The 115,343-nt window shown below is 40.1% G+C and carries 121 protein-coding genes, 5 tRNA genes, 3 pseudogenes and 1 other annotated feature (2 of these 130 running past the window's edge); of the genes and pseudogenes, 19 read left to right on the forward strand and 110 right to left on the reverse strand.

Annotation, left to right across the window (positions count from 1 at the left end; all coding sequences use genetic code 11):
• Together nagZ and ACSBOP_RS17320 are read right to left on the reverse strand one after the other, a co-directional pair.
• Positions 1-317: the start of a beta-N-acetylhexosaminidase gene (nagZ, locus tag ACSBOP_RS17315; protein ID WP_442601766.1), read on the reverse strand. The gene continues 1,312 nt to the left of window position 1, outside the view; 317 of the gene's 1,629 nt are visible here — the first part of the coding sequence; it begins with the start codon at positions 315-317; its stop codon lies beyond the left edge, outside the window.
• Complete coding sequence (locus tag ACSBOP_RS17320; RefSeq protein WP_442601767.1) at positions 304-1,491, reverse strand: exo-beta-N-acetylmuramidase NamZ family protein; 1,188 nt, start codon at positions 1,489-1,491, stop codon at positions 304-306. Before ACSBOP_RS17320 ends, nagZ begins: the two co-directional genes overlap by 14 nt.
• A 260-nt stretch (positions 1,492-1,751) precedes the next feature.
• On the opposite strand from ACSBOP_RS17320, the gene pdxK reads away from it, so the two are divergent.
• Positions 1,752-2,558 (forward strand): pyridoxine/pyridoxal/pyridoxamine kinase, encoded by an 807-nt coding sequence (gene pdxK / locus ACSBOP_RS17325; RefSeq protein ID WP_442601768.1) that lies wholly within the window; start codon positions 1,752-1,754, stop codon positions 2,556-2,558.
• Positions 2,559-2,627: 69 nt separating this feature from the next.
• Here pdxK and ACSBOP_RS17330 read toward each other — a convergent pair whose 3' ends face one another.
• A complete protein-coding gene (locus ACSBOP_RS17330; RefSeq protein ID WP_442601769.1) occupies positions 2,628-3,677 on the reverse strand; it encodes a YlbL family protein in 1,050 nt (349 codons plus the stop codon).
• Positions 3,678-3,847: 170 nt separating this feature from the next.
• Between ACSBOP_RS17330 and ACSBOP_RS17335 the strand changes: the two genes are divergently transcribed.
• Positions 3,848-5,239: an S-layer homology domain-containing protein gene (locus ACSBOP_RS17335; RefSeq protein ID WP_442601770.1), complete on the forward strand. Its 1,392-nt coding sequence runs from the start codon at positions 3,848-3,850 to the stop codon at positions 5,237-5,239.
• A 118-nt stretch (positions 5,240-5,357) separates the two neighbouring features.
• On the opposite strand, the gene ACSBOP_RS17340 is transcribed toward ACSBOP_RS17335, so the two are convergent.
• The 11 genes from ACSBOP_RS17340 to ACSBOP_RS17390 form a co-directional block, all read right to left on the reverse strand.
• Positions 5,358-5,888, reverse strand: coding sequence for a hypothetical protein (locus ACSBOP_RS17340; RefSeq protein WP_442601771.1), 531 nt, complete (start codon positions 5,886-5,888; stop codon positions 5,358-5,360).
• Between the two features lie 164 nt (positions 5,889-6,052).
• Positions 6,053-6,445 (reverse strand): VOC family protein, encoded by a 393-nt coding sequence (locus ACSBOP_RS17345; protein ID WP_442601772.1) that lies wholly within the window; start codon positions 6,443-6,445, stop codon positions 6,053-6,055.
• A 139-nt stretch (positions 6,446-6,584) separates the two neighbouring features.
• On the reverse strand, positions 6,585-7,502 hold the full coding sequence (locus tag ACSBOP_RS17350) for a BadF/BadG/BcrA/BcrD ATPase family protein (protein WP_442601773.1): 918 nt from the start codon (positions 7,500-7,502) through the stop codon (positions 6,585-6,587).
• Complete coding sequence (locus tag ACSBOP_RS17355) at positions 7,499-8,203, reverse strand: PIG-L deacetylase family protein (protein WP_442601774.1); 705 nt, start codon at positions 8,201-8,203, stop codon at positions 7,499-7,501. Before ACSBOP_RS17355 ends, ACSBOP_RS17350 begins: the two co-directional genes overlap by 4 nt.
• Entirely contained in the window at positions 8,200-9,171 is a 972-nt protein-coding gene (locus ACSBOP_RS17360) for a GNAT family N-acetyltransferase (RefSeq protein WP_442601775.1), read from the reverse strand. The genes ACSBOP_RS17355 and ACSBOP_RS17360 overlap by 4 nt, the downstream gene beginning before the upstream one ends.
• Positions 9,172-9,240: 69 nt before the next feature.
• Positions 9,241-10,101: a carbohydrate ABC transporter permease gene (locus ACSBOP_RS17365; protein WP_442601776.1), complete on the reverse strand. Its 861-nt coding sequence runs from the start codon at positions 10,099-10,101 to the stop codon at positions 9,241-9,243.
• Between the two features lie 17 nt (positions 10,102-10,118).
• On the reverse strand, positions 10,119-11,021 hold the full coding sequence (locus tag ACSBOP_RS17370; RefSeq protein WP_442604516.1) for a carbohydrate ABC transporter permease: 903 nt from the start codon (positions 11,019-11,021) through the stop codon (positions 10,119-10,121).
• A gap of 94 nt (positions 11,022-11,115) precedes the next feature.
• Entirely contained in the window at positions 11,116-12,552 is a 1,437-nt protein-coding gene (locus ACSBOP_RS17375; RefSeq protein WP_442601777.1) for an ABC transporter substrate-binding protein, read from the reverse strand.
• 24 nt (positions 12,553-12,576) lie between these two features.
• Complete coding sequence (murQ, locus tag ACSBOP_RS17380; RefSeq protein ID WP_442601778.1) at positions 12,577-13,491, reverse strand: N-acetylmuramic acid 6-phosphate etherase; 915 nt, start codon at positions 13,489-13,491, stop codon at positions 12,577-12,579.
• Between the two features lie 229 nt (positions 13,492-13,720).
• Positions 13,721-14,443 (reverse strand): class I SAM-dependent methyltransferase, encoded by a 723-nt coding sequence (locus tag ACSBOP_RS17385; RefSeq protein WP_442601779.1) that lies wholly within the window; start codon positions 14,441-14,443, stop codon positions 13,721-13,723.
• Between the two features lie 351 nt (positions 14,444-14,794).
• Positions 14,795-15,007 (reverse strand): DUF4083 family protein, encoded by a 213-nt coding sequence (locus ACSBOP_RS17390; RefSeq protein WP_442601780.1) that lies wholly within the window; start codon positions 15,005-15,007, stop codon positions 14,795-14,797.
• Positions 15,008-15,138: 131 nt separating this feature from the next.
• Between ACSBOP_RS17390 and ACSBOP_RS17395 the strand changes: the two genes are divergently transcribed.
• From ACSBOP_RS17395 to ACSBOP_RS17405, 3 genes are all read left to right on the forward strand, one after another.
• A complete protein-coding gene (locus ACSBOP_RS17395) occupies positions 15,139-15,690 on the forward strand; it encodes a helix-turn-helix domain-containing protein (protein WP_442601781.1) in 552 nt (183 codons plus the stop codon).
• A 64-nt stretch (positions 15,691-15,754) separates the two neighbouring features.
• Positions 15,755-16,846, forward strand: a complete 1,092-nt coding sequence (locus ACSBOP_RS17400) for a M24 family metallopeptidase (RefSeq protein ID WP_442601782.1) — start codon at positions 15,755-15,757, stop codon at positions 16,844-16,846.
• Between the two features lie 16 nt (positions 16,847-16,862).
• On the forward strand, positions 16,863-17,930 hold the full coding sequence (locus ACSBOP_RS17405) for a M24 family metallopeptidase (protein ID WP_442601783.1): 1,068 nt from the start codon (positions 16,863-16,865) through the stop codon (positions 17,928-17,930).
• 91 nt (positions 17,931-18,021) lie between these two features.
• On the opposite strand, the gene ACSBOP_RS17410 is transcribed toward ACSBOP_RS17405, so the two are convergent.
• The 6 genes from ACSBOP_RS17410 to ACSBOP_RS17435 all read right to left on the reverse strand — a co-directional run bounded on the left by ACSBOP_RS17410 (position 18,022) and on the right by ACSBOP_RS17435 (position 20,687).
• On the reverse strand, positions 18,022-18,585 hold the full coding sequence (locus ACSBOP_RS17410) for a YdcF family protein (protein WP_442601784.1): 564 nt from the start codon (positions 18,583-18,585) through the stop codon (positions 18,022-18,024).
• 67 nt (positions 18,586-18,652) lie between these two features.
• On the reverse strand, positions 18,653-19,093 hold the full coding sequence (locus ACSBOP_RS17415) for a hypothetical protein (RefSeq protein WP_442601785.1): 441 nt from the start codon (positions 19,091-19,093) through the stop codon (positions 18,653-18,655).
• Positions 19,094-19,096: 3 nt separating this feature from the next.
• The gene (locus tag ACSBOP_RS17420) at positions 19,097-19,537 is read right to left on the reverse strand and encodes a hypothetical protein (RefSeq protein WP_442601786.1); all 441 of its coding nucleotides are present in this window, start codon (positions 19,535-19,537) and stop codon (positions 19,097-19,099) included.
• 103 nt (positions 19,538-19,640) lie between these two features.
• On the reverse strand, positions 19,641-20,096 hold the full coding sequence (locus tag ACSBOP_RS17425; protein WP_442601787.1) for a GNAT family N-acetyltransferase: 456 nt from the start codon (positions 20,094-20,096) through the stop codon (positions 19,641-19,643).
• Entirely contained in the window at positions 20,089-20,520 is a 432-nt protein-coding gene (locus tag ACSBOP_RS17430; protein WP_442601788.1) for an alpha/beta hydrolase family protein, read from the reverse strand. The genes ACSBOP_RS17425 and ACSBOP_RS17430 overlap by 8 nt, the downstream gene beginning before the upstream one ends.
• Positions 20,520-20,687: a hypothetical protein gene (locus ACSBOP_RS17435; RefSeq protein WP_442601789.1), complete on the reverse strand. Its 168-nt coding sequence runs from the start codon at positions 20,685-20,687 to the stop codon at positions 20,520-20,522. Before ACSBOP_RS17435 ends, ACSBOP_RS17430 begins: the two co-directional genes overlap by 1 nt.
• A 173-nt stretch (positions 20,688-20,860) precedes the next feature.
• On the opposite strand from ACSBOP_RS17435, the gene ACSBOP_RS17440 reads away from it, so the two are divergent.
• Entirely contained in the window at positions 20,861-21,097 is a 237-nt protein-coding gene (locus tag ACSBOP_RS17440; protein ID WP_442601790.1) for a hypothetical protein, read from the forward strand.
• On the forward strand, positions 21,081-21,344 hold the full coding sequence (locus tag ACSBOP_RS17445) for a type II toxin-antitoxin system RelE family toxin (RefSeq protein WP_442601791.1): 264 nt from the start codon (positions 21,081-21,083) through the stop codon (positions 21,342-21,344). The genes ACSBOP_RS17440 and ACSBOP_RS17445 overlap by 17 nt, the downstream gene beginning before the upstream one ends.
• A gap of 32 nt (positions 21,345-21,376) precedes the next feature.
• Here the strand turns inward: ACSBOP_RS17445 and ACSBOP_RS17450 are convergent, their stop codons facing one another.
• The 51 genes and pseudogenes from ACSBOP_RS17450 to ACSBOP_RS17700 all read right to left on the reverse strand — a co-directional run bounded on the left by ACSBOP_RS17450 (position 21,377) and on the right by ACSBOP_RS17700 (position 64,243).
• Positions 21,377-22,291 carry a serine hydrolase domain-containing protein gene (locus tag ACSBOP_RS17450; protein ID WP_442601792.1) on the reverse strand — a complete coding sequence of 305 codons (915 nt, stop codon included), beginning with the start codon at positions 22,289-22,291 and terminating at the stop codon, positions 21,377-21,379.
• 62 nt (positions 22,292-22,353) lie between these two features.
• Entirely contained in the window at positions 22,354-23,133 is a 780-nt protein-coding gene (locus ACSBOP_RS17455; protein ID WP_442601793.1) for a GNAT family N-acetyltransferase, read from the reverse strand.
• 58 nt (positions 23,134-23,191) lie between these two features.
• Positions 23,192-23,773 (reverse strand): GrpB family protein, encoded by a 582-nt coding sequence (locus ACSBOP_RS17460; protein ID WP_442601794.1) that lies wholly within the window; start codon positions 23,771-23,773, stop codon positions 23,192-23,194.
• Between the two features lie 267 nt (positions 23,774-24,040).
• Entirely contained in the window at positions 24,041-24,610 is a 570-nt protein-coding gene (locus tag ACSBOP_RS17465) for a hypothetical protein (RefSeq protein WP_442601795.1), read from the reverse strand.
• 90 nt (positions 24,611-24,700) lie between these two features.
• Positions 24,701-25,333, reverse strand: a pseudogene (locus ACSBOP_RS17470) (DUF2625 family protein).
• A gap of 213 nt (positions 25,334-25,546) precedes the next feature.
• Positions 25,547-25,855 carry an NUDIX domain-containing protein gene (locus ACSBOP_RS17475; protein ID WP_442601796.1) on the reverse strand — a complete coding sequence of 103 codons (309 nt, stop codon included), beginning with the start codon at positions 25,853-25,855 and terminating at the stop codon, positions 25,547-25,549.
• A gap of 411 nt (positions 25,856-26,266) precedes the next feature.
• Positions 26,267-26,668: a hypothetical protein gene (locus ACSBOP_RS17480; protein ID WP_442601797.1), complete on the reverse strand. Its 402-nt coding sequence runs from the start codon at positions 26,666-26,668 to the stop codon at positions 26,267-26,269.
• A gap of 217 nt (positions 26,669-26,885) precedes the next feature.
• A complete protein-coding gene (locus ACSBOP_RS17485) occupies positions 26,886-27,314 on the reverse strand; it encodes a GNAT family N-acetyltransferase (protein WP_442601798.1) in 429 nt (142 codons plus the stop codon).
• Between the two features lie 263 nt (positions 27,315-27,577).
• Positions 27,578-28,198, reverse strand: coding sequence for a hypothetical protein (locus ACSBOP_RS17490; protein ID WP_442601799.1), 621 nt, complete (start codon positions 28,196-28,198; stop codon positions 27,578-27,580).
• Between the two features lie 217 nt (positions 28,199-28,415).
• Positions 28,416-29,330: a hypothetical protein gene (locus ACSBOP_RS17495; protein WP_442601800.1), complete on the reverse strand. Its 915-nt coding sequence runs from the start codon at positions 29,328-29,330 to the stop codon at positions 28,416-28,418.
• Between the two features lie 230 nt (positions 29,331-29,560).
• Complete coding sequence (locus tag ACSBOP_RS17500) at positions 29,561-30,178, reverse strand: hypothetical protein (protein WP_442601801.1); 618 nt, start codon at positions 30,176-30,178, stop codon at positions 29,561-29,563.
• A gap of 207 nt (positions 30,179-30,385) precedes the next feature.
• Positions 30,386-30,892 carry a histidine phosphatase family protein gene (locus ACSBOP_RS17505; protein WP_442604517.1) on the reverse strand — a complete coding sequence of 169 codons (507 nt, stop codon included), beginning with the start codon at positions 30,890-30,892 and terminating at the stop codon, positions 30,386-30,388.
• Entirely contained in the window at positions 30,868-31,023 is a 156-nt protein-coding gene (locus ACSBOP_RS17510) for a histidine phosphatase family protein (RefSeq protein WP_442601802.1), read from the reverse strand. The genes ACSBOP_RS17505 and ACSBOP_RS17510 overlap by 25 nt, the downstream gene beginning before the upstream one ends.
• Positions 31,024-31,267: 244 nt before the next feature.
• A complete protein-coding gene (locus ACSBOP_RS17515) occupies positions 31,268-31,918 on the reverse strand; it encodes a DUF2971 domain-containing protein (protein WP_442601803.1) in 651 nt (216 codons plus the stop codon).
• Between the two features lie 275 nt (positions 31,919-32,193).
• Positions 32,194-32,736 carry a GNAT family N-acetyltransferase gene (locus tag ACSBOP_RS17520; protein ID WP_442601804.1) on the reverse strand — a complete coding sequence of 181 codons (543 nt, stop codon included), beginning with the start codon at positions 32,734-32,736 and terminating at the stop codon, positions 32,194-32,196.
• A gap of 258 nt (positions 32,737-32,994) precedes the next feature.
• Positions 32,995-33,615 (reverse strand): hypothetical protein, encoded by a 621-nt coding sequence (locus tag ACSBOP_RS17525; protein ID WP_442601799.1) that lies wholly within the window; start codon positions 33,613-33,615, stop codon positions 32,995-32,997.
• A gap of 230 nt (positions 33,616-33,845) precedes the next feature.
• Positions 33,846-34,568, reverse strand: coding sequence for a hypothetical protein (locus ACSBOP_RS17530; protein WP_442601805.1), 723 nt, complete (start codon positions 34,566-34,568; stop codon positions 33,846-33,848).
• Positions 34,569-34,758: 190 nt separating this feature from the next.
• Positions 34,759-35,373, reverse strand: a complete 615-nt coding sequence (locus ACSBOP_RS17535; protein WP_442601806.1) for a GNAT family N-acetyltransferase — start codon at positions 35,371-35,373, stop codon at positions 34,759-34,761.
• Between the two features lie 240 nt (positions 35,374-35,613).
• Positions 35,614-36,177: a GNAT family N-acetyltransferase gene (locus ACSBOP_RS17540; RefSeq protein WP_442601807.1), complete on the reverse strand. Its 564-nt coding sequence runs from the start codon at positions 36,175-36,177 to the stop codon at positions 35,614-35,616.
• Positions 36,178-37,075: 898 nt separating this feature from the next.
• Complete coding sequence (locus ACSBOP_RS17545) at positions 37,076-37,504, reverse strand: GNAT family N-acetyltransferase (RefSeq protein ID WP_442601808.1); 429 nt, start codon at positions 37,502-37,504, stop codon at positions 37,076-37,078.
• 290 nt (positions 37,505-37,794) lie between these two features.
• Complete coding sequence (locus tag ACSBOP_RS17550) at positions 37,795-38,271, reverse strand: hypothetical protein (RefSeq protein WP_442601809.1); 477 nt, start codon at positions 38,269-38,271, stop codon at positions 37,795-37,797.
• A 226-nt stretch (positions 38,272-38,497) separates the two neighbouring features.
• Positions 38,498-39,055, reverse strand: coding sequence for a hypothetical protein (locus ACSBOP_RS17555; protein ID WP_442601810.1), 558 nt, complete (start codon positions 39,053-39,055; stop codon positions 38,498-38,500).
• Positions 39,056-39,563: 508 nt separating this feature from the next.
• A complete protein-coding gene (locus ACSBOP_RS17560) occupies positions 39,564-40,331 on the reverse strand; it encodes a nucleotidyltransferase domain-containing protein (RefSeq protein WP_442601811.1) in 768 nt (255 codons plus the stop codon).
• A gap of 189 nt (positions 40,332-40,520) precedes the next feature.
• Positions 40,521-41,156: a class I SAM-dependent methyltransferase gene (locus tag ACSBOP_RS17565; protein ID WP_442601812.1), complete on the reverse strand. Its 636-nt coding sequence runs from the start codon at positions 41,154-41,156 to the stop codon at positions 40,521-40,523.
• A gap of 176 nt (positions 41,157-41,332) precedes the next feature.
• Complete coding sequence (locus tag ACSBOP_RS17570; protein WP_442601813.1) at positions 41,333-41,947, reverse strand: GNAT family N-acetyltransferase; 615 nt, start codon at positions 41,945-41,947, stop codon at positions 41,333-41,335.
• 290 nt (positions 41,948-42,237) lie between these two features.
• Positions 42,238-42,780 (reverse strand): GNAT family N-acetyltransferase, encoded by a 543-nt coding sequence (locus ACSBOP_RS17575; RefSeq protein WP_442601814.1) that lies wholly within the window; start codon positions 42,778-42,780, stop codon positions 42,238-42,240.
• Between the two features lie 248 nt (positions 42,781-43,028).
• Positions 43,029-43,676: a DUF4303 domain-containing protein gene (locus ACSBOP_RS17580; RefSeq protein WP_442601815.1), complete on the reverse strand. Its 648-nt coding sequence runs from the start codon at positions 43,674-43,676 to the stop codon at positions 43,029-43,031.
• Positions 43,677-43,891: 215 nt separating this feature from the next.
• A complete protein-coding gene (locus tag ACSBOP_RS17585) occupies positions 43,892-44,326 on the reverse strand; it encodes a GNAT family N-acetyltransferase (protein WP_442601816.1) in 435 nt (144 codons plus the stop codon).
• A gap of 226 nt (positions 44,327-44,552) precedes the next feature.
• Complete coding sequence (locus tag ACSBOP_RS17590) at positions 44,553-45,140, reverse strand: YdcF family protein (RefSeq protein ID WP_442601817.1); 588 nt, start codon at positions 45,138-45,140, stop codon at positions 44,553-44,555.
• Positions 45,141-45,345: 205 nt separating this feature from the next.
• A complete protein-coding gene (locus ACSBOP_RS17595; RefSeq protein ID WP_442601818.1) occupies positions 45,346-46,386 on the reverse strand; it encodes an SIR2 family protein in 1,041 nt (346 codons plus the stop codon).
• Positions 46,387-46,412: 26 nt separating this feature from the next.
• Positions 46,413-46,679: a hypothetical protein gene (locus ACSBOP_RS17600; protein ID WP_442601819.1), complete on the reverse strand. Its 267-nt coding sequence runs from the start codon at positions 46,677-46,679 to the stop codon at positions 46,413-46,415.
• 273 nt (positions 46,680-46,952) lie between these two features.
• Entirely contained in the window at positions 46,953-47,732 is a 780-nt protein-coding gene (locus tag ACSBOP_RS17605) for a protein kinase domain-containing protein (RefSeq protein WP_442601820.1), read from the reverse strand.
• A gap of 19 nt (positions 47,733-47,751) precedes the next feature.
• Entirely contained in the window at positions 47,752-48,009 is a 258-nt protein-coding gene (locus tag ACSBOP_RS17610) for a hypothetical protein (RefSeq protein WP_442601821.1), read from the reverse strand.
• Positions 48,006-48,443, reverse strand: a complete 438-nt coding sequence (locus ACSBOP_RS17615; RefSeq protein ID WP_442601822.1) for a hypothetical protein — start codon at positions 48,441-48,443, stop codon at positions 48,006-48,008. The genes ACSBOP_RS17610 and ACSBOP_RS17615 overlap by 4 nt, the downstream gene beginning before the upstream one ends.
• A gap of 261 nt (positions 48,444-48,704) precedes the next feature.
• Positions 48,705-49,220, reverse strand: a complete 516-nt coding sequence (locus ACSBOP_RS17620; RefSeq protein ID WP_442601823.1) for a GNAT family N-acetyltransferase — start codon at positions 49,218-49,220, stop codon at positions 48,705-48,707.
• A 243-nt stretch (positions 49,221-49,463) separates the two neighbouring features.
• The gene (locus ACSBOP_RS17625; RefSeq protein ID WP_442601824.1) at positions 49,464-49,838 is read right to left on the reverse strand and encodes a hypothetical protein; all 375 of its coding nucleotides are present in this window, start codon (positions 49,836-49,838) and stop codon (positions 49,464-49,466) included.
• Between the two features lie 190 nt (positions 49,839-50,028).
• Positions 50,029-50,718, reverse strand: a complete 690-nt coding sequence (locus tag ACSBOP_RS17630; protein ID WP_442601825.1) for a hypothetical protein — start codon at positions 50,716-50,718, stop codon at positions 50,029-50,031.
• A 215-nt stretch (positions 50,719-50,933) separates the two neighbouring features.
• Positions 50,934-51,368 (reverse strand): GNAT family N-acetyltransferase, encoded by a 435-nt coding sequence (locus ACSBOP_RS17635; protein ID WP_442601826.1) that lies wholly within the window; start codon positions 51,366-51,368, stop codon positions 50,934-50,936.
• 244 nt (positions 51,369-51,612) lie between these two features.
• Complete coding sequence (locus ACSBOP_RS17640) at positions 51,613-52,089, reverse strand: hypothetical protein (RefSeq protein WP_442601809.1); 477 nt, start codon at positions 52,087-52,089, stop codon at positions 51,613-51,615.
• A gap of 239 nt (positions 52,090-52,328) precedes the next feature.
• Positions 52,329-52,826, reverse strand: a complete 498-nt coding sequence (locus ACSBOP_RS17645; protein WP_442601827.1) for an NUDIX domain-containing protein — start codon at positions 52,824-52,826, stop codon at positions 52,329-52,331.
• A 247-nt stretch (positions 52,827-53,073) separates the two neighbouring features.
• Positions 53,074-53,706, reverse strand: coding sequence for a HEPN domain-containing protein (locus ACSBOP_RS17650; protein WP_442601828.1), 633 nt, complete (start codon positions 53,704-53,706; stop codon positions 53,074-53,076).
• A gap of 246 nt (positions 53,707-53,952) precedes the next feature.
• On the reverse strand, positions 53,953-54,603 hold the full coding sequence (locus tag ACSBOP_RS17655; protein WP_442601829.1) for a hypothetical protein: 651 nt from the start codon (positions 54,601-54,603) through the stop codon (positions 53,953-53,955).
• 491 nt (positions 54,604-55,094) lie between these two features.
• Positions 55,095-55,814 (reverse strand): SDR family NAD(P)-dependent oxidoreductase, encoded by a 720-nt coding sequence (locus tag ACSBOP_RS17660; RefSeq protein ID WP_442601830.1) that lies wholly within the window; start codon positions 55,812-55,814, stop codon positions 55,095-55,097.
• A gap of 240 nt (positions 55,815-56,054) precedes the next feature.
• Entirely contained in the window at positions 56,055-56,480 is a 426-nt protein-coding gene (locus tag ACSBOP_RS17665; protein WP_442601831.1) for a hypothetical protein, read from the reverse strand.
• A 715-nt stretch (positions 56,481-57,195) separates the two neighbouring features.
• A complete protein-coding gene (locus ACSBOP_RS17670) occupies positions 57,196-57,831 on the reverse strand; it encodes a class I SAM-dependent methyltransferase (protein WP_442601832.1) in 636 nt (211 codons plus the stop codon).
• Positions 57,832-58,048: 217 nt separating this feature from the next.
• The gene (locus ACSBOP_RS17675; RefSeq protein ID WP_442601833.1) at positions 58,049-58,588 is read right to left on the reverse strand and encodes a GNAT family N-acetyltransferase; all 540 of its coding nucleotides are present in this window, start codon (positions 58,586-58,588) and stop codon (positions 58,049-58,051) included.
• A 740-nt stretch (positions 58,589-59,328) separates the two neighbouring features.
• Positions 59,329-60,306 (reverse strand): GTP pyrophosphokinase, encoded by a 978-nt coding sequence (locus tag ACSBOP_RS17680; RefSeq protein ID WP_442601834.1) that lies wholly within the window; start codon positions 60,304-60,306, stop codon positions 59,329-59,331.
• A gap of 245 nt (positions 60,307-60,551) precedes the next feature.
• On the reverse strand, positions 60,552-61,004 hold the full coding sequence (locus tag ACSBOP_RS17685) for a hypothetical protein (RefSeq protein WP_442601835.1): 453 nt from the start codon (positions 61,002-61,004) through the stop codon (positions 60,552-60,554).
• A gap of 240 nt (positions 61,005-61,244) precedes the next feature.
• Complete coding sequence (locus ACSBOP_RS17690) at positions 61,245-61,745, reverse strand: hypothetical protein (RefSeq protein WP_442601836.1); 501 nt, start codon at positions 61,743-61,745, stop codon at positions 61,245-61,247.
• Positions 61,746-62,505: 760 nt separating this feature from the next.
• Complete coding sequence (locus tag ACSBOP_RS17695) at positions 62,506-63,126, reverse strand: hypothetical protein (protein WP_442601799.1); 621 nt, start codon at positions 63,124-63,126, stop codon at positions 62,506-62,508.
• Positions 63,127-63,265: 139 nt separating this feature from the next.
• Positions 63,266-64,243 (reverse strand): tyrosine-type recombinase/integrase, encoded by a 978-nt coding sequence (locus ACSBOP_RS17700; protein WP_442601837.1) that lies wholly within the window; start codon positions 64,241-64,243, stop codon positions 63,266-63,268.
• A 362-nt stretch (positions 64,244-64,605) separates the two neighbouring features.
• Between ACSBOP_RS17700 and ACSBOP_RS17705 the strand changes: the two genes are divergently transcribed.
• Entirely contained in the window at positions 64,606-66,060 is a 1,455-nt protein-coding gene (locus ACSBOP_RS17705) for an esterase-like activity of phytase family protein (RefSeq protein WP_442601838.1), read from the forward strand.
• Positions 66,061-66,250: 190 nt separating this feature from the next.
• Here the strand turns inward: ACSBOP_RS17705 and ACSBOP_RS17710 are convergent.
• From ACSBOP_RS17710 to ACSBOP_RS17735, 6 genes are all read right to left on the reverse strand, one after another.
• Positions 66,251-66,332: transfer RNA gene (locus ACSBOP_RS17710), tRNA-Leu, on the reverse strand.
• A 12-nt stretch (positions 66,333-66,344) separates the two neighbouring features.
• Positions 66,345-66,417, reverse strand: a tRNA-Lys gene (locus tag ACSBOP_RS17715).
• Between the two features lie 6 nt (positions 66,418-66,423).
• Positions 66,424-66,495, reverse strand: a tRNA-Glu gene (locus ACSBOP_RS17720).
• 176 nt (positions 66,496-66,671) lie between these two features.
• Positions 66,672-66,763 (reverse strand) — tRNA-Ser (locus ACSBOP_RS17725).
• A gap of 7 nt (positions 66,764-66,770) precedes the next feature.
• Positions 66,771-66,846: transfer RNA gene (locus ACSBOP_RS17730), tRNA-Asn, on the reverse strand.
• A gap of 17 nt (positions 66,847-66,863) precedes the next feature.
• The gene (locus ACSBOP_RS17735) at positions 66,864-67,337 is read right to left on the reverse strand and encodes a SprT family protein (RefSeq protein ID WP_442601839.1); all 474 of its coding nucleotides are present in this window, start codon (positions 67,335-67,337) and stop codon (positions 66,864-66,866) included.
• Positions 67,338-67,449: 112 nt separating this feature from the next.
• On the opposite strand from ACSBOP_RS17735, the gene ACSBOP_RS17740 reads away from it, so the two are divergent.
• Both ACSBOP_RS17740 and cmpA read left to right on the forward strand, forming a co-directional pair.
• The gene (locus ACSBOP_RS17740) at positions 67,450-67,803 is read left to right on the forward strand and encodes a hydrolase/acyltransferase (protein ID WP_442601840.1); all 354 of its coding nucleotides are present in this window, start codon (positions 67,450-67,452) and stop codon (positions 67,801-67,803) included.
• A 119-nt stretch (positions 67,804-67,922) separates the two neighbouring features.
• On the forward strand, positions 67,923-68,066 hold the full coding sequence (gene cmpA, locus ACSBOP_RS17745) for a cortex morphogenetic protein CmpA (protein WP_442604518.1): 144 nt from the start codon (positions 67,923-67,925) through the stop codon (positions 68,064-68,066).
• A gap of 32 nt (positions 68,067-68,098) precedes the next feature.
• Here cmpA and ACSBOP_RS17750 read toward each other — a convergent pair whose 3' ends face one another.
• From ACSBOP_RS17750 to ACSBOP_RS17770, 5 genes are all read right to left on the reverse strand, one after another.
• Positions 68,099-70,327 (reverse strand): Tex family protein, encoded by a 2,229-nt coding sequence (locus ACSBOP_RS17750; protein ID WP_442601841.1) that lies wholly within the window; start codon positions 70,325-70,327, stop codon positions 68,099-68,101.
• A gap of 108 nt (positions 70,328-70,435) precedes the next feature.
• Positions 70,436-70,786, reverse strand: coding sequence for a type II toxin-antitoxin system PemK/MazF family toxin (locus ACSBOP_RS17755; RefSeq protein WP_258207790.1), 351 nt, complete (start codon positions 70,784-70,786; stop codon positions 70,436-70,438).
• A gap of 3 nt (positions 70,787-70,789) precedes the next feature.
• Entirely contained in the window at positions 70,790-71,071 is a 282-nt protein-coding gene (locus ACSBOP_RS17760) for a CopG family ribbon-helix-helix protein (RefSeq protein WP_258207789.1), read from the reverse strand.
• A gap of 116 nt (positions 71,072-71,187) precedes the next feature.
• Positions 71,188-72,357, reverse strand: a complete 1,170-nt coding sequence (gene alr, locus ACSBOP_RS17765) for an alanine racemase (RefSeq protein WP_442604519.1) — start codon at positions 72,355-72,357, stop codon at positions 71,188-71,190.
• 131 nt (positions 72,358-72,488) lie between these two features.
• A complete protein-coding gene (locus tag ACSBOP_RS17770; protein WP_442601842.1) occupies positions 72,489-73,517 on the reverse strand; it encodes a DUF4367 domain-containing protein in 1,029 nt (342 codons plus the stop codon).
• Positions 73,518-73,749: 232 nt separating this feature from the next.
• Here ACSBOP_RS17770 and ACSBOP_RS17775 point away from each other — a divergent pair, with 232 nt between their 5' ends.
• A complete protein-coding gene (locus ACSBOP_RS17775) occupies positions 73,750-74,514 on the forward strand; it encodes a MerR family transcriptional regulator (RefSeq protein ID WP_442601843.1) in 765 nt (254 codons plus the stop codon).
• 72 nt (positions 74,515-74,586) lie between these two features.
• On the opposite strand, the gene ACSBOP_RS17780 is transcribed toward ACSBOP_RS17775, so the two are convergent.
• On the reverse strand, positions 74,587-75,012 hold the full coding sequence (locus tag ACSBOP_RS17780) for a GNAT family N-acetyltransferase (protein ID WP_442601844.1): 426 nt from the start codon (positions 75,010-75,012) through the stop codon (positions 74,587-74,589).
• Positions 75,013-75,187: 175 nt separating this feature from the next.
• On the opposite strand from ACSBOP_RS17780, the gene ACSBOP_RS17785 reads away from it, so the two are divergent.
• Both ACSBOP_RS17785 and ACSBOP_RS17790 read left to right on the forward strand, forming a co-directional pair.
• On the forward strand, positions 75,188-75,913 hold the full coding sequence (locus tag ACSBOP_RS17785) for an ABC transporter ATP-binding protein (RefSeq protein ID WP_442601845.1): 726 nt from the start codon (positions 75,188-75,190) through the stop codon (positions 75,911-75,913).
• The gene (locus tag ACSBOP_RS17790) at positions 75,910-76,956 is read left to right on the forward strand and encodes an ABC transporter permease (protein WP_442601846.1); all 1,047 of its coding nucleotides are present in this window, start codon (positions 75,910-75,912) and stop codon (positions 76,954-76,956) included. The genes ACSBOP_RS17785 and ACSBOP_RS17790 overlap by 4 nt, the downstream gene beginning before the upstream one ends.
• A gap of 80 nt (positions 76,957-77,036) precedes the next feature.
• Here the strand turns inward: ACSBOP_RS17790 and ACSBOP_RS17795 are convergent, their stop codons facing one another.
• On the reverse strand, positions 77,037-81,419 hold the full coding sequence (locus tag ACSBOP_RS17795) for a collagen binding domain-containing protein (RefSeq protein ID WP_442601847.1): 4,383 nt from the start codon (positions 81,417-81,419) through the stop codon (positions 77,037-77,039).
• A 650-nt stretch (positions 81,420-82,069) separates the two neighbouring features.
• Between ACSBOP_RS17795 and ACSBOP_RS17800 the strand changes: the two genes are divergently transcribed.
• The gene (locus tag ACSBOP_RS17800) at positions 82,070-82,432 is read left to right on the forward strand and encodes an HsmA family protein (RefSeq protein ID WP_442601848.1); all 363 of its coding nucleotides are present in this window, start codon (positions 82,070-82,072) and stop codon (positions 82,430-82,432) included.
• A 101-nt stretch (positions 82,433-82,533) separates the two neighbouring features.
• Here ACSBOP_RS17800 and ACSBOP_RS17805 read toward each other — a convergent pair whose 3' ends face one another.
• The 10 genes from ACSBOP_RS17805 to tyrS all read right to left on the reverse strand — a co-directional run bounded on the left by ACSBOP_RS17805 (position 82,534) and on the right by tyrS (position 94,533).
• A complete protein-coding gene (locus ACSBOP_RS17805; RefSeq protein WP_442601849.1) occupies positions 82,534-83,292 on the reverse strand; it encodes an anti-sigma factor domain-containing protein in 759 nt (252 codons plus the stop codon).
• A 2-nt stretch (positions 83,293-83,294) separates the two neighbouring features.
• Complete coding sequence (locus ACSBOP_RS17810) at positions 83,295-83,861, reverse strand: RNA polymerase sigma factor (protein WP_442601850.1); 567 nt, start codon at positions 83,859-83,861, stop codon at positions 83,295-83,297.
• Positions 83,862-84,030: 169 nt separating this feature from the next.
• Positions 84,031-85,365 (reverse strand): hypothetical protein, encoded by a 1,335-nt coding sequence (locus ACSBOP_RS17815; RefSeq protein ID WP_442601851.1) that lies wholly within the window; start codon positions 85,363-85,365, stop codon positions 84,031-84,033.
• Between the two features lie 286 nt (positions 85,366-85,651).
• Positions 85,652-85,969, reverse strand: coding sequence for a YerC/YecD family TrpR-related protein (locus ACSBOP_RS17820; protein WP_442601852.1), 318 nt, complete (start codon positions 85,967-85,969; stop codon positions 85,652-85,654).
• Between the two features lie 143 nt (positions 85,970-86,112).
• Complete coding sequence (gene nhaC / locus ACSBOP_RS17825; protein ID WP_442601853.1) at positions 86,113-87,492, reverse strand: Na+/H+ antiporter NhaC; 1,380 nt, start codon at positions 87,490-87,492, stop codon at positions 86,113-86,115.
• Positions 87,493-87,578: 86 nt separating this feature from the next.
• A complete protein-coding gene (thiD, locus tag ACSBOP_RS17830) occupies positions 87,579-88,406 on the reverse strand; it encodes a bifunctional hydroxymethylpyrimidine kinase/phosphomethylpyrimidine kinase (protein WP_442601854.1) in 828 nt (275 codons plus the stop codon).
• 73 nt (positions 88,407-88,479) lie between these two features.
• Positions 88,480-90,357: a tyrosine decarboxylase gene (gene tdc / locus ACSBOP_RS17835; RefSeq protein WP_442601855.1), complete on the reverse strand. Its 1,878-nt coding sequence runs from the start codon at positions 90,355-90,357 to the stop codon at positions 88,480-88,482.
• Positions 90,358-90,413: 56 nt separating this feature from the next.
• On the reverse strand, positions 90,414-91,820 hold the full coding sequence (gene tyrP / locus ACSBOP_RS17840) for a tyrosine-tyramine antiporter (RefSeq protein WP_442601856.1): 1,407 nt from the start codon (positions 91,818-91,820) through the stop codon (positions 90,414-90,416).
• 731 nt (positions 91,821-92,551) lie between these two features.
• Entirely contained in the window at positions 92,552-93,223 is a 672-nt protein-coding gene (locus ACSBOP_RS17845) for a protein rep (RefSeq protein WP_442601857.1), read from the reverse strand.
• Between the two features lie 47 nt (positions 93,224-93,270).
• On the reverse strand, positions 93,271-94,533 hold the full coding sequence (gene tyrS, locus ACSBOP_RS17850) for a tyrosine--tRNA ligase (protein ID WP_442604520.1): 1,263 nt from the start codon (positions 94,531-94,533) through the stop codon (positions 93,271-93,273).
• A 90-nt stretch (positions 94,534-94,623) separates the two neighbouring features.
• Positions 94,624-94,846: a binding site (T-box leader), on the reverse strand.
• Positions 94,847-94,981: 135 nt separating this feature from the next.
• On the opposite strand from tyrS, the pseudogene ACSBOP_RS17855 reads away from it, so the two are divergent.
• A pseudogene (locus tag ACSBOP_RS17855) lies at positions 94,982-95,254 on the forward strand (ABC transporter permease); the annotation flags it as partial.
• Between the two features lie 245 nt (positions 95,255-95,499).
• On the opposite strand, the gene ACSBOP_RS17860 reads toward ACSBOP_RS17855, so the two are convergent.
• From ACSBOP_RS17860 to ACSBOP_RS17905, 10 genes and pseudogenes are all read right to left on the reverse strand, one after another.
• The gene (locus tag ACSBOP_RS17860; protein ID WP_442601858.1) at positions 95,500-96,354 is read right to left on the reverse strand and encodes a YitT family protein; all 855 of its coding nucleotides are present in this window, start codon (positions 96,352-96,354) and stop codon (positions 95,500-95,502) included.
• Between the two features lie 352 nt (positions 96,355-96,706).
• Positions 96,707-96,841, reverse strand: a pseudogene (locus ACSBOP_RS17865) (IS4 family transposase); the annotation flags it as partial.
• A gap of 112 nt (positions 96,842-96,953) precedes the next feature.
• On the reverse strand, positions 96,954-98,582 hold the full coding sequence (gene groL, locus ACSBOP_RS17870; protein ID WP_442601859.1) for a chaperonin GroEL: 1,629 nt from the start codon (positions 98,580-98,582) through the stop codon (positions 96,954-96,956).
• Positions 98,583-98,645: 63 nt separating this feature from the next.
• A complete protein-coding gene (gene groES / locus ACSBOP_RS17875; protein ID WP_442601860.1) occupies positions 98,646-98,930 on the reverse strand; it encodes a co-chaperone GroES in 285 nt (94 codons plus the stop codon).
• Between the two features lie 199 nt (positions 98,931-99,129).
• Positions 99,130-99,891, reverse strand: coding sequence for a twin-arginine translocase subunit TatC (gene tatC, locus ACSBOP_RS17880; protein ID WP_442601861.1), 762 nt, complete (start codon positions 99,889-99,891; stop codon positions 99,130-99,132).
• Between the two features lie 41 nt (positions 99,892-99,932).
• Positions 99,933-100,202, reverse strand: a complete 270-nt coding sequence (locus tag ACSBOP_RS17885) for a twin-arginine translocase TatA/TatE family subunit (protein WP_442601862.1) — start codon at positions 100,200-100,202, stop codon at positions 99,933-99,935.
• A 44-nt stretch (positions 100,203-100,246) separates the two neighbouring features.
• Positions 100,247-101,257, reverse strand: coding sequence for a molybdopterin-binding protein (locus ACSBOP_RS17890; RefSeq protein ID WP_442601863.1), 1,011 nt, complete (start codon positions 101,255-101,257; stop codon positions 100,247-100,249).
• A gap of 2 nt (positions 101,258-101,259) precedes the next feature.
• Positions 101,260-101,748 carry a molybdopterin adenylyltransferase gene (gene mog, locus ACSBOP_RS17895; protein ID WP_442601864.1) on the reverse strand — a complete coding sequence of 163 codons (489 nt, stop codon included), beginning with the start codon at positions 101,746-101,748 and terminating at the stop codon, positions 101,260-101,262.
• A 44-nt stretch (positions 101,749-101,792) separates the two neighbouring features.
• The gene (moaC, locus tag ACSBOP_RS17900) at positions 101,793-102,230 is read right to left on the reverse strand and encodes a cyclic pyranopterin monophosphate synthase MoaC (protein WP_442604521.1); all 438 of its coding nucleotides are present in this window, start codon (positions 102,228-102,230) and stop codon (positions 101,793-101,795) included.
• A 72-nt stretch (positions 102,231-102,302) separates the two neighbouring features.
• On the reverse strand, positions 102,303-102,944 hold the full coding sequence (locus tag ACSBOP_RS17905) for a 5-formyltetrahydrofolate cyclo-ligase (RefSeq protein WP_442601865.1): 642 nt from the start codon (positions 102,942-102,944) through the stop codon (positions 102,303-102,305).
• 213 nt (positions 102,945-103,157) lie between these two features.
• Between ACSBOP_RS17905 and abc-f the strand changes: the two genes are divergently transcribed.
• The 4 genes from abc-f (at position 103,158) to ACSBOP_RS17925 (ending at position 109,013) form a co-directional block, all read left to right on the forward strand.
• On the forward strand, positions 103,158-105,188 hold the full coding sequence (gene abc-f, locus ACSBOP_RS17910; protein ID WP_442601866.1) for a ribosomal protection-like ABC-F family protein: 2,031 nt from the start codon (positions 103,158-103,160) through the stop codon (positions 105,186-105,188).
• Between the two features lie 142 nt (positions 105,189-105,330).
• Positions 105,331-106,620 (forward strand): MFS transporter, encoded by a 1,290-nt coding sequence (locus tag ACSBOP_RS17915; protein ID WP_442601867.1) that lies wholly within the window; start codon positions 105,331-105,333, stop codon positions 106,618-106,620.
• Positions 106,621-106,688: 68 nt separating this feature from the next.
• The gene (locus ACSBOP_RS17920; protein WP_442601868.1) at positions 106,689-108,170 is read left to right on the forward strand and encodes a spore germination protein; all 1,482 of its coding nucleotides are present in this window, start codon (positions 106,689-106,691) and stop codon (positions 108,168-108,170) included.
• Positions 108,171-108,308: 138 nt separating this feature from the next.
• Positions 108,309-109,013 (forward strand): GDSL-type esterase/lipase family protein, encoded by a 705-nt coding sequence (locus ACSBOP_RS17925; RefSeq protein ID WP_442601869.1) that lies wholly within the window; start codon positions 108,309-108,311, stop codon positions 109,011-109,013.
• A 299-nt stretch (positions 109,014-109,312) separates the two neighbouring features.
• Here ACSBOP_RS17925 and ACSBOP_RS17930 read toward each other — a convergent pair whose 3' ends face one another.
• From ACSBOP_RS17930 to ACSBOP_RS17955, 6 genes are all read right to left on the reverse strand, one after another.
• Positions 109,313-111,382, reverse strand: a complete 2,070-nt coding sequence (locus ACSBOP_RS17930) for a methyl-accepting chemotaxis protein (RefSeq protein ID WP_442601870.1) — start codon at positions 111,380-111,382, stop codon at positions 109,313-109,315.
• Positions 111,383-111,545: 163 nt separating this feature from the next.
• Positions 111,546-112,574, reverse strand: coding sequence for a tRNA (adenosine(37)-N6)-threonylcarbamoyltransferase complex transferase subunit TsaD (tsaD, locus tag ACSBOP_RS17935; RefSeq protein WP_442601871.1), 1,029 nt, complete (start codon positions 112,572-112,574; stop codon positions 111,546-111,548).
• Positions 112,575-112,587: 13 nt separating this feature from the next.
• A complete protein-coding gene (gene rimI / locus ACSBOP_RS17940; RefSeq protein ID WP_442604522.1) occupies positions 112,588-113,052 on the reverse strand; it encodes a ribosomal protein S18-alanine N-acetyltransferase in 465 nt (154 codons plus the stop codon).
• A 40-nt stretch (positions 113,053-113,092) separates the two neighbouring features.
• Positions 113,093-114,004 carry a tRNA (adenosine(37)-N6)-threonylcarbamoyltransferase complex dimerization subunit type 1 TsaB gene (gene tsaB / locus ACSBOP_RS17945; protein WP_442601872.1) on the reverse strand — a complete coding sequence of 304 codons (912 nt, stop codon included), beginning with the start codon at positions 114,002-114,004 and terminating at the stop codon, positions 113,093-113,095.
• Positions 114,005-114,481: a tRNA (adenosine(37)-N6)-threonylcarbamoyltransferase complex ATPase subunit type 1 TsaE gene (tsaE, locus tag ACSBOP_RS17950; protein ID WP_442601873.1), complete on the reverse strand. Its 477-nt coding sequence runs from the start codon at positions 114,479-114,481 to the stop codon at positions 114,005-114,007.
• A 167-nt stretch (positions 114,482-114,648) separates the two neighbouring features.
• Positions 114,649-115,343, reverse strand: the 3' portion of a protein-coding gene (locus ACSBOP_RS17955) for a WecB/TagA/CpsF family glycosyltransferase (RefSeq protein WP_442601874.1). It continues 52 nt past the right edge of the window; 695 of the gene's 747 nt are visible here — the last part of the coding sequence; its start codon lies off the right edge, out of view; its stop codon occupies positions 114,649-114,651.

Here is a 115,343-nt window from a genome sequence, read left to right on the forward strand (position 1 = left end):
TCTGAACCGCCTGCTGCAAGTGCCATATTACCTGGCATTAGCGCTACTCCATCTGTTAATCGAGCAACCATCCCACCTTCTTGGTCAATGGCAATCCACAAAGGCGCAACTCCTGATTCGGAAGCAACGGCTTGCAAATCATGACTTAATTTCGCCACTTGATCTGTATCTATTACATTGCGGCTAAAGTAAAGCACACCGCCAATACGTTGTTTTTGAATCAATTGTTTGATATCTTCAGTTGGCACTGTACCTTCAAAACCGCATTGAACCATTTGCCCAACCTTTTCGAGCAATGTCATTTTACTTATGTCCATTTTCACTCACCCCATATATCAAATAAGGCTGACGCGCCTTCTCCCATTGTTCCAGTTGATCATTCCAGCTCGCGATAATTTGAGTCAATCCTTCTTGCGTATGAATGCTCAGTCGAACTTGTTCACTTCCTGTTAATAGATCAATGAACGGTTTGCTTTCTTCAGAGAAAGGAGTTAACCATTCAAATTCTTGTTCATGCATGGTGATGACATGATGCAGCAAATGTAGTCCCGTTTCTACTGCCTTGAACTTCACTGGATCCGTTACGAATAGCCGAACCCCATGACACAAATCGCCCTGATGCTTGGAGAATGTCGGTGTAAAATAAAGTGCATGGAAATGCACGCCTGGTAATGCAAGCGCGTTCATTGTATCAGCAAGCTTAGAAGCTTTTAACCAAGGTGCGCCTATCATTTCAAAAGGTAGTGTTGTCCCTCTGCCCTCCGACAGATTCGTTCCTTCAAAATAGCACGTTCCTGCGTACACACGAACAGTTTCCATGGTCGGCATGTTCGGTGATGGCAGCATCCAAGGTAACCCCGTTGCAGTATACTCCATATCTCTTGTCCAATTTTGCAGTGGAACAACGCTCAGATCACAGCTAGGATTCATTTGACTGTTAATATATTGAGCCATTTCTCCAATCGTAAGACCGGATCGAATGGGAATTTGCCATGCACCAACAATCGATTCAAAGCCAGATTCCAGCATCCCACCTTCAAAATTAAGCCCACCAAGCGGATTCGGGCGATCCAATACGACAAGGTGCTTCCCATGCTTTGCACAAGCTTCCATTGCATAAATTAACGTAGAAAGATAGGTGTAGAATCGGATACCTAAATCTTGAATATCAAACACGAGAACATCAATTGCATCCATCATTGCAGCGGTTGGTTTTTTATGCTCTCCATATAAGCTAAATACCGGAACTTGCAGTTCGCTATCAAATTCATCCTCAAACAACACACCTGCTTGTCGCTCTCCACGAATACCGTGTTCGCATGCGAACAGAGCTGCTAGTTTGGCAGATTTTAAATTGGCACAAACCGAAACGGTTGATTGAAAATGACGATTTATTCCCGTTGGATTTGTAAGTAACCCTACACGTTTACCTGCTAAAAATTTCTCTTCAAAGCTAGCCAATTGATCCGCACCTGTTAATACTTCAACCATGCTCTAGCCTCCAGTTGTAATTTCATATTTATTATTGCGACTTACGATATTTCCATCTTTTACCCCTGTTCTGTTATCGCTTTCAGGGCTATTCTCATTGTATCGTTTATGAAATTTAATTTCAATTAAATTTTGATTAAATGAAATTTTATTTTATAAAAATATACTTGGTTCCCGTCCCCAGAATTGGGTATAATCGTATCAGTAATCAAACACTAATGAATATAATCGATTCGATCATCGATATTGGAGGAACCCACATGTATAAAGCGTTAACAATTGCCGGATCCGACACGAGCGGCGGCGCAGGAATTCAAGCCGATCTTAAAACTTTTCAGGAGCACGATGTTTTCGGGATGACTGCACTTACGGTCATCGTAGCACAAGACCCGAATAACGGTTGGTTCCATAATGTGTTCCCAATTGCAGTCAGCACACTAGAAGCGCAGCTTGAGACTGTAGTAAAGGGTATTGGCGTAGATGCACTAAAAACAGGTATGCTCGGCTCTAGCGAAGTGATCGAACTTGTTGCGCAATACATTGATAAGCATAATCTTACGAACGTTGTCGTTGACCCGGTTATGGTATGTAAAGGCGCAGACCAAGCGCTGCACCCTGAGACGAATGAAAGCTTGCGCGATCAACTTGTACCACGAGCAACGATCGTAACTCCGAACTTGTTCGAAGCTTGGCAGCTAAGCGGTCACGGCCCTATTCAAAGCGTGGAAGACATGCAAGAAGCGGCTAAGCTGATTCATGCAAAAGGCGCGAAATACGTCCTTGTTAAAGGCGGCAAGCTGCCAAATGATGATCGTGCAGTCGATGTACTCTATGACGGTGAAACATTCGAGCTATTCATCGAAAAGCGCGTTGATACCAACTTCACTCACGGCGCAGGTTGCACATACTCAGCAGCTATCGCAGCTAATCTTGCCAAAGGACTCTCCGTCTTGGAATCCGTACGCCAAGCAAAAGAATTCGTAACAGCAGCAATCCGTAACTCCTTTGCTTTGAACGAATATGTAGGCCCAACGCGTCACAGCGCACTGCGTTTATGTGATAAATAAAAATATTTCCGTACACAACAAAACTCCACACCCCCTCGTATGAGGAAGTTGTGGAGTTTTTAATTTTTATTAGGGTTTCACCGGCAATTGAAGCAAGAAGTCTGTTGCCTCTTTCAACGTAGCAACAGGAACAAGCTTCATCGTAGAGCCAATTTCAGCGATCATCGCCCTCGCGTCTTTTTCATTCTGATCCGATGGGTTCACGTCTTTCGGTACAAGGAAATATTGCGCCCCCTCCTGACTTGCTCCCACGATCTTCAGCTTAATCCCACCGATCTGACCGACCTTTCCTTCTTCATCCATCGTACCTGTTCCAGCGACCTTATAGCCTCTTGTGTAATCTTTATGCTCTAGCTTAGATACAATATCCAGTGACAGCATCAGTCCCGCAGAAGGTCCGCCAATATCGCCGAAATTAAACTCGATTTTCTCTGTAGGTGTTGAACTCTTTACTTCATCAAAGTAAAAATATAACCCAATCTTCTTCGTTTGATCACTTGATGTATAACTCATCAAAGGCAGGCTCATATCCAATTTCTCTTTTCCACGAGTCACCTTTACTTTGCAGAGGTCCCCCTCCTTCTTCCCTGCAAATAACCGCTTTAAATCATCCGCGGTACGTACATCCTCTCCATCTAACGCGATGATAATGTCGCCTTCCTGCAGCTTTCCGTAGCTTTTTGATTCCTTAGGGATGGATTGAACAATGACGCCTTGCGGCACAATTTGAATCGGTTTTTGTAAGTAACGATACGCTGCAATAATCGCATTTTGCTCCGAATCATCTCGCATCCAATCAAGCAGCTGATTATAGGCAGTTAGATTCGTAATATTAGCCATTACCTTCTCGATTGGTTCGAACTCCGCATATTTTTGCAACTTATAATACAGATACATCAATGGATTAGGCTTCGTAATCGATAATACCGAAGTGAATAAGAAATCCCCTTTCTCCACTCCCTCACTACCTGGAACCTTCACGCGCTTACTCACCGATTCTGCAGGATTCACCGTCCGTATCTGATAAGGCAAATAGATGAATTGCACGCCTACAACCAAGATCAGTACGACAATTAGCGAGTAGACTAACTTTTTTCTTCGCCATAATCGCTCTAACATAAGACGCCTCCAGTCCCACATATAGAATTTACTTCGTTATTGTTTTTGCAAAATTATAAAAAATAAATTGACACCTCAATGAGGGGGTGATAATATCCTTCTTAACAAAAAAATCCAAGTATTCTTATATGGATTAACAGAATTTACAAAATTACGGAGGTGCCTTACTCATGAAATTATTCAAACGAAATTTGCACAAACCTCTCAAGACACTTGTCCTATCCAGTCTTATTCTCACTGCAGCGCCGCTCTATGCGTTACCAGCTCAAGCTGCTATTACATCCACACAGCCGTCTACAACGGCACAGCTAACGCTTGCTAATGAGTATAAACAATATGTACAAGATCAATATGGGCTTACGCTTTCAGAAGCAGCTACAAGAGGCGAGTTTGTGAATGCCGTTAGCCGTATCCTGCAATTGGAGCTTCAAGATAAAGCCAATCCTTTTACCGATATTCAAAAAGATAGCCCCTATTATAAGGCCGCTAACGCTTTATATCAACATGGAATCCTAACAAGAACCACATTGGAAGCTACGGAGTCTCTTACACAGCTTGACGCAACTTTCATTGCGCTAAAAGCTTCCAATCTCAAGGAACTCGCTTATACCTATCCGGAAGTTAAAGTTCGCGCTGCACTGAAAAAGTTACATATCGATTATGATCAAACGAACCTGTTTACCAAACAAGCCGCACAAGAAGTTGCCGCCGCAGTGGACACAGGGCTGATCCCTAGTGATCTTTACGATACATTCAATCCTGAAGCGCAAGCTTCATCTGATTTTACCGCTGTGCTGCTTGGCAAAATCTTAACATTCAACGGCAACTACAAGCACGATATTGGCAATGTGTTTGATAAAGACATTTTCAAACATGTATATGAAGCTTACAAAACCGAAGATCTTATATCTGCACCTGAGCTTCGTACCATTTTCGATACGGCTCTTAAGCAAAATTTAGTAACGGGCTACAACCTTAAAGATGCGCGTTATAATGCTAATTTCAATCCAAAGCTCTCGCTAACATATGGCCATTCTGACATCACCCATGCGATTCAATTAGTGGGACTTTTACGCAGTGAGAACATCAATGCCAAAGTTCAACTTGAGCCGAAGACATCTGCCTTTATTTATTTAAAAGAGTGGGGCGAGCCTACACAATCTGATGATTATCAAGTGGTACAAATTGAGAACGGCAATTACATCGCTTACGCGAAAGAATATGACATCGCCTTTGAATTTGATACAGTTGAACAAAAAGATAAGTTCCAGAACGTAATTGCTTCCTATGCGAAAAAGAATGAAGAAAATCAAAAAGGCCTAATCGCTGCATCATGGTGGCAGCCCCTATATTATTCCCTAACCAAACAGCAGGACTACCAAGTCATTGCGAACAACAAAATTTCGAAGGGGCATTACTACGCACAATCATTCTCACAAGAGAAACAAGCTGCTGCTGTAACAGCAGGTTTGAAAAAAATCTCCCCTAAATCTCAGGTTGATTCCTACACCTTCTGGGTGGATGAGCCATTCTATCGTTATTTATCAGGTGAATACAAATAAATTATTTCCACTTAGAAAAGCCTTGAAATTCAAGGCTTTTCCTTTTATTCACAAAAAAAATAGCGACTCTGCCGCTCACACTAGGTATGAACTACTTCGTCCCTTATTTTTAAAGAAATTAACGATTAAATTGTGTATCTACAACATACTTGTTCGTCATTAGCCAGCCTTGGCCCTTATACGTATCGATCTTCCCTCTTGCCCGATCCACATATAGCGTTTCCTTGCATTTATTACATTTTCCTGTATTCGTAAAAGCAGAGAGTTGAACGGTGTAAATCGCCCCACACTTACAATCGATCTTGTAAAAGGCAGACTTGTTGTTATACGCCGCTAGCAGCTTATCGTCGCCCTCTGTTTCCTCAGGTTGGGCTGGCTTGATACGAGCCTTGGCTTTTTCCTCATCCGTCATATACAAGCTGACTTCTTTTTGATACAGACCAACAACACGGAAATCTGCGATATGGCTCGGATTAAGCCCATACGTTTCATCGTAACTTGTTGTCACATAGTTTTTACCTTGCTTGAAGTGCTCGATGAATTCTGTAATTTTTGATTTTGGTAGGTTGACTTGACCTTTATAGCCCGTAATCAACGTATACACAAGGGTAAGCAAAGGCTCATTGAGTTGTTCAAAATTATTTCGCATAGCACCCATCCAATTCCTGAAAGTTTCAATTCGAATACATGTAATCATCTAACTAGTCTTTTGCGCGCAAACACTTGTTATATGCTATAATTTGCTAATTAATCCAGTTTTGACACTAATAAGAAGTATACATGAAACTTTTCGTAATTGCGAACATGCCCAAATTAATTTCTCTTCCCTGACCCGAATGCGATTACATAACCATCAGGATCTTGAATCGCAAATTCCTTCCAAGCTCCCCATCCTTGCTCTTCCACGACAGGCTGCTGCACAAATTCAGCACCTTTCGTCTGCAATTCATGAAATAAAGCATCCAATTCAACATGCGTATCTACATAAGCATATGTATTCCATGGAACAACTTGCCCCTTACCCGCTTTATTCGGTCTAACATCCTCGATAGAAAACGCTTGCATAAGTTTAAAGCCTAGTGCAAAATCATCTCTAACTGCCCACCAATCCGTTACTTCACAGCCTAATACATGCTCATAAAACCGCTTCGAACGCTCTAGATCGGAAACCAACAATACCTGAACGGAAAATTGAATCTTACTCATCCTTAATCCTCCTTGTTATCCAAACTGTTCATAGTGGTTTTGTATCCTTTTTCACTTAATGTTCCATTTCGACAATAAAAAATAAAAATCCTGCAAAAAAAGATGACCCTCTATAAAATAAAAGGGTCATCTTCTCATTTTACTTACGCAAACGGTTTAAAGCCATAAGAGCTGCACCGCTGGCTGCGTCTTTTCGCGCAGGTATGCATGTCATATTTGGATAAGCTCGTTTCAACTTGTCCCTAAACGCGGCCTGTACATACGTATTATGAAGCAATACACTTCCTGCCATGCCAAGACTGCCTTGCTGCAAGCTCAGCTTTTCTGCGACTGGTACGATCAGTTCGAACAAGGACTGCGCACTTTTCTCTGCAATTGCTAGAGCCGCTTCATCCCCTTGATCGCAAGCACGTGTTAAAATAGGCGCAAGTGCAGCAATGTCTTTCTTGTTCGTACTTTTATCATATACAAACTTGATAATCTGCTGAACGGACTCCATTTGAAGTTGTTCATAGATCATTTGTGGAACGACCGAGGCAGCCGTTCTTCCATCATTCGTCCGTACGAGCAGTGAAAGCAGGTCCCGTCCAATGCTGTATCCACTGCCTTCATCATCGATGAGGTGGCCATAACCGCCTGCACGACAAGTCAGTCCAACTTCATTCTTCCCGTAGCAAATCGAACCTGTACCTGCAATGACGATCATCCCGTATTCACGTTCGTGTGCACCGCACAAGGCTGTTTCTTGGTCGCCAGTTATGAGAAGTTCGCCTTGATAGCCACATTCCCTAACACTTGCTTCTAAACGGGTAATTACAGTTGGATTACTGACTCCTGCTGCACCGATGCAAACCTGCGCACAGTGCTCAAGTCCTCCGCATACCTCAGCTATCGTCTGGAATATAAACTGCAAGCTCGCATTTACACTCGCTTCATCTTGACCATTATAATTAATCGCACCCGATGTAAAAGTATGAACCACAAGACCATCTGCATCCATTACATGCACAGCTGTCTTTGTGCCACCGCCATCTAACCCTGCTACATACATGATCATAGTTCCGAATTCCGCAAGCGCATCGTTTCTTCTGGAACCATAAATGTCTCGGCATACTGCTTACGAGCTTCGATCCCGCGAACTCTGGCCAGATGCTTATAGTACTCCAAATAAGGGAACGATTTGCTGCCGGTTACGAACCAATGTAAAGACAATGCTTTTAGCCATAGATCATACGCTTCTTGAGAGAAATCAACGTACACATAAGGACGGTAGTCAACCGCATCTTCCCAGTTCTCTGCATAGTACAGCTTGGATGCAAAATGAGCAGGAAGCTCACGTGCAAACGATCCTAGACCTGCAAAGAAGCGTGCATCGTTTACAATGCGATGAGTCGTCATATGATCCTTGTGCATGCTATTTTTAAAATGTGTGATAATGATGTTCGGACGCACCTGACGAATCACATCACACACCCGATATCGCATTTCTTCGCTATCCGCAAGCTCACCGTCAGGGATTTCAAACACAATCGATTCACCGCCGAGCATGTCAGCGAATGCTTTCGCCTCATTGACCTTCTGCGCACGGTATTCTGCCATATCTTGGCCTGCTGGTACACCGCGTTCACCCGCTGTTAGCGCCAGTGTCACAATATGATCACCCATTAAAGAATGGCTCGCTAAGACGCCACCTGCCGTAAGTTCCATATCCCCCACATGACCACCGATTGCTAGAATCGTTAACTTTTCCCTACTCATTGTTCAAGCTCCCTTCTCATGATCGCGAATTGTTTAACTACCTTAAACCCAGCCTTCTCATAAATGCGAATTGCTGGGTTAGAGATTCCTGTATATAAAGACATATAATTTGCGCCAACATTTTGAAATGCTTCACACAAATTAAAGAATAACAGTGTGCCTAGACCATGACCTTCATGATCTGGATGAACACCAATCCCTGCAAAATAACCCCGACCAGTCTCCTGACGGATAACAGGCCCTGCAAAACCAACAACCTTGTTATCATGAGCTGCAATGACGACAGGAACGCCGTTTGCAGTCGATTGTCCGATTTCTTTGTGCCATAAGGGGTTATCAAATCCAGCTAACATTTCTTGCACGCCGGCGTGCTGCGATGGATCGAACAAGCTGACAGTATAACCGTCAGCTTGTGCTCGTTCCTCTTTTGATCTTACATCTTCAGGAATAGTGAAACCGGTCAGATTCAAATACATCGCACTTTGTTTTGTCCGCTCTACATATCCCTGACCAAGCAAGAATGCATAGAATCGACTTGTTACCGGCACACCAGGCGCATTGTTATGCTCATGTCCGGGTGTGTCCGGGATGTACCAAGGCAGCAGCATCGGATTGAAAAATAAGATGTCCGCTTGCCTTTTGTTTAATTGTTTAAACCTTTGCTCCAATGCCTTGAGCATCATGGTGTAGTTCTCATCGGTGACAAAATCTTGAGCTAATATGATACAAGTGATGTACCCTGCGACATCTCCAAGGGGCAGATCATCTCCTGTACACCCACAAGCGAACCCTTTGACCTGCTCGTTATCCAATAATAGAAACGTATTATGACGATCAAAGTGAGGATTCGAAACAAAAATATGTTCAAAGCTTTCCTCCGAAAGCTCCTTATATCCATCTTTTACGGCTTCGTCGTTCCAAAGTGAAATGACCGCTTGTGTATACTGCTTATCCCAAGGGATGATCATGATGATGCGATACCTCCAACCATTCAGGAATCGAATTAAAGCTAGCGTAAGTGCAGTGAATGAAATGTATTAACCTTTCACAGCGCCTACTGTTACACCCTCAAGGAAGTACTTTTGCAAGCTAAAGAATAGAATAAACATCGGCAGTGCAGAGATCGTCGCGCCAGCCATCATCGGTGAAATAAACGTTGTATTTGCAAAACGGAAGTTTTTAAGTCCAACTTGGATCGTTTGCATTTCCATTGAATTCGTTACAAGTAACGGCCAGAAGAATGTATTCCAGCTATCCATGAACGTAAGAATCGCCATAACGGCTAATACCGTTTTAGACAAAGGTAAGACAATTTTTGTGTAAATTCGGAACTGGCTGCATCCCTCGATTTTGGCACTTTCCAAAACTTCAGTTGGGATACTGCTCATAAATTGTTTAGCTAGGAAAATATTATAGACGGTCACAATACCAGGTACGATTAAGGCTGTATACGTATTTTGCAAATTAAAGATATTCACCATCATAACGTATAAAGGAACTTGCGTTACTTGGTAAGGAATCATCATCGATACGAGTAGAACACCAAACAAAATGCCTCTACCTTTAAAACGAAGCTTCGAAAATGCGAATCCTGCCATACTAGCAAAAATAACATTAGAAAGCGTAATCGAGCCTGCTACAATGAGGGAGTTCAAAATCCATCTGTAGGAATACTCACTGTAATCGAAGAAGAACTTAAAGGATGCAAAAGTAAATTTGCTTGGTAGAATAGAGTAAGTAACTGCTCCTGCCTCGACTGGGTCAGAAAAAGATGAAATGACCATGAAATAAATTGGGAATATCGTCGCCAAAGCAAAAAGTAGAAGGATTGTAAAAATGATTGCGTTTCTAATATATTTCTTTTTGGGATTTCCCGTATGGTTACTGTACAATGCCATTTTTGTATCCCCCTCTCTTAATACTCGACGTCTTTACCCGCGTATTTAAATTGAATTAATGAAATAAGAGCAATAATTAATGCTAGAATCAAAGATTGTGCTGAAGCTTTACCGAAATCCATAAATGTGAACGCATTATTGAAGATAAGTAGACCCACCATCGTAGTCGCATTATCCGGTCCACCACCGGTCATAAGGAAAGCATTCTGGAACACTTGGAAGGAACCGATTACACCTGTTACCAACAAGAATAATGTTGCAGGTTTTAGGCTTGGCACAACGATGTGCCACAATCTTTGGAAGAAGTTCGCTCCATCAAGCTCAGCAGCCTCGTAGTAAGTCTCATCAATACCCAATAAACCAGCAAGATAAATAATAATACTTGTTCCGTGACTGGACAGCCAGGACATCAGAACCAAGGAGAACATCGCGTTGCTGCTTGTACCGAGCCAGTTCTTGTTTTCAACTCCGAAGAAACTCAGTAATTGGTTCAAAATACCGCCAGACATTGGATCATAGATCCATAACCATACAACAGACAAAGCAACACCTGATGCAACTACCGGTAAATAATATACCCCTTTAAAGAAAGACTGTGTCTTCTTCTTAAGTGGTAAAATCAAAATTGCAATTCCCATGGAAAGCAATAAGTTAACAGGTACAGTTGCAATTGTATATACAACAGTGTTTTTCAATGACTTCCAGAACAATTCGTCTTTAAGTGTTGCCACATAATTATCAAATCCAATAAAAGTAGAGCCTAGTGGCTTAAAGTCTTGAAAACTAATAATAATTGCTTTGATAACTGGGTATGCAGTGAACATCGCAAAAGCGATCAAAGCGACCGCAATGAACACATATCCCCAGACACCTTCTTCATTGAACCTTCTTTTTTTCATCGGTTTTGCGATATTAGCCATCATGTCAACCCCGTTTCAGAAACTTGGTTTATAAAATTTTCGGATAGTCGCAAGAAGTAATGCACGACTATCCGAAAGTGAAATCTTCTTTTAATTAGTCTTTTACAACACCGTCAGCGCCAAACGTTTGGATCGCAGCAGCCTTCACAGCTTCATACATTGCTTCTGGCTTCAATTCGCCTGCAAGTACAGCTTGTAATTTAGGAATGATAACTTCTGTTTCCAATTTGATTGCTTTAGCTTCTAGCTCAGTTGGAATATCAGAACGAGCTGGAGTTGCATTTTTAAGCATATTCTCTACAGCAGCAATATTATCTGGGTTTCTGTCGACCTTCATGTTAGCAGCTTCTTTTTTACCACTTTGCGTGATCTGTGCAGCGAATAAGTCGTTGTTTGTTGTTGCAGCAACTTTACCGCTTGAAAGGAAGTAAGCAGCTTTCATTACGTTTGCTTTGTGCTCAGCAGTTGGATCTTTTTTACCACGGAATGTTAAGTAGCCATCAACTACAGTTGAAGAAGAAGCTTTAGCACCTTGGAATGTTGGAGCTGGCAATACGATGTAATCTAATGGAATACTGTCTTTTACAGCACTGCCATCATTAGCTTTGATTTTCGCATTATTTGTTTTTGCAGAGTTTTCAAATACAGCAAGACCTTTACCTGTAACCATCGTTTGACCTGTCAAAAGCATGTTCCAACGCTTACCAGCGTCAACGGAACTAAGCTCTTTCGGCATCGAACCGTCATCGATCAATTGACGAAGATCTTTCAAAAGTCCAAGGTAGTTTTTGCTTGTGTAAGCATATTTCATATCTTTCGTAAATTTGTGCGGCATACCAGCATTTTTCGCCATGATTGCCAAGTAGTCAATTGCAGCTACACCTTTAGTCGCGAATACGAAACCATAACGTGTTTTGTCGCCTTCTTTAACTACACCTTTTTTGATTGCTTCACGGAATTCGTCGTAAGTCCAACCGTTTTGTTGAATTTTCTTCCAATCGATTCCTGCTTTTTCTAAGAACTCTTTGTTACCGCCAAGTGCGTGAACTTCCATGTAAGCTGGTAAGCCGTAAAGCGCATTACCTTTCTTCATGTACTCAAGCGGCGTTTTATCATAATCACCTGACATCTCAGGTGTAATTACATCAGAGATATCCATAAGAAGACCCTGTTGTAAATACTTCGGAATTGTCTCAGATCCACCGAACGCGATGTCTGGAGGGCTTCCTGCATTTACTTGTGTATCCAATTTTTGCTTCACATCTTCCCAGCTAGCTGGTTCGATTTTCAAAGTCAAGTTCGGGTACTTTTCAGTGAATTCTTTTGAAATTTGATCAAAAGTCTTTTGGAAGTTTGGAGAAACTGGAGGTAAAAGTGCAGTAATTGTGTCTTTTGCACCAGCATCAGCTGTTTTGCCTGGAGCTGGAGTGTTAGCAGCATCTTTTTTCGTGTCGCTACCACAAGCTGTAAGTGCGGAAGTTGCCATTGTTAATGCTAATACGGAAGTAATAAGACGCATTTTTCTTTTCATTTGAAAAAACCTCCCTAATAAAATTTATACAACTTTGCTGAAGCTGCGAATGGCCGTTTTTAAACTACCTTCACTCTCATTCAATAACTTTTCTGCCTCTACCGCATCCAAGCCGGTTTTAATCATCATGATTGCTAATTTGCAGCTCATGGAAGCGCTCTCTAAATACGTACTGGCAGTTTCTTGATTTACCCCTGTAGCTTCCCTAATTATTCGTACAGAACGATCTCTCAACTTGATATTACTTGCCTTCAAATCAACCATCAAGTTGTTATACGTCTTTCCGAGTTTTACCATCGTGCAAGTCGTGAGCATGTTTAGAACAAGCTTCTGCGCTGTTCCAGCTTTCAATCGAGTAGATCCCATAATCACTTCCGGGCCAACAATAGGTGAAATACACACATCGCTAACTGGAATCAATTTGGAATTTTTGTTATTCACTACGCTAATCGTAGCAGCCCCAATTTCCTGTGCCTTCTTCAATGCAGCAATAACGAATTGTGCACTTCCACTAGCCGTGATGCCAACAACCACATCTTTAGCAGTTACTCCACATCGCTCAATGAGTGCTATCCCCTCCTCTGCGTTGTCTTCATAACCCTCAACAGCAGTTCTCAGTGCTACATCGCCTCCTGCGATATGTCCCTGAACCATCTCAGGATCTGTACCATAAGTAGGAGGACACTCTGATGCGTCTAACACACCAAGTCTGCCAGAAGATCCAGCTCCCACGTAGAACATTCTACCACCATTTTTCAAAGCTTGATACAGAATATCCACCGCTTTTGTAATCTGCGGTATTTCTGCACCTACGGCAATAGGAACTAACGCGTCTTGTTGGTTCATTAGATGTAACATCTGTTCAGTTGTACTTTCATCTATCTTTAGTGTCGATTCGTTAACCTTTTCTGTTGTCAGCCCCGCCAGATACTCATCCATTGCCTTCCCCCCTATCACGTCGTTTGCGTTTTTTAATCCGCTTACATTCTCATAGTAACGAAAAATTTCAAAATGGTCAATGGTTTTTGAAATTTTATTTTACGGCAATAATAATTACTGAATTTTTTTTGTCTTTTTACCAAAAACAACCCGCTGTACTCACCTGAGTAGCGCGGGTTGCCAAGCATACACACCTCCAGCGAATGTTTTTGAAGTTCCACGTAATTAGTTACTTTTTCATACAAACTAAATTGCCATCCTCTTGAAATAGAATCGAAAATCCATTATTCGTTATCTCTTCCCTGAGTTGATCTTTCGTTAAATGTCTTCTCTTAGGTATCCACCATTCATTATTAATCCTAATTGCTTCGTTGTATTGGTCAGGTGATGGAGTTCGTTCATATACAATTCCTGAATCTCCACAATAGTAACTATCCGCACCATAGGAACGTACTTCATTAAACATGGCCGTTGCGATAATGTAGTAACCAGAGCTCTTCAAGCCCGACTTTATAATGGAGTAAAGTTTTGACCTGTCGCTATCAGTTACGATACTTTGTAAACAGTAGTTATCTAATATAAGATCATATTCTTTATGTAGTCGTGACATTTCTAATAAATCCTGGTTGCTGTAGTTTATCTTCAGATTACGTTCTATTGCTATAGACTTCGCAAGTTCTATTGCAGTCGGTGAAATATCAATTGCATCTACATGAAATCCTCTTTCAGTCATAAAACAGGCGCCCGCGCCAGTTCCACATCCGTATTCAAACACACTAGACGCTTTGGAAGTAACATGGATAAACTCTAATGCTCTTTCTAAGAACGGTTTCATCATGAAATGATCAAAATTATATTGCACTGGATCATGATATTGATCCCAAGCAAGTAAGTTGTCTCTCTTTATTTCCTGATAGGTTTTTTCATGCTCTTCATAATAGTATTTTTTCATTGATATGTCCCCTTCTATTAATTTTAACAGGTAATTTTCGATAACGTCGTGCACCCATCTTGATAAGTTTAATATTTATTCATAAAATAGTATTATTATACAATATTGATAATGGGGGAGTTTAAAATGTCACTTGTCATAAGAAATGCTGCACCTGATGATCTAAACAGTTTAACCGAGTTAATGTATGAATATATAGTTGGTTTTTATCAAAAACCTAGGCCGAAGTTACACGCAGAATCATGATTATGCCCATATGTCTTGGATAACGGCTACTGATAATAAACGAGCTCAACGTTTCTTTGATAAAATGGGTGGCATTTCAGGGGATTGGGTTAATTATACAATTATCTAAGGAGTATTTTTTTCATTTTCTAATTTCTGTAGGATTAAATCTAACTTTTCTTCTATTCTTACTAATGAAGACTTTGTCTGTCTATTGTTGTTGACTCTTCTTTTAATAAACAAAAATAGACTAACAAAAAAAAGAATAATAAGAGCAGGTACAATGAATAGAGCTATTGTGTTTTCCCAAAAAAAACTCATACGATTACTCCCTTCCATCTATTATAAATCCTATTATAAATCACATACCAAATCCTGTAAAAATAATTCTTGCAAAAATTTTAGCATTACAGTAATCTATTTTCATAATACAATAATTCCCAAAATTTTCTACGCTAGGAGGTGATTGTTTGGAAAGCATTTATGAAAAAATTCGTGCCCTTCGTTTAGAGCAAAATATGACGCTAAAGGACTTGAGTGACAAATCAGGATTCTCCATCAGTTTTTTGTCCCAAGTCGAAAGAAGCAACAGTTCACTTGCGATTACTTCCTTGCAGAAAATTGCTCAGAGCCTAAACGTGCCAATTACTTATTTCTTCGAATCACAGAAAAATAACAAATACCATACTCCCGTCGAGGAGCGAAAGCAAACTCGAATCGAAGGTTCCCCTATGATCTATGTCCGATTAGGGGGAGATTTTCCTGATAGGGCGATGGAACCGCTCTTAAATATTTTGCCACCTAGTCAAACAAAGAGCGTTGCATTCAACCACGCCGGAGAGGAATTTTACTACGTTCTCGAGGGAACCGTGATGATCAACGTTGACGAAGAAGAGTATGTTTTGCAAAAAGGAGACACGATCCACTTTCCTTCCACTCTTGTTCATACCTTGTACAATCCTTCCGTTGATGAAGAAGCACAGGTTCTCTCTGTCTTAACCCCGGTTATTTTTAAAAGCTAACCACGTTTCCATGAATGGAAGTATGCCTTGTTGTTCCGAAAATAACGATAGAATGGGTGATTGGATGAAGACGAGAATTGAAAAGCTGTATACGTATATGGAGCGGGAAAACATGGATGCGTTATTGATCACACATCCCAAAAATGTGTACTATTTGACCGGTTTCCTTACGGACCCGCACGAACGATTTATGAGTCTTGTCTTGATTAAGGGAGCAGAACCGTTCCTGTTCGTCCCGCTTCTTGACAGCGACAAGGCACAAGCTGTGTCCAGTGTCACTAAAATTTACTCCCATGATGATTCTGAAAACGCTTACGAGGTGCTGCAGCGTCTATTGCCATCCTCCATTTCGCGTATTGGTTTGGAAAAAAACCATCTTACGGCCAACAGCTATGAAGCTGTTGCACGAGCTGCTCAAGCCCAAGAGATCGTGGATCTCGAAGAATTGCTTCGTCACTTGCGTATGAGAAAAAGTGCAGATGAGATCGTGACAATTAAGAAGGCAATCTGGGTTATGGAAGAATCTTTGCGCCTAACGCTCCCTAAAATTACATTAGGCTTAACTGAAATGGATATTGTGGCAGAGCTGGAATTCCAGATGAAGAAACTGGGTGCTCAAGCGACTTCTTTTTCAACCATTGTTCTAGCTGGAAAAAGAGCGGGATTGCCGCATGGCGACCCTGGGCAGCGAAAAATCAAGGCTGGTGAAATGCTGCTTATTGATGCAGGGGTATTCGTAGACGGCTATGCGTCTGACCTGACTCGAACCTTTGCCATTGGAGAATTAAGCGATGAGCTGAAAGACATCTATGATACTGTTCTCCAAGCCAATCTGCGCGCAATTGAAGCAGTTCGTCCTCACGCTTCCATCGCAAGTGTCGATCTCGCTGCTCGCGAAGTCATTGCGAACAAGGGTTACGGCCAATATTTCATTAACCGGGTCGGCCACGGCATCGGGCTGGAAATCCACGAGTACCCTTCCGTTCACAGTAAAGCGCAAGGCGAATTAGTAGAGGGAATGGTCTTCACCATCGAGCCCGGCATTTATAACCCGAATTTAGCTGGCGTACGCATCGAAGATGATGTCCTAGTGACCCAAGACGGCGTCGAGGTACTCACCACCTTCCCGAAAGAACTTCTGACCCTAGAAGTCTAAGAAAGGAGTACGGCTCATGGATAAAATGCATCAATTACGAGAAGAATTCCCGCAACTAGGAGTGGATGGCCTCCTGATTACAAATCCACAAAACAGGCTCTATTTTACAGGGTTTACCGGAACTGCCGGAGTCGCCCTGATTTCCGCCAACGAGGCTGTGTTTCTTACCGATTATCGGTATGTCGAACAAGTGCGCATTCAAACCAAGGGTTATGAAATCATTGAGCTGCAAAACAAGGCTGCGATCTATAGCGAAGTTGCAAAAGCGGCAAAGCGGATGGGCATAACTAAGCTTGGTTTTGAGCAGGAGCATATGACCTGCGGCATATTTTCCCGATATAAAGAAGTGGTTCAAGTGGAAATGGTGCCTACTTGCGGTGTAATTGAAACATTCCGCATGATCAAGACACCGCATGAAATCGAGTTGCTGCGAGCTGCGGCTCGAATCGCCGATGCAGCCTTCCAACATATACTCGGCTTTATTCGCCCGGGTGTGACCGAGCTTGAAGTGTCCAATGCACTCGAGGCACATATGCGTCAGCTTGGTGCGAGCAGCTCATCTTTTAACACCATTGTAGCTTCAGGACTTCGTTCTGCACTTCCTCACGGGGTAGCCACGAATAAGATAATTGAAAAAGGAGAAATGGTCACGCTTGATTTTGGCGCTGTTTACGAAGGATATCGTTCCGATCTGACACGTACGATTGCCGTAGGTACACCCTCAGACGAAATGCGCCACATCTATGACATCGTATTGACAGCCCAGCTTCAATCCATTGCTGGCATGAAGCCTGGCATACATGGGAAGGAATTAGACGCTATTTCGCGTAATTATATTGCAGACAAAGGATATGGAGCTTACGGTGGGAACGGAGCTGGTCATGGAATCGGATTGGATCTGTGGGAGGAACCATTCATTTCCCAGAACACAGACAAAAATTTGCAGCCAGGAATGGTAATTACGATGGAGCCAGGTATCTACGTTCCAAATGTAGGTGGTGTACGCATCGAAGATGATGTGCTGATCACAGAAAACGACCACGAAGTGCTGACGCATTCTCCAAAAGAACTGATTATTCTGTGATATTTATGATTCACATTTCAGCAAAAAAAGCCCATTGATTGGGCTTTTTCTTTATATAGCAGGCTAGATCCGATGTTGCACGAAGGCAACACTATTCTTTGCGATTGACCCAGTTAGGGATATGGTGTTTGAAATATTGTCCGACCTTCGTCAGCTCATTCATAACATAATTTATTTTTTGCTCATCCAAATACCAGTTATCTCTTGTGGTACCCGTCTTATCTGTTACCGGGCATACATAGAATTGAACCTCATAAGGAAATTCAACTTGGTATGTAAGTAAAGCTCGTCTAGCAAAATAGGATTTGCAAACTAATATTTCTTTTTTGGGGTGAATCTTCAGTTGTTGAAGAGATTGCCAAGAATATCTCGCATTCTCAAATGTATTCGTCGCTTTATCTTCAAGTAAAATTGCACTTTCTGGTACACCCAAACTTAATCCTACATCGCGAAGAAACTCCCATTCCGTTGAGGGAACATTTGGAGTTGCCCCGCCCGATGGAAGGATATAAGGAGCCAATCCCTGATGGTACAATTCTGCAGCTTTCTCCATTAATTGAGGATGACTACTACCAGGTACTAATATGACGTCAGAAGGTTCAATAACCGTTTCAAAAAACATAAACTCAGTAATACAATCAAAAGGATAAGGCAAGCTATTCATCCTCTCTTTGATATTCATATTTTATGCGATGAAGTCGATTCGCAGTGTGGATACGATGCTATAGAGTGTCAGTAGATTGCCTATACTTCATAAGTGTTAGATGTCCCCACTCTTGATAAAGCTGCTCTTTCAAAAGTATCTTCCAGGGGTTAAACATCGTTTGCCCATGCTTATTAAAAAAGAGTTCTTCCCCGATATGATAGGCTGCATGTTGAATAACTGCATGATCATCTGTCCAAACCACAATGTCTCCTTCGTTTAGTCCCTCACCTAGAAATTCCTTGTAATTGTACTGATTCAATTTTTCAAGAAACGTTTTTTGATGTAACCATTCATAAATAAACCACTCTTGTTTTCCTTTTGAAATAGCAAACAGGACTGCTGCTAAACAATTGGCACCCTGGTAATGGCTAAAAGAATTTACAAATGGCTTTAGAAAACTAGGTAACGACTTTGGTGGCTCTTCACAATCGCCCTTATCCCACCATTCATAAACCATTGTTTAAAGTAACTGCTCTTTACATGATTGATCTAGCTTTTCCCACATAGAACGCTGAATAATTACATGTTCATTAATCAAGTAACCTGGAGGTATTTTTTCTAGCTCATGTACAAATGCAGCAGGTAATACAAGCCCTCTTTCACTTTGCACTTGTGCATTTAAGATCATTCGTTTTTTTTCCTCAGTTAAGGTTTCTATCCATTCTTTTTCAGCAATGATTACATATTGGGCGTTCTTTATATTCCAATACTCGTAGCTATTGGCATAATTTATTTGTCTGTATGTACTATGATTATTAAACTCGTCTATTGGCATTAATAACACATTTGTAAAGTCAATTTCATGATTAAGATGTTCTTTCGACAGAAAAAATAAATCTTTTTCTGGCACATAACGATCTATCCAGGAAAGTAAGACTTTTGGGGTCGGTTTAATTTTCAATATGTATGCCTCCAAAAAACAGTCACATGTCTTTAGCCCTTATTTACTTGTTGATCTTTTAATATGATGTGTATTTTTTTATCCATAGCCGAGAGAAGTACTGTCAATTCAATCTCTTCATATGTGTTATATTCACCAGGTCTGTTACCTCTTCAAATCCTAATGCTTCATAAAATCTACTTGCAATGGGATGATCTGTTCTTAAGGTTAGGGTTTCAAATTTCCCTTTTGCTTTCAAAATGACGGTTTCGACAAGTAATTGTCCAATCCCATATCTTCTATAATCCGCTAATACATATAACCTTCGGATTCTTCCCACTCGCTTTACATCAACACCAAATGGATCTCGATTCAATCCGCAGATACCAACAATTTTTTCATCTGCTCTAGCTAAAAAAAGAGCCTCATCTGGTTGATTAAATCTATTAACTCCATTCCTATACTCTTCCATTAATCGGGATATATGTCGATGCCCATCTTGAATGCTATCTTCTATTATTTCAGATAAATCGTAAAGAAGCAGATCTTGAACTTCTTCAATATGCACGACATCAATCAATAATCTCACCCCACAAAGTGTTATCTTCTAGTTTACTTAACCAATTCTTTGCTTCTTCCAACATCCCTAATGTGATATGATGATTGACTTTGGTGTACTCAACGAATTTAACTGATTTCATTAGACTGTTTTGTTCAATCAGTTGCATGAAAAATTTCTGACTCTCTATAGGTATAGTTGTATCTTCTGTTCCATGTAAAATAAGCATCGATCCATTTTCCAAAAATTGTATGGAATGGATCGGATCAAACTTCTCAACTAAGCCTTTATTAATCGAGGCCCAAGGTGCTCTTCTGTCTCTTTCACATATTTGTTCCTCAAATTTCACCCATGCACAAGATCCATTCATTACAATTGCAGATGGAAGACTTAAGTTTTTCGAAAAAATACCGGAAGCTATAAATCCACCTGCAGAATTGCCCATTATGGCACGATAACCGTGTATCCCCAACCAGCTATCACTGAACCAAAGAATAAATAGTCGCTCAGATAGTTAATCCGTAGATTACGTTTATTTGCAATGGAGATAGCAAGTTCTATTGCAGTAGGTGAAATATCAATAGCATCAACACTAAAGCCTCTATCTGCCAAAAAACAAACACCCGCCCCTTGCGAACCAAGAGCGAAAGCTCGCAGCGTTGATACTGTGTTATGGGATGTTGCTGACTTCTTTGAATTTACTCACAATTTCTTTAAGGTGCTCTAATAATTATTTGGAATCGTGTTATAATGATTAATAAAGTCTTTTTAGGGGTTGATCTTGAATGGCAGTTTCTAAAGATCATTTAAATAAATTAATTCAACAATTACCTGATGATGCCCTTCCTATCGCAGCGGATTTCCTGGAAAAATTGGCAGCTAACTCAAATTACAGAAATATTCCATGGGACGATGAACCTACTACACAAGAGGATCTTAATGACATAGCCAAGGCCAAAAAGTCGATCACCCGTGGTGAAGGTATTAAATTTAAGGATGTTATCGATGACCTACTCAATTGAGTTCTATAAAGATGCATTGAAATACTTGCAAAGACTCGACAAGTCAACTCGAACTCGAATTGTACATCATTTAAAAATTTTATCTGAGAACCCCTTCCATCCTGAACTTGACATTAAGAAGATGAAGGGAACTTTAGAAGAATTTAGATTACGTGTCGGCACTTATAGGATTATTTACACAGTAGAAAACGATCGATTAATCATTCATGTCTTAAAGGTTGGATCTCGTGGTGATGTTTATAAATAATTTGTTAATTACCCATCTTATGTAGGTGGGTTTTAATTTTTAATGATTAATTTTTCAATAAGTCTTAATGGTTTTATCGAATCTTCATAAATTTCACTTGTAATAGCTATAACCATTCTTAGTTCTGGAATTACGCATATATATTGACCACCGTACCCAAGAGCGAAAAACATTTTATTATTCTCTAATTGCCTTACCCACCAATGATATGCGTAATGCCCAATGGATTCATAGGTTAAATAATAAGGTTGAGTAGATATTTTTACCCAGTCTGCTGAGACAATGTTCTTTGCTTTCCAATTCCCTTCTTCTAAATAAAGTGATCCTACCTTTGCCATGTCTATTGGAGTCAATCTCAAACCATCAGCTCCACGATTAATTCCTTTACTATCTTCCACCCAGTCAAAGTTAGTAATCCCTAAGGGCTTAAACAAGTAAAGATTTGCAAAATTCACAGCCTTCATACCCGTTGATTTTTGTAAAATTGCAGTTAATATATGCGAGCATCCTGAATTATAATTCATGTTTTTCCCTGGACCATCTCTAAGTTCTCTTTCAATTACAAACTTAACTATATCAGGACTATATACCATTGGAGCAAAACAATTCCACTCTCCAAACTCTGGCCAATCAAATCCAGCCGACATTGTGAGCAAATGTTGAATTGAAATCTTATGCTTTCTCGTATCCTCTTGTATACTTAGTAATTCTGGAAAATAATCACCAATTGTCTCAGAGAGATTCCTAATAAATCCTTTATCGATTGCAATACCAATAAGAATGGAGAGAATACTTTTTGTGCATGAATTAATTTTTTGAGGGTTCTTTTGTATCTTTCTATTCTTGTAGTACTCAAAAGCGAGTTCACCATTAATAAGGACTAGCCAACTCTTGATCTTTATTTTTTTAATCGCATGTTCCAATTCATTAGCATGAAATGAATTCAATCTCTTGGCCCCATTTGCATATTATTTCACCTAACGTTGTTATATCTACGAACCCGAGAGGCTTAAGGGAGCAACGTACCCTGATTTGTAAAAGCTTTAAGTCTTTTTATTACTGAATGAACAGTAATTCTATGAAAAGTTACTAACTCTCCTTTATAAGTAACACCAAAAATCCCATAAGGAGTTGGAGACAATTTCATTAATTCTTTCCTGTTTTCCATATTTACAATTTTCACTTGAATTCCTAATTTCGAAGCTCCTTCAATAACATTTTCAGTAGCTATTTCTACAAAAGGACACTGATTCGTACGATAAATAATTAATTCATCTGAATCCTCCAACCTTTTATCCCAATCATTTGGAAAAAAAGGGGATGGCGCATCATTTAGTTTATACACTAATAATTCAAATCCATACGGCGCTTCTTGAACAAGTGAAAATCCATTTTTTAAAAAGATGTCTTTGCTAGGTGTCCAAGAAGTATCTTGATTAGTTACCACTACAACTCCATACTTATTTTGCTTTTCCGCATCTTCAATACATTTATTTATAAGCATGGTCCCATAGCCTTTTCCTGGAATATTGACCCATAAACAATGGATAACTAAATAGTTGTCAGCATACACCACTCTCGATGAAGATTCTGATGCAGTATATTCTATAAAACCTGCCTGTTTTTTGTTTTCCATTAATTTCATATATTTCAATCCACTTTCGATCTGCTCCCCTAACCAATTACTCTTGTTTATGTATCCGTTGCTGGTTGGTTTGCTTCTTAGACAGTATCCGCCTTCAATTTTCAAATTCTCATCGTTTAACTCGATTAAATTGATAGATTGCATATTTAAATACCTCTTTCTGAAATAAGGCCAATTTAATGCAAGTCATTGAGACCTTTTATTATCCATAATTCAATCTAGAAACACTTTCTTTTGCAATTTTAGAATATTTTTTAACAAATTCTGTCTTTGACTCTGTATACCCATCTCTATCATGTTCATATTTGTTTTTTAAACTTAGCTTTAATTGAGCATATTTGTCTGCAATATCTTTATGCCCTCTAAGGTAATCTCTAAAATAAAGTTCATCCCAGTCACCCTTATATCTAACATGAAGATGAAATACTTTTTCCGCAAATCCTTTATCTGTATAGCCTTTCATAAACATCATATGAGGTGCTGGTTTTTGTGGTTGCTTTTCAAAGATATATCCGTTCTTCTCCAATACCCCCACTAAAATATTCAAGTCGCAGTCTTCTGTTATTTCAAGCAAAATATCTATCGTTGGTTTTGCTAGTAATCCCGAAACAGAGGTACTTCCTATGTGATTTATTCGTTCAATATATGGATCACAGATTATGTTGTTAAGCAGTTGTTCTTCTTGTAAATACCAATCGTTCCATTGCGGATTATATTCTTTTAATATAATCGGAAATAGCTCCCACAACTCTTCAAGTGACATTTCTGATAAAGATTTGGCCATTTAATCCCCCTCTTTTGTATAAGGATATTCTTATTACTCTTCCGTTTGTCGCGTGACGGTAACTCTGGTTTCACATTGATTTCCGATAACGTCTCATGTATTTACGAACCCGAGAGGCTTAAAGGAGCGTAGCGACTGGGTCCGACGGACTTAGCCTCGCAAGGTTGTGAGCTGAGTTAGCTTCACTGCTAATAATTCCCGCGAACCAAGGGTAACGCCAGCAGCGTATATACGTTGTTATACGATGTACTCTTCTTCTATGAGAAGCTAATAGCGTTCCTTAAATCTTTTGATCCACCAATCCGGTTTTAATAAATACTCACTTTTGACTGGCATTATTATATACTCGTCATTGACTTCAATAGGCTTATCAAAGCCTGTATATATTAAATCAATATTTAAATGAAAAGTTTTTATTCGTTTTCCTATTTGATTTTCATAATCTTGCACATACTTTAAGATGTTAGGTTTATCTTCCCAATAATACATTGCACATTGACCACCGACCGGCATATTCCACCAAGTAATAAATGAATTCCACACTCTATTACATGCCAATCTCAATTCCGGATATTCAATTGTTTTAAAGTCGGGGAACCCTAAAATATCCGTTTTTGTTTTTGTCATTTTTAAGATGCTTTGATTCCAACACGAATTCCACTGTTCTTTTAGATTTTGAATATCATGTTCATCCATCATTATTTTTTCAGTTGACCAGTTATTCATATCTCTCGTTTCTAATTCAAACAAACCAAAAGAACATGCAACATAAATCAAAAAATTTAATTCTAAATCACTAGATATTCTTACTGTCCAAGATTCAGGATCTCGAATCATTTGTATAGCATCCTTTCTTGTGCTCCAAGAGCATGTCGTATGATTCCTAGCCCCGCAGTGTGAATAAGTTGTTAGCTGAAGTTCTCTCTTCTATGAATTTTCTTCCAATTGCTTTCTAATCTCTAAATGTAGTCCCCATATTTCTTTAACATTGATAGCTCTCTTTGATGAATTCTCAATATCTTTTCCTTCAACTGTCCATAAATAAGGAAATACTGAAAATGCCTGATCCCCCTTAATGTTTTGAGAATCTTGAATCCAGTTTTTCCATCTGTAATCCTGATAAAATGAATCTATTCCCATTCAGAATCCAGTTAATAAATCCAGAATATTTGAATTCAAGATCTTCCCAACTTAATGTATCCGGTGCAAAATATAAAATGGTTCCATGTTCAGCACTTAAAGCAAAGAAACCACCAATCAAATCGTAAGCAACAACTAGTGGATCTTCAATAGGATCATTCCAGGAAATCAAAGAGCCTGAAATATTATCGTTTCCGGCACCTAAAATTCTTACCCAACCATTATCAATGAGTAGACCGCCTGTCTCTAAAGCAATTGCCCTAGATATGACTTATTTGATATTTGTAAATGTTCAAGAGCTTTAATCCCATCTTCTTTATCACATGAAAGTACTGTGACTTGATTTTGGGCTTTAGAGATTAAATCTTGCACTTCTTCCCATGAATTGTCAGAATTAAGTAACTCTTTATATGTTTTCATGTTTTTCACGTCCTTTAGAGGATTTCAGCTAACGTCTCTTGTATTCACGAACCCGAGAACCTTAAGGCGCTTCATCGCAGGCCCCGACGCAGTTAGGTTCCAGGGTTATCCGCCTGATCCATCTCCCCGAAAAACCTCTGGTGGATCAAGGGGGTCAGCCACAAAGTGTGAATATGTTGTTATATGATGTCACAGGCTTCGCCGAACAATCCTTCACCAATTCCTTACATAGCCTGATTGTTTTAGAATCATATAACTATTGGAATTTAGGTTTTCAATTGGTTCATCCATTGAGAAGTATCTTAATTCAAGTCCTTCATCATCATTGATAGTTGGTATTCCTTCTACTCCTATCGCCTCAAAAACTGCTAATGCATTATAAACTTCATCTCCATGAGGGTACTTATAATAGAAGTCTTGTCCAGATAAGTTAGTAATGAATTTTAATGCCTTAGCACTTAATCCTGCTTCTTCAAATAATTCACGTCTTGCAGCTTCCTCAAAAGATTCCCCAAGTTCCAATGAACCCCCGATTGTCCCCCAGTCAAAACTATCCGTTCACTTCTGAAGTAATATATGCCCTTTTGTATTTTTTACTATTATTGTTACACCAACCATGATTATCGGTCGAGTGCCAACTATCTTTCGAAGCTCCATTATATATCCCACAAAAGATCCCCCTGGTTTAGTCTTTATTTGTTTAACATTTAGTTACCTGTGATTTCATATAACGTTTCTGTATCTACGAACCCGAAAGGCTTAAGCGCGTCAGCGCGGGTGGCTCCGCCACTTAGCCATGGAGGGTTGTCTGCCTGATTACGCTTCCTCGAATTACCTTCGGGCAGACCAAGAGAGCGCCAGCGACCGTAGCGGGAATACATTGCTAGCAGATGTTACCGACTCCATGGACTTACCCACATTCACTTCATTCATTTATGTTAACTTGTAATATTTATTGTAAAAATCAATTACTTCTGCTCTAGTCATATAATCATCATCTGTTTTATATGGCTCTAAATATTCTAGTATCTCTTTAGCTTTTTTTGTATTTAATTCTTGTAAATAATTAATAGTCTCATAGAGTCCGGCGCCAATTAGTAATTCTCCATCAATATAGCAACCAGCATCAAAGTCTTTCTTTTTAGCATTCCAAATTAGGAGAGTGTCCTCGGTATAGCCAAAGGTAAATAGCAAGATACAGAGCGTTTTTAAGTATTCATGTTCTTCATGATTATCATTATTTGTTTCTTCAATTAGTAACGACCTAATTTCCTGTTTATATTTTAGGTCGGGTTCTAACCCGTAGCGTTCCAACAAAATATCTCCCCTGTCCATAATAAAACCCCCTCGAATTTTACGTTTTGAATTATTTATATTTGGTAATTTCTTCTAACTTTTTTGTATTCACGAACCCGAGAGACTTAAGGCGACGAATGTCGCCGGGTGGCTACGCCACTTAGCCTCGCAGGGTTGTCTGCTGAAACCAGGTGCGAATGAACCGAGCGTGAATATTGTGTTATATGATTCCTACGCCTTCTTCGGATATACCCATTCAATAATTATCAAGGGTTTTCTTCAAGTAATAGTGTGTATGTCTACCTGCATTTTCGATCGTGCCATACACTTCAAAGCCTTGCTTCTTATAAAAATCTAAAGCTTGAAAACCTAATGTATCCGTCTTCATAAATTCACATTGTTTCTCCCTTGCTATTCTCTCAACCTCATGCATTAGTTTTGTGCCATAACCTAACTTTCTATGTTCCGGTTCTACATATAAGTATTGTATTTCGAGCCAGTTCCAACAAATCTCACCTAGTATTCCACCAAAAACTTGCTCTTGTTCGTCCTTAAGAAAAATATGTAGTTCTTGATATCTCCCTTTTAAATCATCAGGAAAATGTTTCATATTGTATTCAAACATTTTGTTCCTAACATAATTCTTCAGCTCATCACTGTTTTCATTCATTATCGTTAACGACATAGGATTCCATTCCTCCGTTTGGATTAGGTATACGGTTTTATAGATCTTTGCGTAGGTTTCATATAACGTTCTAGGTATTTACGAACCCGAGAGTCTTAAAGGAGCGAATGCGACTGGGTGGCTTCGCCACTTAGCCTCGAAGGGTTGTCTGCCTGAATCCACTTTTTCAAATTACCTCAGGCAGACCAAGGAGCCGACAGGCGACGCTGTGTGAATAACATGTTATGAGATGTCGGAACTTCACAGAAATACTTTCGCGAACTTTACTTTATTGGATACCCAATTTCTTTAATATCATCTATTATTTCACTTAATCTGATATCCTTGTTTAAGTGTTTAATCAGAAATTTATCTATTGGTTCCATCTCGAATATTCTTCTAACAAGTGATGACTCTAGATTAGTTTCATAATACTCCGTTGCCCAAAAATGATAGTATTCAGGGCCACCCAATAAGATCTGTAACAATTTGTATTCCTCGTCCTTATATTCATTACAAGCTTGCCACGTGTCACTATCCGATTTATTCCATATACAAAAAGTAGTCTCTTCGAATATAAACGCAGGTTCATTAATAAACGAATTGAATATTTTAGGAACGCCCTCCACTGTTCTTTCCAAACTCTTAACATTTACTTTATAGTCGCTGTCGTACCCCTTGATAATTAGTCCATCATTATTAAATAAAGCAAAGTAATGATCGCCTTCTCCATTTCGCATGGATGCCATTTGCTCATTATTATCCCAAAATGAATTAAAGGAGTAATATCTATATTCCCAATCAGGCATTAAAATAGTATCCAGCATTGCAACTGCTTGAAATATCTTCTTGCATTCATGTATTTTGGGAAATCCTTTGATATTGTAGTACTCTATATTTTTCATACTTTCTATCTCCCTATATTTTGCCGATTTCTCATAACGTTTCTGTATTCACGACGTCCCACCGACTTAAGGCTGCGCCAGCAGCCGGCCGCGATGCGGTTAGTCGGTGCGGATGTGTCCGGCCCCTGATCCAGCTCCTCTGCCAATCACCTCGGGCGGACCGAGGAGCCGTCAGGCTCCGATGCGTGGATATAATGTTAGGCGATGCTTACCTGCACTACTTAAGTTTATTTTTTCGTAACCTAGCCATTCTAGTAATCTCTCGTTGCTTTATACTCTCCTCGTATTCTTTTCTCATCTTGGTTTCCTTATCATTTTTCTCTTTCTTAAATTTCTCAAGATCCGATACAGTTTCTTTTAGTAATCTATCAATAGCGATATAAATTAGAGCAGCAGAGTATACAAAAACATATTCAAAAGTCATATTACTCTTACCAATTAAAACTTGTATAAACTTATTATGAGCTTCAAAAAAGGTGTATCCTATAATTAGAAGGTAAACAATAAATCTTCTCATAAATATAACTTGATATTCGTTAAAACTAAGTTGAAAGATAAACTTTCTTCTTCTTGTTTTAATATACACCCAAATATTTGTATACACAGGTAGCAATAATAATGAATAATAAAAATCTTCATTACTCCAATCTAATTTGGTCATTATTAACAGTGATATGAAAACTGGTACGATTAAAAAATAGGAATTAACCAACTGCTCAATAAATAATAAAGTCCGATTTAAAATGTATGTCTCCCATATTTTTAAACTTATCAACCAACCAATAATGCCATCACTCTTATTAATTTTATTAATTTTTCTAAAATCTATATAGGCAGTTGTCTCAACTATAGTGAACATAATAAATAGAAATAATATCACAAAGAACTTCCAAGAATTAGCGTTAGTTAACGGGGTAAAGTAAATAGTCGCAAAAATTAGTGCAACGAGCATACTAATAAAACTGAACTCAAATATATAAAGCCACCATTTTGAATGTACTCTTCTCGCAATATATTTTCCAATCCGCTCACAAACTGGGATTATTACTTTATAAAACACAAGGCTTAATATTATTGCAATTAAAATAAGAATTGTGATAAATACTCCAATGAACATAAAGTTTTTAGACATATTTTTTCTCCTTCAGATCTTGGACAGTTTCGCCTAACGTTGTTGTATCTACGAACCCGAAAGACTTAAAGGAGCGCAGCGACTGGGTGGCTTCGCCACTTAGCCTTGCAGGGTTGTCTGCCTGCTTCTACTTCTCCGATATACATCTGGCAGATCAAGGGGGCTCGTCCCCCACAGCTTAGATACGGTGTTAGCAGAAGTACCTCTCTCCCTTGAAATACTAGCATTCATTATTTGTTGAATGTTTCATTATTCATTACTCCTTGTTTTAATTCTTTCTTACTATATTTCATACTGCAATTCTTAAGGCATTGGTTTGTCTCAGAGACTATGCACTTAACAATTTTCTTTATTAATTCAAGTTCTTCGGTTTGAAATTTATCTAATCTATTTTTTTCAATCGTTTGATCTGTGTAATACTGATGGACGAATCTATATGCTACTGCTAACTTAAGCAATTCTTGAGAAGCAAATGCCCCTTTATTAATTATAAGTTCGGCAATAGAGTATTTATTGAATTCTGTTACTGGGTCTTTAATATTAATTGTTTCACTTGCAACAGAAGGATCCATAGATATAGTGAGTTTTTGTCTATGAATTTCAATAAAAGGCACTTCATTGTGATCCTTATTAATACTCAAGTGATATCTTAAATACTCTGATTGTGCTACCCTCGCATAAAGTTCAAAATATAATTCCTTAAGTTGACTATAGCTATGGTCTCGTACGAACTTGTTTGTGTTATCTATCCAGTCAAACCAATTTTTAAATTTATTAGCGAATAATGTAGCAATAAAGGAAAGCACTGCCGTGGTAATAGCAATCATTAATGCTTCTTTGAATGTCATTTTGTATTTCCTCTCTTTGAGGTATTTCTGCTAACGTTGTTGTATTCACGAACCCGAGAGGCTTAAAGGAGCGCAGCGACTGGGTCGAAGACTTAGCCTCGCAGGAGTTGTCTGCCTGAAATCACTTCCCCGAAATCCCACTGGCAGACCAAGGGGCGTAGCCCCGCAGCGTGAATACGTTGTTATGCGAAGGCACTGCTTCCTGATTTAACCTGTAATAGGTTCTTCTTTATAATGTTTCACGTCTCCGTGAAGAATGATATTTGGTTCGTTGTTCGTAATCACTACTTTACTTAAACATGCTGGATGTATATATGGAGGGTTCCAAATATCTTTCAGTGGTCGATCTTCAAAATATGCCATAATCAACTTAACTACAACTGTATGAGTTACAATTAATATTGATTTACCTTGATTTTCCTCAATTATTCTTTTAAGTTCATTAATTGCTCTTATAGAAACTTCCCCGAATGTTTCGCTACTTTGTACACTGAACCTATCTGGATCGTTCCAAAAATAATGAAAATGATCAGGATACAATTCCTTAACTTCTGATTGAGATTTACCTTCCCAAATGCCTAAATTGATTTCTCTTAACTCATCGCTCTCAGTAATACCAATCTCTCTTTCATCTCTAATTAACTCTGCAGTTCTTCTAGCTCTGAGGCTTGAACTTGAATAAATAATATCTATATGTGCACATTCCGCATCGATTCACATAACCATTTTGCTTGTTTAACTCCCAATTCTGTTAATGGAGAATCTTGATGACCCTCTAATCTATGTTGAACATTCCATTCTGTCTGCCCATGTCTTACCAAGTAAATAATGGTTTTATCATTCATTTATAAGACCTCTCTCAGATAAAGGATTTTAATTTGAAATTGATTTCAGGGCTTTCGCATAACGTTCTGTGTGTTCACGAACCCGAGAGGTTTAAGGTGACAAAGTCGCCGGGTGGCTCTGCCACTTAGCCTCGCAGGGTTGTCTGCCTGATTCCACTTCCCCGAAATACCTCGGGCAGACCAAGGAGCCGTAAGGCAACGCGGTGTGAACACGATGTTAGGCGATGTTCTTAGCTTCGTAGGATTACATAAAAATGCTTTTTAAAATAGTTATTCCATAAATTTTTTCTTTTATTTCATTCGGACAAGCTTTGTTAAAGTAATCTAAACTTACTTTGTCATAAAGAATTACATGAACAATATCTAATTCAAATATTAATTCATTTGGTATTCTCCACTCTCTTTCATGTGTCCAATCTATAATTTTAGGATCATCTACAGAAATATTTAGATTAACGATTCTCCAAAACTGGTTTTCCGGTAAAAATTCCTGCGCAGCTTCACGTTTCTCATAGATTACTGGTCGCCCACTTCGGTCATATATATAAAATTTAGAGAATGCCAGTCCATTACCACAATATCTAATCTTATTTGTCTTTCCTAATATTCTATTTTGCTTCTCGTACTCCACATTTTGTGCCAGACTATATAATGGAACCTCTTGAAAACATACCGCTGGAATATTCCCACAAATAAACCCACTTTGTGTTGTGCTACCAACAATTCTTTGTTCTGATAAAATCTTTATTAGTGTATCTATGGATGTTTTATTAATCTCATCTTCAGTCATATCTTTACTATAGTTCTTAGGTTTTGTTAGATGTGTAACCATTCCTGTTATGTCAATTCTACTAGCTATTCTTAGTTTCCAGTCTTGAAAGGTGTAATTATTCAAGTTCATTTCTCCTTATTTATCAGGAATTTCGCCTAACGTACCCGCATTTACGAACCCTCACCACCTTAAAGGATTGCCGGAACCTTAGATAGTTCCTATCTGAGGTTCTCATGATCCTGGCCGCGATGCGGTTAGGTGGTGCAGGGTTGTCGCCTGAGTTCGCTTTCTCGAAATCCCTCTTGGCGACCAAGGGCCAGCTTGTCTGGCCTGCAGTGTGAATGCATTGTTATCGGATGTCAGTGCCTTCTTCGAGTATACTTACATAATTCTTTCTACTATCGCCTTTTTAGTGAAAACTCTAATTGAAAGTCTCTTGGATCGTTTTCATATAATTTGTTATTTATTTCCATAGCTTCTATACAACCGATAGCAAAATAAAATGCAACTGTCTCCTCGGCAGAACCAGCACATATATAAATTTTATCCGCTTTCCACTTTAATGCTTTTTCTGAAACTATCGAAAAAAGTTTTTTACCAATTCCTTTATTTCTGTGTTCTAACGTTATAAATAATTGATCCAATAATACGTATTTATAATTTTCACCAAAAAAATCATGATTTATTGTTGCGAAACCTATTAATCTATTACTTTCATCAAAAGCTCCTACTGCATAACCTTCATTTAGAATTGTTTCTTTTAGACTTTTAAAATGATGATCATATCCGTTTGGCCAATCGTTATCTTGATAATCAATTTTGACCAATTGACGTATTCCATCGACTTCTCTCCATGCTCTTTTTATATATTGGGATGGATTCATCTCATTTATTTGTTCACAATCATCAATCAATATTGTCCTATAATTCACACTTAACATTCATTTTACCTCCGTTTTGATCTACATTTTCTGTTTTTTATATATTGCGCTGATTTCCGATAACGTTCTAGGTATTCACGAACCCGAGAGGCTTAAAGGAGCGACTGCGACTGGGTGGCTTCGCCACTTAGCCTCGCAGGGTTGTCTGCCTGAACCCACTTCTCCGAATTGCCTCAGGCAGACCAAGGAGCCGACAGGCGACGCTGTGTGAATAACATGTTATGAGATGTCGGCACTTCACAGAAATACTTTCGAACTTTACTTTATTGGATATCCAATTTCTTTAATATCATCTATTATTTCACTTAATCTGATATCCTTGTTTAAGTGTTTAATCAGAAATTTATCTATTGGTTCCATCTCGAATATTCTTCTAACAAGTGATGACTCTAGATTAGTTTCATAATACTCCGTTGCCCAAAAATGATAGTATTCAGGGCCACCCAATAAGATCTGTAACAATTTGTATTCCTCGTCCTTATATTCATTACAAGCTTGCCACGTGTCACTATCCGATTTATTCCATATACAAAAAGTAGTCTCTTCGAATATAAACGCAGGTTCATTAATAAACGAATTGAATATTTTAGGAACGCCCTCCACTGTTCTTTCCAAACTCTTAACATTTACTTTATAGTCGCTGTCGTACCCCTTGATAATTAGTCCATCATTATTAAATAAAGCAAAGTAATGATCGCCTTCTCCATTTCGCATGGATGCCATTTGCTCATTATTATCCCAAAATGAATTAAAGGAGTAATATCTATATTCCCAATCAGGCATTAAAATAGTATCCAGCATTGCAACTGCTTGAAATATCTTCTTGCATTCATGTATTTTGGGAAATCCTTTGATATTGTAGTACTCTATATTTTTCATACTTTCTATCTCCCTATTTTTTTCCGATTTCTCATAACGTCGTTGTATTCACGAACCCGAGAGGTTTAAAGGAGCGTAGCGACTGGGTCCCTCAGGACTTAACCTCACAGGGTTGTCTGCATGAATCCGCTTCTCCGAAATGCCTCGGGCAGACCAAGGGGGCTTGTCCCCCGCAGCGTGAATATCGTGTTATCTGAATGACACTTCTACCTGAGTAACTTTCATGATTATTATAGTTCATACTTCTTAAGGAGCGTATCTATAGTTAAGTACTTATCAGGCTCTGTCACATTTCTTTTGTCAATTTTTGTTTCTAGTAAATCATAAAAAATGAAATTCTGAAGATTCACGTTTACATCCCTGACACATGCACCTAGATCAAGGACGTTCTCAAATAATGTTGATATAGAAACTGCCAACTTGATCCTTTCGTCCACTGACATATTAATGTTTTTAGACATGAAGAGAAAATATCTATTGTATTCCGAAATCACAGTAACCATCTCAGAAGAAACAATCATAAATTCTTCTTGTAATACATGTCTTTGTTTCACTAAAGTAAGAAGCACAATCTCATATTGCTCCCATGAATAAATGAATTTGATAAAAGATTTATGTAATTTGTTTTGAAGTTCTTCAAAAGTTTTTTTGTTGTAGTCTTCAACTAACAATTTCATATCAATTTCAAATAGTATATTTGATGTTTCTAATTGTTCAAGCTTGGTGTAACAATTAAACATAAAGCTCGACAATTCTGAGAAACTTTGAATCAGATCATTAATTGGATCCTTAATAAACTGAAAAGTATTTAGATAGGTAGTGATTCTCTTATCTCTTCGCATATTTCTTTGATTTAATCGATAAACAGATATCCAACCTATTACTGTAATTACAGCTGGGATACATATTCCTATTATCCATTTTGTATTTTCTGCTGTGAAAAATGATTTCATCTTTTGGCTACTCCAATGTTTTTAAGTGTCTTTCAGATAACGTTCCTGTATCTACGAACCCGAAAGACTTAAAGGAGCGCAGTGACTGGGTGGCTTCGCCACTTAGTCTTGTAGGGTTGTCTGCCTGATTCGCTTCCTTGAAAACCATCGGGCAGACCAAGGAGCGTAGCGACGCGGCGTAGATATGATGTTATAGGATGTCAGTGCCTTCATTGTTATACTTACAATCTTTCAACCAATCTGTTTTATGAATTTTATAGTGGTTATATTTATCATCGTCTATTTCCACCTCTCCTACAAACTTAAAATCACTTTTCTGAATTACTCTGTTTGATGGTCCGTTCACAAGTAATGCAATTGAATTTAATTCTTCTATCTCTGTGTTTTCAAATAAATACTTAATTACGCCCTGAACAGCTTGAGACGTATATCCTTTACTCCTATGGTCTTTTGAGATGCCATACATGATTTCTCTATTTGGTACTGGGAGTTCGTCCTTTATTCCCGAACAACACCAGCCAATGAATTCTCCAGTTTCTTTAAGTACAATTCCCAATCTCAGTGTAAGGTCCTCGACTCTAAGTCCTTCTTCGACACGTCTAAGAAATTGATTGTTTTCAGGTATTTCATAATTCTTCATCCAGTTAAGCCGTACTTCTTTTTCAACATTCCAACCGGGTAAATATTCATAAATCTCCGGTTGCCATGTGAGTTCTTGTAATTTATCTAAATCTCTTAATTGATATTCCCGAATGATAATATCCTTACATTCTATAGATAAACTATAGTTGTATTCAGAGTGCATATAGATTCTCCTTTGATTTGTATAACAATGATTTGCGCTGATTTCCTATAACGTCTCTTGTATTCACGAACCCGAGAGGCTTAAGGGCGCTTGCGCCCGGGTCCGACCGACTTAGCCTCGCAGTGGTTGTCTGCCTGAGCTCGCTCTTTGAAACTCCTCGGGCGGACCAATGGGCGTCAGCCCCGCAGCGCGAATACTGTGTTATAGGATGTCAACACCTTCTCGATCCACTAACACCATTTATTTAACTAGAGCGTATATATGAGTATCTCTTATCTGACTCTTATCTGCTGATAAATCATCACATCTTAATGTTCCTTCTAATTGAAAGTCTAATCGTTCTGGAATCGCCTTACTCTTATAATTTAAAGTATCACAACGAATTTCTACTCTTCTAGCCTTCAACTCTGTAAAGGCAAAATTGGTTATTCCTTGAACTGCTTCAGTCATATACCCATTTCCACTCATACGTGTATCAATCCAGTATCCGATTTCAAATTTACGTATCTCCCAATCTGGCTTATTCAATCCAGATAAACCAATGAATTGTTTAGTTTCTTTATCAAATAACAGAAGTCTAAGTTCTTCTCTCTTAATAAACTTTACATATGCTTCTCGTAGAATTGTTTCGATTGACTGTTCAGAATGTTCGTTCTGTGCAAAAATAGTCAACCACTCCTTGAGCTCATTAATCGATGAGGTTATACTCTCATACACTACCTTACCATCACCAGGTAGAGGTGTTCTAATCAATAACCTTTCAGTTGTAAATTGGTTTGGAAAATCTATTAATACTGGATTCATTCTATAATCCCCTCTGCATTTATTAATATGTTTTTATCCGATATTACGTTAATTTCCTATAACGTTGTTGTATTCACGAACCCGAGAGGCTTAAGGGAGCGTAGCGACTGGGTCCGCAGGACTTAGCCTTGCAGGGTTGTCTGCCTGTCTACGCTTCTCCGAAATGTCTCGGGCAGACCAAGGAGCCGATAGGCGACGCTGTGTGAATACGATGTTATACGCTGCCTTGCACTTGAACTTTTCGCTTTTCCACGCTCTTGACCTTAACCATTCTTTCAAGTGATTTTGTTCTTAATCTGTCTGCATATGTTCTTGATCTTAACCGTTCTACTCAAATATTCTTGAAGCAATTGCTTAAAAACATACTACTGCTTATTCTTACTTAAAAGCATTTCAACTAATCCAACAATAAATATTAATACACCGATCAACATAAATGAATATATGAACCCATTCAATATCGGAAGATATTCACCAGTTAAATTTGTATTGTAATACACCAAATTAATAGCTTTATACCCTAAAGGTGTACTTATTAGTATCATAATAAATGCTAATATAAAACATATTATTGATTTTCGCATGACTATTCCCCCTAAAATCAAAAATTGAAAACTATTACATTCAAGTGATTCAATCCATAATCAAAACTCTTTTCTTTATAATTGGTTGTCATTTGTTTCATTGTTTAAGTTTCTCAAAGGGGTTGCGTATAACGTTTCTGTATCTACGAACCCTAGAGGCTTAAGGGAGCGTACGCGACCGGGTCCGATGGACTTAGCCTCGCAGGGTTATCTGCCTGTTCTCACTTCTCCGATCCACTTCGGGCAGATCAAGGGGGCTTGTCCCCCGTAGCGTAGATACTGTGTTATACGACGGAACTTTGAGTTACTCACAATCACTTAACTTTATGATCATGAATTACACCGAACATCCCAGTCATTCCATCATGTTTATTTAGACCATATCTATTATAAAATGCCTCTTTCCCTTTGCTTGCAAATAAACCTACAAATGATTTTTCTGGTGCATTTTCCTTTAAGTATTCAGAAATTACTCCCATGATAATACTACCAATACCTTTGTTTTGATGCTTTGGCATAACTGCTATGTCTTGAATGTAAAAATATATCTTTCCATCCCCAATTACTCTTCCCATTCCAACTATCTCATCTTCATATTGAATAACAACACCAAATAAAGATTGGTTTAAGGATTCTTCTGCGACATCAAAATTTATAAACTCAGTCCAGCCAACTGAGTTACAAAGCTTTATATATTCCGAAATAGTAGGTATTCTTTTATGTATTTTATATTCTTTACTCATTGGTACCTCCACAAATTGTTTAGTATGGACGGTGCTTTATATTATTTTACTTCATTGCAATTACCTGCATTATAAATAATGTTCCGTTCTGTCGAATAACGTTCTTGTATCTACGAGCCCGAGAGGCTTAAAGGAGCGTAAGCGACTGGGTCCGTCAGGACTTAGCCTCGCAGGGTTGTCTGCCTGATCCTCTACTTCGAAAAGCTTCGGGCAGACCAAGGAGTGAACGCGACGCAGCGTAGATATGGTGTTAGGTGATGTTACCGACTACATGAAATACCTACATAAAATTAATTATTTAGTATGTCTAATACTGCATACGCTCTTCTTCTCACATATTCAACATAGTCCTCCGAGAATTTAATTATCAGTTCCAAAGTTCTTGGTTCCTTGTCAGTAATTGTTCCAAGGTGATGAGCGAATTGCCATCTTGTGTCATTATCATGATAGTTAAGTGCTTCTTCGGCCAGTGAACATAAAATTGATGGTTTACTAGCTACTTGAACAATAATTTCTTCACATTCATTGTCTCTACCGATTAAATAGAGGAGATTATTTACTGTCTTTCGATCCCAATCTTTATACTCCGTGGTCTCAATTAGCTTTGAAATTAATGAGTAAATAAGAGTCCAAGATTCATAATTGGCTTCCCATTCCTTAACTTGTTTTTCATTCTTAGACCACTTCCAAAATTCATCTACTTGTTCATCAATCTTTGTATAGATGTCTTTTGAGTTATCATGAATTTTGAAATATAGTTCATCCACCTTATCACCTGTTCTATTTATTTTAATTTCTCGGTAATTTCACCTAACGTTGGTGTGTTCACGAACCCGAGAGGCTTAAGGCGCTTTAGCGCCGGGTCGTCAGACTTAGCCTCGCAGGGTTGTCTGTCTGAATCCGCTACTCCGAACTACCTCAGGCAGACCAAGGAGCCGTATGGCGACGCTGTGTGAACACGATGTTAGGTGAAGTTATCTCTGCTTGAATTACCTACACCTTGTTTTGTATCTTCTTTAGTAGATTTCTTGCAAACCCCATGGTTGAATTCTCAATATTTCCATCATAGTCAATTTCATCAATAATCTCAAAAATCTCATCTTCTAATAGTTCTCTAAGTATATTAATTTCACATGTAATATCCTGACCAAAGAAATGTAATTTCACAGCTTTTTGGTCAGTAGTGAAAATAAACTCCCATATTTCTATACACTTTATTTCTGATCTATCCATAAGAACTCGTAGTGCATCTTCTGTATCATTTATTGTATCTCTAGCTTCATCAAGTTCGTCATCATTTGTCGTACCTTCTTGAGAGATACCAATCCATCCAGCGGGATAAAAGCATTCAATACTCTCATCAAATTGAGAGTTCAACTCGCTTATCATTCCCCAGTAACGCGACATATCAACATACTCTGCTGTCACAAATTCAACGGCTTCAATTATATCCTCCGTTTTTGTGAAATCAAAAGGTCTAGTTCGATGCTTCATTCCTAAAATATTATTAAGCAATGTGATCTTTTCTTTTTGTTCTTTTGAGATAAACACCTTTGAACTCCTCCATAAATAAGTATTAGATAATTTCACCTAACGTTCTTGTATTCACGACGTCCTTCCACCTTAAGCCCCGAAGGGGCGGCCGCGACGCGGTTAGGTGGGAGGATGTGTCCGGCTGCATCTACTTCCTCGCTACTGAAAATTCATCCCCGATACTACTTCTAACTTCTGCCCGACCGAGGGCCGAATGGCCCGAAGCGTGAATATGGTGTTAGCCGATGCTTCCTCTTCTTCGAGTTACCCACCGAATATGTCTTGATCTTCTTATGCCCTTATCCGATCTTGACCTTAGATGCTTCTGGCTTTGAGGGTTTACCCATATGTTCTTGACCTAGGAAATTTCGGCTAACGATTTGTATTGACGACGTCCTGGCCCCTTAGAGCCGCTGCTTATAGTTGTGAGGCTTGCCGAACACCTAATGCAGTGACGTCCCGACGGGCTTAGGGGGCTGGATGTGGTCACTCACTTCTCAGAGTGACCCCGAGCGTCAATATGGTGTTAGCCGAAGGAAGTTCTGGAAGCAGCCATTGTATTTAATGCGTTCTCAAAATAGCTATATACTTCATCTGCAATTCCCAGAAACTCTTCAACAAGTACATTACTATCCAAGTAACAAGCATACAGATAATCAACTAAAGCGGAGTCAATCTCGCAATAGTTTAATATGGCATTCTTCATCTTAATAATGTCATCTTGCCATACACCTGTATCTTCTAAAACCAAAGAGTATAATGCACGAATTAATCTCTTAGAATAACCTTTAATATATCTAGTTTTCATTGTGTTATCACTAGCATTAGAAAGTAAACTATGTATACGATCTACTTCCTCCTTGGTCTCTGTATTTAAGTCTAAAATGAACTCTGGTGAAATAATTATCGGTGGTACTTTTTCACCAACGTCATGACCATATATGCAAACACAAATTATCTTAACCCAAAAACCCCACTCATTCGGTTTACTTAATACATCGTCAATCGAGCAAATTATCGTATCAATCTTAGTTACTACTGGATATTCTTCCAAAAGCCTGTCTTTAATATTTGACAATCTTTCGTAATCAATATCTTTGGGATTTACACATACAATAGTAAAGTCTGCATCTGACTTAAAAGGTTTAGCAGTTCCTTTTGGAATCGAGCCACACATATAAATGCTATGAATCTTACCTTTAAATTCGGTAAGTATATTATCAATATACTTATCAACAAAATCCTTATATTCACTTTGTATTACAATTCTATTTACAACTTTTTCTAATATCATATAGACTCCTCCTAAACTAAGAACTTCTTTCGGCTAACGTTCTTTGTATTCACGAACCCTCACTGGCTTAAGGCGCGTTAGCGCCGGGTCCGACGGACTTAGCCAGTGCAGGGTTGTCTGTCTGATTCCACTTCCTCGAATTGCCTCGGGCAGACCAAGGGGCGTAAGCCACGAAGCGTAAATACGGTGTTAGACGATGTACCTTGGCTTCATTGCAATCTCCCACAATATCTTCTTGTTTTTATATCTATCTAATTCGTATTCCTCTGCATGAATCAAAGTCCAAATATTCTCATTAAAAAAATGATTAATCTCATGTCTATCAAAAAATCTTCTGTAAATTCCTTCATTCTCTAATAGATATCTCTCTTTACTTTTGCTTACTTTCCCTTTATTTATTATTTCATTTATTGAATTCAATCTACATAATAATAAGCCATCTAATCTTAACACTCTATGTATTTCACTAATTACTTTAAAAGTTGTATCTTCGTCAAAATAATGTAGACTTAAATCAGCTATCAATACTCTTATTGAGTCGTTTTCAAATGGTAGCCCTTCTGTCATATCGAAACAGATGGTATTAATTTTTGGGATAATTTCAGTCAATTTCTTTAATGCTTCTTCCGAAATATCACACGCTTCTGCTAATATTCCTTTCTCGAACAGATAAAGAGCATTATTACCAATACCACAACCTAGATCAACAATACGGCCACTATCTTTATTTAGGTATTCGTCATATTTATCAAGCCAATTATCAAAAACTGGCATAAGATTTGGTCTACTGAATGATTCATTCCAGTACTGTTTTAATGTTTTCATATTATTCTCCATTCAAGGTATGTCGTCTAACGTTTCTGTATCTACGAACCCGAGAGGCTTAAAGGAGCGAAGCGACTGGGTCGAAGACTTAGCCTCGCAGGGTTGTCTGCCTGATTCGCTTCCTTGAAGACCCTCGGGCAGACCAAGGAGCGTAGCGACGCGGCGTAGAAATGATGTTATAGGATGTCAGTGCCTTCATTGTTATACTTACAATCTTTCAACCAATCTGTTTTATGAATTTTATAGTGGTTATATTTATCTTCGTCTATTTCCACCTCTCCTACAAACTTAAAATTACTTTTCTGAATTACTCTGTTTGATGGTCCGTTCACAAGTAATGCAATTGCATTTAATTCTTCTATCTCCGTGTTTTCAAATAAATACTTAATTACTCCCTGAACAGCTTGAGACGTATATCCTTTGCTTCTATGGTCTTTTGAGATGCCATACATGATTTCTCTATTTGGTACTGGGAGTTCGTCCTTTATTCCCGAACAACACCAGCCAATGAATTCTCCAGTTTCTTTAAGTACAATTCCCAATCTCAGTCTAAGGTCCTCGACTCTAAGTCCTTCTTCGACACGTCCAAGAAATTGATTATTTTCAGGTATTTCATAATTCTTCAGCCAGTTAAGCCGTACTTCTTTTTCAACATTCCAACCGGGTAAATATTCATAAATCTCCGGTTGCCATGTGAGTTCATGCAATTTATCTAAATCTCCTAATTGATATTCCCGAAGGATAATATCCTTACATTCTATAGATAAACTATAGTTGTATTCAGAGTGCATATAGATTCTCCTTTGATTTGTATAACAATGATTTGCGCTGATTTCCTATAACGTACCCGCATTTACGAACCCTCACCACCTTAAAGGATTGCCGGAACCTTAGATAGTTCCTATCTTAGGTTCTGATGATCCTGGCCGCGATGCGGTTAGGTGGTGCAGGGTTGTCGCCTGAGTTCACTTTCTCGAAATCCCTCTTGGCGACCAAGGGCCAGCTTGTCTGGCCTGCAGTGTGAATGCATTGTTATCGGATGTCAGTGCCTTCTTCGAGTATACTTACATAATTCTTTCTACTATCGCCTTTTTAGTGAAAACTCTAATTGAAAGTCTCTTGGATCGTTTTCATATAATTTGTTATTTATTTCCATCACTTCTATACAACCGATAGCAAAATAAAATGCAACTGTCTCCTCGGCAGAACCAGCACATATATAAATTTTATCCGCTTTCCACTTTAATGCTTTTTCTGAAACTATCGAAAACAGTTTTTTACCAATTCCTTTATTTCTGTGTTCTAACGTTATAAATAATTGATCCAATAAAACGTATTTATAATTTTCACCAAAAAAATCATGATTTATTGTTGCGAAACCTATTAATCTATTATTTTCATCAAAAGCTCCTACTGCATAACCTTCATTTAGAATTGTTTCTTTTAGACTTTTAAAATGATGATCATATCCGTTTGGCCAATCGTTATCTTGATAATCAATTTTGACCAATTGACGTATTCCATCGACTTCTCTCCATGCTCTTTTTATATATTGGGATGGATTCATCTCATTTATTTGTTCACAATCATCAATCAATATTGTCCTATAATTCACACTTAACATTCATTTTACCTCCGTTTTGATCTACATTTTCTGTTTTTTATATATTGCGCTGATTTCCGATAACGTTGTTCTGTTCGCGACGTCCCACCGACTTAAGGCCACAACGTGGCCGGGCGCGATGCGCTTAGTCGGTGCGGATGTGTCCGGTTGCTCCCACTTCCCCGAAATCCCTCTGCCGGACCAAGGGCGATTGCCCGATGCGTGAACATGGTGTTATCGGATGCCACTTCTTCCTTGAAAAACCATATTCAATCAAGTTTTACATACCTTTTATAATATTCTTCATCTACAGTATTATCAAAATACTCCTTATCATGATCTGCGACATATCCAATAAAATCAGTCGCTTTCTTTAACTCCGAGAATGGCTTTAGTCTATTAACCACTCTCTCACCTATACTAATTAAGTTCTTATAAAAGATGTCATTTGTAATTGCAACGTCGGAATCGAATGATGGAGTACCCTGTCCATCATATATTCTTAAATATAATGTCATTATTTTATTTAATGTTTCCGGCAGTTCCTCATGAATCATGTATGCAAAATCCCCAATTCCATAATACTTCATCACTTGTTTATCTCTTTCAGTCTGTTCCTTCTTATTTAATACTTTATTCAATTCTTCATGCGTATTCATATATAGAATCACATCACCGTAATGAGTATCCAAGTAAAGAACGAAAGCATATACATCTTTATTACCATTTGTAGTTGAGAATTGTGTGATCTTCTCCTTGCAATACGAATACAATAAATCTTCTATTTTCTTACCATCTATTAAAGTCAGATTCTCACGGAGTTCTTCTGTGAATTCCATTTCTCCATTCTTTCTATAGATGATAATTCCCCCTTGATTAGGTTCAATGCTATTGAATTTATCAAAAAAGCTTTCCATTGTCTTCTCTCCTTTAAGTGGTTTCCGATAACGTTATTGTATCTACGAACCCTCATTTGCTTAAGGCAGCTTGCTGCCGGGTCCGACGGACTTAGCCAATGCAGGGTTGTCTGCTGAATCTTCTTCCTCGAAAATCCTTCTTGCAGACCAAGGGGCGTATGCCCCGCAGCGTAGATACGGTGTTAGGCGAAGTTACTGACTTCTTCGAGTTATTTTCAGTTTAATCTCTTAACAAATCTATATCCTGTGACATTAAATCCTCTATTTTTATAAAATTCATGTGCACTTATCCGTTCCTCTTTAATACCACTGGTAAGGTATAAAAAATCTGACCCCTTATTTCTCGTCCATTCTTCAATGAAATTAATTAAAGCCTTTCCTACTCCTTGTCCTTGGTATTCCTTTTTGGTTACAAATGATGAGATTTGAGTTTTAAATTTATTGCTTGTATATGTAATATTTAGACGTACCCCGATCATTCCAACAACTTTTTCATTTATCGTAGCTACAAATGTAAAATAGTAAGGATTTGATCCAATTAGTTCCATACGATTTTTCATATCTTCAATTGTTGAAGGTGAACCTAAATCAGTCATTAGTTCAGTTAACGACTCAAGATCAGATGAATGATATTCGCGGATTTGTATCAATATACTTCACCCTTCTTTAATATAGTTTTTATTATTACAGTAATTTCGCCTAACGTGTCCGTATTCACGACGTCTCACCGACTTAAGGCTGCGCCAGCAGCCGGCCGCGATGCGGTTAGTCGGTGCAGATGTGTCCGCTGAATCTGCCTCCTGACGATCACTTCTTTCGGACCGAGGGCCGCCAGGCCCGGTGCGTGAATATAATGTTAGACGAAGGATATGCCCTCTAGATAAAACAATCAATTATGTCCTTTGATCTTGTATATTTAATTAATCTTTCCACTTCATTCATTACACGTGTTTTTCCTTTTTCATTAGTCCACCAATTATCAGGTCTTGTATTAATATCTAGTACACCACAAAGGCTATACTTAATCCAATCAGGCATAAAGGTTTTCATTGATAATAAACAACGCCTTAAATGAAAGAAGTTCGTTACTAAAATGATTCGTTTAATATTGCTCAAGCCATAACTATCTTCTAATAATGCTTTAGTAAATAGAATATTTTGTTTCGTGTTAGTTGATTTTTCTTCGAGTAATATATCTGATTCGTTAATACCCAAATTAATGGCAGCACTTTTCATACTTAGTGCTTCTGGTGGATTAGATTGACCCCCAGACATAACTATTATTTGAGCTCTATTTGCTTTAAATAATTCAACTGCTTTTGGAACTCTGTATACAGGGGCCGTGACACTCCCAAATACGAGGATGATCTCACCAAATAACCCATCGTCATCTAAGTTCTCAAATAGAATTTTATTGATAATTGAGTGATCTAAATCTTCTATTTTTAATTCTGATAAAAACATATAGTCCTCCTTGGGTTCAGATTAGCATATCTTTCATCTAACGCTTGTGCATTCCTGACGTTTATTTCCCTTAGATAGCTCTTATCTTAGGGAAATTAATGTGTCGCTTGAATTCTCTTCTCTGAAATTCTTCTCGGCGACTGAGGAGCGTCAGTGACGAAACAAGAATGCTCTGTTAGGTGAAGTTAATGCCTTCTTTGAATAGCTACAAGAAAGGTGTATGGTGGTATACTATGTTTTTATCTGTGATCTTAGAGGCCATTGTCTTTGCATAGTTATGCGCCGCTTTGTGTTGTTTAACAGACTTGACTGCTTCTAGATAATCTTCAAATGTTGGAAGACCATATTTGTATCCGAAAATATAATATTTAGGCATATCCATTCTTGTTTCATCATCAGCTATTAAAAATATTAAACCATCGATATAGCCATCAACGTAAGAAACATCATGATATATCTTGTTCTTTAACTTTTCTTCCCTTATGGAATTATAAGAACTAATTAGTTTAGTGATGGTGTACTTACTAGAATAAGTTCCTGAATTTTTATTCGATAACATTCTTTCGAATGCATGAATAATTCCATCTTGATAACATAATGAATATATAGCATCAGGGTTATCACCAATATCAGTTGATTTCGAGAATTTTTGGTGCTCCCGGTACACTTCTTCTAATTGATCGTATACACCTCTGAATCTATTATCATTAATAAGTATGTCATCATCTACTAAATGACCTTTCAAGCTCTCAATAAAATAAGTTGCATCAGTTATTATAGGAGTAATGTTATAATTTTTAAGTTTGTCCGCTGATGTTTTGTCAATTGTCACCATATACGAATGAGGCATTAATCCCTTCATTTCTTTAAACAGTGAATCGAAAATCTTATTAAAATCTTCGTCTCCAAAAGAGTATCCAATAAAAACTATTAGCTTAGTAGCAAGCATCATCTTCAAATTACTACCAACAAGTCCGGAATTCAATCTTTTGTAACATTTTTTATAATCTTCTTCAGTTGCTACTATTGAACCAAAATTATTAATAGAGCCATGTATTTTAAACACTCTTCTATTTGCAGTCTGCCAAAAAATATAATCTTCTACATCAACAAATGGAGTAGCATTGCACTCCCTTTCAAATAAATCGTCCCAATTTGTTGTAACGATATCTTTTATTTGCTCTATTGTTGACAATTCATGATGAAAAGAGGATGCTTGCCGATAAAGCTCAGGGAAGGCATACACGTAATCTATCCTTCCCTTTATTTTGGTCAGTAATTTTGCTCTTCCATTTGTTTGCTCATCAATTGGGAAAAACTCAAATTATCTTCTGGATTGATAATCATTTCTCTACAGATATCCGAATAAAGGGTAGTCTTATATACTTTTTTTGATTCCGTGCTAACGCCCGCGCCAGCGAAAATAACTAATTCACCATTCTTCGTTGCTTCAATAATCTCTTTAGGTAAATAAAAACCATTATTATGATTACAAGACGAACATTCACAATGTTTGTTTTCTTCAATTTTTACATCCATGAAATCACCCACTAACATTTTATTAGTTGCATTAATTTCACCTAACGTTTCTGTATCTACGACGTCCCACCGACTTAAGGCTCCGCCAGGAGCCGGCCGCGATTCGGTTAGTCGGTGCGGATGTGTCCGCTGAATTTACTTCCCTGTCAATTACTTCTCGCGGACCGAGGAACCGTCAGGCTCCAAAGCGTGGATATAATGTTAGGTGAAGTAATCGGCTTCTTTGAAATACAATTAAACCCATCTTACATACTGTAAAATGGGCTTTCGAATTTATATGTTCTGAAAAAATTTATTAAGCTCTAAGGAAGTATCAACTAGAGTAAGCTCTCTTGTTCTAATTAATGTCTGACTGAAAATTCTATATCCCTCTTCATTCTTTACCACCTTGTATTTCTTTCTCCTCCATTCTTTACATAAATATTCACTTTCAGATTGGACTATCCAGTCAGGTACTTCACTCTTTATTTTAGCTAAATCTTTATAAAACGCATCTAAGGTTTTATATCGTAGTTTTATTGCATTATTTATTACTCTGTTAATTTTTGAACAATATATAGGCAATTGAGGAATCACATTTATTAACTGATCTTTTGTAACAAGTTTAATTATTTGTTTTATTCCCTCTTGATAGGTATTATCCGGATCTAACCTTACTTTACTTAACTTAGCATAGGATTCTACGTCTGTTGGTAGTGTTCCATTAACTAATTGAAAAAGAATCAATCCTATTTGATAAATATCCGATTGGATTGAATAAATTCCTTTTGAAAATACTTCAGATGATCTATACAGATAAGGAATAGGATCTTCAATCAATACTTTTGCACCGATAGACTTAACGGAGCCTAAATCAATAATTATAGGCTTAATACCATCATATATTATGTTCTCGGGTTTCAAGTCACGATGTACTAACCCAAGATTATGTACATCACTGACACCTACTATTAATTCCATGATGATATCAATTGCTTGTTTTAATGATATTTGTGAAAGTCCACAAAATTTATCTAGAGTGTGTCCCTCAAGATATTCCGTAACAATGACCAATTGAGACCCTGTCTGTGAGTCAATAAATGGAATCAAATACATTCACAATATTTTGTTTGTCTCTAAGATTAATCAGTGTTTCAACTTCATGTTCAATATTTTGACCTTCATCCCAAGGAATTGGAATAAATTTAACGAATACCTTTTTTTTAAAAGTTTCATGATAACCTTGAAAGGCTACACTAGAACCTTCAAAGATCTCTTCCTCCAATTTGATATTTCTTTCCTTTAAGAAGAAATCTTGATACATAGATAGATTAGAAGTGTCACTACTCATATTAATTCCTCTAATAACAAGTAAGCGATAACTTGCTGAGCTTTGGTTGAATATCTAACTTCGTTAAAACTCACCCATAATGGGTTTGTTGGCAGTTCCTTAAATTTCTTTTTGGTCTTTTGTGTTTTTATCTTAATTAATTGTTTTGCATATCCAAAGTCAGAAATCGCCAAATCAATAATACCTTCAGCCTTTACTCGCTCAATTGAAGGACTTCTTTGTCCATTTGAAGCGACCTCCAAAATTAATCTTTCAATTTCGGTGAATCTCTTAATTACCATTTGAATATAATTGTAAAGTTCTCTAAGAGACTCTCCAGAGTCGTTAGACAAAACAAACTTTTCAATTGCCAAAGATCGATCATTTTTATTGAAATTAGATACATATATTTCATTTGAACTAATTGAAAAACCCAATATATTAATTTGTGACATCTCCTTTGATTATGGAACAATACATATGTAAATTCTACCACAAAAACATCGTGTTAGAAAACGTCGGTTTATCTTAGAATTTAGATTATTTCACCTAACGTTCCCGTATTCACGACGTCCATTCCCCTTAGATAGCTCCAATCTTAGGGGAATGGATGTGTCCGCTGAATCTGCTTCCCTGCCAATTGCTTCATGCGGACCGAGGTCCGTCAGGCCCGAAGCGTGAATATTATGTTAGGTGATGTTAATGCCATCTTCGATTCAACTAAAAAATGCTTTCGGGTATTTAAGTTCCCCTCTGATTTCTTGAAGTTTTCTTTCCTCAACTTCATAAACCATAAAAACCTCATCAGGCACTTCGAACTGTTTCAACTCAAGTCCAAATTTTCTTGCAGGTTGAAATCCTACCCGTGGATAGTAACTAGGATGTCCTATTAATAAAATGAGTCCATATCCTAGTGCCTTACATCTTCTAATACCTTCCTCTATCAAGCTACTTCCTATTCCTTGTTTTTGTAAATCTGGCTTAATTGCTATTGGAGCCAATACGATTACTGTATGTACTTCATTTTGAGCTTCCACTATTGCTTTACTAAGCATTATGTGGCCTACTATTTCATTGTTTTTTTCTGCAACCAGAGATAACTCTGGTACAAACTCTTCAGACTTTCTGATTCGTTCAACTAGTTTTGATTCATCTTCTCTATTTCCAAATGCTTGAAAGTTTATTTGATATACATCTTTGAAATCCTGCTCAATTTCTGTTCGTATAATCATTTCATATCTCCAATCATAAAATATAGGTTTTTATAACATTGCATTAATTTCACCTAACGTTCTTGTATCTACGAACCCGAGAGGCTTAAGGCGCATCGCGCCGGGTCCATCGGACTTAGCGTCGCAGGGTTGTGAGCTGAATCCACTTCTATGCTTACCCCATCCTGCGAACCAAGGGCGTAGCCCGCAGTGTAGATACAGTGTTAGGTGATGCCCCCGGCTTCTTGAGATACTTTCAGATTCCTATTTATTTAGTAAATCTCTCAATTGATTTGCATATTTCATAGATATTTCATATCCTTGGCTTGTATTTGTTTGGTCTACCAATAATCCCTTCATTGATCTATCTGAACCCAATGATAAATGAAAATTTTTAATTGTATTGTTAGAGTATGTAATTGTCATATTGTATTCTGCACCGTAATTAAGTTCTCCTAACATTTTCGTTGCTGTTGTTATTGCTTCTTCAAATATCTTTAAAGATTGATCATTGTTAAAGTCTTGGTTCTCACACTTTTCTTCATTGAAAGATTGAAGACATTCAAGTTTTATCTGGTTAATCGAATCATTCATACCTGGCTTATTGCATCCTGAGATAAACAATAACATCAATGCCATGGCTACTATGTATCTTATATTTATTGGTATCATCTCTTTTCATTAATTGATTTCAGGGGGTTTCACCTAACGTTTCGTATATTCACGACACCCGGCGAATGCCGGGTGTGTCCACAGTAACTGCTTCATTGAAGCCACATCTAGGACCGAGGGCGAATACCCGATGCGTTAATATGTTGTTATGCGAAGTTTAATTCTCCCTGATAATCTGAGTGAGTTCGTTATTAACATCTTCTTTAAATTTACATATTCTGGTTTGGTCCAGAGTTTTTTCTTCCTCTAAATTATTAATATACATATTAGCTCTCTCTCTTAAATCTATCTTAGAGATCAAATTATTGTAGTCATCAATCATGTCACCGAATAATTCAAATGCTTTCATCCTAAATAGTTTACTGTACTCTGCTGGCATATCCCCTCTTGCTTCATGCCCTGTAAATGGATCAATTATTTTTGGAATATAAGCAATATTCCAAGGGGCTGCAAATAAGAATGGATTTTTTGTCTTACCAAATATATGTGATATTTGATAGTTTTGGATCTTCTCAAAGGTACTTGTATCCCTTCCAATGTTCTTTCTAAACTTGGTATTTTCATTTAATACTCTTTCTGGAATTGCATTGTTTGTGGGATCCTCTTTTATGTATTGATTCCCTAAAATAAATTGATAAAGAGCCTTGAACAGGTCAGTTCCTGAACCATTTCGCCCGTAGCCTCTAATATATACTTGTTTATTACTTAAAACGTCATTCTTTAATCTATCCCAAGCGAATCGTGCTTGGCAATGATCAATATAAATAGATTCTTCCAAACCAAACTGATAGAATTGTTCTTTGCTAATATATCCTTTGCTAAAGAATGCTTGGTATGAATCTTTCATGTTGTTTTCTCCTTAATTAAATTTCGCCTAACGTTGTTGTATCTACGAACCCTCAATGGCTTAAGGCAGCTTGCTGCCGGGTCCGACGGACTTAGCCAATGCAGGGTTGTCTGCTGAATCTTCTTCCTCGAAAATCCTTCTGGCAGACCAAGGGGCGTATGCCCCGCAGCGTAGATACGGTGTTAGGCGGAGTTACTGACTTCTTCGAGTTACTTTCAGTTTAATCTCTTAACAAATCTATATCCTGTGACATTAAATCCTCTATTTTTATAAAATTCATGTGCACTTATCCGTTCCTCTTTTATACCACTGGTAAGGTATAAAAAATCTGACCCCTTATTTCTCGTCCATTCTTCAATGTAATTAATTAAAGCCTTTCCTACTCCTTGTCCTTGGTATTCCTTTTTGGTTACAAATGATGAGATTTGAGTTTTAAATTTATTGCTTGTATATGTACTATTTAGACGTACCCCGATCATTCCAACAACTTTTTCATTTATCGTAGCTACAAATGTAAAATAGTAAGGATTTAATCCAATTAGTTCCATACGATTTTTCATATCCTCAATTGTTGAAGGTGAACCTAAATCAGTCATTAGTTCAGTTAACGACTCAAGATCAGATGAAAGATATTCGCGGATTTGTATCATTATACTTCACCCTTCTTTAATATAGTTTTTATTATTGCAGTAATTTCGCCTAACGTTCTTGTATCTACGAGCCCGAGAGGCTTAAAGGAGCGTAAGCGACTGGGTCCGTCAGGACTTAGCCTCGCAGGGTTGTCTGCCTGATCCTCTACTTCGAAAAGCTTCGGGCAGACCAAGGAGTGAACGCGACGCAGCGTAGATATGGTGTTAGGTGATGTTACCGACTACATGAAATACCTACATAAAATTAATTATTTAGTATGTCTAATACTGCATACGCTCTTCTTCTCACATATTCAACATAGTCCTCCGAGAATTTAATTATCAGTTCCAAAGTTCTTGGTTCCTTGTCAGTAATTGTTCCAAGGTGATGAGCGAATTGCCATCTTGTGTCATTATCATGATAGTTAAGTGCTTCTTCGGCCAGTGAACATAAAATTGATGGTTTACTAGCTACTTGAACAATAATTTCTTCACATTCATTGTCTCTACCGATTAAATAGAGGAGATTATTTACTGTCTTTCGATCCCAATCTTTATACTCCGTGGTCTCAATTAGCTTTGAAATTAATGAGTAAATAAGAGTCCAAGATTCATAATTGGCTTCCCATTCCTTAACTTGTTTTTCATTCTTAGACCACTTCCAAAATTCATCTACTTGTTCATCAATCTTTGTATAGATGTCTTTTGAGTTATCATGAATTTTGAAATATAGTTCATCCACCTTATCACCTGTTCTATTTATTTTAATTTCTCGGTAATTTCACCTAACGTTGGTGTATTCACGAACCCGAAAGGCTTAAAGGAGCGTAGCGATTGGGTGGCTCTGCCACTTAGCCTTGCAGGGTTGTCTGCCTGATTCCACTCCCCCGAAATCTCCTCTGGCAAACCGAGGGCGTTAGCCCGATGCGTGAATACGGTGTTATATGATGCCGATGCCTTCTCTGCGTTACCTTCAAAATATTATTTTATTATTGGGGTCCCCATAAATTTTTGAAGATCTTCTAAAACTTCTTTTTCATGTTCTTCAAAGTATCCCGATTCAAATTCAGGCAGAGCATCTATTGAAAAGAATCCAATATTCGTGGTTTCATCTGTTTCCTTTAAAATTGTACCTTTCCACTCATCAACTCGAAATAATAATTCAAATCCTTGATACTCGTCACCAAAACGGTTGATTACAGAATATTCTCTCCCCGTGTACATCGCAATAAGTGTTGCCTCAATAACTTCTATTCCTGTCTCTTCGCGTACTTCCCGTTTAAGACATTCCACTATGGATTCATTTATTTCAATTCCTCCTGCTGGTAATGCCCACTTCTTATTTCCCTTTCTCTCGATATAAAGAATTCGATTTTCTTTATCTCTGATAATGGCTCGAATCGAAGGAATGATAAGTTTCCGATTACCAACAATAGATCTGAGTTCCCCAGTATACGAATCTTCCCATTTACTTGACATACTATCTCCTTCCGAAGACAAGAATTGAACTTAAAGTTTTATGGTTTGCATCGGTTTCATATAACGTTTGTGTATCTACGAACCCGAAAGGCTTAAAGGAGCGAATGCGACTGGGTGGCTTCGCCACTTAGCCTTGCAGGGTTGTCTGCTGAATCCACTTCTTCGAATACTCTTCGGGCAGACCAGGAGCGAATGCGACGTGGCGTAGATATATTGTTAGATGATGCTCCCTCATCTTGAATTACAATTAATATGTATTATTCCAGGGACTTGATCCTACTTTAGATGTTAAATATCTCTTTAAATACAAGTCAGTTTCTTTTATTATTTCTTCTATTTCTTTAAGATAGAACTCTAATGTTTCAACTCTAACATAGGAATCAGCTTTCACTTTATGAACAATATCTCCTCTATAACTAACAAATTTATTAACAATAGTTTTATTCGTCCAATGTGAAGACAATTCATCAACACCTAAATAATTCTTAAATAAGTTATTAATATTATCTTTTTTCGGTGTGTTCATAAGTTTTGTCTTTTGTAGAGTTATTTTTGAATAGTACTCTTTCCATGAATCCTCAACAAGCTCGAAAGGTGATAGCTCATTTTTATCTGTTTTTATTTCTTTTGATATTGTCTTTTTAACCTCATCAGGCAATTTAGATGCAGAACCACATTTCTGTATATAATAAGTTACACATTCATTTAATACATCTTCGATATAAACCTCCCACGATGATGCAAGTAGAATTATTCCACTTCGGGTTAAATGATCAAGCGCAGTTCTTCCTTTACCTGTCTTTAATTGTCTATAATTATCAATAAGTCTAGTTACATTTTGAGAGTTATTTCGATATGCTTTATATGATTTTGAGGGCACTGTTACGTTCTCCTTCTGTATATTGTTGTTGTTTAGGAGTTTCATCTAACGTTCTTGTATTCACGAACCCGAGAGGCTTAAGTGAGCGCAACGAACGGGTCCGATGGACTTAGCCTCGCAGGGTTATTCGCCTGATTATGCTACCCTGTCAATCTCTTCGGGCGAATCAAGGGCGACCAGGTAGCAGCGTGAATACTGTGTTATAGGATGTCGGCGCATACGTAGATTTGCTAACAAAATCTTTTACTATTCCTTTTTGTACTTGTCACACAAAGAATTATTTTTATTATCAACATAACAACTTGTAGGTTTTTTATTCTGATCTAAGAATATTGTTATTGATGATACCTTCCTCTTATACTCTGGATAATACTTTCCAAATGCAATACTAACTCTATAACCTTTATTATTAATTGGTAAACTTATCAACATTTCATCGATTTCATTTGTTGTTAATGTATTTTCATCGTTTTTTTCAAATTGAAGCCGATTTAAATCACCATAGTATAGGGTTTCATAGTTGCTCTGCTCATAATCTAATTCAATTGGAGATTTGTCTTTTGTAAAAATAGTTTGCAATTGAGAAACATACTTATCCGTGTGATCCTTTGCATAAGAATTTCTGTAAGAATCTTTAAAATTTAATCCGGCTTGAATGGCTGGAAAAGTTAAAACACAGCAAATAAATATTATTCCTAACGTCAGAGGTACATGTTTGAATGATTTATATATTATCTTACCAAGCAATAAAAACAAAGTTATCCCGACTATAGTTACCAACCCAATAAATATAGCAAATGGCTTATTATCTTTACTTAGAAATCCATCACTAATATTAAAAAGTACTGTTAATAGGCCAAAGAAGGACCCAACACCCACAACTACTGCTACTAACATATATAGTAATTTTACTATTTTTATTTTAGTAATTATTTCCGCCTCCTTAAAAAATGTTAATTTGAACTTAATTTATTTTGTTTTGCGCTGATTTCCTATAACGTTGTTGTATTCACGAAGCCTCACTGGCTTAAGGTGCGAAGCACCGGGTCCGACGGACTTAGCCAGTGCAGGATTGTCTGCCTGCCTCCACTTCTTCGAAAATCTCCGGGCAGACCAAGGACCGCTAGGTCCGCAGCGTGAATATGGTGTTAGCTGATGTACCCGACTTCTTCAAAAATTCTCAACATCTTTATTTTATGAAATCACTGGGCTTATACTTCATTAGTTTATTCCATTCGAAAGAAAAACAAGCTTAACAATCTTCCTATTGCTCTTTCAGATAAGAATGAGTATCTAAGTTTTAGGATCTGTTTTCGTTTATTGTTGTTTTTCGACCAAAAGTAAACCGCTTATTAAAAAGGCGTTGATTCAACTACGTTCTCTGTTGATTATGCATTCGTATCAAGCATTGCTGGAATATTTATTTCTTTCACACAAGACGCTTTGGAAAGATTCATAACACATTTAACTAATGAAACGATATCCTGAAGGGGGATTTGTGTGCCATTGTAAGCTGATAAGACTTTCTCAATTCCATCTTCATAAGGAATTTGGGTTGCAATTTCACCAGGATTTATACAAGTTACACCAATCCCATATTTCTTTACATGTTCCCTTAACGAATTGCAAATACCACGCAATCCAAATTTAGAAGCTGCAAATGAAATTTGTGTTAGATTATTATTTTCAAGACCTGCCGTCGAGCCGATTAAGAAAATTTTGGCATTATCCGACCTTTTAAGGTTCGGTAACAGCTTCTGTATGCAGGTAATTGAAGATGTGACATTCACATTGATGATGTTTGCAATTTCGTTCGGATCATCGTTCTCAAAATCGTAGTCTTCTCTAAATCCTCTGCTCTCCCATATCCCAACGTTATAAATTAAAACATCCACTGTAACGCCTTTTAATGTATTCGCAATCCGATTGCTTGCATCAGATAGCGATAAGTCAGCTTCTATCCAATATCTATGGACTCCATCATTAAGTTTCAAACTCTCAGGACAACTTCTGGAAACTATCCATATGTTATCACCCGTTTCTGGCAATCCTTTGACGAACGCGTCACCCAAACCTTTGCTTGCTCCGAAGATAATAAAGTTTTTCATGATTTCTCCTTAGACCTTAGGTTTAATTAATATTAATGATTTCGGGTATTTCAGCTAACGTTTGTGTATCTACGAACCCGAGAAGCTTAAGGCGACGAATGTCGCCGGCTGCGCTTGCGCAGTTAGCCTCGCAGGGTTGTTCGCCTGATCACGCTTCCCCGAAATTCCTCGGGCGGACCAAGGGAGCGAAAGCGACTACAGCGTGAATATAATGTTATAAGATGTCCCCGCCTTCGTTGCTTAATCTATACCATTTCTCTGCTTCCATCTTTCAATTTGCTTTATAAATTCCTTTGAATTAAATGTACTTTCCAATTTACTTATTTGATTTAATTCTATTTCATCAGATTTTATTGCACTTATTACTATACTTTCTAGAGCAAGATAGTGCTCTTCCTTATAAATATCTATTAATTGATCTAGCACTTCGCCGGACCAGAGCAAGTTATTAAAATAGAACCAAATAATATGCTCCTTTGCATTAGAATGAACATTAATTATATCCTTATTATCGGTTATTACTTTAATTGTAGATCTATTCAATAAGCTATGTATTCCTAATTGTTCTGTAAGTTCCATTGAATTGATTAGATCTTCTATTTCCTTATAATTCTTTTGGGTTGCTGCTAAATCAATCTTTTTTATTATAGAACTAATTTCATTCATCCAGATTCACCTTCAATTTAATCTTTGCGGGGATTTCTTATAACGTTTGTGTATCTACGAACCCGAGAGGCTTAAAGGAGCGAAGCGACTGGGTCGAAGACTTAGCCTCGCAGGGTTGTCTGCCTGATTCCACTTCCTCGAAATTCCTCAGGCAGACCAAGGGACGCATGTCCCGCAGTGTAGATACGATGTTAACTGATGCCTCTGACTTCCTGAATTCCGATCAAAATTCTCTTCATTTCTTTAATAATCTTCAACATGTTCCTTAATTTACTTTGGTTCCATTCTTTAATATGGGTTAAACATAACTTCTATGTATTCTTCACTATTGTTCTTCTATGGTATTATATCCCACAATATCTTCCTGTGCTCTTATTTTTCCTCATCTTTATAAAAAGAGTCGCGACACCGAAGGGGCTTACTCATTTCCTCGGATTACATCGCGACTATCGGATTTACTTCTGATTTCATGTCATTCCACGTTATTACAATTAATCCCAATTCATTTCAAAATCTTCTTTCCCCTTACATCTTTTAATATCATGATCTCAGAGGTTTCAGTTAACGTTGTTGTATTCACGAACCCTCACTGGCTTAAGGCGCTTTAGCGCCGGGTCCGACGGACTTAGCCAGTGCAGGGTTGCCTGCCTGATTCACTTCCTCGAAATTCCCCTGGCAGACCAAGGGGCGTCAGCCCCGCAGCGTGAATACGGTGTTAGACGATGTACCTTGGCTTCATTGCAATCTCCCACAAAATCTTCTTGTTTTTATATCTATCTAATTCGTATTCCTCTGCATGAATCAAAGTCCAAATATTCTCATTAAAAAAACGATTAATCTCATGTCTATCAAAAAATCTTCTGTAAATTCCTTCATTCTCTAATAGATATCTCTCTTTACTTTTGCTTACTTCCCCTTTATTTATTATTTCATTTATTGAATTCAATCTACATAATAATAAGCCATCTAATCTTAACACTCTATGTATTTCACTAATTACTTTAAAAGTTGTATCTTCGTCAAAATAATGTAGACTTAAATCAGCTATCAATACTCTTATTGAGTCGTTTTCAAATGGTAGCCCTTCTGTCATATCGAGACAGATGGTATTAATTCTTGGGATAATTTCAGTCAATTTCTTTAATGCTTCTTCCGAAATATCACACGCTTCTGCTAATATTCCTTTCTCGAACAGATAAAGAGCATTATTACCAATACCACAACCTAGATCAACAATACGGCCACTATCTTTATTTAGGTATTCGTCATATTTATCAAGCCAATTATCAAAAACTGGCATAAGATTTGGTCTACTGAATGATTCATTCCAGTACTGTTTTAATGTTTTCATATTATTCTCCATTCAAGGTATGTCGTCTAACGTTCTGTGTGTTCCTGAACCTGAGAGGCTTAAAGGAGCGTCGCGACTGGGTGGCTCCGCCACTTAGCCTCGCAGGGTTGTCTGTCTGACTTCACTTCCTCGAAATGCCTCGGGCAGACCAAGGAGCGGACGCGACGCAGCAGGAAAACGGTGTTATACGACGGAACTTTGAGATACTCTCAAAAACTTACTTCTCTGTATTATCAAATCGAAAAATCAGTTTATGTCCATCAAAAGTATCTCCATACAACTCAACATAATTTTCTTTACTATAATTAGAAACGGTCTTCCGCCAAAATCTTTGCCCTATAATGTTTCTTTCAGATGGATTGGTAAACAATTCCCATCTTCCTTTAAATTGTTCAAACACTTTAATAGCTGCCTGTTCTGCTATACCTTGACCTCTATAAGGGCGAAGTAAAAAGAATTCATTAACAAAATAATCAATTCCCTCTGCACAATGTGGAGGTGTAGCAATGAGAATAAACCCCGCTGGTTTATCTTCTACTAAAATTAAATAGGGGTATAAACAATCTGGTTTTTTCCACCAAATATTTTGAACCTCATATTGATCACTCAATTTTCTAAAGTCATCACTATCTTCGTAAATTCCGTGAATATTCGGAAATCTGACATAATGTTCTGATAAATCGTACAAATAGAGAGGGTATAAGTTTTTTATTATATGTGCTTCGTTTTTATTGGTTAATTGCACTTTAATCTTCATAAATTAGCTCCTTAGAAAATAATTACTTCGTTCTGTCGTATAACGTTGTTGTATTCACGAACCCGAGAGGCTTAAAGAAGCGCAGCGACTGGGTCCGAAGGACTTAGACTCGCAGGGTTGTCTTCCTGACTCCACTTCTCCGAAATGCTTCGGGCAGACCAAGGGGGCTTGTCCCCCGCTGTGTGAATATCGTGTTATGTGCTGTTGACTCTTCTGCGATTAATCTCTCAAAATCGTCTTTAAAAATTGTTATTATATACCTTTAATCTGCCTTATCCTTTATGTGTTTCATATTTTTAAATGGTTTCATTACAATTACGAGCTATCCTACTTAGAAAACCTCTACTTTCAAATTGTACCTAGGTACATCCAAACCCAAACTAGCCATATTTTTCTTATGTAATGTTTCTACTATTTCTTTTAAAGTCCTTTATTCAAAAGCACAAGTACCAAAGCAACCCTTGCATTCAAACTGTCCCTAGATACGTAACCTAACTGTTACTTCGATCTTTAGTTTCGTTCAAACTAAACTTCATCGGCTAATCCTTATACATGGTCTAGTCAAATGCACATAACATTCCCGCATTCACCAACCCGAGAACCTTAAGCCCCCAACGGGGGCTTAAGGTTCTCGGGGTTGTCGCCTGAATCCGTTCCTCGAAATGCCTCTCGGCGACCGAGCAGCCGTAAGGCTGCGGTGCGTGAATGCATTTGTTATGTGTAGTTGCCACTTCTATGAGTTACTTAATCAAAGCTCTATATTTATTTAGGGTACCCTCTGAGGCTTTTCCGTATTGAAATTTATAATATTCTTCGTTTACTATTCTCAAGATAATTCTAATGACACCTACATCATTAAAGATCCTGCCAGGTTCAGAATGCGGAGGCCTTTCACTCTCATATAAAAGAAACGCATCCCATGTCCTCGATATCATCGCATCAATTTCGCTTATCTTGGTTAAACCAAATTGATATAGGTCATCCACAAGACTTGATATTGCTTTTGCATCCGATCTTTTACGGTCTGGAAATTTGACTTCCATATAAGCATTCAAGCTATCAATATTAATATCTTCTTCTTGAGATTGATGCTGCTCAAATTGTTCAATTAATTGTTCTTTTGCATTCTGTCTTGAATTAAAGAATAGTTCGAAATGTTTATCTGCAACAAAAAAGAGTCCACTTAATGCAAAAAAGTCTTTCTTTAAATCTTTAGGAATATCTTTTTCAGTTTTATAATCAAGATAATGAGAAATGTTCGCCCATGCATCCATTGTCATTGTTCTTACTTGAATTTCAAAAAGTAAACCCTTTATTGCATCGTATCTCGGACCTCTGTACTCATCATTCAACTTAACTATAAAGTGTACTGACATATATCCGAATGAATTTAAATCACTATTATCTATCTTGTTATCTTCCTCTAAAATCTCAAAAACATCATTAATTGAATTACGGATTTTTTCAACATCTGATAAGAATAAACAAACAATACGAACGCCTAAAATATCTCGAACTTCATCAAAAGGGTTTGTTATTTCTTTTCTTTCAACCTTAGATTTAAGAGAATCTTCACTCTTAATTCTTGATTCGATTTTATTGATCTTAATATTTACGCTTTCAAGTTTTAATTTAATAATATGTATTGCTTCTTCCTCTAAAGAACGATAAAGAGAACTTCTTTGACGATACTCTTGAATCAATTCATCTACTTCCATGAAATTACCCCCACAGTATTTTTGGCAATTGCACATAACGTCTCTTGTATTCACGAACCCGAGAACCTTAAGGCCCGGAGGGCCGGCCGCTGCGCGGTTAGGTTCGCAGGGTTGTCCGCCTGACTCAGCTCCTCGAAATTCCTCGGGCGGGCCAAGGGAGCGAAAGCGACCGCAGCGTGAATATGGTGTTATCTGATGGATACGTCTTCTTTGAATTACTTAAAAATTAGGGTTTAAATACTTTCTTATAATATTCTTGTACTTGTTTTTAATATTGTTTTAAACCTAATTGTTGTAATTGTAATATACAATATTGTCACTGCTACAAGGCCTACCTTGATAATCAATACTGTAAACATTCCTATATAAAACGTATATAAAACAGAAATCACTCCACCAGTAATTATGTATAAAACAAATGAAATAATTAATCTTATAACCAAACTATTGGATAGTTTCATTGAAAATAAATCTAGTACGTATGCAGTTGGCGTTCCAACTATTATAAATACTGGGTAGAACTTAAAGAAAATTATTGCTTTCTCAATCTCATCAAAATCACTAAAAAATTCAAGATACGGTTCATTTAAGTATGGTTTAATTGAACCGTAATAAAAATTCACAAGGAAAATAAACAATATAGAAGAAATTATTGAAGAGAACATGTATTTATTAAATATGAACTTAATTCTTTCCACCTTCATTCTTAGGGTTATTTAAGTTTATTATTAATAAGTCATTACGTATCTTTCAGATAACGTTCTGTGTGTTCACGAACCCGAGAGGCTTAAAGGAGCGCAACGACTGGGTCCGTAGGACTTAGCCTCGCAGGGTTGTCTGCCTGTCTACTCTTCTCCGAAATGCCTCGGGTAGACCAAGGAGCCGCATGGCGACGCAGTGTGAACACGATGTTATGTGATGTCAGCATCTTCTTCGAACTACTTAGGTCGGTTCTTTGATTTCTTTGCCATGTTTTTAAACTCTTCGTATTTCTCTCTCGATGCTTTAATTTTACTCTCAACAACATACGGGGCGCCAACTGCTAAGTTAGGTAACTTCTCATTTATGTAATTGTATAATGATCTTTTCTCACTATCGGTTGGAACTATTGGAGCAACGGGTATAGGTAATGGTTTATCATCTACTTCTACATCTTCGAGTAAAATCGGCATTCCAAAAGCAAAGAAATTATGAAAAGCTCTTATTCTATCTGCTTCTGTTTCTTCATAATTTCCATTGGAATCTAGTCGAAATCGATCAAATTCGACAGTAAGCAATTGATGTGGCTTCCTATCTTTATTTTCGTAAAGTAAAATGACCTCAAGTACATTCTCATTTGCTAACTGAGGTATAGGCTTATATTTATGATTTTTGGGTTGAGAGATTTTTATAATCTTATCTCCATTAGAAGAAATGAATAAATATCTGCATCCAGTCATTCATACCACTCTTTCATTTTTTTATTTTGCTGATATCACATAACGTTCTTGTATCTACGAACCCGAGAGGCTTAAAGGAGCGAAGCGACTGGGTCGAAGACTTAGCCTCGCAGGGTTGTCTGCCTGATTCCACTTCCTCGAAATTCCTCAGGCAGACCAAGGGACGCATGTCCCGCAGTGTAGATACGATGTTAACTGATGCCTCTGACTTCCTGAATTCCGATCAAAATTCTCTTCATTTCTTTAATGATCTTCAACATGTTCCTTAATTTACTTTGGTTTCATTCTTTAATATGGGTTAAACGTAACTTCTATGTATTCTTCACTATTGTTCTTCTATGGTATTATATCCCACAATATCTTCCTGTGCTCTTATTTTCCCTCATCTTTATAAAAAGAGTCGCGACACCGAAGGGGCTTACTCATTTCCTCGGATTGCCTCGCGACTATTGGATTTACTTCTGATTTCATGTCATTCCACGTTATTATAATTAATTCCAATTCATTTCATAATCTTCTTTCCCCTTACATCTTTTTATATCATGATCTCAGAGGTTTCAGTTAACGTTCTAGGTATTTACGAACCCGAGAGGCTTAAAGGAGCGAGTGCGACTGGGTGGCTTCGCCACTTAGCCTCGCAGGGTTGTCTGCCTGAACCCACTTCTCCGAATTGCCTCAGGCAGACCAAGGAGCCGACAGGCGACGCTGTGTGAATAACATGTTATGAGATGTCGGCACTTCACAGAAATACTTTCGAACTTTACTTTATTGGATATCCAATTTCTTTAATATCATCTATTATTTCACTTAATCTGATATCCTTGTTTAAGTGTTTAATCAAAAATTTATCTATTGGTTCCATCTCGAATATTCTTCTAACAAGTGATGACTCTAGATTAGTTTCATAATACTCCGTTGCCCAAAAATGATAGTATTCAGGGCCACCCAATAAGATCTGTAACAATTTGTATTCCTCGTCCTTATATTCATTACAAGCTTGCCACGTGTCACTATCCGATTTATTCCATATACAAAAAGTAGTCTCTTCGAATATAAACGCAGGTTCATTAATAAACGAATTGAATATTTTAGGAACGCCCTCCACTGTTCTTTCCAAACTCTTAACATTTACTTTATAGTCGCTGTCGTACCCCTTGATAATTAGTCCATCATTATTAAATAAAGCAAAGTAATGATCGCCTTCTCCATTTCGCATGGATGCCATTTGCTCATTATTATCCCAAAATGAATTAAAGGAGTAATATCTATATTCCCAATCAGGCATTAAAATAGTATCCAGCATTGCAACTGCTTGAAATATCTTCTTGCATTCATGTATTTTGGGAAATCCTTTGATATTGTAGTACTCTATATTTTTCATACTTTCTATCTCCCTATATTTTGCCGATTTCTCATAACTCCTTACTTACGCACTTCGCATAATTATACCATACATTGGTATTTGCGAACTTCGTAGATATCACCAACAATACGATATTCATGCCGTACAATTCCTATTTCTACATATCCATCTGATCAAGTGGACTCTTAATGCGCCTTATATCTTTTACACTCACGTGGGTATATCTCTCGGTCGTACGAACACTTGCGTGATCTAATAAATCTTGAATAAACCGAATGTCGATTCCGCCTTCTAAGAGATGAGTTGCGAATGAATGACGCAAGACATGAATGCTCACCTTCTTTTGGATACCTGAAGCAATTCGCGCTTGTTCGAATATCTTTTGAACGGAACGTTCTGTAATATGACTTGTCGGATATTGACCGGGAAATACCCATATATCTGGTCTTTCCTTTTGGATATACTGCTTCATTAAAGCCATTGCAGTATCAGATAAAAGAGTCAATCGATCTTTACGCCCTTTCCCTTGGCGAATACGCAACGTTTTTCGTTCATAATCAAAATCTTGCAACTTCAATCGAACAACTTCACTCACACGCAAACCGGAGGAATAGGTTAAATAAAGAATCGTTCGATGTTTCAAATTATGTAAAGCTTTCAAAATACACATCACTTCTGTTAAGGACAGAACATGTGGCAACTTACTTTCCTTTTTGGGTCGAATGTAAGAAACCCTTGTCTCCACATGAAGTACTTGCTTGACATAAAACTTAATCGCGCTGATTGCTTGATTCACATAGGAATGTGAACGATTGTGCTCAAGCATTTGAAGAGCATGCTTAGAAATCAATTGCTCCAAATCGATGTCTTTATTCATTTTTGCAAAAGAATGAAACCGTTCGACCTGACTGCAATAGGCTTTAATCGTTTTCATACTGTATCCACGGAGTTGAAGTTCGTCTTTCATCGTCTTCTTAGCGTTATCATTCCATACATAATCATGGACATAACTTGCCATAGAATCAAGATTAGAAAATGATTGATTTTGAAAAAGGTAGCACTCGTCAAAAAGGCCAGGAGCAACATGAACTGTGGCGTCTGCAAATGTTTTTAATAGGGTCTCTATTGCATCCAACGTATAAGGAATAGCCCATGATCGTTCATCCTGACACCCCAATTATCGAAAACAAAAAGGGAGCTCACACAAGTCTAAATAGACTTCTATAAGCTCCCGATGCTTTCGGTGTTATTATTATCATCTTACCATAACTTGGACAACAATGGCTGCCAAGCTGCTTTCTACTTCATATAACTTCTCTGAAAAACATGGATAGAAATAGAAAACATCTGCACATCCTGTTCGGAATTTAATACAGATTTTACAAAACATTATCATTTCACATACACCCTATTAACACTCAAATGATATATTTTTCAGTATTGCGTTGGAAAAATAAGGTCAATTCATTCAGTAAAGGGGTCGAACAGGAAATGATAATGAAAAAGAAATGGATAGTCGCCACCTCGATTGCACTCACTCTAACGACGACTACAGGAATTGCATTCGCAGCAGAATTAAAAGGAACAATTATGGAGGCAACCAAATTCACAAACAACGGTGAAGTCGTGTCCCCAGCCTCCCCAGCCGTTAATATCGATGGAAGTTTGTACTTGCCAGTACGCGCAATGGGTGAAGCAACTGGTAAATATGTGGATTGGGATGAGTTCCGTGGCAACGTAGCATTGACGGATAAGCCGACACTTACAGGTAAGTATAAACTCGTAGCACCTGATCTAGCTGATGGGATCAAAATGGGTATCGGTTCATCGCTGATTCACTTACCGGGTGATCCAGACAACATCTTCTACTCTACTGCGGACCGCGGTCCTAATGGTGATATTACTGTAAATGGAAAAAGCGCCAAATCATTCCCACTCCCTAACTACACACCTTCGATTTACAAAATTGAAATTGCCAACGACCAAATAAAAATACTCGATCAAATTCCTCTTAAAGTGAGTGGAGTTGACCCTGTAACAGGAAAAGCCAACATTACTGGACTTCCAAATATCAAAGGTCGTGATGAAGCACCTTACGACGTTAAAGGAGAAAAAGAACTTGCTTATGATCCGTATGGCCTCGACATTGAAGCGATTGCGTATGATTCGAAGAGTGATACGTTCTGGATTTCCGATGAATACGGTCCATCCATCGTACATGTGAAACGTGACGGCACAATCATTGAGCGCATCGTACCAAAAGGTTGGGCAGCCCAAGTATCCACACCGTTGGTACCAGCACGTGAAGTATTGCCAGCCGTATACAACAAGCTCAGACAAAATCGAGGTGCCGAGGCTATAAGCATTACTCCGGACGGTAAATATATGTTCATGGCGATGCAAAGCCCGCTTCGCAATCCAAACAAGGATACCGACAATTCACGTCAACTACGAATCATTAAGTTCGATTTGGCAAAATTGCAACCTGTATCCGAGTTCGTTTATGTTACAGAGGATGCAAAGCAATTCAAAGGATTGAATCAAGGGGATATCGTGATCTCCGATATGGTCGCAGTTAGCGAAAATACTTTGCTTATCGACGAACGCGACAAAAACACGGGGGACAAAGCTCAATTGAAACGTATCTTTAGTATCGACCTGTCCGTCGCTACGAACATTCTCGGCAAATATGACGATAGCAAGACAAATGGGAAAACGCTAGAGCAAATGAGCGTGGAAGAGTTAAAATCTGGGTCCATCAATCCTCCCTCCAAACGTACTGTTGTGGATTTGGTCGCTTTCAAATTCCCCTATGAGAAAATAGAAGGCTTATCTCTCGTAGGTGGAAATACAATTGCAATTGTCAACGACAACGATTTCGGCATTGGCAGTACGTCATCTGAGAACGGCACTGAGCTGTGGACATTCAAGTTACCTTATACGATCAAGTAATGGTGTTGTCCCCTTTAAGTAGACATTCAAAAAAACCCTCATGTTATCATGGAGGTTCGAGTGACACTTAGAGGGGATATTTTTTATGATTAAAATGGACAGATATTTCAATCGTATTCTGGATCGTTTTCTGAGATGGAACAACAAAAAAAGCCTTGTGTATCAAGGCTTTCTCTGCTCTGTATTAGTATGCGGTCGGCGGGATTTGAACCCGCACGTCCATGGGACACTACCCCCTCAAGATAGCGTGTCTGCCGTTCCACCACGACCGCAAAAGATAAAAGTGAGCCATGAAGGACTCGAACCTTCGACACCCTGATTAAAAGTCAGGTGCTCTACCAACTGAGCTAATGGCTCTAAAAGTGACCCGTAGGGGATTCGAACCCCTGTTACCTCCGTGAAAGGGAGGTGTCTTAACCCCTTGACCAACGGGCCTTGTCGTCATTATAAATGACTGATCGTTTTTAGCGACAAAAGTTATTATAAGCGATACACCGCATGATTTCAACAACTATTTTAATTGAAAATACTGGATTGCTATAATCTGTTGTACGCTCGCCCACTCCAATAAAAAAAGCCGCCGCTATGCGACTTCCATTTGCAAATAAGAATGGCGGAGAGAGAGGGATTCGAACCCTCGCACCGCTTACGCAGTCTAACCCCTTAGCAGAGGGTCCCCTTATAGCCACTTGGGTATCTCTCCAAAAAAATGGCTCCCCGAACAGGGCTCGAACCTGTGACAACACGATTAACAGTCGTGTGCTCTACCAACTGAGCTATCAGGGAATGTAATAAATAATTTATCATGAATGAAATGCGGAGTCAAGCATAGATAGTTGCAATTTCCCACGACATTTGCCGCATCGATATTTTCGTACATCAACCTTGCGTTTACGCAAATATTGCATCGAACAATCCACACAAACTAGGCGATAGCGGTAGGGCTGAACTTGACGCGGGATCGGCAGTGCACGGCAGAATCTTGTCCCACCTACCTTAGCAAGCAGCTGCTTAAAATCAGCATCACGATGCTGATAGCCCATTTTCCGAATATGCAGGTGGTAATGGCAGAGTTCGTGCTTAATAATTTTCTCGACTTCATCCACACCGTTATTCTCCAGTTGAAGCGTGGAAATCTCGATATTATGTGATTTTGTAAAATATCGACCACCCGTCGAGCGTAGTCTGCTGTTAAATGTCGCTTTATGCCGGAACGGCCAGCCAAAGGATTCTATTGAAATACGCTCCACCCATTGTTGAAGCTGCTCATCATTCATAAGCCAGAACCTCCTAAGATGTAAGCTCATCTCTTGAATTTGTACCTTCTGAACAGCTATACTGTCAAGTAGTTATTATATCATTCGTCTTCCGAGAGGAGCTTGTCCGATCATGCCACAAATGAAATATGCCTTATTACAAAATGGGGACCGCCTGGAATTTGTCGAAATGCCGGCTACCCATATGTATCAATTAACAGCATTGAACCGTAGATTACATAAAGAAGTCGAGAAATTAACGGCTGAACAAATTCCTTCACTTCCACATGTTATCGCAGAATTTGAGAACCTTGAACTTGTCAAAGCGGATTATTCCGTCATTGGCGGTCTGGACTATATCAATACGCTAGAGCAGACATTCGCCGCTGTGAATGAGGAGATTTACCCGCTCGTTTCTTTATTAACAGAAATTCGTGCCTTGCAAGCGCAGCTCGAACAATGGTATGAAGAAGAGATGGAAGCCTAGAATACCAATCGTTTACTTGTAAAATAACGGACCTGCACCCCCTCCACATTTATCTCATATGCTGTTACTACTCAGATTGGCAGATGAGCCCTGGAGGGGATACAAAGATGGCACAATTCATGCCACAATGGCTGTGTAATCAATTAATGCGGGCGTATGCGACCAAAAACCGGAAGCAAATTCGAATGTTAAACGAATCTTGGTTTTTCTACAGAGCGAAATTACATGCAGACAAAGAATCGGAAAATACAAAAAGCAGATGAGGCTGGTTATCCAGCTTCATCTGCTTTTTTGATTAGCCTTTATGTGGGTTTTTCATTGTGAGCGATACGCGACCCTTTTTCACATCAGCACTCATGACCCATACTTTCACGACATCACCTACAGAGACGACATCCATCGGATGCTTCACGAATGAATTGCTTAATTGTGAAATATGGACAAGCCCATCATTCTTGATGCCGATATCGACGAATGCACCAAAATCGATTACATTGCGAACCGTACCATGGAGTTCCATGCCCGGTGTCAGATCTTCGATTTGCAGCACATCTGTACGGAAGATTGGTGGTTCTAGCTCTTCACGTGGATCGCGGCCCGGACGCTGCAAGGCATCCAATATATCTTTAAGTGTCGGTACACCGACATCCATCTTCGTTGCTATTTCTTCTACGTTTAAGGAAGTCAGACGTTCACGTAGTGACGGTGAACCAAGCTCTGTTGATTTTATATCTAATTCACGTAATAGACGAGCTACGACATCATAAGACTCCGGATGAATCGGTGTGTTATCCAATGCATCCTTCCCATCGCTGATGCGCATAAAACCAATACACTGCTCATATGTTTTGGCACCTAAGCGGGGTACTTTCTGCAATTGTTTACGGCCTGTGAACTTCCCAATCTCATCCCGGTGTTTCACAATATTTTTGGCAATCGTCGTATTTACGCCTGCTACATAAGACAGTAACGCCGCTGAAGCCGTGTTTACATCCACGCCCACATGGTTAACCGCAGATTCGACAACCGCAGTTAAGCTCTCTTCCAGATGTTTCTGAGAAACGTCGTGCTGGTACTGTCCAACACCAATAGCCTTCGGTTCAATCTTCACCAGCTCTGCTAACGGGTCCTGCAGCCTACGAGCAATCGACACTGCGCTACGCTCTGCTACATCCAAATCTGGGAACTCGTCTTGAGCAAGCTTGGATGCAGAGTACACACTCGCTCCCGCTTCATTGACAATTAAATATTGCAAATGATGACCGACATCTGCCATTTCACGAATAAATTCTGCGACAAACTGCTCTGTCTCCCGTGACGCCGTTCCGTTGCCAATTACAATAAGCTGTACGGCATAACGTTCAACGAGCAAGCGGAAAGTTTTCTTCGCTTCGGTCACTTTATTATTAGGTGGAGTTGGATAAGTCACCGCAACCTCAAGCATCTTACCTGTCTCATCCACAACAGCTAACTTACAGCCTGTCCGGAAAGCAGGGTCAACGCCAAGCACCACATGTCCTTTAACTGGAGGCTGTAATAATAAATTACGTAGATTAGCCGCGAAAATGTTAATCGCATGCTGCTCCGCTTTCTCTGTTAACTCCCCGCGAACTTCGCGCTCGATGGAAGGAGCGATCAATCTTTTATAAGCATCTTCAATGGTTGCTCGAAGTACATCAGACACAATCGAAGCACCGCGAATCCATTGTCCTGCCATCCACTCATGGATACGATCCACAGGGACATCTAAGGCCGTCTTTAGTACATCTTCCCGTTCACCTCGATTAATCGCAAGCGTGCGGTGAGGAGGTAGACGCTTCACGGGTTCTTGGTAAGCATAATACATCTCATAAACGGATTCCTGAGAAGTGTCTTTTGCTTCTGTTCGCAATATCCCTTGATCAAAAGTAAACCTACGCACCCAAGTGCGAATTTTCGCATCATCAGCCAGCATCTCGGCAATGATGTCCATAGCGCCTTGAATGGCTTCTTCCGATGTCGTAACACCCTTGTCTGCATCAATATATTGAGCAGCTTCATCCGTTAGAACTCCGCTGCGAGGCTGTGAAATGATCCATTCTGCAAGCGGCTCAAGTCCACGTTCTTTGGCAACCGAGGCACGTGTCTTCCGCTTTTGTTTATAAGGTCGATATAAATCTTCTACTTCTTGCAGCTTCACTGCAGCTTGAATCGCTTGCTCAAGTTCAGGTGTTAACTTTCCTTGTTCCTGAATCGATCGGATGACATCATTCTTACGCTCCTCTAGACCACGTAAGTAACGTAGACGCTCTTCAATGTCACGAAGCTGATTCTCATCAAGCTCACCTGTCATTTCCTTCCGATAACGAGCGATAAAAGGAATCGTATTCCCTTCATCGAGCAGTCCTACTGTCGTTTTGACTTTACCATGGGGCAAGCTTAGCTCCGTGGCAATTCTTTTCATAATACTTGCTTCGGTTTCTAACTGCTGCTTGGCTTTATCGGCTTCTACTTCATTCGTTGCAATACCTGCATCTTTATTCATGTCGTTCCCCGCTTCCAAAGTTCGCTTTGCATAGATATGGATGATGCTATACTCTTTATTTCGCAAAAAAAAGGAGGAACCCTTCAGTCCCTCGTGTGCATTCTTAAATTAAAATTCGATTAAACCTAGACTGACCTGTAGTCCGTCATCGACTTTTCGCATCGTATCCTCATCGAGATGAGTAATCTTATCTGTCAGACGCTGTTTATCGATTGTCCGAAGCTGTTCAAGCAAAATGACGGAATCACGATCGAAGCCATGAACTTCAGCGTCAATTTCCACATGGGTGGGTAGCTTAGCTTTCTGGATTTGCGCAGTAATAGCCGCAATAATGACGGTAGGACTAAATCTGTTTCCGATATCATTTTGAATAATGAGAACCGGACGAATACCTCCCTGTTCAGAACCAACAACAGGTGAAAGATCAGCAAAAAACACATCTCCGCGTTTTACGATCAAGGTCTACACCCCGCTCACTAAGCGATGGAGCGTAACATCCGCCTCAGCCTCCGCCAAAAATGCCTCTGAAGCTAAATGTAAATTAATTTTCGCCATCTCCAGATAACCGCGCTGCATAGACTCGCGAATAACCCGTTTCTTGCGCTCAATAAGATACAGCTTCATAGCCTGACGAATGAATTCGCTGCGGTTTGAATTTTCTTTCCTTACAATGCCGTCCACTTCTTGAAGTAAATAATCTGGTAAAGAGATCATTATTCTCTTCGTATTATGAGCATTGCTCATCCTTATTGCACCCCCAGAACAACACACTACATAAACATATTACCATTATGGTGTTCATCATGCAAATTTATACAAAAGATAATATATGCAGTGCGTATATCAATTATGCTATACGCTTATTCAACAACTTGCAAGGTATTGATGACTTTAATTTCTTTGCCATCACGTGTGTATATGCGAGGAATACGCTGAGAAAACATACATACAACTTCATAATTAATCGTACCAAGTAAAGCTGCGATCTCTTCAACGGAAATCATTTCATTGCCTTGCGCACCAATGAGTACGACCTCATCCCCCATTTGCACATCCGCAACACCATCGACTTGCAGCATGCACTGATCCATACAAATACGCCCAATAATGGGTCGACGCTCCCCACCGACTAAAGCCTCCACTTTAGTAGACAGCATTCGGGAATATCCATCCGCATAGCCGATAGGTAATGTCGCAATACGCTCATAATCGGTTGTATGATAGATGCTTCCATAGCTCACACCAGAGTTAGGCGGGAGTGTTTGGAGATGCACAATCTTCGTTTTTAAACTTAATACAGGTTTCAATCTAATTTGCTCTTTGTTTACTTCTTCTGACGGGTACATCCCATACATACTAATTCCCAGTCTTACCATATTATGCGCTAGCTCTGGAACATCGATACCTGTGGCGCTATTGCCTGCATGCAGAAGGGGAAACGTGATTCCTTTTGCCTCAAAATGATCTACAACTTCTTGAAACTTCGCATGCTGCTGATAGGTATATGCCTTGTCCACCTCATCTGCACAGGCGTAATGCGTAAATAGACCTTCTACTTCCACATGAGGAATCGACATCGCGCGCTCAATTAACGCAACAGCATCCACTTTGTCATGCAAGCCCAGCCTTCCCATACCTGTATCCAACTTGATATGGATCTTGAGTGTGTTATTACATTCTATATGTTCCAAGGCTTCTAATAGATCTTCACTATATACATTAAGTGTAATATTATGTTTGATTGCAAGTTCAATACCTTCTTGCGGCGTATAACCAAGAACGAGAATTGGTGTTTTCACACCTGCCTGTCTTAACTGCAGTGCTTCATCTAAAAATGCCACAGCTAGATAATCAATGCCATTGCGCGCTGCTTCCTTTGCAACTTCTAATGCACCATGACCATATGCATCTGCTTTAACAACGGCCATGATTCGCACATCATCCGACAATGCCTGACGAAATTGCTGTATATTATGCTGTAAAGCATCTAATGAAATTTCTACCCATGTTGGTCTATAAAAATGCTCCATTTCTTCACCCACTCCGTCTTTATGCAGGATAAGGGAAGAACTCAATTTGAGTCCTTCCCCCACTTTTATTGTCTTATGTTAATCCTTAAAAGCGCCGAGTGTCAATAAAAACTGTCTGCTTTTACTATGTTTTACTTCGTCATCGGTCCTTCTACAGACTTGGCAACGTTAATCATCTCATTAACTGGTAAATCTCCAGTCGTTAAATGGTATTCAACTCCATTATGCATCCAAGACAGCGTACGTTTCTCATCACCCAGCAAAACACCCATCGTAAAACCTAGATCTATTACTTCACCTTGGAGGTTCGTCGAGGCTGCTTTCTCCTGCGGTTTCGTTTCTAACAGGTTATAGTTGTATTTGCCTTGATAACTGAGCAGCAGTCCTTTGTCTTCCCCGTATTGTGTTGGCGTAATGGCCTTTTGCGCAACACCTTTTGGAGTGTATCCCGGTTCAACTAAACCAACTTCTTTACTTGGTACATCCTTGCTACCATTTTGAGATAGCGTCTGCATCGACTTCAGGTTTTCCGAAGTCATGTTGCGCTTCATATCAAAAGAATCTTTTTCAAACTTCTTATTAAATTCAAATTGGGTAAATTCAAGTTTCACCACGACATTCTGATTGCCGTCAGACACTTCAACCTTTTGTGGTTGTAAGGATTTCTTATCGATCCAAACCTTTTGACGAGTAAGTGTACCTGTGCTGTAATTCGCTGCAACATCAAACACATAAGACTTATCGTCCGATGTAAATTGACGTTCTTGATCATCCACAATGCTCTTCACTAAAGATTGATACAAATACACTTGTCCTTGATTATCTGGCCAATTGCTTTGGAAGCGAAAGCTTTTATTCAATTGTGGAGTTAAGACGTACACACCTTCATCGTTACGAAGTACGATTTGTGTAATGTCGCGTTCTTGATTCGTTAATGCAATGCGGTAATAATTTGGAGTCTGATACCACACTTCTACTTTATACTCCTGCGGCTGAGCCCCAGACTGCACCACCATGCGACCAGAACCTTGGTAGCTGTCTAGCTTTGTCATTTTTTCATTCAAATCTTTTACTACCGATCCTGCATTCCTCTGCCCACAGCCTGACAATACGACCGCCAAACAAATCACGATTGACATGATCCACGTAATTCGGCGCATTTCCTCATCCCCTCAACCTAATAAATTTCAAATTGGGCTTCCGGCCAGCGAATGAAATAGGATCTACCTAACATTCACTGTTCACCACTCAGCCTCCTTGGTACATGCATATGAGGGGACTTGGACATTTATGCAGACTAGCTATGTGTCTGATCGATTACATTTGTATCTACCTTTTTGTTGACTCTAACGTTACGTGAGGCTGTATGATGAATCTTGTGGAGGTGAGAAATTGACTTACAAAGTAAAGGAAGTAGCTGATATAGCAGGTGTAAGTGTCCGGACGCTTCATCACTATGACGAAATTGATCTGCTTACACCGCAATCGGTCAATCAAGCGGGATATCGACTGTATACCGAGCATGAACTGAAGCGATTACAGCACATTTTATTTTTCAAAGAGATTGGATTTTCTTTAGAGGAAATTAAGCGGATATTAGACAGCCCCGAATTTGATCAGAAACAGGCATTACTTACCCATAAAGAGTTATTGGAACAAAAGAAAAAACGGCTTGAAGACATCATTCAGACCGTGAATAATACGATAGAAGCGCTTGAAGGAGGAAGCCAAATGAGTAAACAAGAAATGTTCGAAGGATTCGACATGTCAGCAATCGAGGAGCACAAAAATAAGTATGAAGCTGAAGCGCGTGAGAAATACGGAGACTCGACAATGGATGCTGTCAATAAACGCACGAATGCGTATTCCAAGGGTGATTGGTCCCACATTATGGGTGAAAATGAGCGGATTTACGCCAAAGTGATCGCTGGAATGGACAATGGTCCCGATGACCCGATGGTGCAAGAAGCCGTCGCTGCGCTTAGACAGTGGATTACGACTAATTTCTATGATTGTACGCCTGAGATTTTCTATGGTCTTGGAGATTTGTATGTCATGGACGAACGATTTACAGCGAATATCGATAAGCACAAAGAGGGGCTTGCTGCCTTTCTTCGTGAAGCGATGCATGTGTACTGTGACAATTTGAAAGCATAGTAAATAGGATGACAAATGGCTTTGTACCAAGTAAAGGGCACCTGTGGAACAGATGCCCTTTTGACTACCCAATTACAGCCGTTTCATCAAGTAGTAGTGCGTATTGCCCCCAGCTACATCATCAATCTGACCGTACACAGTAAACCCATTCTTTTTATAGAAATCGAGTGCTTGGAAACTAAGTGTGTCCAGCTTAATAAGAACACAATTCAGTTCCCGTGCCTTAGCCTCAATAATACTTAGCAGCTTGCTGCCATAACGACCACCTCGTACTGATTCGTCCAGCCAAAGAATATGTACTTCAAGAAAATCCCAATGATAAGAAGCTAATAATCCACCACGAATAACATCTTCTTCATCTCTTACATACAAATTAATCTCTTGACTGTTATCTCGAATTGCCTCCGATATGTGGCTGTAATTAAAAGCACGCAATCCCTTAATTACCTCTTGTCGATCGATTGGCACCCCGCCATTATCCTCTGTTATGTGTAACATCGTGCAAACCTCCTTTTGTAACAAAAAAAGTTCAAGTACATGATTTCTCATATTCTTATCTAGATATTACCAATACTAGCTAGACTTTAACAAGCTTGTTCTCATTGACAGAACCATGCCCCTATTCTAAATTGAAAGAGATTCCTCATTTGAAGATGGAAGGATGTTATTAAGAATGGTTACAACCATACAACTGCATGACATTAGTAAAAGCTTCCGTAAGAAAACGGTCATAGAGGATATTAATATCGAAGTGAAAAGCGGGCAAATTTACGGAATAATTGGTCCATCAGGAGCGGGTAAGACAACAATTGTCAAAACGATAGTCGGTATGGATCAAACGGAGACTGGCACCGTTACCGTCCTCGGTAAGCGAATGCCAAATTTAGAAGTACTTCAAAGTATCGGTTATATGGCGCAATCCGATGCACTTTATGAAGAACTAACTGGTGCCGAGAACCTTGCTTTCTTCGCTTCACTATTCAAATTGAAGAAGGTAGAGCAAAAGAGTCGTATCGCTTATGCGGCCGGCTTAGTCAATCTGACCGAGCAATTAACGAAAAAAGTATCAGCTTACTCCGGTGGTATGAAGCGCCGCTTATCCCTTGCCATTGCTTTAATCCAAGATCCACAGATTCTCATTCTGGATGAACCGACCGTCGGAATTGATCCTGAACTCAGAATGACAATCTGGAACGAACTGCTGCGATTGAAAAATGAAGAGCAGAAAACCATCCTGATTACAACGCATGTCATGGATGAAGCGGAAAAATGTGACCACTTGGCGATGATACGAAACGGTCGCATTTTGACTGAAGGATCCCCCGCCGAACTCAAAACACATTATGAGGCTGACAACTTAGAAGCCGTCTTCTTAAAAGCAGGAGGGATAGAGGTATGAGAATTACAGCGTTAATTAAACGAATCCTATTCCAGATGATCCGAGATAAACGGACACTTGCCTTATTGTTTGTTGCTCCTCTGCTCGTCCTAACCCTGATGTATCTAATCTTTAACAGTGGAGCCACAGCACCAAAGCTTGGTGTATATCACGTGGACAGCAGCATTGTTCAAGCACTGGAGAAGGCAGACATCGAGGTTCATCCATACGATCAACTCTCAAATGATACCGTCACAAAAGATAATCTCGATGGTCTTCTTGCGCTTACCGATGGGAAGATCGAACTAACGCTCCAGAATAGTGACCCTTCCACTTCCAAAATGCTGCAAATGAAGGTACAGCAAATAATAGCCGCTTTAGGGCAAGCAAAGCTTATGGGAGTAACCTCAAATTTGCAGGCACCCAGCATACCCGTCCATTATATATATGGAGATGCAAATACTAGCTTTTTTGATATACTTGGCCCCATTCTTGTCGGATTCTTCGTATTCTTCTTTGTCTTCCTCATCTCTGGTATTGGTCTCTTACGCGAGAGAATGACAGGTACGCTGGAACGACTGATGTCCACACCCATTCGCAGAAGTGAGATCATTATTGGTTACTTGGTCGGGTATGGAATCTTTGCTGTCATCCAGACGATCATCGTGGCGCTGTACTCTATTCATGTACTTGATCTTGTTCTTGTCGGCTCCATCTGGCATGTCATTCTAATCAATCTCATCGTGGCCTTTGTCGCCTTGACTCTTGGCATTCTGCTGTCTACTTTCGCTTCATCTGAATTTCAAATGATTCAATTTATCCCGCTCGTTGTCGTTCCGCAAGTCTTTTTCTCGGGCATCCTTCCACTCGATAATATGGCGGTCTGGTTGCAAGCATTGGGCAAAATTATGCCACTTTATTATGCAGCGGACGCGCTAAAAGGGATCATGTATAAGGGCTATGGATTAAGTGAAGTCAGCTTTGACATTCTCATTCTCGCTTTGTTTGCGATTATTTTTATCGTGCTGAACATTTTTGCATTGAAGAAATATCGTAAATTATAACCTCGTTTATTTCATAAGAAAGAGGCTTCTCTACCCAAGTTCCATTGAACTTGTGAGAAGCCTCTCTTGTTATTATGGTGTTATTTATGCGACAGTCGTTTCCTTCTGAAAAGCAACAGAAGTCCACCTAGCACGATCAAGGCAATACCTGTTACTTGAAGTGGCAATTGACTTGTTTCTCCCGTCTGCGGAAGTGTTGTTCCCGTACCTTTACCATTATAATCTTTACCGTTAGAATCTTTATTCTTGTTGGTTGTGTTGTCTTTCGACACTTCACCATTACCATCAGCAGATGTATCTGGCACTGTTGTTCCATTATCTATAGGCTTCTCAGGTGTAACAGGTTTCTCCACCTCAGGATCTACTGGTGGTTTCGTACCTGGATCAACAGGCTTATTCGGATCTACCGGTGGCTTCGTACCTGGATCAACAGGCTTATTCGGATCTACCGGCGGCTTCGTACCTGGATCAACATCCGTACCCGGTTCATCTGGTTCAGAAGGTTTTCTTTTATTTATCTTCTCCACCAAGACGTGTTCCGTTTGCTTGTTTGTGATCTCAAATTCGATTGGTGTTTTGTCTAATAAGTACCCAGCAGGTGCTGTAATTTCGACCAATTGATACTTATTTGGTTCCAAATTACTTAATGACAATTCACCATTCTTATCTGTTGTAAGATGAGCCGGATCGATACCTGCAACAACTTTGTAAATCGGGTTTCCACTCATATCCGTAGCTGTTGATAAACCTCTTAGCTCAAAAACAGCACCTTGAAGCTTTTGACTTTTATTCGAATTGTATTTTGTTAATTTGACTGAACGATCATTTGCTTTGTTTTCAATCACCAAGCTTGTTTCTAGCTTCTTAATAGGTACTTCGGTTACTGCTTTTTCAATGACATACCCTTTAGCTTCCGTCTCTACCAGTGAATACATCCCATAAGGCAGATTCGTGAACTCGATGATACCTTTGTCATCAGTCTTCTTCTTGGCTATAACAGCATCTTTATGATCACGCAGTTCAAATTCGACTCCTGCTATCACCTTATGATCTTTCGCATCGACTTTCGTTAGGATCAGCTTACCGCCCGAGCCTAATACGTTCGTTTTGGACAAAGTCAAGATCTCGGTTTGATTCTCTACAATTTTCACAGGAATTGGTGTTGCATCTTTTACATAATAATCCGGAGCCGTTACTTCGACTAATTCATAGTCTCCCGCTGCCAAATCGCCTTTTGCAATTCTGCCATCCACACCAGTAGTCAATGTGTCAATCGGCTTGCCATTTAAGCGTAATTCGAACACCGCGCCTTTTAGTTTCTTCGTGGAATCAACGGAATCCACTTTCGTTAATTCAAACCCTTGGCGTATGATCTTGTTCGTAATCTTAAAAGGTACCTTAGGATCTTTGAATGTAATCGTTTTTCCAGTTGCAGCCCCGTATTCCGCATCAATTAGATAACCGTTAGGTGCGGATACTTCTTTTAATTTATAAGGCAAACCTGCCGTATCATTGGCTCTGTAATCTCTAGTTGTTTCCACTTCGCCATTTGCATCCGTAGGCTTAAGCGTTTCTAGAAGCGTCGTTCCAGAAGCGTTGTAAAGTTCAAAGACAACGCCCTGAATTGGAACATCCCGATCATCTACTTTGACAATTTTAATCTTGCCTTTGCCCGTAGACGCTCCCCCGCCCGCTCCAGCTAAAGAAACTTTAATACCTTTTTGACCATCGCCACCGATGACAGAAGAAGTCTTACCTGCAAATTCCGCCTCATTTTGAATTCTCTTGTCGCTATCCTCGTTAATGAACGACTCATACTCTAGGATGTAGGCAGTATTCAGTGACTTCTTAAATGTTAAAGTAAGTGTATTGCCGTCTACCACTAGATCATACTCGTCTTTTTTAACCAAGTCACCTTTTACCGACACATTACCCAAATTATCTTCAGGGATTTTTGTCTCATACAGCTTGATCGAATCTTTAAGCAAAATTTGATTGGCTGATAATGTATCAGTCAATTTGGAACCTGCATCGATATACGACTGACTCGGGTTGATAGAGATGGACCAGGAAGCAAGATCACTTTTACCTTTTTGCTGACCTGATTTGTTAATGTATTCGCCGCCATGTTTAGGCTCTACCTTGGCTGATTGGTCAAATCTTACAGTACCACCTTCGCCATCCTCCATGGTTGCATGGTTGGAATACTCTCCTACAACCGGGAATTTCCCGTCCAGACTGGTCTTATACGTAATCCGATAAGCCTCTTTACCAATCTTGCCGAGATTCAGTACAAAGCCTTTGCCATCGTCATTTAGCTTGAAATTTCCATCTGCAATTGGAATAGAATCGCCTGGTTCAATTTTATTATTTGCCGTATCCAGCGTCAATTTATTCACGGTTAGAGATTTTTCTACAAAGGTTTGATCGCCCGTGTACGTATCTTTAATGATCGCATTCTTAATATCAAAAAGATTGTAGTTCACGTCTATCGTCCAAGTGATGGTTTTCTCCTTGGCGTTATATTCACCTTTTTTATTTCCATTCTCTTTCGTATAGCTTTGCGGTATTACAACCGCATACTTTGTAATTGGATTTTGAGGAACGTTGCCCTCTTTCCAATTCAGAGTTGCGTCATTTCTGTACACATTATCTTTCGGCACTCCCGCCGTAGGATCGAACTTCGTGACATAGGTCAACTCGTGCAAGGAGTGAATCGTCACTCCTGCCTTTAATTCGATTCTAAATCCCTTCGTGAACTCCGGGTCTCCATCAATTGGAACAAGTACAAAATCGTCACTATTGGTTCCACTGATCTTCAAACTATCTGGAACCAACTTCATATGTCTTCCCTCGTAATCATCTGTAATTACGACGTCAGTCATATCCTTCAAGTCTCGATTCAGGACGATTTTCCACTCAATTGTTTTGTTTTTAAAGTCTTCTTTGCTTACACTTTTCGCAAAAATGACTTCATTGATACCTGTTCCACCTGTTTTAGTCGTACCATCATAAATTTTCACCTGATTGGATACAGTTTCGTCTTTATAGATCCGATTTAAGGCCTTAGTCTGATATTCGATTACATAAGCTTTATTAATGCCATCCTTAAAATGCAGCTTGAATCCTTTATCAGAATCTTTTTCGACACCATTTTCGACAACCTTTTCGACGACTCTTGTTATTGTATATTCACTCGGATCAATAGGTTTAGTATCGATAGTAGCTGAACCCCCACTATTGATGTCCACAGTTTTCACTACCAAGGAATTGGCTACCAACTCTTGTTTGGTTGTATCATATCTGTCTTCTATCCAAGCATTGTCTTTGATAATGTTTTGTTGATTAAAATTGTATTGCACTCTCCAAGTGATCGTTTGCGTGGTTTGATCATAGTTAATAGCCGACTTGGCAAGTGGTTCATTAAAGCTTATCGTTGCTTTTCCAATATCCGTTTCGTTAATTTTCCCATCATTTCCGGTTAACACAACTTTATTCTCGAAAGGCCGATTCTTGAAAGGTGCTGTTGTTGGAGCCTTAACACTTGTCGTGTAGGTGATTCGGATTGCTTTGTTAATATCACCTAAATTAATTGGGAACGCAGTTTCCGTACGAATAACAGTAGGCCCTGCTTTGACGGAACCATCGCGTTGAACGATTAACTCACGAATTTCGATGTTCCCTTTCAGGGTCAGATCAGCTGGAAGAGTATCTTCAAGCTTAGCATTTTTAATTTCTTTTTCACCCTGATTAAAGTCAACAGTCCATGCGATTTCGTCAGAATTAAAATTGTTTTTATTGGCTACGCCTGATTTCTTAAGCTTATCTTCGGCCGTGTTCTTAAAATTAACTTCAATAGCAACTTGACCAACGGATGTAAAATCAATTTTCTGCTTCAAGCCTTCTTCCAGTTTGGACTCATCAAATGCTACCCACACATAGAATTGGCCGCTTAATTCTTGACCTTGAATAATGTTATCGAATTTAAATGTCACTTCTCCTTCTGGAGATACAACATATGTTCCAACACCACCTGTCAATTTGCCTGGTCGAATATTGTTTGTCACAAACTCTTTAGGGAGTTTAAACGTATAGGTGGAACCATTCTCATACTTATGACCATCAGGCAAGGACCAGTCATAAATAATAGCCACTTCATCTTTGACTTTTGGACGAACAGTCTGTATTTCATTGCCAGCTGGTGTGAAGGAACCGTCGTCAGGATTAATAATAGGCTTTTGATCGTACATCTTCACGCCTTTGATGAGGTTTTCTTGAATGACTTGACCGACAGGATTCAGTGGATTTAATTTATTCCCGTTTCCTTCAGTTGTCACTTCCTGGTTCTTCGTCACAAGACTCTCGGGTTCAACATTAGCCAAAATTAACGAAGTGGGCATTGCCATATTCAATACGAATATGAGCATGAGTAATAATAATAGCGGTTTTTTAAACTTTTTCATTTTCAAATCTTCGCCTCACATTTTCTTATTCCTGGGTAAAATATCAAATCACTTCCTAAACGTTCCCTCCTTTTTTTCGCTCGTTGGCATGCAACCGATTGAAATTGGTATCACAAGTCAAACTCATACAAAGCTGTTATTTTCCGAATCGATTGATGTAAATAAATGTAATGTTTTCTTGCTGCAAATAAAGTCGATACTCGTCAATTCATTATAAAATGTGTCACTGAATATATTCTGAATATAAGAACATCAAAAAAATCGATGGACTCTCCCTCAGAGATTCATCGACTTATCCGACATACACTGAAAATCATCATTTACTCTACTAACTTAATAATGCGATGCGTAGGATTCTCACTAGGCCCCCGCAGCCTGCTCGAAATAAGTTGATCTGTTCTTTAACTTCTATCTGATGATTCAATGTCGAATAAACCTTCATAAACACGGAATATCGATCTTCCATATGCAGGTAAACTTGTGACAATCTTTTGGTACAATAACACAGCTCTGTATGTAATTCAAGCGATGTGTAACATTTCGCCTATAAATTCTACGTAATGTTCTGTTCATATTGCATTCATACTGAGTTGATAGAATAAATCAGCAGAGGAATACTACTAACAAAAAACAACACGAGGTGAACCAACATGCTAGCAGCTGCGATTGTTTTTATCAATTTAGCGCTTGTATTTTATACGATTGGTGTATGGGGGGAGAAACGTTCTGGTACCCTTCAGAATAAGCATCTTATATTTTTCCTGTTCGGATTGATTTGTGATACAACAGGAACAACAATCATGAGTTCTCTCGTCACGGATGGCGGGAATATCATACATGCAATAACAGGCGGTGTTGCACTCCTTCTTATGCTCATCCACGCGGTCTGGGCATTCTTTGTCAAATGGAAAGGAAGTGCGAAAGCGCAGCATAACTTCCATCGATTCAGCTTAATCGTATGGATTCTATGGCTTATTCCTTATTTTATTGGTGTAGCCATGAGTATGCTGTAGAGCCTATATTAGATGATACTTTATAACGTAGAAAAGGCTTCCCACCAGGAGAAGCCTTTTCTTATTTTATTTGGTGGCGAAAACGAATAGAAATCTTTCCATTAAACCGATCCAAACATTTTTTGTCCGCGGGGCTGATTTCCCTTATCGTCTGGTTCAAGCGTAATCCCGATCTGGTCGAAAGTCAGCGTATCTGATTCCATAGGCATAGTCAGCATTCCAACGCCGGCACCTTCAGATGCAACCCGAAATGTTCCCGCGCTGGAGCGTATACCACTCTTAATTAGCCAGACCTGATAGGCTTGATCACCGCTTGTTGGAGTGGCTCCGTAGACATATACCACAAATTGCTTGCTCTTCCCGTTGTCGATGATACAGGCGGTGCCGTAAGCCTTGGAGGTATCATGAGATTGAGATTGCAGTGGAATGGCCAACTTAATCTGCGAAGGGGCTACATGTTGTGTTTCGGAGGACGCTGAGATACTTGTGCGTTCACGGTACAACCAGATGTTCAATGCCGAGCCAAAGACGAACACTGCGATAAGCGCGGCGGCTGGAACTTTTCGCAACCAACGTAGTTTTGCACTGCGCCTGTTCGTCTCAGCAGCGGGCTGAGCTGTTTTCGTGGCCTCAGCAGCAAAAGCCGCCTTCATGACTTGCTGCTTCAAATCTATTGGCGGTTCGATTTGTTCCATATCTGCAGAAATCCCCTCCCATACGAGTTGCAATCCAGCCATCTCTGCTTGGCAAGCCTCACAGCCTGGCAGATGACGCTCAAAGGCAATGCGCTCTTCCTCAGTGCTTAAGCCGGATAACACATCCAGATACAAATCGCAAACAGATTGTGTTCTCTCGTCCATTGTCATCCCTCTCCTTCCATGATCAGATGTCTGCGCAATATTTTCAAGGTCTGATGCAGCCTGTTCTTCACAGTACCCAAAGGCTCCCTGTAATGCTCGGCCAATTCTCTTAAGCTATATCCTTGCCAATAAAAATCTTCTAAAAGCTCGATCTGTTGCTTGGACAAAAAGCGATAGGCATTGCGAATTTGCTCCTTGAGTGAGTCTCTCTCCAAATGTGCTTCAGGTGAGGCCGTTTGATCAGGGATCCTTTCCAATTCTTCGGGGTGATAAGCAATAAGCCCGTTGTTAAGCCTGCGCTGCTGACGTAACAAGTCCATCGTCAGATTGCGGGTGATTGTAATAAGCCAACTTGTAAACTTGCCCTTGTCAGGATTAAAGTCCGAACCAGTCGTCCACAGCCGGACATAAACAGCTTGGACAATGTCCCTTGCAGCTTGTTCGTCTCGAAGCGCCTTGCAGGCGAAGGAATAAATAAGGGTCGCATAACGATCGTACAAAATAGACAAGGCTTCCTGTTCCTTCTGTTTCACGAGTAGCATCAATTCGTAGTCAGATAGATGGTGCATACGGACGAGGCCTCCTTATTCGCACCGGTTCAATATTTCAACCTGGTTTTATACGATCATATTTTGGGGATAAAAACAAGAAGACATCAGCAAGGAAACCGATTCTACGGTTCCCCTGCTGATGCGGGAATTTACATTTCTATCAATACTGCTTCTCTTACATGCCAGACTATTGAGACACTGGTACACCGCTGAACTTAACTGGATCAACCACGAACCATACACCCTTCACGTTCTGACCCAATGCGTCACCATGCTTAGCATCTTTTACAAAGTAATAAAGCGGGTAGCCTTTGTAGGTCGCTTGCTTGCTGCCGTCAGGACGCGTAATCGTACCGAAGTCTGCCTCTTTCATAGTTGATGGCACACCGCCGTCTATTGTCCCATATACCGGCCACATGGCGAGACACTCGCCTTCGCAAGCGCTCATTTGCGGCTTATCCTTAGTGAAATAGTATAATGTACGGCCATGATCGTCAGTCAGATATTGACCTAACTCTGAATTGGAACCAAGCATAATACGATAATCTGGCTTGGCCGCAAACCATACGCCCATAACGCCTTCACCCAGAGTATCGCCAGCTTTTTTATCTTTTACAAACGTATAGAGAGGCCAGCCTTTATACATCCACTGTTTCGCCCCTCCCGCATGAGTCACCATACTAAAATCCTCTGGATTCATCGTCGCCGGAATCTGTAATTGATCCGCACTTAGGAAAGGCCAATTCGCGAGACACTGCCCCTGACAAGCATCCAAGTTCTGTGCATCTTTTGAGAAGAAATAGAGTGTACGACCTTTACCGTCTACCAGAAAAGTTCCAAGCTTGGCGTCCGTACGAAGGCCAATTCTCTCACCTGCAGGCAACTTAGCAGAAGCAGGAATGATTCCGTCCTTTTGCAATTTATCAAAAAGCTTCTGTCCCTCTGACGTCGATCCGGATAGGGATTCAACGAGTGCTGTGGAGACATGAGCGTTTGTCAATGTAGAAACACCGGAGATTTGGTCCATCCCTTTGCTTACAGCAAATGATTCCGTATCTTTGTAGACGAAATCCTTACCCGATTTATAGCCTTGGCTCTCAAGCAGCACCTTATATAACTGCTGTGAGCTGACAGGTGCAAGTGGATTGAAACGATTTGCCCCTTCGCCACTCCAACCATATTGAGGGTTGCTATGTAGAAAAGCAAGAATAGCCTGTTCGCTTACTCCTACCTGATTCGCATCAGCAAAGTTGTCCTTGCCGGTATATGCACTTGCTTCATCAAGCTTACCCTGCAAACGCAATGAAATTATAGCCGCTTGAATACGAGTCGTGCTCTTGGCTAAATATTCGGCATTAACCCCATTACCATCACCCACAAGTAAACCGAGCTCAGCCGAAGTCTGTGCGTCCGTTTTTACGGCCCCGGTACCTTCCGTGGTATCTGCAGCCAAAGTCAGCCCCGGCACCAGCAGCATTGCACCTATCGAAAGCGTAAGAAGCAACTTTCTAACTTTTTTCATCCTCAAAAACCTCCAATAAAAATATGATGTTATTACAAGATAACGTTGGAATGAATCAAGAGGTTTGAAGATTTAAAAAAAATAATTTTTTCAGCGAATTAGACTTAATTATACCGAAAAAAAGCACAGCCCCTCAAAAATTTGAGGAACCGTACCTTTATAATTTTTAGATGGACTTTTTCAGTAGCTCCCAATGAGGCCTATAAGCGCTTTCATTTATTTTTCGAAGTTGTCTGATAACTTTCTTGGTTGAATTCCAACAACTTCTACAAATGCAGCCTGCAGTTTACTCTGAATTTTCCTCAGGGCGGTGATTTTTCAGCATACGTGCAAAAATGAATTCATAGCTGTGATTCCCATGATACAGGGAGCGCTTTACCCGTGAGATTGTAGCTGTGCTTGCTCCTGCTTCAGCTTCAATCTGAGTATACGTATTGTGGTTGTGGAGCATCTTGGCAACTTGAAAGCGTTGAATCAAAGTTTTAATTTCATTCACCGTACATAAATCATCCAAAAAGGCGCAACACTCTTCTACGGTTTCCAATGATAATATCCCTTCAATAAAATCGTCCAAAGCTTTCCCTTGCAGTTCATTTATCAGCATTTGGTACCCTCCCTGATGTCTTAACTACATTGCTGTATGAACTATGTATAACATAATGTAGCATTATTTATTAACGGTAATTTATTCCAATTAGGCAGAAAAAAAGTTGGCATATACCAACTTTTTCATTTCATCACTGTTGTTTATCGTGCTGCTCGAGAAGTTTGTGCAGATTTTCTTTTTACAAATCCATATAAAATGTTCAATAGTGGCGCCACGATACAGAATATAGTGAACGGCAAATAGTCTAATGTGGATACACCAAGTGTACCCGTAATAAATACACCGCTTACCCCCCACGGTATCAGAGCATTACATGCTGCTCCTCCATTAGCCAGTATCCTCGACATCTCTTTACGATCCACATTAATGATATCATATTGCGACTTGAACGCTTCACCCGGTAAAATAATCGACAAATATTGCTCCCCGAGCAAAAGATTGATCCCCATCGAGCTGATAGCCGTCATCAAGATGAGTTTTCCTTTCGTGCTTACAAAAGACGTTATACGTGAAATTATGGTTTTGATGATATTCATTTCTACGAGCAATCCGCCTAGTGCCAATGCCAACAGAATCAAGGACACCGACCACATCATGCTCTGAATTCCACCGCGCGACAGCAGCTTGTCCACACTTTCTACTCCCGTGTGAGACACATAACCATCCTGCATCAGCCTCGAAATGTCAGATAAACTGGTATGTGGGTGATAAATATAAAGAACGCCGATGGTAACAACAATACTTAATAGCAGGGTCGGAATAGCCGGAATTTTCCTCCATGCGCATAAGAAGAGAACGAATACCGGAATTAATGTAACAACAGCAATAGGAAATGAGGTTCTCAATGTATCAATAAGTTCATTAATTTGCTGCCCTGTTGTTAGAACATTGCCATGCCCTACAACGGCGAAAAATACAAGAGAAATTAGAGATGCCGGAATGACAACACGCATCATATAACGGATATGATCAAATAAATCAACCTCGGCAATGGCAGATGCTAGGTTGGTCGTATCTGATAATGGGGAGATATTATTTCCTAAGAAAGCACCAGAAATGATGGCACCTGTCGTAATGGCGGGATCGTAACCCATGATTTGCCCCATGCCGAAAAAGGCGATGCCGACGGTTGATATCGTCGTAAAGGAGCTGCCCACCGTAATCCCTACCACTGAGCAAATAACAAATACAGAAGGTAAAAAATATTTAGCGGATAAAATTTGGAAACCATAAACCATAATCGTCTGAATCGTTCCTGCAGCAATCCAAACACTAATTAAAGCTCCAATAAGCATAAAGATAAGAATAGGTACTAGCCCAGGAGTAATTCCATTCTGGATTCCCTTATGGATACGATCCCAGGAGATCCCTTTTGCTTTGCCGAAAACGATAAGAACGCCCACGGAAATTAATATCGGAATTTGCGGATCCATTCCTACACCAATAATACATGCTCCAATAATGGCTAACAAAACCACTAAAAGAAACAGACTTTCTTTTAAAGTCACCTCTTTATTCATATGCTGAACTCCTTATTATGGATTAACATCTAGTTGGTATGGAGTTATATCAATGGGATTGACTTATTAATTGGACAAAGGCAGCCTTAGCTATTCATGCGTTGTTCAGCCTTGTTATAAGCACCGTGCCAAACAGGACCTACGAAGCGATTTAACGCAAATCCACCTTGAATACCTGCGGTAGTAAATTGCTTAGCCTTGGCAACTGCGGCTTTGACGGACATTCCTTTGGCTAATCCTGCAGCGATAGCAGCAGCAAATGTGCAGCCTGCACCGTGATTATGATTCGTATCCAACTTCTCTGCTTCATACATCGTGAATTCAGTACCATCGAATAGCAAATCAATGGCTTTCTCGTCTTCAAGCGCCTTACCGCCTTTAATGACAATGTTTTTAGCCCCGAGTTTGAATATTTTTTGGGCAGCTTCCTTCATCTCATCAATTGTGCTGACTTTACTCATACCTGCAAGCTGACCCGCCTCAAACAAGTTAGGCGTCACAATGGTTGCTCTTGGCAGCAGTAATTCAAGAATGGCCTGTCCATTCTCCGGTTGAACGACTTCATTTTCTCCTTTACATACCATGACAGGATCGATAACGACATTGGCAATATCGTGCTCATCAATAATCTTGCTCAAAAGCTCGATCACTTCAACAGAACCAAGCATACCTGTTTTTAAAGCGTCCAGTTTGCCTCCGGATAAGACAGTTTTAATCTGCTGATGTACAAGCTCTGAATCAATTGGATGAACTGCATGATGCCAGTTGTTATTCTCGTCCATCGTTACAATGGAGGTGATGGCAGAAAAACCAAAGGTTCCATATTCTTCAAATGTCTTAAGATCCGCTTGAAGTCCTGCACCGCCGCTGGAATCGGAACCTGCAACCGTCAATACTTTTCTTATGTTGGACATATCTGTCTCTCCTTAGGTGGATAAAGAGGAATGCGTAACAACTAAAAACAGTTACGCATTCCAACTTTATTATTTATTCATTCATTTCGTACATGTAGATTTTTTCAAGTTTCTGTTGAATTGCTTTTTCAATTTTACCTGCATATTCTTCGAATGTTGCAGCGTCATGCGCATATGGAGATAGTGCACAAGCACGAAGGATAGTGACTTTGCCAGCACGGTTCCATTCTTGCTCGGTGAATCCGAGACTCTTCACGAATTCCAGTGGGCTGTGGCCGTAGTCCGGAATAGCAAAGTCCGTATGGGAAGTAATAAATTCATTGCTGTACAAACCGCCTTTAACGTAAGAAGCATAATCGAAGAAGTCATGGTTCAGTTTGTTCATCTTCGTCAGATCAGTGTTGCCTTCTTCGTTAAATACATAGTCAACCATGTTGAAGTCAGGTTTAGTCAATGGATGAAGTGTAATGACTTTGTCATTAACATTGAATTTTTTGCCCTTCAGGAAGTTGTAGAAGCGATAAGCGCCCTCGATGCTTGCACCCATTAACTTGCCATATCCCGTTACGTTCAGCGGCAATACTTTATGGGCTGTCCATACAGCAGCTGCTGTTGCGCCTGCTTTGGAGCCTTCAAGGATATACGCACCAAGCAGTGCAGGAATATCTGCGCCTTTTTCAAATACATAAGTTGCGAAGTAAGAAATCGCTTCACGCATTCTGATGTCGCGGATTGCAATCGCACCAGCAGAGTAAGGAATGTAACCCATTTTGTGAGGGTCAATGGTTACGGATTCTGCTTTGCTAATGGCTTTAAAGGAATTGTATATATCTTCAGTAAGCCATTCGTCTTTCAGCGTCATATCTGTAAAGATATTGTATTTTTTAAACACCTCATCAATTTTGTTGTACTCGATAAATTCATCATTTTCATCGAGGAAGATTGCACGAGCATAACCGCCATATGCAGCATCGATGTGAACGTAATAGTAGATGCCTTCTTTAGCAAGTTTTTCACGCAGTTCGATGATTTTGTGAATATGGTCAATTTGACCTTCTTCTGTACTTCCCACGACACCGACAACACCCAGAACTGGAATGTTCTGTGCAGCCAGCTCACGAATACGTGCTTCGAGCTTCACAATATCCATGCGGTATTCGCTGTCAACATCGATAGCTTCAACTTGATCTAGACCGATACCGATAATATCGCCGGCTTTCAACCATGAATAGTGTTTGGTTTGTGGAATGAGCCATTTACCAAGTTTTTGAAGATTATTGCCACCGCGAGCGGATTTAGCTTTAATTTCATCCATTTGGTCAGCGAGTTTTTCTGTAAGTTCCATGATTTCTTCCGTGGACATGTTCAGCAATTCCCATTCGGATTTGCCTGGAACAGCCTCAGGCGCAACTTCTTTGATAGCCAGTGGAAGAGATTTGATATTACGTGCATACCAGAGTCCTTCCAAGTTAGCGATTGAACCATCCGCACAAATGTGGCCCCAGCTTTCGCCTGCTTTGTAGCTCATCATTTTAGCAAGTTCATGACCAACTTCTTCTTCCATTTGCGACGTGCCTGGAGAGGACTCATAAGCCACGTTATTACCGTTCCAAAGCATTGCTGCTGTATAAGCCATGATGGCTGGCATCAAGGTTTCGGAGTTCATATGTCCCCAGAAACGTCCTGCTGTATGCCATGGCAGCGATTGGGAACGAAGTTTGGAAGACAATACGTTAAATACGCTGCGTACATGATCGGCTGTATCTTGGAAGCTCTTTGAACTTTTATCGAATGGCGTAATTACTGGCAAGTCTTGTGGTTGGTAATTTTGACGCCAGCCCACATGCTCGTCTACGACCTTGAGCAGCACCTCTTTAAACAGATCGACGTTTTCGCCTTTAGAGCCAAGGAACAATGCTTTGAGGTTAATATCTGGGATTTGATAGTTCATGTTGAGTACCTCCGTATAATAGTATTTATGATAAAAAGCTTATTCTGTGATATTTTTCACTTAAGTTTCCAACTTGGCTTCTTGAATTTGTAAATGATTAGAGCAATGCTTATCATAACAACGGTCGCTACAACTTGATAAATGATATATCCTGTTGATTGGCTTGGAGCAAGAATGGATGGTGGAATCAAGCTGACTGTCAAAGTAATGGCAACACTAAACAGAGACAGCAGTGAAACGAACCACATCAAACCATTCCCTTTGTTACCGAGGCGGAACGGTCTTTCCATATCTGGCATTTTATAACGCAACCGAATAGCTGATATTGCAATCAATGCGTATACGATACAGTACAGGATGGTTGTTGTAATTGTAATGATAAGAAAGGCACTGTTAACATCAGGAACAACGATATATAAAACCGATACTAATGAGATGACAATTGCTTGAATCAGAACGAACGTAATTGGAATACCTTTACTTGTTCTCTTTTGGAAGAAAGGTGGCAAGTTTCCTTCATCTGCGACTTTGATCATCGACTTACTTGGGCCAAGTACCCATGCGCTAAGCTGTACCAAGACGCCGATCATGATCATCAAAGAAATTATATTTACAAAAATGGTTGGAATGCCTAAATCCTGACAGAAAATCATAAATGGCTGTGTAATATTTGCGAGTTCAATCTTGCCATTAGGAATAGCGTTGGATACAGTCAAACCTGCAATCAGATTAAAAATAACAAGCAATATTACAGAAGCAATAACCGCAATCGGATAGTTGCGTTTTGGATTTTCAATGTTTTTTGCATGTACTGAGGAGATCTCAACACCTGCAAAGATAAAGATGATACCGGATAAATATGCCAAGCTTCCCAAATTGCTTAGATCCGGCAGCAAGTCACTTGCCTTAAAGTTACCCAAGTAGTTATCAGGCTGAATGCCGTGTTTCAACATATAGATGACGCCAAGCACTACTAGAAAGAGAAACGGAATATATACCCCGATAATAGCCCCCCAGTTGCCCGCAATCTTGACCATATCGAACTTCAAGTTCAATAAGGTAACACCCCAGTAAGAAATAAGAATAACTGCAAATATAAAGTAGTTATTCGAAGATAGTTCATGAGCGTCAATGACATATCCTAGTAGTATGCCTACGGTCGAAGCGACCATAACCATTCCGAAGAACATTTGTACCCATAGGAGCCACGAAGTAACAAACCCCCATTTTTCACCCAGTGCGTTTTTAACCCAAACCTGCGGGCCTCCCTCTTCCGGGAATCCTGTTGACAGCTCCGCAGACATCAATGCAATTGGAAGTGCAAACAAAATTGCTGCAACCAGCATGTAGAAAATTTGTGTCCACCCGGTCATGGATAGCGTCGGTACACTACGTACAGTACCGAAGAATGCCATCGTAATACCAATTAAACCGAACAGTGTCAATTTTTTTGAATTGGCCATAGTCCATCCTTCTTTCTCTCTATTATCCATCTTCCTAATTCTTCCAATTCATGAATAAGATATGAATTATCACTTAAGGAATACAACTGATGTGTTATGAGACCACCGCCTTGTTCTTATGACAGAAATTCTATAAAAGTGTTAATCGATTAACTTTCACCGCCAGTATACGCCTTATTTTTTTGTTCTGTCAATGCGTTTTAAAACCCCGTTACACAAGGATTTTCAGATTTTTTCCAGAATCTTATTAATAAGCACTTTAAAGGTTTTGCCACTTCATCAACGAACGCTTTAAATGATTTACGCTTTTATGGGGCAAAGCATTCTCCGGAAAAAGTAATGAATAATAATAAATTATATCGAATATTTATAAATTCTCTTTTCACTTTGAAGATCTCGTTGGCTTCACGTTAACTATAAAATAGAAAGGTCTTCATTTGACCAAAAAGAATACTTATACATGCAGGGGAACATGTCTGTTTGTTCATAGAACCGCAACAGATCTAACAAAAATAGTAATATCCACCCTTTCTTCTAATATCTTGAATTTAGGTTCAACTTCCGAACGTAAACCCACTCGAAATACGAAGGTTAAAAATTGGAAGAAAAAATAAAAAAGACTGATTTTCAGCTGTCTTTTCAGCTCAAAAATCAGTCCTATTGTTATGAAAATTACACATGTTTTTGTGATTGATGTCATAGCGAAAACCGAGGAAAAATGGATGATTTCCTTAATTTTTTATTCCAGGATGCCACTGTATCATGAAATCAAATGCACAGTTGGCAACTACATCATTTGTATCATATTTACTCAAGTCATATTCAATCCCTGGATACAAGTAATCCATCTCTTCATTTAACAATCTACTATATCCTACGAGTCTGCGTGCAGCAAGCTGCCCGTCGCTTTCGGCTTGGATTCGATCTGGTTCATTCAGCAATCGGATTAAGCCTTGCTCCATTTTACAGGTAATATCCTGCTGATTGCATTTTCCATTTAAGACATTCACACTCACCGACAAGTTATTTTCAGGGTCCATATCGAGCGCCTTCTGCCATAGTGATAGCCATTCACCATACTTGATATAGTATCGGCCTTGAAAATAACTCTTAATCGTCGGCACAAGAATATGAATTGTCGGATGGTATACTTCTTCCTCTTTCTTGATGTTCAGCATGCGATAATAGCCCAATGTTGCCTGCTTCACACTCTTATACTTAAACAATCGATTGAGTCCGATCAGCATACGATCCAGCTCTTCATTAATCTTCTCACATGCAACATGTCTCAGTCCTAATTCAATGATGAGCCAGTTAACTTGCTTGCTTTGGTTCACTCTCGATATTAAACGATGATTAAAATATGCTAGTTGAAGTGATCTTCTCCACGATGATCCCGGCATCCCTAATCCTCGCCTCCATTCTTAGAAAGAGAAAGCTGATAAATCAGCTATTCTCCCAGTTTCACGAGGTTGTAACTCTTTTTACCCTTGCGAATAATGATGAATCGTCCACCGAAGGAGTTGGCCACTGTAACGTCCATATCCAAGTCCGTTACTTTCTCTCCATTCATTGAAATAGCTCCATTTGTAATGTCTTCACGCGCTTGACGCTTGGATGGTTCAATTCCCAATTCAACGAGCCAGTCTACAATATTTTTGGCTTCCTTGGAAGCATGGAATGTAGGCATATCCTTGAAGCCTTGTTCGATTTCGTCCGCTGTCAGTGACTTAATGTCGCCGCTGAACAATGCTTCTGTAATCTTTTGTGCTTGAATCAACGCTTCTTCGCTGTGCACGAACTTTGTCATTTCTTCAGCGAGTACACGTTGTGCTTCGCGTTTATGAGGCTCTGTCTGCACCTTCAATTCCAATGCGTCGATCTGTTCTTTCGTTAAGAACGTGAAGAATTTCAGGTATCTAATTACATCGCGGTCATCCGTATTTGCCCAGAACTGGTAGAACTCGAACGGAGTCGTCTTTTTCGGATCAAGCCAGATGGCACCACCGGCTGTTTTACCAAATTTTGTACCGTCCGCTTTTAACATCAACGGAATTGTTAAGCCGAATGCTTTAGCTTCTGACCCTTCTTTTTTACGAATCAGATCAAGACCACTTGTAATGTTGCCCCACTGATCCGCACCGCCGATTTGCAATTGGACATCTTCATTCTTGAACAAATGATGGAAGTCCATAGACTGAAGAATTTGGTAGGAGAACTCGGTAAAGGAAATTCCCGAATCCAAACGGCTTGCTACGATGTCTTTCGCCAGCATCGTGTTGACGCTGAAGTTTTTCCCGTAATCACGAAGGAAATCCAAGATTGTAAGGTTATGCGTCCAATCGAAGTTGTTCACCATGCGAAGACCTGTGTCTCCCTCGTTAACGAATAGCTTCTTCATTTGCGCTGTCAACGCATCTACATTCTGCTGTACTTGTTCCATCGTCTGCAACGTACGTTCTGTTGTACGGCCGCTCGGATCGCCAATTGTCCCGGTTGCTCCACCTATCAAGATAACGGGACGATGTCCTGCAAGTTGAAATCGTTTCATCATCATAAAAGGAATCAAGTGGCCAATATGCATACTGTCACCCGTAGGGTCAACACCGCAGTATAATGAAATCGACTTCTCGTTTGTTAATTTACGTAAACCTTCTGCATCTGTCTGTTGATTAATAGCATCGCGCCATTCCAATTCATCAATAATGTTCATCATTATAGTTCAGCTCCTTGGTCAATTTTTTGATTATATGTTTAAATTGTGATTAGAAAACAAAAAAAATCGTACCTAGTCTGTTATAGACATAGGGACGATTTATTAACCGTGTTACCACCCAAATTGTATTAATAACGCTGCAGCCGCTATTAATACCACTCTCGGCAATGATATCGATTGCCAATCCGCTTAGCGTTACCTAAGTACCTCCAGAGTGTAATTCGCAACATTTGTGTGTGCCAGGTCGCATCAACCCCTGGCTTTCTGAGTCAGTGACAAATATACTACTTCGCTCTTTCATCGTGTTAACTAATATTAGATTATGGACAATCATAGTAGTATTAAATTGATTTGTCAACACCAAAATCATGAAAGATGAAAAAAGGCCTTACAAAAGTTCGATGAACTAATGAAAGGATGATTCTGAAAAAATGAATCTTTCGATGTGTTGAACCTCGTTCTAGTAGGCTCAATCTGGCATGTCATGCTAATTAATCTGCTTACCGCTTTTGTTGCGCTGACGCTCGGCATACTGCTATCGACTTTCGCCTCATCTGAATTTCAGATGATCCAGTTCATCCCGCTCGTCGTCGTTCCGCAAGTGTTCTTCTCCGGGATCTTTCCGCTGGATAATATGGCGACTTGGCTGCAATAATTAGGCAGAATCATGCCACTATACTACGCTGCTGAAGCGCTTAAGGGGATTATGTACAAGGGATACTCTTGATTTGAATTTAATGTTATTTTCAATCCATTAGACAAAATAAAGAAATCATCATTTAAAAATTCAATATATTCTTGCTGCAAATTGATCTTTTTAGATGCAAATATTGTTCATAATAATACCATATTCTAGGTCTAATTTGTCTATGTACACCAAGTTTTGGGTATTCCTCCTGCCACGTTGTTTTCATCTACATCCATTTTAACGTGGAACAGACCCTATATCCATTCTCACCTCTATTATATGATTCTCCGGAATCGCCCAACAACCTCGGCGGTATCCACAATGTTAATGAATGCTTTCGAATCCAGTTCAAACACTCGCTTTCGTAGTGACGGCAATTCGTAACGGGTGGTCACAGTCATTAGCATCGATTTTTCTTTATGGCTGTAACAACCGTATGCATTAATCATCGTCACACCATGCGAAAATTTGATGAGCTCTTCGGCCATCAGGTCTTTTTCTTCCGTCACAATGAACGCCGTCACCTTCATGTGCTGAACATGAATCATATCAATTCCCCTGCCCTTCACATAGATCGAGAGCATGGAGTAGAATGCGACATTCCAACTATCAAGAAAGCCAAGCACAACAACAATGGATGAATTAAGCACCGATAACACGTTACCCAAGGGGAAGTCACGCTTTTTGGTCATAATAAATCCGATAATATCAAAACCACCCGTCGATCCCCCAACACGTAATGAGTAGCCGACGCCGATGGAAATAATAATTCCTCCTACGATCGCCGCAATGATCGGGTCTGTCGTCACTTCATAGGCGGGTATGAATTTCAAAGCAATCGTCGTAGCTAGTACCGAAGTTAAGCTAAGTAAAATAAACTTTTTACCAAGAGAAATATACCCCCATATAATCAAAGGCAGGTTCAGTATGAAGTACGTCAGAGAAACATCCCAACCAACCACATAATTCGCAATCAACGCAAGACCTGGTATCCCCCCGCTTAGTAGATGATGTGGCGTCAGAAATAGCTGAATTCCCGCCCCTACAAGCAATCCGCACACAATTGTAATCATAACATCATAAGTAAAACTCACCCACCGAGCTTTGGCAGGCCTTGACTGAAAATTCATCCTATAATTCCCTTCCAGAACAATCCTCTAGGTTCTATGAGTTTATCGACCTTCCATAAATGAACGCCGACCGACTATCACTTTACCATGAATTTCAGACACTGCAAGTGACAATTATTTCATATTCACCTTCACAATTCATACGTATAATCCCTCTTCTACGATACTGCTGCTATGTATCGTCGTATACGCTGATATTCCTGCATATCTATTGAAATAAGCCCTGTTTTTCCATGTAAATCTGAAATTTAAGCTAATTCCTCCGCACTCGCTTCATATTCTCCTTATTCCTCCTCTCGAAAAATTTAAATACTAGAATTAATTAATAGGAAGGTGAAATGATGATGGAAAAATTCTTATCAGGTAAAGAACTTCCGCGGTTGCTCTCCAACAGTCGAAACCAGTTTTTGCCTTCAAAGACAAGTGAAAATAGCAATTGAAAAACAGCGAGTGCAGTAAGACCGAAAGGCTTCCGAATCCCCGACTCATCGGTAACAATGCTCATACAAAAAAGAGGCATCTCATCCGTTCAATGAACGTGTGAGACGCCTCTTTTTATTAGGTTTAACATTGATGCGTGGAGCGCATTGTGCTCCTTATTACATCATGCCGCCCATTCCACCCATGCCGCCCATATCAGGCATTGCTGGTGCATTCTTTTCTGGCTTATCCGCGATTACAGCTTCTGTTGTCAAGAACATAGCTGCAACGGATGCTGCGTTTTGAAGAGCGGAACGAGTTACTTTAGCAGGGTCAACGATACCCGCTTCCATCATGTTCACCCATTCGCCAGTAGCAGCGTTGTATCCGATGCCTACTTTTTCTTTCTTCAAACGCTCAACGATTACGGAGCCTTCTTGACCCGCATTCGCAGCGATCGTGCGTACTGGCTCTTCAAGAGCACGTAGAACGATGTTCACACCTGTTTGCTCGTCGCCAGTAGCGTTTACGGATGCAACAGCGTTGTACACACTCACAAGTGCTGTACCACCACCTGCTACGATACCTTCTTCAACCGCAGCGCGAGTTGCGTTAAGTGCATCTTCAATGCGAAGTTTACGCTCTTTAAGCTCAGTTTCAGTAGCAGCTCCAACTTTAATTACAGCTACACCGCCTGCAAGCTTAGCAAGACGCTCTTGCAATTTCTCTTTATCGAACTCGGAAGTAGTTTCTTCCAATTGTGTACGAATTTGGTTCACACGAGCATCGATGTCGGATTTGTTACCAGCGCCATCAACGATGATTGTGTTTTCTTTTGTTACTACGATTTGACGCGCTTGACCCAATTGAGTCACTTGAGTGGATTTCAATTCTAGACCCAACTCTTCTGTAATCACTTGGCCACCAGTAAGAGCAGCGATGTCTTGAAGCATTGCTTTACGACGGTCACCGAATCCTGGAGCTTTAACAGCTACGCAAGTGAATGTTCCACGAAGTTTGTTCACGATAAGAGTTGCTTGTGCTTCGCCTTCAACATCTTCAGCGATGATAACAAGCGGTTTGCCTAATTGTACGACTTTCTCAAGTACAGGCAAGATCTCTTGAATGTTGGAAACTTTTTTATCCGTGATCAAAATGAAAGGATTGTCTAGGACAGCTTGCATTTTGTCTGTGTCTGTAATCATGTAAGGGGAAACGTATCCACGGTCGAATTGCATACCTTCTACAACTTCAAGCTCAGTTGCAAAACCTTTGGATTCTTCAACTGTGATAACACCGTCTTTACCCACTTTTTCCATAGCGTCAGCGATGAACTGACCTACTTCATCGTCAGCAGCGGAGATTGCAGCTACTTGAGCGATGGATTGCTTGCCTTCGATTGGCTTCGCAATTTTTTGCAATTCTTCTACTGCTGCACGAACTGCTTTATCGATCCCTTTACGGATAACCATTGGGTTTGCACCTGCAGTTACGTTCTTCAATCCTTCACGGATCATAGCTTGAGCAAGAACTGTTGCAGTTGTTGTACCGTCACCAGCTACATCGTTAGTTTTAGTAGCAACTTCTTTAACGAGTTGAGCACCCATGTTCTCGAATGCATCTTCAAGTTCGATTTCTTTTGCAATTGTAACACCGTCATTTGTAATTAGCGGGCTACCGAATTTCTTCTCAAGCACCACGTTGCGACCTTTAGGTCCAAGTGTTACTTTTACTGCGTTTGCCAAAGCGTCTACACCACGAAGCATCGAGCGACGTGCGTCTTCACTGAATTTAATGTCCTTTGCCATTTGAAAAAACCTCCTCTAAAAGTATATAGAATGTATGATTGATTTCGTTTCACGAATTGTATATTAAGCTAAAATCGCAAGAATATCGCTTTCACGCATAATCAAAAGCTCGCGACCATCGAATTTCACTTCTGTTCCTGCATATTTGGAGAAAATAATACGGTCGCCTTCTCTCACTTCTAGTGGAAGACGCTCTCCATCTTTGTTCAGTGTGCCGCTGCCCACAGCAACAACTTTACCTTCTTGTGGCTTTTCTTTCGCTGTTTCTGGAAGAACGATGCCGCTTGCAGTTGTCTCCTCTTTTGCAATGGCTTCAATAACTACGCGATCTCCTAACGGTCTGATCATGTGAAAATAGCCTCCTTTAGAAATGTTAATTCATTTTATTAGTAGGTACTTAGCACTCGGACTCCCACAGTGCTAACAACACTTTTTATGATACTGATTTCCAAGTGGATTTGCAAGTGGATTTGCTTAGTTTTTTACTTTTTTCCAAAAGTAGCCTTTAAAAATGAAAAAGCCTTCGCAAACATGCGAGGCTTATTGTTTATTTCTTGCCATACTCTTGTTCCCATGCTGCATCCTGAGCTAACTGCTTCCGATAAATCATCCCTGATAACACAACAGAGAATTCATAAAGCACAACCATCGGTACGAACACCAAAATGGCAGAGATCGCATCAGGTGGGGTAATAACCGCAGCCAAAATAACGAGCACCATATAAGCAAGTCGGCGGAATTTCGACAATCTTGCCGGATTAAGCAGGCGAATTTTCGTTAAAAACATAACAATAATCGGCAATTCGAACAAAATCGACAGCGGAATAATAATATTAAACATAAATGAGAAATATTGCGCTGCGCCGTACGTTTCAATGATATTCAAGCTGCCCGATATCGATGTCGAAAAGTGGAATGCCATTGGAAACACGACAAAATATCCAAAAGCAAGACCCAATAAGTAAAGCAGTACAGCAAAAGGTAAGTATTTAATTGCTGCACCTCGCTCGGTGTCACGAAGTCCGGGGCTTACAAAGGCCCAAATTTGATACATCAACACGGGCATGGTCACGATAAAACCTATGACTAGCGAGAAGCTCATATAAAGGCGTAGTGCATCCCATGGGGAAAAAACGTGCCACTCCAACCCATTAGCAGGGGGAAGCTTCTGTAAATATAAAAGCACCGGTTTGGCTACGTAGAGTCCGGCACCCATACCGATAATTAAAAAGACGAGCACCCACATCAAACGCTTGCGGAGTTCGCCAATATGTTCGAATAAAACCATTTCTTTATTAGTACTCATCATACACCAACCTACCTTACGAACTGTTGACGTTCATATCCCTATTAATCTGGTAAACGCTTAGAATCCAGTGTTCGAACTTTCGCCTCAGTTGATGCACTTGCAGCGGGTACGTTCACTGGCTTAGCAGAAGCTGCTTCCTGCGAAGCAGGAGTTGCTGCAGGATCATCCTCCATGATATTACGTGCGCCATTCTTAAATTCGCGCAGTGTTTTACCAAATGCACGACCAAGCTCAGGCAGCTTCTTCGGACCAAATAATAAGAGCAATACAATTCCGATCAGTAAAAATTCTGTAAAGCCAATGGAACCCATCTGGGATACACCTCTATTTTATAAAATAATGAAATTTCAGGTTCTTAACAGCCCAGCATTCCACCATAACCAAGCGATGAGATGTCTGCGCGTATAATGGTTTCTCCAGCACAAATACGTGGGAGAAGTACATCAAACGATGTAAATGGATCATGCATGACGCATCCTGGTAGCCCTATAATCGCAATGTCATTCAGATAAGCCATCATAAGCATTGAACCTGGGAGCATAGGTGTGCCATAGGAGATCACTTGTGTAGCTGCTTCTCTAATCGCTCCCGGTGTACGATCATCCGGATCGACAGACATCCCACCAGTAAGTAGGATTATATCCATACCTTGATCAGCAAACTTACGGATTTCCTGTACAATAATCGATTTATCATCGGGCGTTAACACTTGGTTTACAACTGTCGAGCCGAGCGCTGCGACTTTTTCCTTGACAATAGGTCCGAACTTATCTGTAATTCGTCCTTTATACACTTCACTGCCTGTTGTAATGAGCCCGACTTGTAGAGCTTTAAATGGCTTAACTTCAACAAGTGATTCCCCACGCTGTTTATAGGCGCTCGCTAATTGCTCAATAGCTTGAATCTGTGATTCTTCGATATAGAGTGGGATAATCCGTGTACCTACCAGAGACTGCCCCGGCTTCATCACTTTATTCGTATGTACCGTGGACATAATGAGCTGCTCATGTGCATTCACTTCATGAACAAAAGATTCATTGATCTTCGCAAGTCCAGCTCCTGCTGCCTTAATAGCAACCTTGCCTTCGTGTGGCTCACTAAGAATCAGTCCATCCCCTGCAAAAGCAGCAGCCAAGCGCCGTGCTGCATCATCTTCATGCACATACCCCGGCGCTAAATCCATTACATAAATATGTTCTTTACCAATTGATAATAATGCAGGTATATCTTCTTCACGGATCACATGACCTTTTTGAAACAATCTACCTTTGAACTGTCCGGGAATAATCTGTGTTAAGTCATGTGACAGCCTCATACCGATGGCATCCTCGACCTTCACTTCCCGGAGCATTTCCTTCTGGTTCATCACTAGTGCTCTCCTTCTCTTCCGGTGAGAATATTAAGCGCATGTGGCAATACATCAATAACAGCTGCTAGATTCTCATTCACACCTTGCGGAGATCCAGGTAAGTTCAAGATCAAGGTCTTACCACGAATACCAGCCACAGCACGAGAAAGCATCGCACGGCGTGTCTTCTCTAGCGACTTCGCCCGCATCGCTTCAGCAAAACCCGGTGCCTCACGATCCACGACGTTGAGTGTTGCCTCAGGCGTCACATCACGTGGACTTAGGCCCGTACCGCCTGTTGTCAGAATAAGATCCGCTTCAAAATAATCGGCCATCTCAATAAGTGCGGCCATAATTTCATCTGTTTCATCGGGTACAATTCGATAGTCCACGATTTCCCCATTCAATTCTTCTTCCACAAGCTCCCGAATGACCTGGGCACTTGTGTCTTCCCGTTCCCCCCGAGATCCGCGGTCGCTAGTCGTTAAAATGGCAACTCTCCAACGCATAGGCGTCACCTCTCCCTTCTACTGTATCAAAATTTTTAGGAAGATCATGTATCTTTTCTGTGAAAATCACCGTTTTTGCCGCCGGTTTTTGTAATTAACATAGTGGGGCCGATAATCATTTCCTTTTCCACAGCCTTGCACATGTCGTAAACAGTCAGTGCTGCTGCAGAAACGGCTGTCAACGCTTCCATCTCTACGCCAGTCACACCGGTCGTCTTGACGGTTGCTTCTATATAAAGTTCATTGGTTCCATTATCATGAAAAGCAATATCAATGCCAGTTAACGGGATCGGATGGCACATCGGAATCCATTCCCATGTTTTTTTCGCAGCCATAATGCCAGAAACTTGTGCAACTGCCAACACATCGCCCTTCTTCATTCCACCTTGTTTAATTAATGTCAGTGTCTGAGGCTGCATGATCAGCTTGGTTGCAGCCGTCGCGCTGCGCGTCGAAATTTCTTTCTCTGAGACATCGACCATGCGCGCTCTTCCTTGATCATTAAAATGGGTTAATTTCGCTTCAGTCACTCCAATCCGCACCCCCTCTATCATTTAATCCTCTTCCTTATTTATCCTCTTAATGCATGACTCTGTAATGATGCAATCGATACGAAAATCGTGCCAAGACATAGGTACTTCATCCACAATTTGAGCGTCAAAAGCCCCTGCTATAACAAACGGTGCCGTCAGTTTTAAATCGTTAAACCTACGAATAAAACGGTCATAAAACCCACCGCCGTACCCCAAGCGGCCGTTTCTTTTATCAAAAGCGAGTCCCGGAACAAGAATCATCCGAATACTCGACAAATTGTTAACCTGAGGAAGCGTAGATAAGGGTTCACGAATCCCCCACGCACCTGTCTCTAAATCGTTATAGCTGGTTACAGCATGTAATTGCATGTCTTTCGTTCCCTTGATAACCCGAGGTAATAGTACACAAATCCCATGTGACCAACACCATTCCATCACTGGGGTAACATCAGGTTCACTTCGATAAGGCATATAGGTAAGCAGTGCCCCTCCCGACAATGCGGACTGGGATTGCTGTATAGATGAAGTAAAAATTTGTTCACACTGCGCAAGGAGCCCGGTATTAATAAGCCGTTCTTTCTCGTGTCTCTGCGTTTCACTCAAGCCTGCTCTCATGGTCTCTACGGACTGGCGAAGGGCAATTTTCCGCTCTTTTATATTCATAAAGGGCTGCCTCTCATTCGATATTAGCCTACTTATGTATATTCTATCATAGAGTCGGTCTTAAACAAAAACTTATGTTCGGAAATATGTTCGGAAAAAATAAGCATGTAATTGGACTTTAGAATCGATGCAATTTCCTGTACACTGGAAGAAGATGATACAAATATCATATTCGCCGCCCTTTTAGGGCTATTCACAGGAGGTTTAAGTAACATGCTTTTGCAAGTCAGCAATATGAGTAAAAGCTACGGGGTGACACCTGTGCTTTCCAATATATCGTTACAAATTGAAGATCGAGAACGTATCGGCCTTGTTGGCGTGAATGGTGCGGGAAAGTCGACATTGCTGCAAATTATTGCAGGGGAGCTTTCTTATGATGACGGGGATATTTTTAAAGCAAAAGAAACCAAGGTCGGTTATCTTCGTCAAAATTCAGGACTAAACACAGCACGTTCGATTCGCGAAGAAATTTTGACCGTATTCACACCTTTAATTGAAGCGGAAAAAGAAATTCGGGAGCTGGAACAGCAAATGTCTGATCCTGCCTTGCATGAAAATGAAAAGCGTTATGAAGAGACAATGAACCGCTATGCCGTAAAATCCGAATGGTTCAAGCAGCACGGCGGTTATGAAATGGAAGCGAAAATGCGTGGGGTCCTCCATGGTATGGGCTTTGGACAGTTCGCGCCCGAGACGCCGATACATACATTAAGTGGTGGTCAGAAAACGCGTCTTGCGCTTGCCAAAATGCTCCTAGAAGAGCCGGATCTGCTCATTCTCGATGAGCCTACGAACCATTTGGATATCCCGACACTTACATGGCTAGAGGGTTATCTTCGTGCTTATCCAGGTGCAATCCTTGTCGTCTCTCATGACCGGTATTTCTTGGATTCTCTCGTGACTGCTATCTATGAAATTGAGCGTACAAGTTCCAAGCGTTACACAGGCAATTACTCTCGTTTTGTTGAGATTAAAGCTGCGGAATACGATATTCAAATGCGACATTATGAAAAACAACAGACGGAAATTGCTCGGATGGAAGAATTCGTACAGAAAAACATTGTACGAGCAACAACGACCAAGCGTGCACAGAGTCGCCGCAAAGCACTGGAGAAAATGGATCGGATCGATAAACCGATGGGCGATTTGAAACGAGCAAGCTTTTCTTTTGAAGTGGAGCAAACTTCAGGTAAAGATGTGCTGGAGGTCCGCAACCTTCAAGTTTCCGTACAAGCCCGTCCAGGTGAGGCTGCGGCACAGGAGCGCCGTGTATTAATTCGTGATGTCAATATCGGACTGACTCGCGGGTTAACCGCAGCCTTGATCGGTCCGAATGGTATCGGTAAAACAACTCTACTTCGGACGCTAATTGGTGATCATAAACCAGATTTCGGTGTCATCAATTGGGGAACAAATGTAAAGATCGGGTTCTATGACCAAGAACAAACCCATTTGAATCCAAAAAATTCCGTGCTGGATGAAGTTTGGAATACATTCCCCCACCTTGAAGAGGTTCGAATCCGTACTGTGCTTGGAAATTTCTTGTTCACTGGCGAAGATGTTTTTAAGAAAATCAGTTCTTTAAGCGGCGGTGAGAAAGCGCGTGTCGCTCTCGCGAAGCTAATGCTGCTTAAAGCGAATGTTCTCGTACTCGATGAACCGACGAACCATCTGGACTTATATGCAAAAGAAGTTCTTGAATCCGCGCTCATGGATTACGAAGGTACGCTCTTGTTCATTTCCCATGACCGCTATTTCTTAAATAAGATGGCGGAAAGCATGCTGGAGCTGTCCTCTGACGGCGTCCAAATGTACTTCGGCAACTATGACGACTTTATCGAAAAGAAAGCCGAGCTCGCTGAAATTCAGTCGTCTGCGCAAGGAGCGAGCAGTGCGGGCACAAAGCGAGCTGAAGATGCGAGCAGTTCAGGGCGAGCAGCGGGTGTGTCGGGACCAGCGACAAGCGGGACCAGCGCGACAGCGCAATCGGCTGAGGAGAAGCGCAGCGATTACGAGGCAGGGAAACAAGCGCAGCGCGAGGCGCGCAGCAAGCAGCGCCGGCTTGAGGCGCTGGAAGCGAACATTGCGCAGCTGGAAGCGGAGCTTGAAGCACTGGAGGCGGAAATGGCCGATGAGGCCGTGTTCAACGACTATGTGCTTCTAGGTGAGAAGACTTCGCTCATGGATGCGAAGAAATTAGAATTAGAAGGTTGTTATACCGAGTGGGAGACCCTGATGGAATAAAAGGATTTGTCTAGAAATAGACTTGGTGCATAAGCGGCATCAAGTCTTCTTTTTTATGAATAAAAAAGGAATATATTCTTATTTAGAAGAATTATTATCTGAATATTTATTTAATTAGAAAGAGAAAGAGAGGTACTCCCGCATGTTTCAGCGTTCCTTTCGTTCCTTATGGATCGGACAAACCTGTTCAAATACAGCAGATATCCTGTACATCATCGCACTGGTTACGATGATGTATAAAATAAGCGGTTCTGCAACGTTTACTGCACTTATTCCACTCTGCCGTGTGTTAAGCCAAAGTGTTGGTGGATTCCTAGCACCACTACTGCTTGCCAAGTACCCACTAACAGCATTAATGCGTCTGTCTCAAACTGTACAGCTTATTTTATTCATCGTGCTTGCGCTGTTTGCATGGCAGTTTCTAAGTTCGAGTACTCTATGGATCGTGCTGCTTATTATTGCGATCATTTCCTTCTTCGACGGTTGGACGACACCTGCTCAAAACGCCCTTGTTCCCCGTTTAATTGAGAATGAGCAGTTATTAAAAGCAAATGCGTTCCTCTCGACGATCAATCAGATTGTACAATTCGGCGGCTGGGCTGCCGGTGGGGTCGTCGTTGCCATGATCAGTTCACCACCTACACTAGCTCTTGTCGCAGGTCTCTACACGATTGCTCTCATTTTTACTTTTCAAATTAAGGAACCTCAATTACCGAGCAGCGCCCACTCATCTACCAAGCAGCAAATTTCCCAAGCCTCCCCCCACTCGACAAGACGCTTTGAAACCATACGCTCAGGTTGGGTGGCACTATGGAGTAACCGTCAGTTGCGTACGATTTTTACGATGGATATGATCGATGGTATCTGTGGAGCAATATGGATTGGCGCGTTCACATTGGTGTTTGTTCAAGAGGTACTGCATCAAAGTGATGCTTGGTGGGGATTTATTAATGCTTCCTATTTCATCGGTACGATTATTGGCGGTTTCATAGTTATGGCTCTTGTCAAACGCCTCGATGGAAAGCTTCCTCTTTTCATGATTATTGGCACACTGGGTTATGGGATTACGACAGCTATTTTCGCACTAACAACGAATCTTTACTTGCTGCTACTTATCGTCATTGTGATGGGACCAATGGTCGAACTTCGTGGGTCAAGTCGGACTACACTTGTTCAACGCAGCATTTCTCCTGAACTGCTCCCTAAAGTACTATCTGCTGAAACGACACTTTTCCATGTCCAATTCGGCGGCTCTATCTTGCTATGCGGTATTTTGATCGACCTTTGGGGAAGTATGACGATGTATTTAGTCGCTGGTGGTTTTAGCATCATCGCTGGAATTTTCGGAATCGTGCAGCGTAAACATTTACAACAAAAAGAGCAAAATGAGAACCTATCTCCTGCTAACACCGATCATGTACACCCTATGTAATTCACGTTTAACTCTCTACGAATTGGAAATAACTTGAATAAAGTAGATTCCAAGCTGGAGGACTCATTGTGCGCAATTCACATGCCCGAGAAGGGCAGCAAAAACAAGAATTAACTCATTCTCTCATCGAAAATGTGACATTCCTACGAGAAGCACTCGGTGTCGGTAAAAGTTTCGATGTCATCCATCGTGAACTCGATTATGGCGGACGGAAGTGCGGTTTGTTCTTCGTCGATGGATTCGCTAAAGACGAAGTCATGAATGTCATCATGATCAAATTATCAAGCCTTAACAAAGATGAATTTACGACAGATGCAATCTCCAAGCTATTTCATACCTTCATCGGGTACTTGGAAGTAGATAAAGTTCGTGATATGAACACGATCATTTCTAGTGTCTTATCAGGCCCGCTTGTACTTCTGATTGAAGGTGCGGATGAAGCACTGGTTATCGATGCACGTACATATCCTGCCCGCTCTCCTGATGAACCTGATCTTGAGCGTGTTGTACGCGGGGCACGTGACGGGTTTACCGAGACACTCGTTTTCAATACGGCTCTTACACGGCGCAGACTCCGCGACCCATCCTTACGCATGGAATATACGCAGGTGGGCAGACGCTCGAAGACCGATGTTGTGATCTCCTATATAGAGGATATCGTGGATCCTGAGCTAGTCGAACAAATTCGTAGTCGTCTCGACCAGATTGATGTGGATGGATTGCCAATGGCCGATAAAACGATTGAGGAATTCGTATTCGGTCACAATTGGAACCCCTTCCCGCTTGTTCGTTATACAGAGCGACCTGATGTAGCCGCTATTCATCTGCTCGAAGGACATGTTCTGATTTACACCGATACTTCACCAAGTGTCATGATTGCACCTACCACACTCTTCCACCATGTACAACATGCAGAAGAATATCGTCAAAAGCCTGTTGTCGGCGTTTATTTACGTTGGGTCCGATTTGCCGCCATACTAGCCTCTGTGTTCCTGCTTCCACTTTGGTTTCTCTATGCATTAGAACCACAGTTATTACCTGATACTTGGGGATTCCTGCTACCAGAAACGCCACAGATGATGCCGATTATTTTACAATTAATACTCGTCGAGATTGGGATCGATGTACTACGAATGGCCGCTGTACATACGCCCTCATCACTTACAACAGCCCTTGGCCTTGTCGCAGCGCTAATGATCGGACAGGTCGCGGTTGAAGTCGGTATTCTTTCTCAGGAGGTGATTCTGTTCTTCTCCATCTCTGTAGTTGGTACGTTCGCAACACCAAGTTATGAATTCGGACTCGCGACTCGTCTTGTACGCATATCCTTAATCATACTTGTCGCTTTCCTGCACCTCAAGGGGATGATAATTGGCTGTCTTGCATGGTTTATCCTTCTCTTGACGACGAAATCGCTCAATACGCATTACCTCTGGCCACTTATTCCATTCAACGGTCGTGCTCTGCTTGATATCCTTGTTCGCAATCCTGTCCCCGCCAAAATAAAACGCCCTTCCTTCCTGCATCCAAAGGATGACACGATGGAATAAGCGTATTACATTCATTAAAAAGCCCTGTGCAGAGAAAATACTCTGTTCAGGGCTCTTACTTTTCCAAATGCTCTATTATATACTTGCCTTAGTTCCAATCCGATCTACTAAAATATCATTTGCGAGGTGTAGAAGAAGATGAATGAAAAGCGCATTCCTTTGGTAAGACCAGGCACTTTTGGTGTGCCCGCAGCTGCGGATAGCCGCAGATTAGAGTTCGATATTGGTAATGAAGTGTTACTCGCCAAAGAACAGCCTGTCGACTTTGTATTTATTGGCGATTCGATCACCCAATTATGGGATTTGAGAACTTATTTCGGCTCATCCGGTAAGAATCACATTAATCGTGGGATTAGCGGCGATGTGAGCGGTCATGTCCTTCAACGTTTCGAAGCTGATGTCATTCAACTCAAACCTCAATATGTCGTCATCAAAATCGGAATTAACAACATGCACGCACTGGATGCATGGAGTGAAGCGGGTCGTAAGCTACCAGATGCGCTGCATCAAGAGATTGAACAAGATATCCGTGAGATGCTACAGCTTGCTAACAAACATCAAATCAAGCCCATCCTCTGCTCTATTTTGCCTGTGAACATGAATTACTTCACATCATTAGCAATCAAAAATAAGCTCATTGTGAATCTGAATCATGCTTTGCAAAAATTAGCTGAGCATGAAGGCGGCATTTATGTCGACTACCACTCCCATATGACAACCGCAGATGGGGCAACATTACGTGAGGAACTTGCTCATGACGGGTTGCATCCCCACATCGTTGGATATGACATCATGGCGGGAGTGCTTCGCGATACACTGCATCAACATGGAATTGAATTATAAGAGAGAAATTACGTCATGGCGTCATTTCATTTTCCACAGCCTTATCCACATGCCAGATATGCCATAAGTACTAGATAAATCCGAGATTAATCAACTTCTACACAGTGTTATCCACATTATCCACAGAAACGCGTGAAAAAGTTGTCCTAAAGTTATTCGAATTAATTCGTTTTATAAAAAGAAGTCCTATCGGGATTTTTAGCACTTATCAACATTATCCACAGGGGGTGTGCATAAACTCATGCACACCCCCTGTGAATAGGTGAAACTCTTTTCTTTTTCCTGCATATGGATGATTGCTAGATCTTGAACTTCGTAATAATGGCTTGAAGTTCATCGGAAAGCTTAGCAAGTACGGTCGCCGATGATGCAATTTCTTGCATAGAAGCAAGCTGCTCCTCAGACGTTGAAGCTACAACCTGTGAATTGGCGGACGATGCACGTGCAATCGTTGAGAAGTGATGCAACGATGCCGCGACCTGTTTCGCATTGGCTGTGATCTGCTCTGATGCTGTGAATACTTCTTCAATCTGCTTATTGTTGTTTTCATTAAAGCGGACAATGTCGTGGAACATTTCACCGGTTTGATTCACCATCTTCGTAGCCTCTGCAACTTCCTTCGTCCCAACTTGCATCACATCCACGACACGATGAATATCGGCTTGGATCGCCTCGACGAGATCCGAAATGTTTGTCGCTGCAGCTTTTGTATTCTCAGACAACTTACGGACCTCCGCTGCCACTACGGCAAATCCTTTACCTTGCGCCCCTGCACGCATCGCTTCAATACTCGCGTTGAGTGATAAGATATTCGTCTCTTTACTAATATTCGCAATAACACTTGTCATGACCCCAATTTCACTTGAACGTCTGCCGAGCAGTTCCACCACGCTAGATGTCGTATTGACCGATTGGTTCACGGATTTCATCTGATCGACGACAGATTGAAGCATCTCATTGCCGCTCTTGGCTTGCTGTACGGCTAATTCAGAAGACTGTATCGCCACTTCAGCAGAATGCGTAATTTGTTGAATGCTATCCATCATGTCTGCCATACTACGGGAAGTCTCCTCCGAACTCTGCAACTGATCATCTGAACCCGCAGCTACTTCCTGCATCGCCTGTGTGACTGACTGTGTCGCAGCTGCTGTTTCATTCGTATTCGCGGTTAACTGCTCTGCAGTTGAAGCGACAATTAGGGTATGATCGGCCACTTGATTCAATAATCCCTTTACATTATCCATCATCTGATTGAAATTGCGGGCCATCTCACCGAATTCATCTTTGCTTTTGGAAGCGATCGGCTTGGTGAAGTCACCTTTGGACATCAGCTTCGAGAGGTTGTTCATACGATCAATGTTACGAATGATGTACAGGGTGTACAAGTAGATAGCCGCAATAACGACTAAAATACCAACTCCACCAATGATGAGTATGCGATGAAGCAGCGTCTTTAACGGCGCATACAGTTCATTTTCAGATACGACTAGACCAATATACCAACCTGTTTTGGGTACTTTTTGGAACTGAATTTGATAATTCTCTTGCCCCTGTGTAAAGCGTACCCCCCCTTCCTCTCTTTCGAGCATGTATTGACCTGCTTGGGCTAAGGAGGTATTGCTTTCATTCGTGATGTTTAGCATCATTTGCTTGTCTTTGTCGCGAGAAGCTAAATATTGCCCGTTTTTGTCAAGAAGAAAAGCCCAGCCGGTATTCCCAACTTTGACATTACGAACTGAATTCTGAATATTCGATAAATTAAAGTCATTTTTCACGACGCCTAGGAAATTCTTTTTCATATCGTAAAAGGGTACGGAAGTGATCATCTTCGCTGCTTTCTCTTTTTCATCATAAAAAGGTCCTGACATAGCACTGGAATATAAAGCATTCTTACCTTCTTTGTACCAAATCTGTTCCGTGTAAACCTTTGCGTTTTCCTCGATCTCTTCGGTATGCATCATTTTATTATTTTGCTTAAAGGTATAGGTTGAAAAAAATTTATTCTTCTCTTGATACTGAAATGGCTCAAAGAAAATACCGAGACCTAATGTCTCTTGATTAATTTTGAGTACATTCTCTGTCATAATACGATACTCTTCTAAACTTAATTGCTTCGCATTCTGTTCCACAGTTCGGGCAAATACTTCCGTGTTCTTGGTGTGCGTACTCAGTTCACTTGCAATTTGTGTTGTTGATTTTTCTAGCTGCTGGACAATGTTTCGCTCAATTTCAAGTTCAAGCTTTTCTTTCGAGAATGAATACGAAAAGACAAGTACGACAGTGAGTGTAACAAGAAAGATCGGTAAAATGGTTGCGTATGTCCGAACTCGGATGCCACGGAAACTCAAGAAAGCAGCTATTTTTCGCATAACTAGACCTCGACAATCTCTGAGTATTTGTTTTTGAATGCGCTTACAAAAAAGATGAAGCTTACTACCATTATATGACAATCCTTTTCTTTTATCTACAAAAAGCAGCTCGAATATCAATATTTCGAGCTGCTTCTATCCTTTTAAACGTATTGGAAGATAACTACCAAGCCTCTAGCTTCAACATTGGCTCTGCTGTGAAATCAAGTGGTGTAAATTCTTGCTTTTCCCATTTTAAAAATGCAGCTGCACCGATCATCGCGGCATTGTCCGTACACAGATTAAACGGTGGGATAAGAAGCGGTACACCAATCTCTGCAAAACGCTCCGTTAAGCGGGTACGCAAGCCTCGATTAGCAGCAACCCCTCCAGCAAGAAGCAGCTGACGCGCCCCATATTGCTTGGCAGCACGTACGGCTTTTTCCACCAATACATCCACGACAGAGTCTTGGAAGCCTTTTGCAATAGAAGAGGCAGGAACACTCTCCCCACGCATCTGCATCTGATTAATCGTATTCAGCACAGCTGATTTCAATCCTGAGAAAGAGAAATCGTATGAATCGGCTTCCAGCCACGCACGTGGCATCACAATCTCACCATCAGCCTCATGTGCAAGCCGATCGATATGCGGTCCTCCAGGGTATGGCAGTTGAAGGGCTCGTGCAACTTTATCATAAGCTTCACCCGCTGCATCATCTCGCGTCTGCCCAATGATGTGGAACTCCCCAGGGGATGGCAAATGAACTAACTCGGTGTGTCCACCCGACACAACAAGAGCAACTGCTGGATACGCTAACTCATGGACAAGCTGATTCGCATAAATATGACCCGCGATGTGATGTACCCCAATGAGTGGCAGTTCCAATGCGCAAGCCAGTGATTTAGCTGCAATAACGCCGATAAGCAGCGCACCAACGAGTCCAGGACCTTGTGTCACCGCAATGGCTGAAAGCTCATCTGGACGAACGCCTGCCTCCTCAAGTGCCTCTTGTATCACGAGTGTAATGACTTCAACATGCTGACGTGAAGCAATTTCAGGAACGACACCACCGAACTTACGATGGGTTTCAATTTGGGAGGATACGATATTGGAGCGTATCACTTTCCCATTTTCAATAACAGCAACCGATGTTTCATCACAGCTTGTCTCGATTGCCAAAATATATACAGGCTGCTTAGTTAAATTGTTCATTCATTACTCACCATCACTTCGTAGCTTTAGGAAGCTCTGCCCACATAATGAGCGCATCTTCATTATTATCGGTATAATAACCGGGTCTGACTCCGGAACTTGTGAAACCTAATTTTTTATATAAATTTTGTGCGATTTCATTGGAAACCCGTACCTCAAGCGTCATTCGGAGTGCCCCTAAGAAAACAGCTGTCCGCTGCAGCTCGGTTAGAAGACGTTCGCCTAACTTTTGTCCACGGAACATCCCTTTGAGTGCAATATTCGTCACATGTGCCTCATCCACGATCAGCCACATTCCCGCATATCCGCCGACAGTGCCATTCACTTCCATTATCATATAATGGGCAAAATGGTTGTTGGTCAATTCATTATAAAAAGCATCCTTGGACCAAGGTAATGTAAAAGCTTCTTTCTCAATTTCGAGCACGTAAGGGATGTCTTCAAGCGTCATGGAGCGAAATTCGAGTTGGTCCCACATTGAAGCAGATTGTGATAGTGATTCCACTGCTACTTCCTCCTTAACCTCGTTCTTTTTGCGATTTACGCAGATTATTCTCCGCTTCTGTTATTTGTGTATAATTAGGCACTAAGGTATGGACATTGTCTGAAGGTTCGCCTGCATGCCAGCGTTTGTAAGCCAGTTCGCCCAGATCACGTCCACGCATATGATGCATCCATGTTGTGACCTTACCGTTCCATACTTCTGCAAGGGCTGAAATCTGCTCTTCAAAACCTTCCGTTTCTCCAACAAAAATGATTTCTTGCGGCTGTGGGCTACTGGACTCGTTTTGCTTCGATTGCACATTAAGCATCGCTTGAAGTTCTTCACACCATGCGGACATCAGGCGGATTTTGTCAGGTACCATTGTTGACCAAGATTCACCTTTACCTGCGGCATACAAAGCGGTATAAGCTTGTCCTCTTCTCGCGTTCATGAGCGGGATAATCCATTTCGTACTTGGCTCAATCGGTTCACATCCATCAATCGAACATGCTCCATAACCAAATGCTGATCCAGAAGTATCAAAATTTAGACTCACAAGTCCTGTTGAACTTGATTGTGACTCGGTATAATGCCTATACCCGCCAAGTGCCAATGTCTCTAAGGATGAGATCGCGTACACCGGAATTTGCTGTGCCCATGCGAATGTTTTAGCTGCGGTAATTCCAATTCTTACACCTGTGTAAGAACCCGGGCCTTGCCCAACCCCAATCGCGGACAAATCTCTGATCTTCAAATCCTGCTTCGCTAACATCGTCTGCACAAGAGGCAGCAAATGCTTGGAATGATTGCGATCTGCAACAGCCGCCTCTTCCGCGATCATAACTCCATCTTGTAACAAAGCAATTGAAATCGTCGCCGTTGAAGTGTCCATCGCTAGCAAATAGCCCTTCATCTGCTTCTCTATCTGTAGATTGTTATTATCCATTTACGTTAACCACCCGTTCTCTTTCGCATTGCTGCACCACTGCGTATAAGGATCGCCATGAGGAATAACGACGAATTGACGCTCTGACTCCCCGATCCGCTCGATCTTAATTTCTAGGCGCTGCGGAGGCAACAATTCTTCAATTAAACTCGACCATTCCACAAGTGTTACGCCTTCTCCATAAAAATACTCATCAAGCCCCAGCTCATCCGCTTCTTCAAGCGAAATGCGGTACACATCCATATGATAAAAAGGAAGTTGACTTCCTTCATATTCTTTAATGATCGTAAACGTAGGGGAATTCACCACCCCTTGCACCCCAATTCCCCTTGCAAACCCTTGGGAAAATCGAGTCTTACCCGCTCCAAGATCACCGTCTAATGTCATGACAGTCCCTGGTACCGTAAGATCTGCAAGATGCTTGGCAAACCGTTCCGTATCTTGCTCGCTCTGAGCTATAAAAGTAAACGCGGACACGATCTATTCCATCCTTTCAATAAAGCATCACGAAACGCTTAGATTTGTCCTTATTATAGCCCTCAAGACTTAGAAGTAGCAACTCAAACGCACAAGTGGCTAGTGAAATTGGAATGAAAATAACCTTCTGCTTAATTGCAGAAGGTCGTTTGAACTTATTTTATCGATTAGTTGGATGAATTAGATTCTCTATAAAAGATTGCCTTCCAAGCAAAGCGCGGCAGAATTAATTGTCTGCGCCATCTCGACGGCTGCTTCATGAGCCTGTACAACCACTCCATATGTAATTTCTGCCACAGTTGGGGGGCCCGCTTCACTTTTCCAGCCAGGACATCCAAGCTTCCTCCGACACCAATTGCAACTCTAGCGTTCAGATCATCCTTATACTTGTGAATCCAACGTTCTGCATAAGGCGCACCAAGTGCGACAATTAAAAAGTCGGGTGCCAAAGATTGAATTTCGTTAACAATCTCTAAATCTTCTTCTGGTTTAAAATAACCATGGTGTCTCCCGACAACCGATACATTCGGATAAGTTTGAGCGATCACTTCTGCTGACTTTTTACTTGTTGCCTCATCAGCACCTAATAAATAAAAAGACCATGACTTTTTGTTACCCTCTTCAAGCAGCTTAAATAGCAGGTCACAGCCTGTAACCCGCTCAGGTAAACTTCCGCCTCTGATTTGAGAAACCATTACAATCCCAATACCATCTGCTGTAATAAGACCTGCTTCATCTATAATTGAGCGCAACTGTCTATCATGTTGACATGCCATCACAATTTCAGGATTACCCGTAACAACATGATACAACTCTGAATTATTTTGCTCAATCACCCTGCTAAGTTTATCTAGCGTCTCGT

Origin of the sequence: Paenibacillus sp. KN14-4R (assembly GCF_052180255.1) — a bacterium.
GTDB lineage: Bacteria > Bacillota > Bacilli > Paenibacillales > NBRC-103111 > Paenibacillus_AM.

Excerpts from the sequence above, each read along its gene's own strand:
- ACSBOP_RS17320 (WP_442601767.1), bottom strand. The coding sequence starts at position 1,491 with ATGGTTGAAGTATTAACAGGTGCGGATCAATTGGCTAGCTTTGAAGAG.
- pdxK (WP_442601768.1), top strand. The coding sequence starts at position 1,752 with ATGTATAAAGCGTTAACAATTGCCGGATCCGACACGAGCGGCGGCGCA.
- ACSBOP_RS17330 (WP_442601769.1), bottom strand. The coding sequence starts at position 3,677 with ATGTTAGAGCGATTATGGCGAAGAAAAAAGTTAGTCTACTCGCTAATT.
- ACSBOP_RS17335 (WP_442601770.1), top strand. The coding sequence starts at position 3,848 with ATGAAATTATTCAAACGAAATTTGCACAAACCTCTCAAGACACTTGTC.
- ACSBOP_RS17340 (WP_442601771.1), bottom strand. The coding sequence starts at position 5,888 with ATGCGAAATAATTTTGAACAACTCAATGAGCCTTTGCTTACCCTTGTG.
- ACSBOP_RS17345 (WP_442601772.1), bottom strand. The coding sequence starts at position 6,445 with ATGAGTAAGATTCAATTTTCCGTTCAGGTATTGTTGGTTTCCGATCTA.
- ACSBOP_RS17350 (WP_442601773.1), bottom strand. The coding sequence starts at position 7,502 with ATGATCATGTATGTAGCAGGGTTAGATGGCGGTGGCACAAAGACAGCT.
- ACSBOP_RS17355 (WP_442601774.1), bottom strand. The coding sequence starts at position 8,203 with ATGAGTAGGGAAAAGTTAACGATTCTAGCAATCGGTGGTCATGTGGGG.
- ACSBOP_RS17360 (WP_442601775.1), bottom strand. The coding sequence starts at position 9,171 with ATGATCATCCCTTGGGATAAGCAGTATACACAAGCGGTCATTTCACTT.
- ACSBOP_RS17365 (WP_442601776.1), bottom strand. The coding sequence starts at position 10,101 with ATGGCATTGTACAGTAACCATACGGGAAATCCCAAAAAGAAATATATT.
- ACSBOP_RS17370 (WP_442604516.1), bottom strand. The coding sequence starts at position 11,021 with ATGGCTAATATCGCAAAACCGATGAAAAAAAGAAGGTTCAATGAAGAA.
- ACSBOP_RS17375 (WP_442601777.1), bottom strand. The coding sequence starts at position 12,552 with ATGAAAAGAAAAATGCGTCTTATTACTTCCGTATTAGCATTAACAATG.
- murQ (WP_442601778.1), bottom strand. The coding sequence starts at position 13,491 with ATGGATGAGTATCTGGCGGGGCTGACAACAGAAAAGGTTAACGAATCG.
- ACSBOP_RS17385 (WP_442601779.1), bottom strand. The coding sequence starts at position 14,443 with ATGAAAAAATACTATTATGAAGAGCATGAAAAAACCTATCAGGAAATA.
- ACSBOP_RS17390 (WP_442601780.1), bottom strand. The coding sequence starts at position 15,007 with ATGGAAGGGAGTAATCGTATGAGTTTTTTTTGGGAAAACACAATAGCT.
- ACSBOP_RS17400 (WP_442601782.1), top strand. The coding sequence starts at position 15,755 with ATGAAGACGAGAATTGAAAAGCTGTATACGTATATGGAGCGGGAAAAC.
- ACSBOP_RS17405 (WP_442601783.1), top strand. The coding sequence starts at position 16,863 with ATGGATAAAATGCATCAATTACGAGAAGAATTCCCGCAACTAGGAGTG.
- ACSBOP_RS17415 (WP_442601785.1), bottom strand. The coding sequence starts at position 19,093 with ATGGTTTATGAATGGTGGGATAAGGGCGATTGTGAAGAGCCACCAAAG.
- ACSBOP_RS17430 (WP_442601788.1), bottom strand. The coding sequence starts at position 20,520 with ATGGGCAATTCTGCAGGTGGATTTATAGCTTCCGGTATTTTTTCGAAA.
- ACSBOP_RS17440 (WP_442601790.1), top strand. The coding sequence starts at position 20,861 with ATGGCAGTTTCTAAAGATCATTTAAATAAATTAATTCAACAATTACCT.
- ACSBOP_RS17445 (WP_442601791.1), top strand. The coding sequence starts at position 21,081 with ATGACCTACTCAATTGAGTTCTATAAAGATGCATTGAAATACTTGCAA.
- ACSBOP_RS17455 (WP_442601793.1), bottom strand. The coding sequence starts at position 23,133 with ATGCAATCTATCAATTTAATCGAGTTAAACGATGAGAATTTGAAAATT.
- ACSBOP_RS17460 (WP_442601794.1), bottom strand. The coding sequence starts at position 23,773 with ATGGCCAAATCTTTATCAGAAATGTCACTTGAAGAGTTGTGGGAGCTA.
- ACSBOP_RS17465 (WP_442601795.1), bottom strand. The coding sequence starts at position 24,610 with ATGATTCGAGATCCTGAATCTTGGACAGTAAGAATATCTAGTGATTTA.
- ACSBOP_RS17480 (WP_442601797.1), bottom strand. The coding sequence starts at position 26,668 with ATGGACAGGGGAGATATTTTGTTGGAACGCTACGGGTTAGAACCCGAC.
- ACSBOP_RS17485 (WP_442601798.1), bottom strand. The coding sequence starts at position 27,314 with ATGTCGTTAACGATAATGAATGAAAACAGTGATGAGCTGAAGAATTAT.
- ACSBOP_RS17490 (WP_442601799.1), bottom strand. The coding sequence starts at position 28,198 with ATGAAAAATATAGAGTACTACAATATCAAAGGATTTCCCAAAATACAT.
- ACSBOP_RS17495 (WP_442601800.1), bottom strand. The coding sequence starts at position 29,330 with ATGTCTAAAAACTTTATGTTCATTGGAGTATTTATCACAATTCTTATT.
- ACSBOP_RS17500 (WP_442601801.1), bottom strand. The coding sequence starts at position 30,178 with ATGACATTCAAAGAAGCATTAATGATTGCTATTACCACGGCAGTGCTT.
- ACSBOP_RS17510 (WP_442601802.1), bottom strand. The coding sequence starts at position 31,023 with ATGAATGATAAAACCATTATTTACTTGGTAAGACATGGGCAGACAGAA.
- ACSBOP_RS17520 (WP_442601804.1), bottom strand. The coding sequence starts at position 32,736 with ATGTTAAGTGTGAATTATAGGACAATATTGATTGATGATTGTGAACAA.
- ACSBOP_RS17525 (WP_442601799.1), bottom strand. The coding sequence starts at position 33,615 with ATGAAAAATATAGAGTACTACAATATCAAAGGATTTCCCAAAATACAT.
- ACSBOP_RS17530 (WP_442601805.1), bottom strand. The coding sequence starts at position 34,568 with ATGAAATCATTTTTCACAGCAGAAAATACAAAATGGATAATAGGAATA.
- ACSBOP_RS17535 (WP_442601806.1), bottom strand. The coding sequence starts at position 35,373 with ATGCACTCTGAATACAACTATAGTTTATCTATAGAATGTAAGGATATT.
- ACSBOP_RS17540 (WP_442601807.1), bottom strand. The coding sequence starts at position 36,177 with ATGAATCCAGTATTAATAGATTTTCCAAACCAATTTACAACTGAAAGG.
- ACSBOP_RS17545 (WP_442601808.1), bottom strand. The coding sequence starts at position 37,504 with ATGAGTAAAGAATATAAAATACATAAAAGAATACCTACTATTTCGGAA.
- ACSBOP_RS17560 (WP_442601811.1), bottom strand. The coding sequence starts at position 40,331 with ATGATATTAGAAAAAGTTGTAAATAGAATTGTAATACAAAGTGAATAT.
- ACSBOP_RS17565 (WP_442601812.1), bottom strand. The coding sequence starts at position 41,156 with ATGAAAACATTAAAACAGTACTGGAATGAATCATTCAGTAGACCAAAT.
- ACSBOP_RS17570 (WP_442601813.1), bottom strand. The coding sequence starts at position 41,947 with ATGCACTCTGAATACAACTATAGTTTATCTATAGAATGTAAGGATATT.
- ACSBOP_RS17575 (WP_442601814.1), bottom strand. The coding sequence starts at position 42,780 with ATGTTAAGTGTGAATTATAGGACAATATTGATTGATGATTGTGAACAA.
- ACSBOP_RS17580 (WP_442601815.1), bottom strand. The coding sequence starts at position 43,676 with ATGGAAAGCTTTTTTGATAAATTCAATAGCATTGAACCTAATCAAGGG.
- ACSBOP_RS17590 (WP_442601817.1), bottom strand. The coding sequence starts at position 45,140 with ATGTTTTTATCAGAATTAAAAATAGAAGATTTAGATCACTCAATTATC.
- ACSBOP_RS17600 (WP_442601819.1), bottom strand. The coding sequence starts at position 46,679 with ATGGATGTAAAAATTGAAGAAAACAAACATTGTGAATGTTCGTCTTGT.
- ACSBOP_RS17610 (WP_442601821.1), bottom strand. The coding sequence starts at position 48,009 with ATGAGTAGTGACACTTCTAATCTATCTATGTATCAAGATTTCTTCTTA.
- ACSBOP_RS17615 (WP_442601822.1), bottom strand. The coding sequence starts at position 48,443 with ATGTCACAAATTAATATATTGGGTTTTTCAATTAGTTCAAATGAAATA.
- ACSBOP_RS17620 (WP_442601823.1), bottom strand. The coding sequence starts at position 49,220 with ATGATTATACGAACAGAAATTGAGCAGGATTTCAAAGATGTATATCAA.
- ACSBOP_RS17625 (WP_442601824.1), bottom strand. The coding sequence starts at position 49,838 with ATGGCATTGATGTTATTGTTTATCTCAGGATGCAATAAGCCAGGTATG.
- ACSBOP_RS17630 (WP_442601825.1), bottom strand. The coding sequence starts at position 50,718 with ATGAAAGATTCATACCAAGCATTCTTTAGCAAAGGATATATTAGCAAA.
- ACSBOP_RS17635 (WP_442601826.1), bottom strand. The coding sequence starts at position 51,368 with ATGATACAAATCCGCGAATATCTTTCATCTGATCTTGAGTCGTTAACT.
- ACSBOP_RS17645 (WP_442601827.1), bottom strand. The coding sequence starts at position 52,826 with ATGTCAAGTAAATGGGAAGATTCGTATACTGGGGAACTCAGATCTATT.
- ACSBOP_RS17655 (WP_442601829.1), bottom strand. The coding sequence starts at position 54,603 with ATGTTAGTAGCAGTAGTTGTGGGTGTTGGGTCCTTCTTTGGCCTATTA.
- ACSBOP_RS17660 (WP_442601830.1), bottom strand. The coding sequence starts at position 55,814 with ATGAAAAACTTTATTATCTTCGGAGCAAGCAAAGGTTTGGGTGACGCG.
- ACSBOP_RS17665 (WP_442601831.1), bottom strand. The coding sequence starts at position 56,480 with ATGAATGAAATTAGTTCTATAATAAAAAAGATTGATTTAGCAGCAACC.
- ACSBOP_RS17670 (WP_442601832.1), bottom strand. The coding sequence starts at position 57,831 with ATGAAAACATTAAAACAGTACTGGAATGAATCATTCAGTAGACCAAAT.
- ACSBOP_RS17675 (WP_442601833.1), bottom strand. The coding sequence starts at position 58,588 with ATGAAGATTAAAGTGCAATTAACCAATAAAAACGAAGCACATATAATA.
- ACSBOP_RS17680 (WP_442601834.1), bottom strand. The coding sequence starts at position 60,306 with ATGGAAGTAGATGAATTGATTCAAGAGTATCGTCAAAGAAGTTCTCTT.
- ACSBOP_RS17690 (WP_442601836.1), bottom strand. The coding sequence starts at position 61,745 with ATGACTGGATGCAGATATTTATTCATTTCTTCTAATGGAGATAAGATT.
- ACSBOP_RS17695 (WP_442601799.1), bottom strand. The coding sequence starts at position 63,126 with ATGAAAAATATAGAGTACTACAATATCAAAGGATTTCCCAAAATACAT.
- ACSBOP_RS17705 (WP_442601838.1), top strand. The coding sequence starts at position 64,606 with ATGAAAAAGAAATGGATAGTCGCCACCTCGATTGCACTCACTCTAACG.
- ACSBOP_RS17735 (WP_442601839.1), bottom strand. The coding sequence starts at position 67,337 with ATGAATGATGAGCAGCTTCAACAATGGGTGGAGCGTATTTCAATAGAA.
- ACSBOP_RS17740 (WP_442601840.1), top strand. The coding sequence starts at position 67,450 with ATGCCACAAATGAAATATGCCTTATTACAAAATGGGGACCGCCTGGAA.
- cmpA (WP_442604518.1), top strand. The coding sequence starts at position 67,923 with ATGCCACAATGGCTGTGTAATCAATTAATGCGGGCGTATGCGACCAAA.
- ACSBOP_RS17750 (WP_442601841.1), bottom strand. The coding sequence starts at position 70,327 with ATGAATAAAGATGCAGGTATTGCAACGAATGAAGTAGAAGCCGATAAA.
- ACSBOP_RS17760 (WP_258207789.1), bottom strand. The coding sequence starts at position 71,071 with ATGAGCAATGCTCATAATACGAAGAGAATAATGATCTCTTTACCAGAT.
- alr (WP_442604519.1), bottom strand. The coding sequence starts at position 72,357 with ATGGAGCATTTTTATAGACCAACATGGGTAGAAATTTCATTAGATGCT.
- ACSBOP_RS17770 (WP_442601842.1), bottom strand. The coding sequence starts at position 73,517 with ATGCGCCGAATTACGTGGATCATGTCAATCGTGATTTGTTTGGCGGTC.
- ACSBOP_RS17780 (WP_442601844.1), bottom strand. The coding sequence starts at position 75,012 with ATGTTACACATAACAGAGGATAATGGCGGGGTGCCAATCGATCGACAA.
- ACSBOP_RS17785 (WP_442601845.1), top strand. The coding sequence starts at position 75,188 with ATGGTTACAACCATACAACTGCATGACATTAGTAAAAGCTTCCGTAAG.
- ACSBOP_RS17790 (WP_442601846.1), top strand. The coding sequence starts at position 75,910 with ATGAGAATTACAGCGTTAATTAAACGAATCCTATTCCAGATGATCCGA.
- ACSBOP_RS17795 (WP_442601847.1), bottom strand. The coding sequence starts at position 81,419 with ATGAAAAAGTTTAAAAAACCGCTATTATTATTACTCATGCTCATATTC.
- ACSBOP_RS17800 (WP_442601848.1), top strand. The coding sequence starts at position 82,070 with ATGCTAGCAGCTGCGATTGTTTTTATCAATTTAGCGCTTGTATTTTAT.
- ACSBOP_RS17805 (WP_442601849.1), bottom strand. The coding sequence starts at position 83,292 with ATGGACGAGAGAACACAATCTGTTTGCGATTTGTATCTGGATGTGTTA.
- ACSBOP_RS17810 (WP_442601850.1), bottom strand. The coding sequence starts at position 83,861 with ATGCACCATCTATCTGACTACGAATTGATGCTACTCGTGAAACAGAAG.
- ACSBOP_RS17815 (WP_442601851.1), bottom strand. The coding sequence starts at position 85,365 with ATGAAAAAAGTTAGAAAGTTGCTTCTTACGCTTTCGATAGGTGCAATG.
- ACSBOP_RS17820 (WP_442601852.1), bottom strand. The coding sequence starts at position 85,969 with ATGCTGATAAATGAACTGCAAGGGAAAGCTTTGGACGATTTTATTGAA.
- nhaC (WP_442601853.1), bottom strand. The coding sequence starts at position 87,492 with ATGAATAAAGAGGTGACTTTAAAAGAAAGTCTGTTTCTTTTAGTGGTT.
- thiD (WP_442601854.1), bottom strand. The coding sequence starts at position 88,406 with ATGTCCAACATAAGAAAAGTATTGACGGTTGCAGGTTCCGATTCCAGC.
- tdc (WP_442601855.1), bottom strand. The coding sequence starts at position 90,357 with ATGAACTATCAAATCCCAGATATTAACCTCAAAGCATTGTTCCTTGGC.
- tyrP (WP_442601856.1), bottom strand. The coding sequence starts at position 91,820 with ATGGCCAATTCAAAAAAATTGACACTGTTCGGTTTAATTGGTATTACG.
- ACSBOP_RS17845 (WP_442601857.1), bottom strand. The coding sequence starts at position 93,223 with ATGCCGGGATCATCGTGGAGAAGATCACTTCAACTAGCATATTTTAAT.
- tyrS (WP_442604520.1), bottom strand. The coding sequence starts at position 94,533 with ATGAACATTATTGATGAATTGGAATGGCGCGATGCTATTAATCAACAG.
- ACSBOP_RS17860 (WP_442601858.1), bottom strand. The coding sequence starts at position 96,354 with ATGAATTTTCAGTCAAGGCCTGCCAAAGCTCGGTGGGTGAGTTTTACT.
- groL (WP_442601859.1), bottom strand. The coding sequence starts at position 98,582 with ATGGCAAAGGACATTAAATTCAGTGAAGACGCACGTCGCTCGATGCTT.
- groES (WP_442601860.1), bottom strand. The coding sequence starts at position 98,930 with ATGATCAGACCGTTAGGAGATCGCGTAGTTATTGAAGCCATTGCAAAA.
- tatC (WP_442601861.1), bottom strand. The coding sequence starts at position 99,891 with ATGATGAGTACTAATAAAGAAATGGTTTTATTCGAACATATTGGCGAA.
- ACSBOP_RS17885 (WP_442601862.1), bottom strand. The coding sequence starts at position 100,202 with ATGGGTTCCATTGGCTTTACAGAATTTTTACTGATCGGAATTGTATTG.
- ACSBOP_RS17890 (WP_442601863.1), bottom strand. The coding sequence starts at position 101,257 with ATGAACCAGAAGGAAATGCTCCGGGAAGTGAAGGTCGAGGATGCCATC.
- mog (WP_442601864.1), bottom strand. The coding sequence starts at position 101,748 with ATGCGTTGGAGAGTTGCCATTTTAACGACTAGCGACCGCGGATCTCGG.
- moaC (WP_442604521.1), bottom strand. The coding sequence starts at position 102,230 with ATGGTCGATGTCTCAGAGAAAGAAATTTCGACGCGCAGCGCGACGGCT.
- ACSBOP_RS17905 (WP_442601865.1), bottom strand. The coding sequence starts at position 102,944 with ATGAATATAAAAGAGCGGAAAATTGCCCTTCGCCAGTCCGTAGAGACC.
- abc-f (WP_442601866.1), top strand. The coding sequence starts at position 103,158 with ATGCTTTTGCAAGTCAGCAATATGAGTAAAAGCTACGGGGTGACACCT.
- ACSBOP_RS17915 (WP_442601867.1), top strand. The coding sequence starts at position 105,331 with ATGTTTCAGCGTTCCTTTCGTTCCTTATGGATCGGACAAACCTGTTCA.
- ACSBOP_RS17925 (WP_442601869.1), top strand. The coding sequence starts at position 108,309 with ATGAATGAAAAGCGCATTCCTTTGGTAAGACCAGGCACTTTTGGTGTG.
- ACSBOP_RS17930 (WP_442601870.1), bottom strand. The coding sequence starts at position 111,382 with ATGCGAAAAATAGCTGCTTTCTTGAGTTTCCGTGGCATCCGAGTTCGG.
- tsaD (WP_442601871.1), bottom strand. The coding sequence starts at position 112,574 with ATGAACAATTTAACTAAGCAGCCTGTATATATTTTGGCAATCGAGACA.
- rimI (WP_442604522.1), bottom strand. The coding sequence starts at position 113,052 with ATGTGGGACCAACTCGAATTTCGCTCCATGACGCTTGAAGACATCCCT.
- tsaB (WP_442601872.1), bottom strand. The coding sequence starts at position 114,004 with ATGGATAATAACAATCTACAGATAGAGAAGCAGATGAAGGGCTATTTG.